Below are 100335 nucleotides of genomic sequence, written 5' to 3'. Positions count from 1 at the left end.
TCGATGCCACCGACGCTGGCTCCGACGAGATGTCGCCGAAAAACCGCACCTCGCTTGCGCTCGCCATTCGCAACCGCCACCGAAATCTTCAGCTTGGAGGTATCCAAGCCGATGAAAATTACGCTATCTTCTTTCATGGTTCGCCCTCGCTAAGCGTGGGGCTCGGCTCCGGCCAATCCAGAGCAACCCCCGAATTCAGCTTATCGCGGGGGCGGGCCACCTTCACCTCACGAACATACGGTCTAGAGGGATGGGCCTCACCTCCAATCGGCCTTGTGCAGAACGAGGATATCGTCGAGCAATTTTCGACATCCGCATCCTATTTCGGGCTAAGCGGGACCCTCCCAGAGGGACGAATTCCGTTCCGTGCCGCAGACCATATTCAAGCTGCAATGCCTCTGTCTCGCCGTGGCGGAAACGCGCGGCTTGACGCTTGAGACGCCGCACGCAGGGCGCAAGAACGGCAATGGTCATCTTGAAATTCAATCGCGCTTGATGCCCCGATAGTCGATCAAGGCGCCTCAGAGCGCCATGGCAACCTCGCGTCCGCGGCCCAGTCGGGTCATCCAATCCGACAGGGTAGCGTCTGTCCTGACCTGCGTTCCGTAGTGGCGACGCAGTGCGGCCACGAGCCGACCTTCCCGCTCGAGCTGGTCGTCGGCAAACTGGATCATCAGCGAGTTTGGCCAGGCTTGCGGACGGATCGCGCGCAACGTTTCGAAGATGAAATCCTCATCCTTGTCGGGCTGAGCCTGCGCCATGATGGCCGTCATCGCGGCCGTCGAGCGCGAGACGCCCATGTGGCAGTGGACAAGAAGACGGCTAGGCGCCTCGCTGTCAATTGCCGCACCGAAGTCGAGTATTGTTTCAACATGAGACGGGTTCGGCAAGATCAGCCCCGGCTGCGGATCGATAATGTCGTGCAACCTCAGTACGATCCGGTGCACTGATCCGTAGTGTTCGAAATCCTCAATCTCCGGCAAATCGGGATCGACGAGCGACAGCACATGAGTGACGCCGCTCTTCGAATGACCACCCAATTCCTCAAGACCGCAGATGACTTGGCTGGGGATTTCTAACGTCTGCATGTCACTATGTCCTTGCCGCAAATAGTTTCTTGAAAATTCGACATCGGCCGATGTCCATCGGCGACAGCTTCCCGATTCGATTTCAGCCAGAGAGGAATAATAGACCGCTTCTGCTCAATCTGCATCACTTCGTCGGTCAGGTTTTCTCACAATGCACGCACCCGCCAATCGGCGCATGGCCGAATTCGCCGCGGCCGCTCCGGCACGCAGAAGATTTTAAACTTTAGCTGATAGCTATTTTAGAATGATCAGGAAAGCCCAGCCAAAGATACACAATGGATGAGACAGATCTAATCCCGCCGCAAATTCTGACCTCTATGCTGCTGCGAATGTTCGAATCCGCGCCAATTGCCATGGCCATCACGACGAGCGATACCGCAACGTCGAGCTACCTGAAAGTCAACGAAGCCTATTTGAAGCTCACTGGCCGCAAGTGGAGCGACATCCGCGGAAAGAAGCTAACGTCCGAAGGGGCCGCGATCGATAGCCCCGCGAGAGACCGGCGGCACCGCCTGCTTGCAGAAGAGGGAGCCTATGTTCTCGAGGAGGTCGATATCCTCCACGCGGACGGCACCGAAATTCCCACTTTGATCTCGGCACAAAGGACCGTCATAGACGGCGTCTCCTTTGACGTTGAGGTTATTATCGATGTTTCCGCCCGTGTAAAACTCCAGCGCGAAATGGATTTGGCCCTGCGCAGTGCCGCAATGACCGATGCGCTCTCCGGACTGCCGAACCGAGCCTGCTTCGAGGAATTCATGACGGAGTCGATATCGCTGGCGCGCGCGTCGAGCAAACGACTGAGACTGGCATTCATAGATCTCAACGGCTTCAAGGCCATAAACGACACGATGGGTCACGCGGTCGGCGACGAGGTCCTGAAAGTTGTGTCGCGGCGGCTGCGCGAGCGGTGTCGGCCGGCGGATTTCGTCGCTAGAATAGGCGGCGACGAGTTTGTCGCGCTGCTGGAGGCCGATCCGACCGGTGCCGACAAGGATATTCCTCTCCTCAATCGGGTCATGGAGCGAGTGTTCGAGCCGATCGGATTTGATGGACACATGATCAGTATCGGCGCCGCGATCGGCGTTGCGCTGCTGGATCCCTCGAAAGACACCGCCGCCACCCTCCTCAAAAAGGCGGACAAGTGCATGTATTTCGCCAAGAAATCAGGTGAGCGCCTGCGCCTGGAAATTGCCCGGTAGTTACCCGCGCATTGCAAGTACGCACAAAACTCGGTCCGCAACCTGTCACGCGACGCGCCGGCGCCATAGGTTGCCGGGCAGATAACGGATCTTTTACTGATCGAGCCTGATCTGCAGCTTCACGTCGGCGGGGCGCGCTTCGGTTGCGCGCTCAAAGGCCTTGATCGAGTCTTCGAAGGCGAAGGTTTCCGAAATGAGCGGCTTCAAATCGACCCGGCCGGAAGCGATCAGCGCGATCGACCGATCATACTGATGTGCGTAGCGAAACACCGTCTCAATCCGGATCTCCTTGGTCGATGCCGTCGATACGTCAAAGCCGACAGGAGCAACTGGCAGGCCGACGGCGACAATCACGCCGCCCGGACGTGGGAGGTCCATGACGGTTTCCCATGCCCTCGGCGAGCCAGAGCATTCAAAGACGACATCGGCGCCCCAGTCATCCGTCAAGCGCATGACTTCCTCCACCAGGTTCTTCTCGCGGATGTTGACCGGGATGACGCCCTGGTATTTGGCCGCGATATCGAGTTTCGGCTGGGCGAGATCGGCAACGATTGCCCTGGCGCAGCCGCCGGCCAGAGCGGCAATTGCAACCATCGTGCCGATTGGTCCTGCGCCGAGCACGACCGCGGTATCGCCTGGCGCAATCTTCGCCTTGCCCGCAGCCTGCATGCCAACGGCAAAAGGCTCCACCATGGCGCCTTCTGCGAAGCTGACATTGTCGGGAAGCTTGAAGGTATAGTTGGCCGGGTGCACTACGAAAGGCGTCAGCACGCCATGGATCGGCGGCGTCGCCCAGAACCGCACCGCCGGATCGACGTTGTACATTCCAAGTCGGCTCGCCCGCGAATTGGCGTTGGGAATGCCCGGCTCCATGCAGACGCGGTCGCCGACTTTCAAGTGCATGACCCCCTCTCCGACCTCAACGATGGTGCCTGCCGCCTCGTGACCAAGCACCATCGGTTCATTGACGACGAAAGGGCCGATCCGCCCGTGCGTGTAATAATGCACATCCGAGCCGCAGACGCCCACGGTGTGGATCTTGATCTTGACCTGCCCCGGCCCGACGGCCTGCGGCAGTTCGATATCACGCAATACCAATTCGTGTTGGCGCTCAAGAACCAGGGCACGCACTTTCGTCATCTATGCATTCCTTCGTGTTCAACTCTGCAAACGCTCCCGTCGCTGGACCAGGGCAATACGGCATCTATATATAGCCTGGAGGTGCCTAGCAAAATGACTTTTCGCCGGTTCGCCTTGTGAAAGGTGACATGCCGGAGCGGGGTTGCACCGATTCTAGTATTATAATATGATTATATGCGTAGTTCTTGACTGCTTTTGAAGAAAGCCTCGGGCAACCTTATTTCGGCAGCATATTTTATTATTGTTTCGGCAGGGCCAAATCATCGGCGGGGAGCACGAGATCGACCATGGTCTACGACTGGACAGGACAACGCGCGCGTCGCGCGAAAGCGGTTCGCTTTGTAACTATCGCCTTATTCGTCATTCTGATCGTCGGCTTGCCGGCCCTATTCATGCGTTAGCCGGACACGACGAAGAATAGAGGCTATTTGCCGTTGTTCCGGCTTGTCTGCTTGGCGATCGCATCCGCCTGGATCTCCGTCAGAAACGGCGAGCTGACCTGCCCCGCGCCGATGCTTAGTGCGTCGCCCAGCGGTTCATCCCTGCTTTGATGGTCGTGCCGGTCATGTTTTGCATTGGCGGTCGCCTTTTCGTCCTCCCATATCGCGCTCGATTTCGACTGATCCTTGGCTTTGGTTTTGTCGTCGCGGTCGGTCATGATTGCCTCCACTGGCTTCGTATAGACAATACCAGCAAATAGCAGGTTTCGCTTGGAAACTCGACGGACTTCAAACGGCCTGTTTTGCCGTTGGCTTCGGCTTTCGGGAGACGTTGTCGCCGGCCTTCGGATCAAGGCGCAGGCAATCGACGACCGCAAACAGGGCGATGATGCCAAGCAGAATGAAGGCCAGCCGAAACTCGATCGCCGGCAGGCCGCCGAGCCCCATCGGCCCGGCGACAGCCTGCCCGATGCGGATGCCGATAGCACCGACGGCGATGCCCATTCCCATGGTCAATTGGAACGCCGTGCTGAACAACGTATTGGCGCCGGTCATCTGCCGTGCCGGGATATCTGCAAAAGCGATGGTATTCAGCGCGGTAAAATGCATCGAGCGGCACATCCCGCCCAGAAACAGGACAATCAGCATCGCGGCAAGTGGCGTATCTGGCGAGAACAAGGCGCAGGCAGAGATGAGGAGCGCATTGGCGATGCCGTTGACAATGAGCACGGGCTTGAAACCGAAGCGCCTGAGAATCGGCGTTGTCGCCGGCTTCATCGCGAGATTTCCGGCAAAAACGGCAAGCGTGATCAGACCGGCGTGAAAGGCGCTCAGCCCGAACCCGACCTGGAACATCAACGGAAGAAGGAAAGGAACGGCGCCGATGGCGATACGAAAAAGCGAACCGCCCGATATGGTGACGCCGAAGGTTGGCAGTCTCATGCCAGAAAAGTCGATCAGCGGGTTGGCCTTTCCACGAAAGTGAAAGACCGCCCCCGTGAGAAGGACGGCACCGACGAATAGATAAGCTGCTGCCTGCAGCCACAATGGCTCCGGCCGTCCGATCAATTCAAGCCCGTACATCAGGCTCCCAAGGCCCAACCCGCTGACGATAAACCCGAGCCAATCGAAGGGAGGTGTGCCGGCCTGTTTGGTCGATGGGATAAGGATGAGTGCAAAGACCAGAGCGAAAACGCCGAGCGGCAGGTTTAGGAAGAAAATCCATCGCCAGGTGGCGTGGTCGGTGATGAAGCCGCCGAGCGGCGGACCGAGAACCGGTGCCACCAAGGCCGGCCAGGTGATCGTCGCGATCGCGGATATCAGCTGATGCTTGGGCGTATTGTTGAGAACGACGAGCCGGCCCACCGGCACCATCATCGCTCCGCCTATCCCCTGGAGTATGCGCGCGGCAACGAAAGATCCAACGCCATTGGCAAAGCCGCAGAGAACCGAGGCGAGCGTAAAGATCACGACTGCGGATGCAAAGACCGGGCGAGCGCCGAACCGATCGCTGATCCAGCCGCTGATCGGAATGAACACCGCAAGCGTCAGCAGGTAGGCGCTCATGCCGATGTTGAGATCGACCGGCCGGGCGCCGAAGGATACGGCCATCTGCGGCAATGCCGTCGCGATAACCGTCCCGTCGAGGTTTTCCATGAAGAACGCGCCTGCGACGAGGAGCGCGATCAGCAGCGGCCGGGAATTTGCAGCTGGCTTGGCTGCCGCCGACCGGTCAGTGGATATGTCAGCCATAAAAGATTGCTCCGACTCTCGGCCACGGGTGCGGCACGATAGTTAATCCGTCGTCGGCGACTGTCGAGTGCATTTTCGCCTTTTTATGGCGCGTGCGAGCGCATTTATCGGTCAATGCGACATCGCCTCCTGGGCATCGGCATTCGAAGACGGCTTGCGTCCGACATGATGGGAAATCGGAATGAGCCAGGTGGTGGCGAATGTCAGGATAGCGACCACGAAGACGCCCGAGAAGCTCCAGTGAAGCGCCGAATTGAACACCAACCGGATCGCGGGGTCCGTCGAGAGGTTGGAAAGCCCGGTCGGCTGGTTGAGGATGTCGTGCAGTCGCCTCGCCAGATCGCCGCTGCCGAAATGAGCGATGCCGACATTGAGCACCGCGCCGAGCGCCGTCGCGCCAAGCGTGTTTCCGAGGCTTCGCGAAAAGATGATCGACGCCGTGGCGCTGCCGCGCATCGACCATTCGACGCTATCTTGGACCAGGACGATGCTGCTGAGGCTGATAAGGCCCATGCCGAATCCCATGAGGAACGAACCGATGCCGGCGACGATCGGGCTGCTTTCCGGCGTCAGGAAAAGCAGGAAGGCCGCGCCGAACGGGAACATGAGGCTACCGACGCGCAACGTCCGACGGATGCCGAAGGCGCGAAAGAGCCGGCTTGACAGCATGACAGCGAGAGGCCAGCCGACGATCAGCATCGTCAGCGTGAAGCCAGCGACAAGCGGGGAGCGTCCAAGCACACCCTGAACATAGATCGGCAGGATCGTCGTGAGCCCGATCAGAGCCATGCCGGCCAGAAGCGTTGCCGCGTTGCAGGTGGCGATCAGCCGCCTGCTCCATAGCGCGATCGATATGATCGGTTCAGGGGCGCGACGTTCCTGCAGGATGAAGAGAAAGCCGGTGGCGAAGAACAGTGCGGAAAGACAGGCAAGTATCCAGGCCGCAGCATCGGTCTCCGTCAATATGACAAGCAATGAGACGATCGAAATCGAAAACAGGATCGTGCCGAGATAGTCGATCCTGGCCTTCCGGGGCTCAATGTTCTCGTGCAGGAAAAGGGTAAAGCCGAGGATCGTCAGCAGGCCGATCGGCAGGTTGATCCAGAATATCCAGGCCCATGACACATTATCGACAATCAGGCCGCCCGCCAGCGGTCCGATCACCGCCGAGACCGCCCAGACGCTTGCAAGCACACCCTGGACCCTGGCACGTTCCTCAAGCTTATAGAGATCGCCGACGACCGTCATCGTCACGGGTTGGATCGCCCCTGCTCCAATTCCCTGCAGCAGCCGGAAGGCAATCAGCGACGCCATCGACCACGCAAAGCCAGCAAGGGCTGAGCCAACCAGGAAGATAAGTATGCCGCCGACGAGGACCGGTTTGCGGCCGAACATGTCGGATAGCTTGCCGTAAATGACCGTGGTCGTCGACTGCGCCAGCAGGAATGCCGAAAAAACCCAGCTGTAGTATGTGAAGCCCCCGAGCTGTCCGACGATCCGCGGCATCGCAGTTGCCACGATCGTCGCCTCTATCGCAACCATAAACGTTGCAAACACGATTGACGCAATCACCAGCGGACGCTTCGAGCGATCGACATATTCGGACATATCATTTCCTTCAGACGATCTAGCCCAGCCGGAAAGACCTTGGCCAAGCGGCCGGCGGGCGATCGACAAATCTTTAAGATTGAAACTGGAGGGCAAGCGACGGCGAAACAGGTTCGCAACCTTCTCCGCTGCCATTGCATCCCTGCTCGCGCGGATGTCAATCGGCTGACTTTCCGAAAGCGCAATCACGCGTTCACGTTTTTATGAATATTAGAAATTTCGCCGATGGCTCAACACCTTGTTGCGCTCGCGTCGATCACATCACGCCTGATTTGCGGGCTCCTGACCTTGACGACCCTGCAGGCAACACCGAGGTTGGCGGAACAACATTAGAAAACGGGAGTGAACTTGTGAGTGACAAGCTGCTTGATATTCCAGTGAAACGGGCCGACGGGCACGAGACCACCTTGAGCGACTATCGGGGAGAGGTCATCCTCGTTGTCAACGTTGCCTCGAAATGCGGCCTGACCGTGCAATATGAAGGACTAGAAAAACTTTACGAAGACAAGCGAGACCGCGGCTTCGTGATCGCGGCTTTTCCAGCCAACGACTTCAAGGGCCAGGAACCGGGCACCGATGACGAGATCGTCGCATTCTGCACCAGCACCTATGATGTGAAATTCCCGATCTTCTCGAAGATCTCGGTGAAAGGCGAGGAGAAGCATCCGCTTTTCCGCCAGCTGACCGCCGCCGCTCCTGAAGCCATTGGCGAAGGTCCCATGCGCGACCGCTTGAACGGTCATGGCATCGAGACCGGCGACAAGGGCGAGGTTCTCTGGAATTTCGAAAAATTCCTGATTGGCCGCGACGGGAAGGTGGCCGCCCGTTTTGCGCCTGACGTCACCGCCGACGATCAGCGCTTTCTGGCCGTCGTCGACCGGGAACTGGCAAAAGCCAATTAAACCCTCTGGCCTGCGATGCGCTCGCGCCCGCAGGCCAGACTTTCGATAGCGGGTTCGTCAGCCCTTCACGGCACCAGACGTAATACCGCGCACGAACCACCGCCCCGATCCGAAATAGACGATGAGCGGCACAAGTGCCGTCAGGATGGTTGCGGCCATGTTGACGTTGTAGAGCTTTTCGCCCTGCGTCGAATTGACGATGTTGTTGAGCTGCACCGTCATCGGTAGGTTTTCGCGGCCCGCGAATACCACGCCAAAGAGGAAGTCGTTCCAGATGCCCGTGACCTGCAGGATGCCGGCCACCACCAGGATCGGGATCGACATCGGCAACATCAGCAGGAAAAAGATCTGCCAAAGCCCGGCGCCATCGACGCGGGCCGCCTTGAAGAGCTCAAGCGGCAGGCTGGCATAGTAGTTTCGAAACAGCAGCGTCAAAACCGGCAGGCCGAAGACGGTGTGCGTGATGATGATGCAGGGCAAGGTCGAATAGATGCCGATGCCGGCGTAGAGCCGAACTAGGGGATAAAGGAAGACCTGGTAGGGAATGAAGGCGCCGAGCAACAGCACGGCGAAGAGGACATTCGCGCCTGCGACCCGCCAGAAGGACAGCGCATAGCCTGTCAGCGACGCGATGAAGATCGACAGGATCATGCTCGGGATCAGGATCTTTACGGAATTCCAGAAGCCGACGCGGATGCCGCCGCAATTGAGCCCCGTGCATGCGGTGCTCCACGCCTGGATCCAGGCGTCGATGCTCCAGACCTGCGGCAGGGCGAAGATATTGCCTTGCCTTATCTCGGGCATCGATTTCAACGACGTCATAACCATCACATAGAGCGGCAGCAGGAAGAAAGCCGCCGCCATGATGAGAAATGCATAGACGCCGATACGGGCAGGAGAAAAACGCTGCGGCTTTCGCCCCGTCGGACCGTCGGCAAGGGGAATGGAGGAAGATATCACCGTCATCAGGCTGACCCTCTCGGCTTTTCGCGGAAATATTCGTAGTAGAGCCACGGCGTTACAAGGATGACGACGGTCACGAACATCACGCTCGACGCGGCCGTCGCAAGGCCGATATTGGCGCGGCCGAACAGATAATCCATGATGAATTTTCCCGGCACTTCGGTTGCAATTCCCGGGCCGCCGCCAGTGGTCGACAGCACCAGCTCATAGACCCTGACCACCGCGATCGCCAAAAGGACCGTCGCCGTGATGATTGTCGGCCTGAGAATCGGCAAGACTATGTGCAGGTAGACCCGCCATGTCGGTATGCCGTCGATGCGCGTCGCCTTCCAAAGTTCGCTGTCGACACCGCGCAAACCGGCCAGCATGATCGCCATGACCAGGCCGGAGGATTGCCAGATCCCGGCAAGCACTATGACATAGAGCGCCAGGTCGCCGCGAACGATCCAGTCGAACCGGAACCAATCCATGCCCCAGAGATCGGCAACCTTCTGCAGGCCGAGCGTCGGGTTCATGATCCATTGCCAGACGAGGCCCGTCACGATGAAGGACATGGCAAAGGGATAAAGAAAGATCGTGCGGAACGTATTTTCGAACCGGACCTTCTGGTCAAGCATGACCGCGAGCAGGAAGCCGAGCGTGAGGCAGCCTATGATGAACAGGATGCCGAAAATCACAACATTCTGCAGCGATATGTCCCAGCGGTCGGTGTCGAACAGGCGAGCGTAGTTCTTGAAACCGATGAAGGTATTGACCGGCAGAAGCTTGGAATCGGTGAACGATATCCAGATGTTCCAGATCACGGTCACGACATAGGCAAACAGGACGATGACGAAGGCTGGAAATAGCGCGATATAAGGAGAAATCTTGCGCTTGCGCATGGGCTTCATGTTTAGCTCCTTTTCCGAAGACGGAAACCGGCGGCAGAAACCTTCTGCCGCCGTAGAACTGTCGGATCGGGATTACTTGGCCTGTTCGACGACCTTGACCCAAGCATCAGCGAACTGATCGGAGGTCATCGCCGGCGTCGTCCAGTACTGGGCAACAAGGTCGCTCAGGCTCTGCAGCACGTCCTGGCTCGTCAGCACGTCGGCAGCCAGAATTTGGCGGCTTGGGTCCTTGAGGACATTCAGGCCCTTCTGCGCGCAGGCATCGAGCTTCGACGTATCGACATCGAGGCGGACCGGAACGGAGCCCTTCTTCGAGTTGAAGGCAAGCTGGCCCTCCTTGGACATGATGACCGTTGCAAGCAGGGTCTGCGCTTCGACGGCGTTCGCGTCCTTGAGGACAGGGAACACGAAGATGTCGCCGCCCATCATGAAGTTGGATTCACCCGGTCCTAGGATGCAACCGAAGTCCTTGTCGGCAACTAAGCCGGCATGGATGAACTCGCCCTTGGCCCAGTCGCCCATGAACTGGATGCCGGCCTTGCCGTCGACCAGCATGCCGGTTGCAACGTTCCAGTCACGGTTCGGGCTGCCTTCGTCCTGGTATTTGCGCAGCTTGGCGAAGACTTCCGCGACATGCTTGAATTTGTCGGATTTCACCGCATCCGGATCCAGATCCTTGTAGACCTTCGAGAAAAGCTCCTTGCCGCCGTCACCGAGAAGAATGGAGTTGAACATAAGCTGCAGCTGCCATGGCTGACCGCCGACCGCAACCGGGATGAGGCCGGCTGCCTTGATCTTGTCGAGAGCGACAAACATTTCGTCCCAGGTCTTGGGCTCGTCGGTTACTCCGGCCTTCTGGAAGACCGTCTTGGAATAGAACAGCCAGTTCTGCCCATGGTCGTTGATCGGAGCGCCGTAGATGTGACCCTTGTACTGGATCGCGTTGTAGAAGGCGGGCGTGAGGGCGGTTTTCCAGTCCTGTTTCTGCGCGAGATCGTCGAGCGTACGAAGCAGGCCCTGTTCGGCAAGATCGTTCATCTGCGTACCGGTGTTGAACTGCATTGCCGTTGGCGGGTTTCCGCCGACGATGCGGTTGATGCCGATCGGGCGGGCTGTCGATCCGGAACCTGCGATAGCGGTATCCACCCACTCGCCGCCGGCAGCGTTAAACGCGTTGGCCAATTCGCGCACGGCAGCAGATTCGCCGCCTGACGTCCACCAATGGAGAACTTCGGCCTTTTTTCCTTCCGCCTGGGCGCCTGCGACGCCGACGGTGATCAGGGCGGTCGCCCCGATCAATGCCATTAGAAAATTACGCATATGCTCCTCCTCCTTTTTGTGACGCCACGAGACGCCTGTTCAATCGCCGTGCCCCGCGGCACAAGCCATCAAAATTCTCCCTCCAGGACCTCGACGGGCTCCTCTCCCGGTTCGAAGGCCGCCAAATGCGATATTCTTCGCGCTTGCCGTTTATCAATCTCGCTGTCTGGAAGGACCGCTAACAAGCAATCTATTCATATTCTCTTCTCAAGTGAAACGCCCTTTTTCAACCTTTTGCGGAATTGGGTCCGGACGTCCGCAGCTACTATGGATAGCGACCACCTTGCGCGACTGGGCCGAGCGCTCGAAAGCCGTCATGACTTCAAGCGCGTGGAAGGCAAGTTCCGCCGACACACGGTGCGGACGGCCGGCGCGAAGGGAATCCACCATTTCGGCAGCACCGAGGCCACGCAGTCCGAGATGTCCTGGGACGCCCTCCGTGTAGGGATGATCGACTGGAATGTCCTGCCATTCGTCGCCGCCATCCTCGAAGATTTCCACCTTGCCGCTAAAATTGTTGGGATCTGGCGTTACCATTGTGCCTTTGGAACCGTAAATCTCGACCTGGTTATGCTTGTGCTTGATCACGTCGAAGCTGGTCGCGATGGTAATGGTCGCGCCGCTGTGGAATTGCATGACGCCGGTCAGGTGCGTTGGAACCAGAACCTTGATGGTCTCGCCGCGACGTGGGTCGGTTTTGACCTTCCGTTCGATGCGGGTGATCTTGGCCATGCCGAACACCTCGCGAACCGGGCCGAGCAGAGCGATAAGATTGGTCACGTAGTAGGGGCCGACATCGAGCATCGGTCCGCCGCCGCGGCCATAGAAGAATGCAGGGTTGGGGTGCCAGTGTTCGTGGCCTGGCAAAAGCAGCATCGCCGTTGCCGAAACCGTGTTGCCAATCCGGCCTTCGTCATAGAGCCGGCGCGTCAGCTGGTGGCCGCCTCCGAGAAAGGTGTCCGGCGCGCAGCCAAGACGCAGATCGCCGGCGCGCGCGATTGCCATGAGTTCCTCGGCCTCCTCCATGCTGACGCCGAGCGGCTTTTCCGAATAGACATGCTTGCCGGCCAGAAGCGCTCTCTTGCTGATGGCATAATGCGATGTCGGCGTGGTCAGATTGATGATCAGGCCGATTTCGGGGTCTGCGAGCATCGCGTCGAGGGAGACTGCCTGCAGGCCGAACTGTGCGGCAACCGTCTTGGCTGCCTCTTCATAGACGTCGTAGATCGCCTTCACGCGAATGAAATTGAACATATGCAGCGTCGCGACATAGGTGGCACTGATGTTGCCGGCACCGACGATACCGACCTTCATTGGGCTTTGGGTGTCCATGATCGTGTCCTCATGAGATGGGAATATCGAGTTCGGCCGCGCAATCGCGCAGGTAGTTGATGCCGCGCCGCATCTCGTCGTCGAATTCGGGCGTGGCTTCCCGCATATGGGTCCAGTGCGATGCCCCGGGTGCATCTTCCAATTCGAGCGTGATCGGGCCGGCATAGCCGATGGTTCGAAGTGCCGCGAAGATCGCTTTCCAGTCGATCTTGCCTCGCCCGGGTCGCCAATGGGCGTTTGTGTGGCCTTCGTTGTCGGAAAAATGCGTGTTGAAGATGCGGTCGCCGAGCGCAAGCACGACATAGTGCGGCATGTCGCCGGCAGGGAAAAGATGGCTCGGATCGAAGTTCAGCCCGAGATTGGCAGCGCCCGTGCGCTCGATTAGTCGCAGCATGCCTTGGCCGGAACTCACCCAGCGATAGGGATGGGGTTCGACCGCTACGCGGATACCGGCGTTTGCCGCGATCTCGCAGCCCCTGGCGAAGCCGTCGACGACGGCATCATATTCCGCCGTCCAGTTCCACTCAGGCTCGACCTTCGCGGTCCACTCCTGCGATGTCGGCCGCTGCAGAATGGGACGGATCTCCGATTCAAATGGATAGGGCGTCATGCTGGTCATGATCGGCGATCCGATCTCGGCAACGACGTCGACGCCACGCCTGTAGGCATTGAGATCAACGGTGGAGCATGGCGCTCCCGCGTTGTAGCTGAAGGGCAGATTGTAGAAGAAATTGGTCAGCGTCAGCCCCTCGCCGTCGGCGAGCGCTTTCAGTTCGCGTATCTTAGTTGACGTGTAGTATTCGCCAAGCATCTCGACCGACCACGCGGTCAGTTCGAACCCCTTGCAGCCGGTCCTGGCAAGCCGCTTGAGGAGCGCCTCAAAGGGCGGATTCCAGTTGAATGTCCAGATCGTCGATCCGAAAAAAAGCGAAGTCGGGGCCACATCGTCCTCCCTGGCGGCACCAGTGCTCAACCTTCGACACCGGACCATTGCCTCGTCACTCTATGGCAGATCGGGACTCAAAATGTCGCTGATCTGAAATTCGTAACGTTACGAATGATAGATAAAGGCGGTCTTGTCAATCTTGCATCGATACTGCAAAGCAACAATTATTGAACGCGGATGCAGTAATTGTAACGTTACGAATTGCGCTTTTCCGGCAGGATCGAGTCTGCGGGCTCAGGCCGCAGCGATTGTCAGGAATTGGCTGCGGTGATCGATAAACTCCGCCACAACAAGCTCCCTTAGGTCTGTGACATCCTCACCGGCAATCGACCTGTGCAACAGGCCAGCCAACCGCTCGCCAATCAGATAGTTCGAATAGTAGAAGGCGCTGAGCGGCGGGTTGAAGAAGTCGTGCAGCTTGGTGCCGCCATAGGTGACGATGGCAAAGTCCCTGCCCGCCTCGCGCCCGGCGATGCGTAGCCCCGCCAGAAACCCCAGGGCCGCTTCTTCGCTTGCGACAAAGGCAGCCGTCGCTTGCGGATGCCAGGCCGCGATGTTCGTGGCGATGTCCCGGCCGCTGTTCGGCGTCGTCGGCGTGAAGTGAATGAGATTGTCGGGGACGCTAAGATTGCGCGCGGTAAAGGCTTTCGTCCACCCTTTGACGAACTGCAGGCTGTAGGTGAACTGGCTCGATGGTGCGATGAGCAACGGGGCCGAATGACCCGCATCGAGAAGCATGCGGGCCGCCGTCTCTCCCACCATTTCGTGATCTATATCGACGCTCGGATGCGCGCTCAACAGTTCGGTGCGCCCGAAGGTGACGAAGGGAATATCGGCTTCGAGCAGATATCTGACCCGGTTATCCTGCGGCCGGGTATGCGTGATGATCACGCCGTCGACGGAGCCTTCCTCGACGAGATCCCGCACGATCTGCAGCGGATCGTCGGCCTGGAGCTGAGGCACGACCGTGGTGCGATATCCGAGCGCCTTCATGCGGCTGGAGACGCCCTCGACCAGCGAGGATACCACGATGTTCATATCTCCCTGGCGCTCGAAAGGCAGGACGATGCCGATGGCATTGGTCTTGCCCGTGCGCAGATTGAGGCCCCCGAGATTAGGGCGGTAGCCGAGTTCGGCCGCGACCTTCTTGACCAGCTCGATGGTCTCGCCGTTGACCTCGGGCCCCTCCTTCAGGGCTCGGCTGACCGTCGTCACCGAGAGGCCGAGCGCGGTGGCGACGGTACGCAAGGTCACACGCCTGCCCGGATCCCGCCTCACCCCTCGCACTGACAAAGATCCATGCTGTTTCGGCAATTCCTTGGGCTCCCGATGCTTTGCCGGTGACAATGCCTCGTCGCTGAAATGGCTGCAAGCTCAATGGCTGTCGGGAAGCTTCCTGCGGTCGTCGCCGCAGCGAACTCAAGCTGTCAGATCGGCAACCTTTTGCGTAAGATCGGCAATGTAAGCCTCGGCCGACAAATCGGCGCCTGTCGCGGCCATGAGGATCTCGCTTGGCGTTTTCGATCGCCCGAACTGGTGGACATTGCTGTTCAGCCAGCTCTTAAGGGACGCGTAGTCGCCCTCGTCGAGCCCCTTTTCGATCGAGGCCTCCTTCAAGGCTGCGGCGAACAGCTGGGACGACATGATGTTGCCGAGTGTGTAGGTCGGGAACGATCCCACCATGCCGGACGACCAATGCACATCCTGGAGGACGCCGAGCGTATCGTTCGGCACATCGAGGCCGAGGTAGGCCTTGATCTTTTCCCTCCAGATCGCCGGCAAATCCGGCACCCTGGTCTCGCCTGCCATCAGCCCCGCTTCGATTTCGGAGCGCAGCATGATGTGGAAATCATAGGTAAGCTCGTCGGCTTCCACACGGATAAAGCTCGGGTGGGGAGCGTTGACCGCCCGCCAGAAATCGTCGGTCGATACATCGGAAAGTTGATCGGGAAATGTCCCTCTGAGCTCGTTGAAATGCAGATCCCAGAAGCGCCGTGACCGCCCGACACGGTTTTCCCAAAGGCGGGACTGCGATTCATGCATCCCGAAGCTCGCACCGCCGACTGCATAGAGATTGACGAAGTCGGTGGTGAAGGCAGAGCGCGAGAAGTCTTCCGAGATACCCTGCTCGTAGATCCCGTGACCGGCCTCGTGCCAGACGGCAAAGAGGCCGCCCGGCAGCCAGGTCTCGCGAAAGCGAGCGGTGATGCGCACGTCCGAGCGCGTTAACGAAATCTCGAACGGATGAACAGTGTCATCGAGGCGACCACGCCTGAAGTCATATCCCATCCGTGCTGCCATCGCGCTCGAAAAGGCCCGCTGCTGTTCGATCGGATAGGCGCGGTCAAGGATGTCGCCTCTTGTGCGGGCCTCTTTTGCCTCCGCCAGCAGCGGCACCAGCGCCTGGCGCAAGTCCCCGTAGAGACCACGCATCCGCGACCAGCTCATGCCGGGTTCGTAGGTGCCGACCAACGCATCGTAGGGATGCTCGGCAAAGCCGATGGCGGCAGCGATCTCGCGCTGCATTTCCATTGAGCGTTCCAGCATCGGCGCGAAGCCGGCAAAATCGTTAGCCGCCCGCGCAGCGGCCCACGCAGCTTGCGCCCGCGTCTTCAGCTCCGCCGAGGCCGCGACAAGTCGCGCCGGAATCCGGGACAACGTGCCGATGGAGGCGGCAGCCTGCTCCACCGCCAGTCGTCGGACATCGCCTGCCGGCAGGTACGCAAGCTCAACACGGGCACTCTCGATCGCACGCTGCATCGTCTCGCCAGTAGAAAGGTCGCGGGCAAGGCCGACAAGGGTCGCGATCTGCTTGCCGCGTGCCTCCACCGCGACCGGCGGCATCATGGTGCGCGAATCCCATGTCAGTAGGTTCACTGCACAAAGGATGTCGTTCACCTTCGCGGTTTCCGCTTCGAAGTTTGCAAAGCTCATGGGATGAAGGCCTCCTGAAGCCGCGACGCTTCGGGCGCGCCGAATTCCGTCAGATGGCAAGCAGCACTTTGGCCGTGGTCGCGCGGCGTCAACACCGGTCGCTGCGCGATGCAACGCTCAAATACATGCGGGCAACGACTAGCGAACGGACAGCCTTTCGGCACGTCCAGCGGGCTCGGCAACTCGCCGCGCGTTGCAGCCACACGGCTGCGACGAGCCGGATCGAGCTCGGGTGCGGCGTCGAGAAGCGCCTTCGAATAGGGGTGGCGCGGTGCGGTGAACAGCGCCTCTGACGGGCTGATCTCCATCACCTGCCCGAGATACATTACGGCCACGCGGTGCGATATATGCCGCACCAGCCTTAGGTCATGCGCTACGAAGACGACTGTTAGTCGAAGCTGATTCTGCAATTGAAGCAACAGGTTGACCACCTGCGCCTGCACCGAAACATCAAGTGCCGAAACCAGTTCGTCAGCAACGATTACTTCCGGTTCGACAGCCAGCGCACGGGCGATGCCGATGCGCTGGCGCTGTCCGCCGGAGAATTCGTGCGGATAACGGCCGGCCGCATCCTGCGGCAGACGGACGAGTTCGAGCAGTTCGGCGATGCGCCCGGGGATTTCCGCCTTTGGGCGCATCCCGTGCACGTTCAGCGCCTCGCTTAGAACCTGGGCGACGGTCATGCGCGGATTGAGTGAGCTATAGGGATCCTGGAAGATCATCTGGACGCGACGATTGAAGCCCCGACGCTCGGCGGGCTTCAACTGTGCGATGTCCTTTCCTTCAAAGCGAATGGCGCCTTCGTCGGGATCGAGCAGGCGGACAAGGCAACGCGCAAGGGTCGACTTGCCGCAACCGGATTCGCCGACGATGCCAAGGGTTTCGCCACGATGGACCTCGAGCGTAACATTGCTCAAAGCATGAACTGCAAGCGGCGGTTTGCCCGCGAGCCGTCGTGTCAGCGAGAAAGGCCCGGCAAAGCGCTTGGTGACGCCATCGACTGAAATGATCGGAATTGCCACGCTCATACGATCGCCTCCATCGCAGCCACCTCTTCATGGTGGAAACAGGCAGCAAGCCTTCCCGGCGCGACCGGGGCAAGCGGCGGGCGCGCGCGTCGACATTCGTCGGTCGCAAAGCTGCAGCGCGGGTGGAACGCGCATCCCGTCGGCAACGCCGTCAGGCTTGGCGGCGTGCCGTCGATCGAAGACAGCATCGTGCGCACTGCCTGCCCCCGTGGCACAGAGCCTAGCAGGCCACGCGTATAGGGATGGCGCGGCTGTGCGAAAACATCGGCGACGGTGCCGGTCTCGACAATCCGGCCGGCATACATCACCGCCATGCGGTCGCAGGTCGCCGCGACGACGCCGAGGTCGTGAGTGACCAGCACCACGCTCATGGCGAGCCGGTCGCGAAGGTCGAGCAGGAGTTTCAGGATCTGGTCCTGGATGGTGACATCGAGCGCCGTCGTCGGCTCGTCGGCAAGCAGCAACTTCGGCCAACAGGCAAGTGCGATCGCAATCATCGCCCGCTGGCGCATGCCGCCGGAAAACTGGTGCGGATATTCCCCGAGCCGACGTTCCGCCGCCGGGATGCCGACGATGTTCATCAGTTCCAGCGCCCTTGCCCGCCGCTCGCGCCGGTTGAGGCTGGTGTGAGCGACGAGGCTCTCCTCGATCTGCTGGCCAACCGGCAGGACCGGATTGAGCGCGGTCATCGGCTCTTGGAAAATCATCGCGATCTCGCTGCCGCGAATGCGGCGGAGTTCCTCGTCCGACATGGCCACGAGATCGCGCCCGCCCCATTCGACCCGCCCGCGAACATGGCCGGGCTCGCGGATGAGCCGCATGATCGAGCGCAAAGTGACGCTCTTGCCCGAGCCGGACTCGCCGACAAGCCCGACGACCTCGCCCGGCGCCACATCGAAGTCGACGTCGGCGGCAGCGATTGCCGTGCCGCGTGCCGTGTCAAAAGTGGTGGTCAGGCCTCGAACGATCAGCCCGGCATTGTCGCTTGCCATCGTCATCGCCGCACCCTCAACAATTCGGCGACGCCGTCGCCCGCAAGGCTGAAGCCCAGGCCGGTCAGGACAATGGACACGCCGGGGAAAACCGCGATCCACCAGGCCGTGGTCATGAAGTTCTTGCCGTCGGCGATCTGCACGCCCCATTCTGCCAAAGGCGGCTGCGCGCCGAGCCCGAGATAGCCGAGGCTGGAACCGAGCAGGATGGCCAACGCCATATCCGTCATCCAGTAGATGATTGCCGGGGTGATCGCGTTTGGCAGCAGGTGGCGAAAGATGATGCGCATCGGAGTGTAGCCCATGACCCGGCCGGCATCGGCGTAATCGAGGCGCTTCTGCACCTTGACCTCGGCTGCGACCAGTCTTGCATAGAACACCCAGCCGACGACGCCGATTGCGACATACATATTTCCAAGCCCCGGCCCGAGGACGGAGACGACGGCAATGACGAGGACGAGGAAGGGAAAGGTAACGACGGCATCGACAACGCGGCCGAAAATGGCCTCGGTGATCCCGCCGGCATAGCCGACGAACGCGCCGACGAGCGTGCCTATGATAAAGGGCCCGGTCGTTGCAAACACGGCGATCTGCATGTCGATCGTATAGGCGTGGATCACACGAGAAAGGACGTCGCGGCCGTAGCTGTCCGTTCCGAAAGGATGTGCCCAACTTGGCCCCTTGAGCAGGGCATTGTAGTCGAACACGGTGGGATCATAGGGTGCGAACCACGACGGGAAGAAGGCGAGCAACAGGCTGAACAGGAGAATGATCCCGCCGGAGATCAGCGTGCGCGGAAGTGCAGCCGGCTTGAAGCGCGACTTTTTTGCAAGCGGAAGATCGGTAACGGCAGCAGTCATCGGGCGATCCTCGGATCGAGCCACGCCTGAACGATGTCGGTCAAAAGGAAGGTCAACGAGACGAGGACGGCAAGCGCGATCGTCAATCCCTGGAGGACGGGATAGTCACGGCCATAGATGCTGTCGATCATCAGGCGGCCGGCGCCGGGAACCGCAAACACGGTCTCGGTGATGACCCCGCCCCCCAGCAGCGAGCCGATCTGCAGGCCAAACAGAGTGACGGTGGAGATCAGGGCATTGCGAAGCACGTGTCGGAACAACACGATGCGGGAGCGCAGGCCCTTTGAGCGTGCGAAATCCACGTATTCGGCATTAATGACGCCGATGATCGCCGCCCGCAGATTGCGCATGAGGACTGCGGCAAAACTCAATGCCAAGGTCACAGCCGGAAGAAACAGGTGGTAGAGCTTGCTTCCGATCGTATCGCCGTAGCCGCCTACCGGAAACCACTTCAGGTTCGAAGCAAACAGCGTCAGCAGCAGAATGCCAATATAGAAGACCGGCATCGACAGGCCTACCTGGAAGGCGCCGCGAATGACGGTATCCGGCGCCTGCTCGCGCCTGAGCGCAGCAACGAAGGCAAGTGGAACGGCCAGGAAGAGTGCAATTACCGCTGCCATGCCGATCAGCATCAAGGTGACCGGGAGGCGTTGGGCGATCAGCTGCAGCACCGGAATTCTAAGACTGATGGAATTGCCGAGATCGCCGGTGAAGATGCGACGGACAAAATAGAAAAACTGAACGATTACAGGCTTGTCAAGCCCGAGGCTCGCATTGATGCGGGCGACGTCTGCATCAAGAGCGCGATCGCCGAGCATCGCGCTTGCCGGATCTCCCGGCAGAAGCCGGATCAGCACGAAAGTCACGACCAGGATGAAAACCACGGTCGGTATCATCTGCAAAATGCGACGGATTATGAAACTGAAAAGTGGCAAATCCCCGCCCCTGAATTGCTGCTGGCATCAAAGCCGGCGCGGACAGACATCATGCCTGTCCGCACCGATCCCCGATATTACTTGTCCAGCCAGGTCTTGGAAAAGATGTTGTTGCCAAGTGGGATCTGCAGGAAGCCGTGCACTTTCTTGTTCAGCGCGACCGGATATGGCGTCTCGTAAAGCGGAACGATCGGGCCGTCCGCATTGTAGATCTCCTGGATACGAGTGTATTGCGCGGCGCGCTTCGTCGCGTCGATCTCCTTTTGCGAAGCATCGAATAACTTGTCCGCCTCGTCGTTCTTCCAGCCGGTATGCAGCGCACCGATCGTCGGCGAATAGACGAAATAGGACGTGATCTCGTTCGGGTCGGCGATATCGTCGGTCCAGGCCGCTTCACGCATCGTGAAGGTGCCGTCGCGATATTGCTGGGTGCGGCTCGGATTATCAACTTGCTGCAGGTCCAGCTTCACCCCGATCTGGGCCCACATCTGCTGCAGGGCCGTGGCAATACCGACTTCGTCCTGGTTGCCGGCAAGCACCAGAATGCTCGTCGAGAAGCCGCTGGCAAAGCCAGCATCCTTCATCAAGCCCTTTGCCCTTTCAAGATCGTAGGGAAAGAGCGGCTTGTTGCCGGTATGCAAGGGCGTCGCAGTCGACATGTAGGATGTCATCGGCGTGCCGACGCCATGGGTAACGATCTGAATGATCGCGTCTTTGTTGGTCGCATAATTCAGCGCCTGGCGCACCTTCGGGTTGGACATCGGATTGTCCTTGCCGCCGAGCTGCGGGCGAACGTTCAGCGTGATGTACTCGACCCTCGTCGACGGAAAGAGCTTCATGTCCAGATTGCTTGCGGACTTCAGCTCGTCGACGCGCGAATAGGGAATGAACTCGGCACCATCAAGTTCGCCCGAATTGAGCTTCAGGATGCGCGTCGCGTCGTCGGGGATGACCTCGAAAGTAATGCCGTCCAGATAGGGCAGCGGCTTGCCATCTTCTCCTACGCCCCAATAGTTCGGGTTGCGCGTCAGCTTCATTGTCGAACCACGATCCCAGGATTGCAATACGAACGGCCCGGAGCTGATGGGATGTTCGGCAAAGGCTTTTGCCTTTTCGGCATCGGTGGCGCCGGCGGAGGCTTCGAACGCCTTTTCCGGCATGATACCGGTGTTGAACACCGTAAGCGCCGTCAGGATCGCCGGATCGGGGTGCTTCAACTTGAGGACGATGGTCTTCGCGTCGCTTGCAGTCACGTCGCCGACAGAGCCGACAATGAAATTCCAGATGCCGTTATCAGCCTTTGCGGCGCGCTTCAGCGACCAGGAGACATCCTCCGCAGTGATTGGCGAGCCGTCTGAGAACTTGATCCCGTCGCGCAGCGTCAAGGTCACGCTCAAGCCGTCGTCGGCGACCTTCCACGCGGTTGCAAGGCCCGCCTGAACGCCCTTGCCGTCATCGGTCGGCAGCAGGAGCGTGTCATAAAGGTTGGAAAGGATCCAGATGTCGACATTGGCGTCGTTCAGGACCGGATCGAGGAAAAGGCTATCGGCATAACGGCCATAGGTCATGGTGCCGCCGCGCTCGACGGCGTAGGCCGAGGCGCTGGTGCCGACAAGAAGTGCTGCGACGAGAGCCGCCTTGGCGATCGTTTTCATGACATTCCCCTTGTTATTAGAAATTTGGTAAGTGTTCTTATTGGCTATAACGATTTCACGCGTTTTCCACAGAGTCAATCGGATTCTTATATGTTTCAACGAAGGCTGAAACAGCAATTGACATGCTAAAGTCGGGGATGCAGGATAATCGTCATAGTTCACTATAACAGCTAGATCGAATCCATACATGGAGTTCTTCATCGATCGCGAGCTTCCGGTGCCGCTTCGCGCACAGCTCCAGGGTCTCATCGAATACGGCATTGCCTGCGGCGAGTTGACTGCAGGCGAAATGTTGCCCTCCGTGCGAGAAATGGCCGAGAAGGTCGGCGTTGCTCCGATGACGGTGAGCCAGGTCTATGCGGATCTCAAAGCTGCGGGGCTGATCGACGCCAGGCCGGGCTCCGGTACGTTCGTGACCGACAGCCTTCAGACGCGCCTTGCCAACCGCGCCGATGCAAGCGGCATTCACAGACACATCGACCAGCTGATCGACGAGAGCCACGCGCTTGGCATCCGCTCGACGGAACTTGTTTCGTTGATCACCTCTCGCGTTTTCTACCGCGAGAGCGTCGGCCCGAGATTTCGGATCGTGATGATAGGCCTATTTCCCGAGGCTACGGCAAGCTACGCCCGTTTCATCGCAGCAAGGCTCGGTCGCGGCGTGACCGTTGAGCCGCTGACCGTGGCCGCCATTGAGCGTGAGCCACTGGCCAAGGCGCGGGCGAACTCGGCGGACCTAGCCATCACCTTTGCCAACCGTCATCGTGAAGTTACGGGTCTGGTGGCGAATACCAAGGTCGTGACCATCAGCTTCACGCCGTCCGAAGAAACGCGTCTGGCTCTGGCTTCACTGGATTCGCTGACGTCGATCACAGTCGTGTCACGCTTTCCGGATTTCCTTCCGATCATGAAGAGCGGCGTGCAGCGTTTTGCGCCGCATGTCAGCGAGATCGCGGCGGCGACACTCGAAACCCCGGGCCTGGAAGCACTGCTGGCGACGGCAAGTGTCGTTATCTACGCTTCCGGTGCGGAGAGTATCCTCTCCCGGCTTGCCGAGGGCACGCAGGCAATAGAATTCCGGCACGCACCCGACACCGCCGACATTGAGCGCGTGGTGGTCCCGATCATTCGCGCTGCAGGAGTTCAGCCGCAACCAGCCGAGACACCGACGCCAAAACGGCCGGCAACAATAGACTGATAAAGACCGGAGGAACGCATCATGAAAATCTCAGAGGCCAATTGGCAGCAGATCGAAGCCTATCTCAAGACCGACGACCGTGCGATCTTGCCGCTCGGCAGCACCGAACAACATGCCCAGCTGTCGCTTTCGGTCGATAGTATCCTGTCGGAAAAAGTGGCTGCTGACGCTGCCGAACCCCTTGGCATTCCAGTCTTCCCAGTCGTCGCATATGGTATCACACCCTATTTTCTTGCCTATCCCGGCACGATCAGCCTCAGGATGGAAACCTATGTCCGTATCGTCAGGGATATCCTCGATGGCCTGAAGCATCAGGGCTTCCGACGCATTCTGATCGTCAACGGCCATGGCGGCAACCAGCCTGCAGGTAGCCTTGCCGTCGAATGGATGGCCGACAATCCGGGCACGACCGTCAAGTTCCACAACTGGTGGAACGCGCCGCAGACGCTTGCCAAGGTCCAAGAGATCGACACCGTCGCCTCGCACGCCTCATGGATGGAAAACTTCCCCTGGACGCGTCTTCCCGGCACGACCCTGCCAACCCAGCAAAAGCCGATGATCGATCTTGCCCGCATGCGGGTGATGGGGCCGGATGCGGTCAAGGCCTATCTCGGCGACGGCAATTTCGGCGGCTATTATGAGCGATCCGACCAGGAGATGTTTGCCGTCTGGGAGGTCGCGGTGAAGGAGACCCGTGCCCTTCTCGAAGGAGGCTGGGCATGAGCAACCCGATCGTCATCTGGGGAGCCGGCGCCATCGGCGGGACGCTTGGCGCTGCCTTCATCCGCGCCGGACACGACGTTATCTTCGTCGACAATGCCGCCGATCATGTGGCAGCCATCAATGAAAACGGCCTCAGGATCGAAGGCCCGATTTTTGAGGACACGGTAACGGCAAAGGCATTTTTGCCCGAAGACCTCGAAGGTACCTATGAGCGCATCTTCCTGTGCGTCAAGGCGCACCATACGGAAGCTGCAAGCTATGCGTTGGTCAATCACCTGGCATCCGACGGCTATGTCGTGTCCGCTCAGAACGGTCTCAACGAGCGCGTGATTGCGCCGATCGTCGGCATCCATCGTGTCATCGGGTGCTTTGTCAATTTCGGCGCCGACTACCTCAAGCCCGGCGTCGTGCATTATAGCGGCCACGGCGCCGTTGTCGTCGGCGAGCTGGACGGCAAGTTGACGGAACGTATCGAGACGATCTACGCAATGTTGCGCCAATTCGAACCAAGGGCGGTTCTGACCGACAATATCTGGGGCTATCTCTGGGGCAAGCTCATCTACGGCGCGCTTCTCTTCGGTACGGCGCTGACCAATGACAGCATCGCCGACGTACTTGCCAATTCGAAGTACCGGCCAGTGCTGACGCGCCTGGCGCTCGAGGTCGGCAAGGTCGCCGGCGCCAACAACGTCGTGCCGGAAGCGTTCGATGGGTTCGATCCGACCGCATTCGCCCCGACCGCCGCTTCTTCCGAGACGACCCGTTCCTTCGACGAGATGGTGGCCCACAACAGAAAGTCGCTGAAGTCGCATTCCGGCATCTGGCGCGATCTCGCCGTTCGCAAGCGCAAGACCGAGGTGGATGCGCAGGTCCTGCCCGTGGTCGAAATCGGTCATTCGCTCGGCATCCCGACGCCGCTTGCCGCCAAGGTGATTGCAATGATCCACGAGATCGAGGACGGCAAACGGCCGCTTGATCTTGCCAATCTCGATGAGCTCGCAAGGGATGTCGCATGAACATCGAATTCAACGGGAAGACCGTTATCGTCACCGGTGCGGCGCACGGCTTCGGACGGGCGATAACCCAGGCCTTTGCTTCGCGCGGCGCAATCGTCCACCTCTGCGATGTCAATGAGGCGGGCCTAGCTGAAACAGCCGCCCTCTGCGGGGCCACGACACGCTCGCATATCCTCGACGTCGGCAATCGAACCCTCGTGCAGGAGACGGTGGCGGCAATTGCCGCAATGTCAGGCACGGTCGATATTCTCGTCAACAATGCCGGCGGGGTGCTGGGTCAGGTTGGCCGGCCGATCGAAGAGATATCCGAACAGGACTGGCGGTCGATCTTCGACGTCAATCTTTCGGGCGCCTTCTTCATGGCGCAAGCGGTCGCACCTGTCATGAAGAAGCAGAAATCCGGTCGCATCATCAACATATCGAGCGGTGCCGGGCTTAGCATCTCGCTGACGGGCATCCAGGCCTATGCCAGTGCGAAGGCTGGCCAGATCGGCCTCACGCGCCAGCTTGCCCACGAACTTGGCGCCTGGAACATCACCGTCAACAATGTGGCGCCCGGCTTTGTTCGCTCCAATCCGACCACCGAACGCCAATGGGATGCGATGGGCGAAGAGGGCCAAGTGAAGCTCCTGCAGAATATTGCGCTAAAGCGCCTCGGCGTGCCCGACGATATCGCCGCCATGGTGATGTTCTTCGCCTCCGATTTTGCCAACTGGATCTCCGGCCAGGTCATCAGCGTGGATGGCGGCAAATGAGCGATATCCAAGCCTATCTCGACGCGCATTTCGCCGAGGCGCTGGACGATCTCAAGGCGTTCTGCCGCATTCCGAGCGTCAGCACCGACCCGGCCTATGCCGCGGGCATTGCGCAAGCCGCAGCGTTTGTTGCCGATCGGCTGACGCGGGCCGGTTTCTCGGGCGTGGAGCTGCTGGCGACCGGCGGACATCCCGCCGTCTTCGGAGAGATTATTTCTGACGCAGCCCTGCCGACGTTTCTGGTCTACGGTCACTACGACGTGCAGCCGCCGGACCCGCTCGAAAAATGGAAGACGCCGCCATTCGAGCCAAGTGAGCGCGACGGCCGGCTCTATGCCCGCGGCGTTTCCGACGACAAGGGCCCGCTTCTCATTCCGATCCTGGTGGCTGAGGCTTTCATAAAGACCGCAGGCAAGCTGCCGGTCAATCTCAAGGTCCTCATCGAAGGCGAGGAAGAGTCCGGCAGTCCGCATTTCGAGGCGACCCTTCAAGCCTATTCCGATCGCCTCGCCTGCGATCTCGTCATCTCGGCCGATGGCGCCATGTGGCGGCCGGACAGACCTTCGGTGACGGTTGCAAGCCGCGGCCTCGTGGCGCTTGAGATCACCGTGGAAGGTGCATCGAAAGATCTACACTCCGGCCGGCATGGCGGCAGCGCGCCCAATCCGATCGCGGCCCTTGCATCGCTGCTTGCTTCGCTTCATGGCGAGGACGGCCGCGTCTCGGTCGATGGATTCCTTGATGGCACTCACCCGCCCGATCCAACGATTGTCGCTGCCATCGAAGCAGCTAACTTCGATACCGACGCCTATTACCGCGACATCGGCTCTCCCCTGCCGGACCCGATCGCCTCGGGTCGCAAGCTTCTCATCCGCCAATGGCTGGAACCGACGCTGGAATTCAACGGCATTTCCGGCGGCTATCAGGGCGCAGGCACCAAGACTGTCATCCCCTCCGCCGCCAGTGCCAAGATCACCTGCCGGTTGATCGCGGGACAGAAGCCGGATCACGTCGTCGAGGTGATTGCGAGACATCTCAAATCCCGTCTCCCACCGGGCTTTGCGCTCCAAGTCCACAGACATGGCCCTGGAAGCGAGGCTTTCTTTGTCGATCCGAAGCTGCCAGCGCTGGAAATTGCAGAAGGCGTGCTATCGGAATTGCTCGGCCAAAAGCCGCTGCGAGTGGCGATGGGCGCGACGATCCCGATCGGCGCGTCGTTCCGCAAACATCTAGGCAGAGAGGCGATCTTCTTCTCCTTCTCCACTTCTGACGAGGACTATCACGCGCCAAACGAATTCTTCCGGCTGGCGAATTTCAGCATCGGCCTCACCGCCTGGGCGATGTTGCTCGATAGGCTTGGTGCCGCTCACGCTTGAATTTATTGGACGACACCATTTCCGGATGGCATCCATGGACTTCAGCGTCTGGCCATCACGGACGCTGAAGTTTGACCAAGGCAGGATCAGATAGATGAAACAGCGGGATTTCTTCAAGCCGGGCCGTTCGGTGGCTATCGCGGACAAGGGCATGGCCGCAACGTCCCATCCGCTTGCAACACTTGCCGCCCTCGACATCCTTCGCGCTGGCGGCAGCGCTGTCGATGCGGCGGTTGCCGCCGTCGCGCTGCAATCGGTGATCGATCCGCTCATGACTGGGATCGGCGGTGATTGCTTTGCGCTTTATTGCCCGGCCGGCGGCACACCGATTGCGCTCAACGGCTCCGGTCGCTCGCCGAAAGCGGCCAACCTTGCCTACTACCTCGAACGGGGCTTCACTTCTATCCCCGACGACAGCGCCCATGCGGTCACTATCCCCGGCGCGATCGACGCCTGGTGCAGACTGGTCGCAAGCCACGGCGCCCTCGACATGGCGCGGGTACTGGCGCCGGCGATCGCGGCTGCCGAGGATGGTTATGTCGTCACGCCGCGCGTTGCCCACGACTGGGAGCGCCACAGCGAGCGCGTCGCCAAGCATCCGGAATCTGCCGCGTATTTCCTGCCGAATGGCCGCGCACCAGCTGTCGGCGCACGGGTCACAAACACGGCACTGGCAGCTACCCTTCGGTCGGTCGCGCGCGATGGCCGCGACGGATTTTACAAAGGGACGGTCGCCGAGGAGATCGCTTCGGTGCTGAAGTCGCTCGGTGGACTGCATGACGAAGACGATTTCGCGAGCTACAACGCCTTCGAGACGACGCCGATCTCCGGCAAATACCGCGGCCGTGATCTCTTTGAGTGCCCGCCGAACGGACAGGGTCTGGCGGCCCTGCTCATCACCCGCATTCTCGATGGCTTCGACCTTCGGGACCTGAAGCTCAGCGAAGCCGACCGCATTCATCTTTTGGCCGAGGCGACCAAGGCCGGATATGCCCGCCGCGATCAGCTGATCAGCGATCCGCAACATATTACCTTCGACATCGACGAGTTGCTGTCCGACCACTCGATCGACGCCATGCGCCGGGAGATCAGCTTAGAGCGCGCCGCTCCTGCCTCGGTCTGGGATGCACCGACCCACAAGGACACCGTCTATGTCTCGGTCGTCGACCGCGATGGCAATGCCGTGTCGCTGATAAATTCGGTGTTCATGCCGTTCGGCAGCGGGATCTATGCGCCCCGCTCCGGCGTCCTGCTGCAAAATCGCGGCGCGGGTTTCGTGGTCAGGCAAGGTCACGCGAATGCCATCGGCTCCTGCAAGCTGCCCTTCCACACGATTATCCCGGCTATGGTGATGGAAGGCGGCAAGACGCAGATGAGCTTCGGCGTCATGGGCGGCCAGTATCAGGCCTGCGGTCACGCCCATATGCTGAGCCAGATCTTTGATCGCGATCTCGATCCGCAGCAGGCAAGCGACCAGCCCCGCAGTTTCTCCTTCGGCGGCAGGCTGGCGCTGGAGCCGACGATCGCCGAGGAGGTGAAATCGGACCTCGACCGTCGCGGCCATGTGACGGAGTGGGCCGACGAGCCCATCGGCGGGGCGCAGGCGATCTTCATTGACCATGAGCGCGGCGTGCTGCTTGGCTCGTCCGACCATCGCAAGGACGGCATCGCGCTTGGATATTAGCCTCGCCCGCCGCTTTCCGGTATCGCTATAGGTTGACGCCGGCGCAGGCGGCGGCGCGTCTCCGATGCGCTTTCGCTGAAATGAGCCCGATAACTGCGGGAAAAGGCTGATGCCGAATTGAAACCGGTCGCCGCGGCGATGTCGGCAAAGCTTGCCTTGGTCTCGATGACCTTGCGACGGGCGGCGTTGAGCCGCAGGGCCAGATAGTGAATATGGGGTGCGACGCCCATGCCCTCCTGGAACAGGGTCTGCAGATGCCGGGCACTGACGCCCACCCTTCGCGCCAACCGGGCAAGGACGATGGGCTGCTCGACATTTTCTTCCATCAGCCTGACGGCCTCGGCGACGCGTGCATCGCTCATCCGTAGCCCTGTCGTCGAGCGCATCAGCAAAGCTTCGGCCGGAGCACCGTTCTGCTCGTAGATGAACAGGCGGGAGACCTCGATTGCCAGCGAATATCCCTGCCTGCGGCGGATGATTTCCAGCATCAGGTCGACCGTCGGCAACGAGCCGCCCGTCGTGATCCGCTTGCCGTCGATGACGAAGCGATCGCGCACGGTCCTCACATTCGGATAGGTGGCGCTGAAATCGTCGAAATCCTCCCAGTGCGTCGTCGCAGTCACCTCATCGAGGAGGCTTGCTTCGGCCAGCAGCCAGCTTCCCGACTCGATGCCGGCGATCATCGACCGGTGCCGCGCCGTCTTCGATAGCTGCATCTTCATAGCCGTGGTGGCGCTACGTCGCCAGTTGTAGCTGCCCAGCACAAAAAGCGGCGACGTTTCCTTGTCCGGCCGGAATGCCGCATGCGCCGGCACGGGAATCCCACTCGTCGTATCGGCTGGCGCTCCGTCAGGGGTAAAGATGCGCCAGCGATAGATCTCGCTGCCGGCGATCCGGTTCGCACCACGCAGCGGCTCGATCACCGAGGCAATCAGGATCAGATTGGTTTCGGGCAAAACCAATAGGTCGATATCGAGCGGGTCGTTGGACGGCGTCAGCACGGTGCGGTGAGGATCTCCAAGTTCCGATAATGTATAATCTATATCTATAATTGCAAAGCAATTCGCCTCTGCTTGCCTCGTAATGCTCTCAAACGAGGGAGAACAACAATGCCTCTTGCGATGAACCGCGATGTCTTCATCACCTGCGCTGTCACCGGAGCCGGCGATACGACCTCCAGGTCTGCCCATGTCCCAATCACGCCGAAGCAGATCGCCGATTCCGCGATCGACGCCGCCAAGGCCGGAGCGGCGGTCGTCCATTGCCACGTCCGCGATCCTGAGACGGGCGCTGCCAGCCGCCGCAACGACCTTTACCGCGAGGTCACCGACCGTATCCGTTCCGCCGACATCGACGTTGTCTTAAACCTTACCGCCGGCATGGGCGGTGATCTGATTTTCGGCGATGTTGAAAGCCCCCTCCCCTTGAATTCCAGGGGGACGGATATGGCCGGTGCCACCGAACGTGTCAGCCACGTTGCCGAATGTATGCCGGAAATCTGTACGCTCGATTGCGGCACAATGAACTTCAGTCTTGGCGATTACGTCATGACCAATACGCCCGGAATGCTACGCGCCATGGCGAAAAAAATGACGGACCTTGGCGTTCGCCCCGAAATCGAAGCGTTCGACACCGGCCATCTCTGGTTTGCCAAGCAGCTTGCCGAGGAAGGCCTGATCGAGGATCCGGTGCTGATCCAGCTTTGCATGGGCATTCCGTGGGGTGCGCCCGACGACTTGAACACCTTCATGGCAATGGTCAACAATGTGCCCTCAAGCTGGACCTTTTCTGCCTTCTCGATCGGCCGTAATGCGATGGCCTATCCGGCTGCAGCCGTGCTAGCCGGCGGAAATGTTCGCGTCGGCCTTGAGGACAATCTCTATGCCGGCAAGGGGAAGCTCGCCACCAACGCGCAGCTGGTCGAAAAGGCCGTTACGGTTATCGAGGGCATGGGCGCTCGCATTATCGGGCCCGAGGACGTCCGCAAGAAACTGAAGCTGACGAAGCGCTGAGGTCATCATGAGCAAGATCAACAAGGCTGCATGTGTCGGCGGCGGCGTCATCGGCGGCGGATGGATCGCCCGTTTCCTTCTCGCCGGTATCGACGTCAAGGTCTTCGACCCGCATCGCGAATCGCAGCGGATCGTCGGAGAAGTTCTGGCGAATGCCGAAAAGGCCTATGCCATGTTGACCGGCGCGCCACTTCCCGCGCGCGGCAAGCTGACGTTCACCGCGACGATCGAGGAAGCGGTCGACGATGCCGACTGGATCCAGGAGAGCGTGCCGGAGCGGCTTGACCTCAAGCGCGGCGTGCTCAACCAGATCGACGCGGCTGCAAAGCCCGACGCGCTGATCGGGTCGTCGACCTCCGGCCTGTTGCCGAGCGAACTGCAGCGCGACATGAAGCATCCGGAACGGCTGTTCGTCGCCCATCCCTACAACCCGGTCTATCTGCTGCCGCTGGTCGAGATCGTCGGCGGCGAGAAGACGTCCGCAGCCACGATCAAGGCTGCGATGGACAAGCTCGTGCCGATCGGCATGAAGGGCGTTCACATCGCCAAGGAAATCGAGGCTTTCGTCGGCGACCGGCTGCTGGAAGCGCTGTGGCGCGAGGCGCTGTGGCTGATCCATGACGACATCTGCACCGTCGAGACGCTGGATGATGTCATTCGATATTCCTTCGGCCTGCGCTGGGCGCAGATGGGCCTGTTCCAGACCTACCGCATCGCCGGCGGCGAGGCTGGCATGCGCCACTTCCTTGCGCAGTTCGGCCCTTGCCTTGCCTGGCCATGGACGAAACTGACCGACGTCGTCGATCTCGACGACGCGCTCGTTGAGAAGATCGGCCAGCAGTCCGACGAACAGGCCGGTGGTCGCTCGATCCGTGAACTGGAGCGCATTCGCGATGAGAACCTTGTCGGCATTCTCCAGACATTGAAGGGCAGCGATGGCGGGAAGGGTTGGGGCGCCGGAAAGCTGCTCAAGGATTTTGAAGCGACGCTTTGGGCGGACGGCGGCAGCCCGACAACGCTGCACGACACCGCCCGCCCGTTGCGCCTTGTCGACACCAAGGTCAGCCCGGCCTGGGTCGACTACAACGGCCACATGACCGAACACCGCTATCTCCAGGTCTTCGGCGATACGTCAGACGCGCTGCTGCGGCTGATCGGCGTTGATCTCGCCTATGTCGAGGCGGGTCACAGCTACTACACGGTTGAAACCCACATCCGTCATCTCGGCGAAGCCAAGCTCGGTCAGGCAATCCATTCCACCTGCCAGATCCTGTCGGCCGACGAAAAGCGCCTGCAGGTCTTTCATACGATCTACAATAACGAAACGGGCAAGACGCTGGCCACAGCCGAGCAGATGCTGATGCATGTGGATTCAAAGGCTGGCAGAACCGTATCGGCACCACCGGAGGTGATCTTAAAGGTGAATGCGATTGCTTCGGCTCACGCCGGACTTCCCGTGCCGCAAGGCGTCGGGAGAGTGGTCGGGCAACGTAAATAGCGGCATTGGGGAAGCTGCAGTCAGTCTCGGGAGGATAATTTATGAATTTCGGCCTCAGCGAAGAACAGGAAATGATCGTCAAGACGGTCCGTGACTTTGTCGAGACCGAAATCTATCCCCATGAGAACGAGGTCGAACGCACGGGTGTCGTGCCGCGCGAGCTCGGCGAAGACATCAAGCACAAGTGCATCGAACTCGGCTTTTTTGCCTGCAATTTTCCGGAATCCGTGGGCGGCGCCGGGCTGGACAATTTGACCTTTACCCTGGTCGAACGCGAGCTTGGCCGCGGCTCGCTGGGCCTGACCGTCTATTTCGGACGCCCGTCCGGCATATTGATGGCCTGCGAGGGCGAGCAGCGTGAAAGATACCTTCTGCCGGCCGTTCGTGGCGAGAAATTCGATGCGCTGGCGATCACCGAGCCTGACGCTGGCTCTGATATGCGCGGCATGAAATGTGCAGCACGGTCGGACGGCTCGGACTGGGTCTTGAACGGCACCAAGCATTTCATCTCGCATGCCGATGTTGCCGATTTCGTCATTGTCTTTGCCGCAACCGGCGAGGAGCAAACGTCCAAGGGACCGAAGAAGAAGATCACCGCCTTCCTCGTCGATCGCGACACGCCGGGGTTTGAAATCCGCAAAGGCTATGAGTCCGTTTCCCATCGCGGCTATCACAATTCCATTCTGACCTTCACAGACTGCCGCCTGCCCGCAGGTCAGGTCCTCGGCGAGGTTCACAAGGGTTTCGAGATCGCCAATCAATGGCTCACGGGCACGCGGTTGACGGTTGCCGCGACCTGCATCGGTCGGGCCAGGCGCGCCTTCGATCTGGCTCTGGCCTATGCCGCCGAGCGCAAGCAGTTCGGCAAGCCGATCGGCGTCAATCAAGGCGTATCCTTCAAGCTTGCCGACATGATCACCGAAATCGACGCCGCCGAGTGGATGACGCTGGCTGCGGCCTGGCGGCTGGATCAGGGGCTACCGGCAAACCGGGAAATCTCCTCGGCCAAGCTTTTTGCGACCGAGATGCTGGCGCGCGTGACCGACGAGGCAATCCAGATCTTCGGCGGCATGGGACTGATGGACGATCTACCGCTCGCCCGCTTCTGGCGCGATGCCCGCGTCGAGCGCATTTGGGACGGTACCTCCGAAATCCATCGCCACATTATCAGTCGCGACCTGCTGCGGCCATTCGGAGCATGACCGCATGACGCAGCACTCGCTCGATCGCCTCATCAGACCGCAATCCATTGCCGTGTTCGGCGGCAAGGAAGCACGCCGCGTCATCGAACAGTGCGACCGGATGGGGTTTGCCGGCGATATCTGGCCTGTGCATCCGAAACTCGGCGAAGTGCTTGGACGAAGATGCTACCGCTCCGTTGCCGAGCTTCCGAACGCTCCCGACGCCGCCTTCGTCGGCGTCAACCGCACGCTCACCATCGAGATCGTGCGAGAGCTTTCGGCGCGCGGTGCCGGAGGGGCTGTCTGCTACGCCTCCGGATTTCTCGAGGCGGTCAACGAGCTTGCAAATGGCGGCGATCTGCAGGCAGCGCTCGTGGAAGCAGCCGGTGCCATGCCGATCATCGGGCCGAACTGCTACGGGCTCGTCAATGCGCTCGATGGGGCCTTGCTTTGGCCGGACCAGCATGGCCTGATCCGCACGGAACGCGGTGTTGCCATCCTGACGCAATCCTCCAATATCGCGCTAAATCTTTCGATGCAGACGCGCGGACTACCGATTGCCTATGTGATGACGGCGGGCAACCAGGCGCAGACCGGAATCTGCGACCTTGCGATCTCGGTGCTCGAGGATCCGCGTGTCACGGCAGTCGGCATGCATGTCGAGGGTTTCGACAGCCTCGCCGCTTTGCAAAGGCTCGCCGCACGCGCCCGAACGCTGAAAAAACCAGTGGTGATCCTGAAAGTCGGGCGCTCTGAAGCGGCGCGGCAGGCGACAATCTCGCACACCGCTTCGCTCGCCGGTGGCGATGCCGTCTCCTCTGCCCTCTTGGGGCGGTTGGGGATCGGGCGGGTTTCAACGCTGCCCGAGATGCTCGAGGTCTTGAAGCTCCTCCATCTGGGCGGCCCTCTGGATAACAACGCCATATCCTCCATGAGCTGTTCGGGCGGCGAAGCATCGCTGATGGCCGACGCCGCCATAGGTCGCGACATCGAATTTCGAAACTTGAAGCCCGAGCAGTTGCCGGCGCTCCGTCGCTCGCTTGGGGAAATGGTTGCGCTCTCAAATCCGCTCGACTACCACACGTTCGTCTGGGGCGACCTCGCCCGCCAGACGGCCGCCTTCAGCGCCATGTTCTCCGGCGGCTATGCGCTCAATCTGGTCGTTCTCGATTTCCCACGCGGTGATCGGTGTCAGGATGCCGATTGGTTGACGACGGTAGACGCGATTATTGCAGCGGCACAGGCAACCAGCGCACGGGCGGGCATCCTTGCGACGCTTGGCGAAAACATGCCGGAGGAGATTGCCAATCGGCTGATGGATGAAGGCGTCGTTCCGCTCAGCGGGATTAGCGAAGCGCTGGCGGCTGCCGAGATCGCAGCGGCAATCGGCAAAGCGTGGGAACGCGGCTCGGGGGCGTCCTTGCTCGACGTCGCACTGGATGATGGCGAAAGCCTGCTCCTGACCGAAGCCGAGGCTAAGGCGGAACTTGCAGCCTTCGGATTGTCGATACCGCGCGGCAAGACGGCCCACTCGCCGGACGAGGCCGCCAGCATCGCCGCCGATATCGGTTTCCCCGTCGCGCTAAAGGGTCTGGGTATCGCCCACAAGACAGAAGCGGGGGCGGTGGCCCTGAATCTTGCAACCGCGCACGACGTCCTCACCACTGCCCACGCCATGAGCGCGATCACGTCGGGCTACCTCGTCGAGGCAATGGTCGCAAAGCCGGTCGCGGAGCTGATAATCGGGGCGACACGGGACCCGGTCGCCGGACTTTTTTTAACAATAGGCGCCGGCGGCATTTTCGTCGAAATGCTTGAAGATTCTGTAATTTTGGTCCTTCCTGCGACGATGGAGGACATTATCGCGGCCATATCGCGCCTGAAGATCAGCAAATTGCTCGATGGCTACCGTGGCGGCCAAAAAGGCGACCGAAATGCGCTCGCCCGGGCCGTCGCATCAGCGGCAGATTATGTCGTTGCAATGGCTGCAAAGCTTGAGGAACTAGACATTAATCCATTGATGGTTCTCAGCGATGGCAATGGCGTCGTCGCTGCTGATGCTCTCGTCAGGCGAAGGAGGTAGCGTGTGTTGAACGGCCCCATTCGCTGCAGGCGCGTCGGCGGCATATTCGAGGTCATCATCGACCGGCCGAAGGCCAACGCTATCGATCTTATGACCAGCCGCCTCATGGGCGAAATCTTCCGCGACTTCCGCGACGATCCCGATTTGCGGGTTGCCATTGTCAGCGGTGCCGGCGACAAATTCTTCTGTGCCGGTTGGGATTTGAAGGCGGCAGCTGCCGGTGATGCGGTCGATGGCGACTACGGGATTGGCGGGTTCGGCGGCCTGCAGGAACTACGCGACCTCAACAAGCCGGTTATCGCCGCGATCAACGGGATCTGTTGCGGCGGTGGCCTGGAGATCGCGCTTTCGGCCGACATGATCATAACGGCCGACAGCGCGACTTTCGCGCTGCCGGAGATCCGCTCGGGCACGGTTGCCGATGCCGCTTCCATAAAGCTGCCAAAGCGCATTCCCTATCACATCGCCATGGACATGCTCTTGACTGGTCGCTGGCTTACCGCCGAAGAGGCGCATCGCTGGGGCCTCGTCAACGAGGTCGTACCTTTCGAAACATTGATGCAGCGCGCATGGGAACTCGCGCGCCTGATCGAGTCCGGTCCGCCGCTGGTCTATGCGGCCATCAAGGAGATTGTCCGGGAGGCTGAAGGCCGCGACTTTTCCTCGACGATGAACAAGGTCACCAAACGGCAGTTCAAAACGGTCGACGTCCTCTATTCAAGCGACGACCAGCTTGAAGGAGCAAAAGCTTTCGCGGAAAAGCGGGACCCGGTTTGGAAAGGAAGGTAGGTTCATAAAGGCGCGGGCGAAATGACGGCGACAATCAATCAAGGCTTTCAACCGATTGATTTCTCCGTATAGTTTGTCACAGAGGAAGTGACCGTACCGGAAAAACAAGGCCCAAACGGCCACCGGAAACTGAAGAAAAAACCAACCAGAGAAGAGGAACAGGCAATGAGCGACTACACAAAATATCTGACCGGGCAGCTGACTTCGGGGGGCATGAACCGCCGCGAATTCATGGGCCGCGCCATGGCCGCCGGCCTGACGCTTGCCGCCGCCGACACGCTGTTTGCCGCAAGCGCATCCGCGGCGGAGACACCCAAGAAGGGCGGGCATCTGAAGCTGGGCCTCGAAGGTGCTGCTGCCACCGACAGCAAGGATCCCGCCAAGGACCTGTCGCAGTTCATGTTCGTCGTCGGCCGCTGCTGGGGCGACATGCTTGTCGAATCCCATCCCCTGACAGGCGCGCCGGTCCCGGCACTGGCAGAGTCCTGGGAACCGTCGAAAGACGCCGTCACCTGGACCTTCAAGATCCGCAAGGGCGTCAAGTTTCACAATGGCAAGGACATGACGATCGACGACGTTATCGCCACCTTGAAGCGCCACACCGACCCGAAATCCGAATCCGGCGCTTTGGGCGTCATGAAATCGGTCAAGGATATCAAGGCTGACGGCAACAACCTCGTCGTCACGCTGACCGAGGGCAATGCCGACATGCCACTGCTGCTCAGCGACTATCACCTCGTCATCCAGCCGAACGGCGGCGTCGACGACCCGAACGCTGGTATCGGCACCGGTCCGTACAAGATGGCAAGCTTCGAGGCTGGCGTCCGTGCCACCTTCGAGAAGAACGCAGACGACTGGCGCACCGATCGCGGCTATGTCGACAGCGTCGAAATCATCGCCATGAACGATGCAACTGCCCGCATCGCCGCCCTTTCGTCAGGCCAAGTGCACTACATCAACCGCGTCGATCCAAAGACTGTGGCAATGTTGAAGCGTGCGCCGACCGTCGAGATCCTCTCGACCGCGGGCCGCGGCCACTACGTTTTCATCATGCATTGCAACACGGCACCCTTCGACAACAACGACCTGCGCCTGGCGCTGAAATACGCCATGGACCGCGAAACCATGGTGAAGAAGATCCTCGGTGGATATGGCAAGGTCGGCAACGACTTCCCGATCAACAGCACCTATGCACTTTTCCCAGAGGGCATCGAACAGCGCACCTACGATCCTGACAAGGCGGCTTTCCACTACAAGAAGTCCGGCCATGACGGCTCGGTGCTGCTGCGTACATCCGAAGTGGCTTTCCCGGGTGCTGTCGACGCTGCCGTGCTTTACCAGGAGAGCGCCAAGAAGGCCGGCATCAACATCGAGGTCAAGCGCGAGCCGGGCGACGGCTACTGGACCAATGTCTGGAATGTCCAGCCCTTCTCGACGTCCTATTGGGGCGGCCGTCCGACCCAGGACCAGATGTATTCGACCGCCTATCTGTCGACGGCCGATTGGAACGATACGCGTTTCAAGCGCCCGGACTTCGACAAGCTGCTGTTGCAGGCCCGCTCGGAGCTCGACGAAGCCAAGCGCAAGGAACTTTATCACGCTATGGCGATGATGGTGCGCGACGAGGGCGGCGTCATCCTGCCGATGTTCAACGACTTCGTGAACGCATCGAGCAAGAAGGTGAAGGGCTATGTCCACGACATCGGCAACGACATGTCGAACGGCTACGTCGCCACGCGCGTCTGGCTCGAGGCCTGACACTGAAGCCGGGCGGCTTCTTGCCGCCCCGCAAAACTGAGGTGTGGACCGTAGGCACAGCGCCCACGGTCCTTCCCCCATTTTTTCAGAGCGAGGCGCCCTTCCATGTCCAATTCCATAGAGACCGGTGGCCTGCCTGGGCGGAGCTTGCGAGAGCGCTTTCCACTGCTGGCACTCATCACAGAACGTCTGGTTCTAAGTTTCGTGCTGCTGTTTGCCGTCTCGGTTTTGATATTCGGCGGCCTCGAAGCCCTGCCCGGCGACTTCGCGACCACCTATCTCGGCCAGTCTGCGACACCTCAGGCCGTTGCCAATATCCGGCAGGAACTCGGCCTCAACAGGCCGATCATCACGCGCTATGTTGAATGGCTCGGCCATGCCGTGCAAGGGGACTTCGGAACATCCTGGGCCAGCAAGAATTCGGTCAGCGAACAGATCGGCCACCGCCTCGGTAACTCGCTGTTCCTCGCCGGCTTTGCAGCCCTCATATCCGTGCCGCTGGCGGTCGGGCTCGGGATGCTGTCCGTACATTTCAGGAACCGATTGCCGGACAAGATCATCAACGTCATCTCGCTCGCCGCAATCTCGCTGCCGGAATTCTTCATCGGCTATCTGCTGATCCTGTTTTTCGCGGTGAAGTTCGGCATCGCCACCTTCCCGGCGACAGTCTACGACACCATGAGCTTTTCCGAGCGTCTGCAGGCAATCGCGCTGCCGACTGCAACGCTGGTGCTCGTGGTCCTTGCCCACATGATGCGAATGACCCGTGCTGCGATCCTTTCCGTAATGTCGTCGGCCTATATGGAGACCGCTGAGCTCAAGGGGCTCAGCGCCTTTCGCGCCATCGTCAAGCACGCAGCACCCAATGCGCTTGCGCCGATCATCAACGTAATCGCGCTGAACCTTGCCTACCTCGTCGTCGGCGTCGTCGTCGTCGAGGTTGTGTTCGTCTATCCCGGCATGGGGCAGTACATGGTTGATGCGGTCACCGTGCGCGACATGCCGGTCGTGCAGGCCTGCGGCCTGATCTTCGCCGCCGTCTATATCATGCTCAACATGGTGGCCGATATTCTGGCCATCGTCGCCAACCCACGGCTGAGGCATCCGCGATGAGATTGAGAGACATTCCCATCACCGCCTGGATCGGGATCATCGGCATCTTCGTCGCCGCCATCTGTGCCATCTTTGCGCCGTGGATCGCGCCCTTCGGCGAGACCCAGGTCGTCGGCGACGTCTGGGCGCCGGCCGACCAGCAGTATTTCTTCGGCCTCGACAATCTCGGCCGCGACATTCTCTCGCGGTTGATCTACGGCGCAAGGACGACGCTCTCGGTGGCACTCGGTGCCACGATGATTTCGTTCTCGCTCGGCATCATCCTCAGCTTCACGGCCGCCGTCTCCCGCGGGATGATCGATGCAGTGCTTTCCCGCTTCAACGACTTGATGATGTCGATACCGACGCTGATCTTCGCGCTCGTCGTGCTCGCCGTCTTGCCGCAAAATCTCGTGGTGCTGATCCTTGTCATGGCCGTTCTCGATTCCACGCGCGTCTACCGTCTCGGCCGCGCCGTGGCGCTTGACGTGGCGGTGATGGAATTCGTGGAAGCGGCGAAACTGCGCGGCGAAGGAACGGTATGGATCATCTTCCGCGAGATCCTGCCGAATACATTGTCGCCGCTGCTTGCCGAATTTGGCCTGCGCTTTGCCTTCGCCATCCTGTTCCTCTCGACGCTGTCCTTCCTCGGGCTCGGCATCCAACCGCCGGCGGCCGACTGGGGCGGCATGGTCAAGGACAACAAGGACGGCATAATCTTCGGCATTTCGGCAGCACTTGTCCCCGGCGGGGCCATCGCCGCACTTGCCATCTGTGTCAATCTGGTGGTCGACTGGCTCTTGAAGAGAACCTCCAGCCTCAAGGGAGGACGTGGCGATGCCTGAGCTTCTTTCGGTCCGCGGTCTCAAGATTGAGGCCACAAGCTATCCGCCAGGCGAGCAGCCGAAGCGCGTCACCATCGTCGACGGCGTTTCCTTCGATCTTCAGAAGGGCAAGGTGCTTGGCCTGATCGGCGAGTCCGGGGCGGGCAAATCTACCATCGGACTTTCGGCGCTGGCCTATGGCCGCGGCGGCGCCGAGATCACCGGCGGGCAGGTCTTGCTCGACGGTGATGATCTCCTGACGCTCGGCAAATCGGGCATTCGAAAGGTGCGCGGTGCACGCGTCTGCTATGTTGCGCAATCGGCAGCCGCCGCCTTCAATCCGGCGCACCGGCTCGGCAGCCAGGTGATCGAAGCTTCTGTCAAGCACGGACTGATGACGAAGGACGAGGCCAGGACCCGGGCTCTCTATCTCTTCCGCGTGCTCGGCCTGCCGAACCCGGAAAGCTTCGGCGAGCGCTATCCGCATCAGGTTTCCGGCGGCCAGTTGCAGCGCGCCATGACGGCGATGGCGCTGTGTTCGAACCCCGAACTGATCGTCTTCGACGAGCCGACGACGGCGCTCGACGTGACGACGCAGATCGACGTGCTTGCCGCCATCAAGCACGCGATCGAGGAAACGAATACGGCAGCGCTTTATATCACCCACGATCTTGCCGTCGTTGCGCAGATCTCTGACGACATCATGGTATTGCGTCACGGCAAGAAGGTCGAATACGGCTCCGCGCAGCAGATCATAGAGGCGCCGCGCGAGGCTTATACCCAAGCGCTGGTCAATGTTCGCCAAGCGACACGGAAGGAGGCGTCCGATCAGACGGATTCCCTGCTGAAGGTGGAAAACATCACGGCCGGATATTCCAACGGCTTCAAGGTGCTGTTCGACGTGTCGCTGCATGTGCCAAAGGGACAGACGCTCGCGGTCGTCGGCGAATCCGGTTCCGGCAAGTCGACTCTTGCGCGCGTCATTACCGGACTGCTGCCGCCGCAAAAGGGTACGATCTCGTTTGCCGGAAAGATGCTGTCGCCGGCGCTGAAAGGCCGGTCCAACGACGACCTGCGTCGTATCCAACTGATCTATCAGATGGCCGACACGGCGATGAACCCGCGCCAGACGGTGCGCGAGATCATCGGTCGTCCGCTGACCTTCTATTATGGCATGCGAGGCGCTGCAAAAACCGCTCGCGTCAAGCAACTGCTCGAGCAGATCGAGATGAGCAACGGCTTCATCGACCGTTATCCAGCGGAACTGTCCGGCGGGCAGAAGCAGCGCGTTGCGATTGCCAGAGCGCTTGCCGCCAATCCGGAGCTGATCCTTTGTGACGAACCGACATCGGCACTCGATCCCCTGGTCGCCGAAGGTATCCTCAGCCTGCTGATGCGACTGCAGGAAGAGACGCAGATCTCCTACATATTCATCACCCACGACATCGCCATCGTTCGCGCCATCGCCGACAGCGTCGCCGTCATGCACCGCGGCAAACTGGTGCGTTTCGGGCCGAAATCAAAGGTCCTGTCGCCACCCTTCGACGACTATACCGACCTGCTGTTGAAATCGGTACCGGAGATGGAAATGGGCTGGCTGGAGAAGGTGTTGACGACGCGGAAGATGGCAAGTGCTGGGAATTGAGTTGACGTTGGGGGCATAGAAATCGCAAGCCCGCAATTTCCGAAGCTGAAATATGATAGATGGCTGCGGCTCCTATAAATGCACCCGCTAGAACTATATGAAATGGGTCATGGGAAACGACAGAAAATCAAGTGACAGGAATTCCATTCCCGATAGCGCATTCGGGTCGCCGCTGGTCGATGACCCGAACAGGGTCGACCCCGAAACTCAACCCTCCTTTGGTTGGCTGCTCGCCAACTCGCCATTGGAGGACACCGACTGGCCGATCTGCAAACCAGCCCGACAGGTCGATATCTAGATACCTTTCGACCTTGAGACTGCCTTCTTTGCAGGACAACAACGTGACGGACTTCCCATGACCAACCGCAGCTTTACCGTCATCGAAAACGAATGGATCGCCCTTGCCGACGGCACGCGGCTTGCAGCGCGTATCTGGATGCCTGATGCCGCAAAGGCGGAACCGGTCCCGGCCGTATTCGAGTTCCTGCCATATCGGAAGCGCGATGGAACCAGCCCGCGCGACGAATCGACCTATCCCGTTTTCGCAGCCGCAGGCATTGCCGGCGTGCGTGTCGACATCCGCGGCTCGGGCGAATCCGATGGCGTCATCGACGGCGAGTATACCGAACTCGAATTGGCGAACGCCTGCGAACTGATCGCCTGGATTGCGGCGCAGCCCTGGTCGAACGGCGCGGTCGGAATGATGGGAATTTCCTGGGGCGGTTTCAATTGCCTGCAGGTGGCAGCGCTTCGTCCCCCGGCGCTCAAGGCGATCATTTCCATTGCTTCGACCGTCGATCGCTACAATGACGACATCCACTACAAGAACGGCTGCCATCTGTCGGCGCAGCTTTCCTGGGCAGCGACGATGCTCGCTTACCAGTCGCGCGCGCCCGATCCGGCCCTTGTCGGCGATAGCTGGCGCCGGATGTGGATGGAGCGACTGGAAAACGAGCCGTTCTTCATGGGGGAATGGCTGCAGCACCAGCGTCGCGATGATTTCTGGAAACATGGGTCGATCTGCGAAGACTTCTCAGCCGTCGACGTGCCGGCGCTCGTCATCGCCGGCTGGGCCGACGGTTACCGCAATACCCCGCTGAAGGCAGTCGAAGGTCTAGGGAGCCGGGCAAAGGCGCTGATCGGCCCCTGGGTCCACAAATATCCGCATTTCGCATGGCCGAAACCCCGTGCCGACTTCCATGGAGAGGCAATCACCTGGTGGAACCGCTGGCTGCGTGGCGAGCAAAACGGCATCGAGACGCTGCCGCAGGTCCGTGCCTATATTCTGGATGGGCCGAAGCCAGCACCGCGCCGCGACGTTGATCCCGGCTTCTGGGTGGCGAAGCAGACGTGGCAGGAACCCGACATGCAGTGCTTCTATGTCGAGCAGTTCGGCACCCTGATGGAAGGCATGCCGATCCCGCATGCGCCGGAACATCCGGTATATCTGAAGTCACCCCTTGATACCGGGACTGCGTCGGGCGAATGGTTCACGCTGAAACCGGACGCCGAAATGGCGGTCGACCAGCGCGGCGACGATGCCGGCTCGCTGACCTTCCAGACCGCACCGCTTGCCGAACCGCAGGACTATTTCGGCCAGCCGGTGCTGACGGTGTCCCTAAGGTCGGATGCCGATCTGGCAAATCTTTGCGCACGCATCGTCGATATCCATCCCGATGGAACCGCGACGCGGGTTTCCTTCGGGGTGCTGAACCTTGCGCACCGTGACAGCAACGAACATCCACAGCCGATGACCCAAGGCGAGCCGACGCAAATCCGCCTCGTGCTCGACGCCTGCGGATATCGCTTCGGCACGGGCCATCGCATCCGCTTGTCGCTATCATCAGCCTATTGGCCGATGGTGTTGCCGCCGCCGACCGATGGCGGGTTGACGCTCGACATCGCCTCCCTCGGTCTTGCCATGCCGAAAATCGGGGGCCATGAGGCGATCGAGGTGAAGCAACCGGCCAATCCCGATCCCTTGCCGAAGTATATCGAGCACAAACCGGGCGCGACCAGGCGACAGGTCGTGCGCGACCTATCCGCCAATCGGACGGATTATTTCATCAACGAGGACACCGGGCTTTTTGAACATCCAGACACCGGCCTGTCGACGCGGCAGCTGCGCGACGAGGTCTGGTCGATTTCACCTGGGGATCCGCTATCGATGGCAGGAAGGTCGGTCTGGACCTGCGACATGCAACGGCCAGGCTGGTTCGTTCGCACGATCTCGACCGCGACGATTTCCTGCACCGCGACCGATTGGCTGATCGGCGGCTCGGTCGTTGCCTATCAAGGTGAGACAAGGGTCTTCGAGAAGACATTTGAAAAGGTCGTTCCTCGCGATCTGATGTGATCAGAGCGTTCCGGCAAAGCGGCTGACGGCGATGCAAAGCGCGCGAAATCCTTCGCGGGCGCCGTCGCTCATATGGCGGGCGCGCAGCCAGGCATGCACCATCTGCGGCTCTTCGCGGAACCAGACCTCGACGCCGGCGGCGGCAAGCCGGCCGGCATAGCTTCGGCCGTCATCGCGCAGAGGGTCGAAATGCGCGACAGTGATGTAGGAAGGCGGCAGACCGGCGAAGGATCGCGCCAGCAGCGGATGGGCGACCGGCTCGTCGGCCGGCGCCTTGAGGATGGCTCGATAGTAGGCGGTGTCGGTGGTGGTAAGGCCGGGCGCATTGGCCATCTCTTCGTATGACCCGGACACCAGGTCGCCGCCAAGGCCGGGGTAAATCAGCACTTGGCCGACCATGCCTGACAGTGCCTCGTCGCGAGTCCTCAGCGCCAACCCGGCCGCCAGATTGGCGCCAGCGCTGTCGCCGATCAGAACGACCTTCTCGCCAGTGCCAAGCAGCGCCTTCAGAACCGCAAACGCATCATCGGTCTGCGCGGGCCACACATGCTCCGGCGCCAACCGATAGTCGACAGAGACCAATTCGGCGCCTGCAAACTCGGACAGCTCGGCGCAGATCGCATGATGGCTTGAAAGAGAACCGACGACATATCCGCCGCCATGCAGGTAAAGCAGTTTGACGTCGGTACGCACACTGGCCGGTCGATAGCGCCGTGTCGGGATTGTGCCGATCGCTGCATCCTGAGTGATCATCCCGTTTGGCAATGGCCGATCGAACTGCGCGCAGAGCGCGTCGTACCAGAGGCGCTGCTGCCCGATCGACGCATCGACTGCGTCTGCCGGATAAAAGCTATCGCAAAGCTCGAGAAACGCCAGAATGCCTGGCTCCTCGGGCATTGGACGGGCAACGGTCAATTCAGCTTGCGGCATTCTTTTCCTCATGCAGCACTTCGGCGTGACGCAAGACTATCAGAAGCCTTGAAATGCGAAATCGACTGCCGCCACAATCTCATCACTACATGGCGAAAGATCGCCGATTGCTGGCCCTAGTTCGCGACACGGTATCGCAGTCAAGAGATGTGCTGCAACAAAATAGCGGATCCCGCTCACATCGACGCTGACGTGCAATCTTGTCAACGAATGCGTAACCAATGAAGCCGGGAGCAGTGGTGCTACAATTCTTGTCTTCAAGTCACCGAGCAAGTTCGATTGCAAATCGATGACCAGTTGATCACTGTCCATTATGCGATGAACGCTGAACCGAGCCACTAAAATTGCCGCCACTTCGAGAGTGGCAAGCCATACTTTTCGACATATCGATTCATTTCCTCGATAGCCTTTGCATTCTCCGACCGCCAAGCGCGTTCGCGTTCGTCTCTAATCGCTTGAGCGATACCCCGTTCAGCCGCTCGCGAGATGTTGATATTTAGTCCACGCGCTTCGGATAAGAGGCCCTCATCAAGCGATAAGTTAGCAGCCTTGCGCACTCGCGCCATAAAACTCTCCATAGACAATGCGCACACAGTATGCGCATTGTCTGAAGCCTGCAACCAACCAATCCGTATTTTGCCACTTATTCCGCCGCAACTTCCACTTCCGTCGGACGTCGGCGGCCTATCGTCAGCTGGGTCAACACGGATGCGGCAACGGCACATAGAGCGATACCCATTGCCATTGGAACTGCCGTGCCATCGAAGAACAGGCCGGCGATGGCCATGGCCACGGCGGCGGTGACAAATTGCAAGGTGCCCATCAGCGCAGAGGCGGTGCCGGCGATCGTGCCGTGTTCTTCGAGCGCCAGCACGGCGGCCGTCGGGATAACCAGACCGAGGAAGCCGTAGCCGATGAACAGAAGCGTCGCCATGACCGGAAGCGCGCCAAAGCCGAGGCTCATGACAATCGCCATGGTGGCCATGGCAAGTGCAAAGCCGGACACTGCCGCGCGCATGACCCGGATCAACCCAAAGCGTTCGCCAAGCCAGCCGGTCAGCTGCGACACGGCGAAGAACGAGACGGCGTTGATCGAGAATGCGAAGCTATACTGGGTCGGCGAGAGACCGTAATGATTGATGAGCACGAAGGGCGAATTGGCGAGATAGACAAGAAAGCCCGAGATGCCGAGACCGCCGATAAAGGTCATTGTCAGGAAATGACGATCACCCAGCAACAGGCGATAGGCGGCCATGGCGCTGCGAAAGCCACTCTCCGAGCGGTCCGCCCTGGAGCGGGTTTCGTTCAATTGTGTCGATAGCAGGATCAGCCCGATAAAGGCTGCAATCATCACCGCCCAGAACACGCCGCGCCAGCCATAGAACGCGATGACGGCGCTGCCGGTGAGTGGCGCCAGGATCGGCGAAATGCTGAACACGAGCATCAGCAACGACATCAGCCGCGCCGCCTGCACGCCGGTGTGCATATCGCGGACGATAGCGCGCGGAACGACCATGCCGGCAGCACCGCCGATACCTTGAAGGAAGCGGAAGGCGATCAGCGTCTCAATGTTGCTCGCCGTGGCGCAGCCTATGCTGGCGACAGCGAACAGGCCGATCCCCATATAAAGCGGCGCCTTGCGACCCCACATGTCTGCCAGCGGCCCATAGACCAGCTGGAAAATCGCAAAGGGAATGAAGAAGGCAAGCAGGCTCATCTGAACGAGTTTGTCAGGCGCCCCGAGATCCTTGCCGATAGAAGGCAGGGCCGGAAGATACATGTCGATGGCGAACGGACCGATGGCCGAGAGCAGACCAAGGATGACCGCAATACGGAAAAATGAAGCCGGCATTGTGATGGTCTTTCAGAAAGCGTCGCAGGCGGAAGCCGGATTGCTTCGCAGCCGCGAAGGCTTTCAAGAGAGGGTCAAGGATAGCTGACAGTCCCAGCGCGCGCGGGCTTGGGAGAACCGCAACGCATTAGACGACTGTCCACAAATTTGGACACAGATGTAAAATTAGACACTGTTGTCTAAAACGTCAATGCGCATTATCTTCACACCATGAAAAGTCTGAAGGACGCCGAATCCAACGCTGCGGCCACGTCGCGTGGCCAATATTCGAAACGTGTTTTGATCCTCGACGCCGCGGCGGAGGTGTTTTGCCGCGAGGGTTTCTCCGGTGCTTGCATCGACGAAATTGCCGCCGAAGCATGTGTGAGCAGGCAGACCGTCTATAACCACTACCACGAAAAGGAGACGTTGTTCACCGCCGTCGTCGAAGTTGTGATGACGCGCGTCAACGCTGTCCTGTTCTCCACCTTATCTACGTTTCCCGACACGCCGGACAATCTGCAGGAGGAGCTCAGCGCGTTTGCGGTGCGTCTCACCAGGGATTGCACCGGCACGCAGGACGGAAAATTTCTGCGCAAACTGGTTCAGCAGGAGGGTGGGCGCTATCCGCATCTTTTCGAAGCCTGGCGTCAACAGGGACCATGCAAGACGACGAGGGCACTTGCCGCGCTTTTCGCGCGCCTCAGTCATCAAGGCGCTCTCGATATAGACGACTTCGATCTGGCGGCCCGGCAATTTCTGGCGCTGGTCAATGCCGATATGCAGATGGCCGTGCTGTTCGGCGGCACGCTCTCTGACGACGAGTTGGAGGTCTCCGCGCATAACGCAGTGCGAACCTTCCTGCGCGCCTATGGGCATGTTGCCAAGCAAGATCGCAATCGGCTTGTGTCGACATTGTCGAATGACTAGACGCCAATTGCAGGTCGAGGCCCCTCGCCTGGCGGTTACAAATTCTCGCCGCCGGTCTTGCACGCCGAGAGAATCGGATTATCTTCTGTTCATCTGAAACAGAACGAAAGGAAGGTGATCCAATGTCTAGTGAGATTTCGGCGCTCGTGATGGACATGGGAATTGTGGTGAAAGAAACGGGGCAGCCCTCGATCTAACCCCACCTTCCTGCGGGTCGCAGAGACGATCCGGGTCTTTCGCAAGGCCAAAACTCATGGAGGGCCGCTTCGAGCGGCCCTTTTTGTTGTCTGAACGTTGAAGGATTTGACGCGGTTCAGATAATGCCGCCACCGCCTGCCGCCGATACCGGGCGCTCGGCGGAGACGCGTTTGCGATATCCGCTGGCCCGGTAGGTCGCCACCGGATCGATCGCACCGCCCGAGCGGCGCCTGGCTTCGGCGAGAATAGGCTCCACGTCTGCGCGATAGGCGCGCTTCAGCGTTTCGGAGGCCATCAAGGCATCGTTGACATCCTGATAGCCTGACAACGCGTTGCGGTCTACGATGAGCGCCTGGGCATAGGCGCGGCGAATTTCGTTGGCGCTGGAGATCAGGCTCTCGATCGGGTCAGTGACATTATGCGACTGATCAATCATGTGGGCCGGATGGAATCCCTTCACGCCGCGATGTTCAGCGTCGACAAGCTCGTTGAAGACAAGAAACAGGCGGTAGGGATCAATGGCCCCCGCGTCGAGGTCGTCATCGCCGTATTTCGAATCGTTGAAGTGGAAGCCGCCGAGCTTTCCAAACTGGATCAGCCGCGCGACGATCATCTCGATATTGGTGTTCGGCGCATGGTGGCCAAGATCGACGAGGCAGAAGGCCTTGGGGCCAAGCGTCTCAGCGATCATATAATTCGTGCCCCAGTCCTGCACGACTGTCGAATAGAATGCCGGCTCGTACATCTTGTGCTCTGAAAAGATGCGCCAGTCGTTGGGGAGCGCCTTGTATATATCCGCCATTGAAGCGAGGTAGCGCTCAAATGTCTTGTTGAAATGGCTCTGGCCGGGGAAGTTTGAGCCGTCGCCGATCCAGACCGTCAGTGCCTTGGAGCCGAGCTGCTTTCCGATCTCGATGCATTCGATATTGTGTTCGACCGCCTGGGTGCGGGTCGCCGCATCCACATGGCTGAGCGAGCCGTATTTGTAGGAATGCGCCTGGCCGGGGGCATCCGAAAATGTGTTGGAATTCATAGCGTCGAAGCCGAGGCCAAGGCTATCGCCCTTGGCCTTGAGTTCTCTCGCATCCATCTTATCCCAGGGAATGTGCAGCGACACCGTCGGCGTCGCCCGCGTCAACTGGTGGATGACTGAGCAGTCATCGAGCTTGTCGAAGATGCCGCGCGGCTCGCCGGTCCCCGGAAAGCGCGCGAAACGCGTTCCGCCTGTCCCGACACCCCAGGACGGCACCGCGACGAAGAATTCGGCGACCTTTGCGGTGATGGATTCAATGTCGACGCCGCGGCGGGCAAGTACGCTGCCCAATGCTTCATAGTCGGATTTGAGCGCGGCGGCACGGCGATCGTTTTCCCGTGCCAGCAGATCGGGTGCGATTTTAAGCTCGGTCATGGTTTCCTCCCGATAGTCTTTGGAATCTAAAATCTCGCGTGGTTGCCCCTCATCCGCCCTGTTGGGCACCTTGTCCGCGCGCGCGGGGACAAGGGACTGGCGGAGAACTCTCGATCCCCCTCTCCCCGCATGCGGGGAGAGGGTCGGGGCAGCAGCCTCTCGGCCGATCCTACCTTGCGGCTCGGTATCCTTTTAGCGCGTAAAACTCTGTGCGTTGCCGGCGTCGACGTTGATGATGTTGCCGGTGGACTTGGCAGAGACATCCGACGCCAGGAAATAGATTGCTTCGGCGATATCCTCCGGAAAGACGTTGAGCTTCAGCATCGAGCGCTTGCGGTAGTGTTCCTCGAGCTCGTCGATCTCGATCTTGGACGATGCCGCGCGCTGCTCCCGCCATTCGCCGTTCCAGATCTTCGAGCCGCGAAGGACGGCATCCGGATTAACCGTATTGACGCGGATGCCGGCTTCGGCGCCTTCAAGCGCCAGGCAGCGGGCAAGATGGATTTCAGCCGCCTTGGCCGTGCAATAGGCGGCCGCGTTCGGCGATGAGGCCAAGCCGTTCTTCGACGCGACGAAGACGACATTGCCACCAATATTCTGGCGCCGGAACAAGCGGAATGCCTCGCGCGACACGAGAAAGTACCCGGTTGCGAGAATGTCCATGTTGCGGTTCCACATCGACAGCTCCGTGCTTTCGATCGGCGCGGACGAGGCAATGCCGGCATTGGAGACGAGGATGTCGATGCCGCCGAATTCGACACAGGCCTCGGCAAAGGAGGCGATGACGGCGTCTTCCTTCGTGACATCAAGCTTGACGCTGCGCACTGCATCGGCGCCGAACGTCTTGCCGAAATCCTCGAACGTACTGTCGAGTGCCACCTGGTCGATATCGGCGAGCACCACGCAGGCCCCCTCGCCGATCAATCGCGCAGCCGTCGCGCGTCCGATGCCGCCGGCGCCGCCGGTGACGAAGGCGACGCGGCCGGCAAGGCTCTTCGGCTTCGGCATGCGCTGAAGCTTGGCCTCTTCAAGCAACCAGTATTCAATGTCGAAGGCTTCCTGTTCCGGCAGGCCCTGATATTCCGAGACGGTGGATGCGCCGCGCATGACGTTGATGGCGTTGACGTAGAACTCGCTGGCTATCCGAGCTGTCGCCTTGTCCCTGGCAAAGGACAGCATGCCGACGCCCGGAACAAGGAAAATGACCGGATTTGCGTCGCGCATAGCGGGCGAGTTGTCATGCTTGCAGTCGTTGTAGTAGCGCGCATAGTCTGCCCGGTACTCTTCGAGCGCCTTGTCGAGGCCGGCAACAATTGCGTCTACGTCGGGCTTGGCCGGGTCGAAATCCACGATCAAGGGACGGATTTTCGTGCGCAGGAAGTGGTCGGGGCAGCTTGTGCCGAGCGCGCCGAGCGGCTGCAGATGCCTGGAATTTACGAATTCGAGCACGGCATCCTGATTGTCGAAATGTCCAAGCTTGCGCTCGGCCTTGCCGATACGGCCGCGTATCTCCGGCATCAGGCGTGCGGCGATGGCGCGACGCTGCGAGGCGGGCAGGCTTACAGAGGCGGCACCCCCGAAGATCGTCTTGCCTTCGGTCTTTGCGGCAAACCACTGGATCGCCTTGTTGATGATATCAAGGGTGAGCTCGTAGCAGGCCTTCGCATCGTTTGCCCAGGTGAAGAGGCCATGGCTTTCGAGCACGACCCCCTTGGCGTCCGGATGATCCTTGACGAAGGCGCCTAGGTCCAGGCCGAGCTGGAAGCCAGGCCGGCGCCACGGCAGCCAGCCGATGTCGTCGCCAAAGATCTCCTTTGTCAGCTCCCTGGAATTCTTCGAGGCCGCAATGGCGATGATGGCATCGGGATGCATATGATCGACATGGGAGAAGGGCACAAAGCCATGAAGCGGCGTATCGATTGAAGCGGCGCGTGCATTCAGGTTGAAGGTGCAGTGCGGCAAAAATCCGACCATGCGGTCTTCGTCCGCGACACCCTTGTAGATGCTCTTCAGCGATTCCAGCTTGTCCTGATAGAGGGTCGCAAAGCCGTCGAGTTTGATGGTTCCGACATCGCCGCCAGATCCCTTGACCCACAAGACCTTGACTTTCTCGCCGGTAAGCGGATCGGTTTCCATCACCTTGGCCGAGGTATTGCCGCCACCGTAGTTGGTGATGCGCTTGTCGGCACCGAGGAGATTTGAGCGGTAGAGCAGCTTGCCGGGCTCATCCAGGCCGGACGCGTAGCTATCATCCCAACGGTTATCCAGAAGCCGGACTTCAGCCGCCATGTCATCCTCCCATATCAAATATTCTCGGCGTATCATCGAAGACAACACCGCGTTTGGTGTAGGGTATCGCTCAGTCGGAGTCCCATTGTCAATCGAAAACGATCATAAACGATTATGTTGCAGCGCACTATGAAAGTATTTGATCGTTTGTGATTGACACATTCCACTAGATACGAAATAACCGAAACAGGAGGAACCAATGCACGAACGCGAACGCCATCGCATTATCTTGAGCGCCGTACAGGAAAAGTCCGTGGTCACCGTTCAGGACATCTCTGAATTGACTGAGGCTTCCGAGGCGACGATACGGCGTGACATCGCAGCGATGCATATCCAGGGCAAGATCAGACGCGTGCGCGGCGGCGCCGAGGCAATGCATCCGCCGCAGCTTGCCAATCTTGCCGGCCGGCCATTTCGAGTTTCAGAATCGGTCAATATCGATAAGAAGCGCGCAATTGCCCGCCAGGCGGTGGAGCTTTGTGCCCAGGGCGACGCGATTATTCTCAACGGTGGAACGACGACGTTCCAGATGGTCCATTTCATGGCGGCGCATCGGCTGCAGGTGATGACCAATTCCTTTGCGATCGCCGAGCACCTCGTCAAGCATTCGAAGAATTCGGTGACGGTTCCGGGCGGCGCGATCTATCGCGAGCAGAGCCTGATCCTGTCGCCGTTCGACAACGACACGATCCGGAATTTCTATGCGCGCCGCATGTTCATGGGAGCCCAGGGCGTTGGCCCGCTTGGCATCATGGAGGCCGACGCGCTGCTGATCCAGAGCGAGCAGAAGCTGATGCATCAGGCAGACGAACTGGTGGTGCTGGTCGACAGCAGCAAGTTCCGCCAGCGCTCGAGCCTGATCCTGTGCCCGCTCGATCGGGTGACAACCATCATTACCGACGACGGGATCCCGGAGGAGGCCGTCAGAATGATCGAAGACGCAGGCGTTACGCTCATAATCGCGAGCGTAACGGCGCAGTCGGGCAAGGAGGATGCATCCTCGGTTGCGTGAGGCGCACCGAAGAGGCGTGGTTAAGTCTAATCAACGTGGGAGGACGAACATGAATATCGCAAAGAAACTGGCAATCGGCGTAGCGCTGGCCGCAGCGCTGATGGCGGGCACGGCAAGTGCCAAGGACATCAAGATCGGGCTCGTGGTCAAGTCGCTCGGCAATGGCTTCTTTGAAGCTGCCAACAAGGGCGCCGAGGAAGCCGCCAAGGAGCTTGGCGGCGTGAAGGTGATCTACACCGGTCCGACGACGACGACGGCCGAGGGCCAGATCGAAGTCATCAACTCGTTGATCGCGCAGGGCGTCGACGCCATTGCGATTTCGGCCAATGACCCGGATGCAGTCGTTCCGGCCCTGAAAAAGGCGACGCAGCGCGGCATCAAGGTCATTTCCTTCGATTCAGGCGTGGCGCCTGCCGGCCGTATCCTGCAGCTCAACCCTTCGTCCAACGAACTGATCGGCAAGATGTGCCTGACGTTGGTCAAGGACCATCTTGACGGCGGCAAGGGCGACTTCGCCATCCTGTCAGCAACGACGACCTCGACCAACCAGAATGTCTGGATCGGCGAGATGAAGAAGCAGATGAAGGATTTCCCCGGCCTCAATCTCGTCACGACCGTCTACGGCGACGACCTGTCGGATAAGAGCTACCGCGAAGCCCAGGGCATCCTGACCTCGCACCCGGAAGTCAAGGTCATCGTCGCTCCAACGACGGTGGGCGTTCTGGCCGCCTCGCAGGCAGTCAAGGATGCCGGCAAGATCGGCAAGGTCTATGTGACCGGCCTCGGTCTTCCGTCTGAAATGGCCGGCGCGATCAAGTCCGGCGCGACCAAGGAATTCGCCATCTGGAACCCGATCGACCTCGGCTATTCGACGATCCAGATCGCCTATCGCATCGTCAAGGGCGAGACCGATGGCAAGCCGGGCAGCGAAATTGCCGCCGGCCGCATGGGCAAGATCAAAGTCGGCGCAAACGGCGAAGCTGCCATGGCAGACCCGTTCATCTACAACGCTTCGAACATCGATCAGTTTTCCAAGGTATTCTGATCTGGTTTCATAGTAGCACCACGACCCGGCGGCCCGTGCCGCCGGGACAGGAAATCGATAGGCGATGAAAGCTGATGTCGGCGCATCTCAGGGAATGTTGAGCATTTCCCTTGCGCGAATGAGGTCAGGGGTTCCGAAACCTTCGGAGAACCTGTTGTAGATGGGTCCGATCAGATCGCGAGCTCTTTGGCCCTCGCCGTTCACGATCCACATCTGAGCGAGCTGCAATGCTGCTCTCAATTCGTATGAAAGTGCCGATTTCTGCCGAGCCAAGGCCATCGATCTTTCAAGGTATTCTTCGGCTGACTTGAGATCAGGCGCATCGTGGGCAGCAAACTCGCCCCACCCGCTACTCCATGGTAGGCCTAGTTTAGTTCTGCAAGAAGCGCATCGGCTCCCTTGTCTATCCCGACCTTTGAGCCCTTCAGGGCCGAGAAGGTCGCGCCCGCATTCATTGCGTTCGGATACTGTTTGGTGACGTAGGCCGACAGGAGACGATTGCTCGCGGCATCGTAGATTTCCACGGCGTAGTTGACCGAGCCTGCCATCGTCCCTTCGCGACCTTGAACGGCCTGGGCGGCATTGATTACGTTTCCGCCGACATCGAGATGCGAGAACGGCCCAAGGAACGGGGTTGTATCCTTGGCGCCTGTCAGCGTCAGATGAAGCCTCAGCGTGCCGGGGCCGGAATTGTTGACCTGCGCAAAGCGCGTCCTCAGCCTTTCTGCGAATTGATCCTGCATGTAACGGGCAAGGACGGATTTGTCCTTGTCCGCCATCTTGACGAACTGGTTGTCCGTGCCGCTGTAAACGGTGACAGGATCGACGATGATCTTGTTGTACTGCCGCCAATCGACATTGCTCTTATAACGGTAAGGAACGCGACCGGTGCTGTCTTCGGTGTTTGGTTGGAGCTGCGATGCCGAAGCCAGGCCGGAATAGACGGTCGGATCGGCAGTTGTGCATCCGGCGACAACCGAGGTTATCGCGATCACGGCTGCAGTGATGTTCAGGGTTTTCATCAAGGATTTAGCTCCAGCTTGGGAAGATGCCCTACGGCATGGGTTCTGCTGGAGACAAGTTCTATGGATTAGAACGTTGTTGTGTTTTCTTTAATATGCGGAAATGTTCGCGGGCGAAACAAGTCTGAAAAACAGCAGCTTCAACCCGCCGAAGCGACGTCCGTTGCGGCGCCAAAAGGCCGAATGGCCGCAGATTCTGCTTGAGGTGGAGGAAGATCGATCAGGACCACGAGGCCCGTCGGGTCTCTGTCCAACAGGGTCAATTGTCCATTGTGGCCCTTGGTGACAATACCTTTGGCGATCGGTAGCCCGAGCCCGAGCCCGGAACCGCCTTGAGCGCCAATCTGTCGGGATTGATCGGCCTTGTAGAAGGGCTGCATGACCTTGGCCTTGAGCTCATCCGTCAAGCCAGGGCCATTGTCGCTCACCCTTATCGTGATCCCACCGTCGTCACGGTCTTCTAGACCGATTTCGACCTGGGTTGCGTAGCGGGACGCATTGTCGACCAGATTGGTGATTGCGCGGGTAAGCGACTGGGGTTTGCAGACATATGTCAGGCGCCGGGGACCATTGAAGGTCGCAGCAACACCAGTGTCGGAGAAGTCCGTAGCGATCGTCTGCAACAGACTGGAGATCTCGACCTTCCGATCGATCTCCGACGTGGACGGATCCTTGAAATATGCCAGGCACTCGTCGATCATGAAACTCAAGGTAGCGATATCGGCCAGCATAAGGCGCCGCAGCTCCGGTTCGCCGGAACGCTCGGCCCGCATCCGCAGTCTTGTGAGCGGGGTCCTCAGATCATGGCCCACAGCGCTCAGCATTCTCGTTCGGTCCTGTACCATGCTCTGGATGCGATCGCGCATGACGTTAAGCGACTGCGCCAAGCTTCGGATCTCCATCGCGCCGTCGAAATCGAAAGGCTCCTCGACGCTACTTTCCGCACTTGCTCGCCTGGCAGTCGCCGCAAAGCGCCTTAGAGGCTCGGTGATCAGCCAGCTGCTGAAATAGGCAAGCAGGATCAACGGGATCACGATTTTCAGAATTCCGCTTGCGACAGCCGGAGCCAACCACAAATAGGCGGGGAATACCGGCATTTGGAAGACAAGGCCACGCTCCGCGTCAACTTTGACAATCAAGGCGTCGCCACGCGATTGGCCCAGGAGCGCGCGCTGGAAGGACGTAAAAACACTGTCGCCCAGCAGGACCTTAACGCGCGCCACGAGTTCGTGTGACGATATCGGCGCCTCGACGTTGGCTCGAACCTGATCCTGAGGCAACTTTGCAACTGACAGCCCCAGATCTGCTGCGGACTTCAAAACCGCAGCTTCTTGTTGCTCTGTACCCGCGCGTTTGAACTGGTCGAGAATGATCCCCGCCCTGCCCGCAAACAGCCCATTTTCAAACCCTCTGTCATGCCGACCGTAGGTGAACGGTTCAGAGATGGTCGCCACGACAGACACAAGGACGACCAGCAAGGTCGCCAGGATCAGTATCTGTCTTTGAATCGAAGCCCGACGCAGATTTCTCAAGAAACACGCTCCACCTTGGACGCGAAAAGATAGCCGCCCAATCTTACGGTCTTGATGAAAGTCGGATCCTTGAGGTTCGGCTCGATCTTCTGTCTCACGCGGCTTATATGGGCATCGATGCTGCGTTCGACCGGCCCTGCCGACCCAGCATGCGTCATCGACAAAAGCTGTTCTCGCGTCAGTACCTTGTTTGGGTTGGAGCAGAACGCCAGAAGGAGATCGAACTCTGCCGTCGTCATTGAAACCTGGGCGCCATCGGCGTCGTAAAGTTGCCGGCTATTGGGGTCGATGCGCCAGCCTGAAAACGTCATGGCTGAAAAGCCCTCTTCCGGCTCGTGCGCATAGGATGCCCGTCGCAGGATGCTCTTGATCCGGGCCATAAGCTCGCGTGAGTTGAACGGCTTCGTCACATAATCGTCGGCGCCGAGCTCGAGGCCCAGGATGCGATCGATATCTTCCTGCAAAGCCGTCAGCATAAGGATCGGTATTGAGCGAGACGAGCGAAGCCGTCTGCAGATACTGAACCCGTCTTCGCCGGGCAGCATGGCATCAAGAACGATAAGATCAAAATTTTCCTTCGCCAACAGTCGATCCATCTCGATGCCCGTCTTGGCCGACGAGGCTTCGAAGCCGTTGCCTTTGACAAGCTCGACCAGCATTCCAGCGATCTCAGGGTCGTCTTCGACGATCAAAATGCGGGTCTGGTCGGAGCCAGCCATTTCATAAGCCATAAACGTTCGCCTTACTTCTTGTCAGACGTTGCGAGGTGACCAAAGCCATATTGCGACGGACAAGGTGGTGCCCGTTGAAGAAGATCCATCCCTAGAAGCCTGCGATGATTTGCAGATTGTCGGGACGAAATTCAACATCGACGAGGATTGCCGCAATATAGCAGGCGCGGCCGGTCAGGAGGAAGAAAAAGCATATCGAGACAAGTGCACCGACATAACGTGTGAGCATCGAATGCTTGCGCATGCCAGTCGTGATTTTAGTCGCGGCGGCCTTGCACAGCTGCGCGATCGCCACGAGCAAAAAGAGTGCCGTGAGGATGAACCCGCTCAACGATGCTGCCCCTATTGCCCAAAACATCAACAGGCACCCACTATAGACCAGCAACTCTCGCCTGAAAGTCGCTCTTTGAAGCTGAATGAGATTGGCAGCCCGGGACAGTTTGTTTCCAAGACCCTTAGCCAAGATCGGCTCCTGACGCTTTGCACTTTCTCGGATCAATTCTAGCGAACCAAATATTTAGGTGGCTGTTTTTATGTTGAGAAATGTTGCGGCGTCGGCTCCTCTGCGAAAGGATCGAGCAAACTAGCTGCCTTTGGCTCCTGAAGAGATTCGACTTTTCAAAATCAACCTTGCTTCGCCCCACCACCGTGAAAGGCCACGCGCAACAGGATTCGAAGTTGCGACAGGTATTCGAACAGCTTTTATGACATTCCGATTTAACCGTGGCTCGGTAAGGGCCTTGATTCTATGCAGAAACGCTTTTCCATCGAAATGCTTGGCTGATGTGTCGGTTCTGTCGTGAGACGGTACCGTGTGGAAAAAGACCTCCACGTTTACGACTGGCACGGATCTGATATTCCGAACGATATCGATATCCGGTCGCCTGGCGACGATCAGAGAATGTCGATCTGAGCGCAGCGCGTCGAAAAGCTCCGGCACGGAGGATACTGCGGTCGCGGCGTATCCGTTCTCGATGAGTTTCGAAACGATGATGCTCGCAGCGCTTGCCGGCAGAAACACGAGTATTGGTTTTTGGTCGATGGGTTGGACGTGTAAGGACATGGCAGTCTCCCTAGAAGTTGCTAAAGAGTAGCCGACGTTGGAGTTTTTGTTTGTTTGATCTTATTCGATTGTGTTGCGAAGTCGCATGGAACGGCCTGCGAAGAAGGCGCTTTTCCGTTTTGAGGCGTCGGCAAGACTTGTCGGCCGAAGTTCGATCTTTCTGACGGTAAATAAAGCGGGAAGTACAGTTATGTTGCCGCGCAATCTCTGTTGTGCACAACCAATGTATTCGGAATTTGCAACGACAGCTCGTCTGGAGCTTTGGACTGAGGCCGCTCTAACAGGTCATCCTCGATCAGAACTGAGGCCTTTCACAAAATTTCTTGCGCAACACACTTTCGGTTGAAATCAAGCTTAAACTAATACACATTGTACGGGCAAATCGGGGACTTGTTACTTGCCTCCCCCGAGCATCTGGCAGATAGCGCCCCGTCTTAGTCGTGCGGCGCTGGTTCGCATGAGGAGAGCGTTTAGTGAGTGCCAAATTGCCAAACCCGATCGACGCCTATGTGGGTTCTCGTGTCCGGATGCGTCGCCTCATGCTGGGTATGAGCCAAGAGCGGCTCGCCGACCAGATCGGGGTGACCTTTCAGCAGGTTCAGAAATATGAACGCGGTACGAACCGTATCGGCGCTAGCCGTTTGCAGACGATCGCCACGGTGCTGGCCATTCCGGTCAGCTTCTTCTTCCAGCAGGATGTGTCCCAACCGTTGACCACAGAGGGGCTGGGTCCCTTGGCCGGGCTTGAGGATCTCTCGGAATTTCTGACGTCCAAGGAAGGCCTGGGGCTGAACAAGGCTTTCATGAAGATCACCGACCGGGGCGTTCGTGAGTCCATTCTACTGCTTGTCACATCGCTGGCCAACGCTGCTGAACCGGTCCTCGTGATCGCGCCGGCGAATGACGATATCCGTTTAGATCAACGGAATTGAAACGCCGCTCGTGCGCCCTGGCATGTGGGTTGGGGCTGCCATAGCTGCCCCGGATTAATTGCAGAAGTCTTTTGCACACTTATTCGCTGTGTCACGCTGTCTGTCACGCGCCAATTACGATTCTATCGGCTATCATGTGTCCATAAGTACAGCGGCGGCCATGTCGTGTTGGCATGGTAACGAGGGACACGCAATGACAGCAACGCTTCCCATAGAAACGGTCAGCTATGACACAGACGCGCTCAAGGAGCTGGCGTCGATCGCTCGACTGATCACCTATGCGCGCCAAAGCGCGAAGACGTTGAATGCGGATTTCCCGGTGTGGTGTCTAGATCTCGCACTTGGAGCAGTCCTGCAGGAAATGTACTCGAGCGGCCAACAGGTGCCGCTGCTTGACGATGGCTTGGAAGAGATGCATTCGACACCGCGGCATTGAGTATTGAGTAGGTGCCGCATTTCTTTCCGGTGGGGGCCGGAGAGAAAAATGTCGGCGCGGACCAGCGGTTCGCGTCGGCATTGTTTTTGGGGCGGAAGCTGTTAGGCAGCGCCGAGATCGCATTTTCGGCAAACGCCGTTCATGAACACATTGAAACACCCGCGAATATGCTGATCGCGCGTTTGCCGGTCCGGCCAGTCATTCGATCGGCCGGGCGGTGAGGCCATCGCGCCGAACACCATATCCATTAGCATACGCGCGCCGCTCAAGGGGTCGTCCAGGACAATTCGACCACGGTCGACCTGTTGCTTCAGCCAGTCGGCAAGCATCCGGCGCGAGTGTACGACGCCGTGAGTATGCAGCAATGCCGCCGCTTCAGGAAACGCCTGGGACTCACGCACGATAAAGTGAACGAATGCCTTGCGGTCGCGCTCGGCAGCCTCGTCGATATCTACCATGAAAATTTTTGCAAGTGTGTCGGCAAGCGGCATGTGTTCCTCGGCAGGGCGAGGCAATGCCAGCATTGTGGCGCGGTGGTCGGCTATTATCGCCATGAAAAGTTCGGTTTTGCTTGCAAACAGACGATAGAGGGTCTGTTTGGAAATCTTGCAGCGTGCGGCAACAAGATCCATTGTCGTGCCGCCGTAACCGAACTCATGGAATGTGTTGCGCGCCTCGGCAAGGATTGCCTTCTGCCTCTCGCTGTCGCTCGCAGTCTTCGGTCGACCGCGCGGACGTCGGTTGGCATCTTGATTTTTCGCTTCTGTTCGTCTTTCCATTCGCGGCGGAAACTCCAAGGCGATTGACATTTTCGACAATCGTCATATTTACTGTACTTATTCGTACTATAATCCACGCGATGGGAAATATCAACGTGCAAAGCCTGGCCAGTCCAATGCCGCGTGCCGATCATCGGGCGGCCCCTCTACCCTTTCGGCCCGCGAAGTCGCTGCGCAAGATAGTCTTGATCGCCGCGACCGCAGGCATGGCCCTGGCGCTTGCCAGCTGCAATCAGCAGAAATCGACGCAGAACAACGCGCCGGCGGTAAAGCCGGAAGTGAGCGCAATGGCGCTGCATCCGCAATCCGTCGCCATCACCGCGGAACTGCCCGGCCGCACGGCGGCCTTCTTGATTGCCGAGGTCAGGCCGCAGGTCGGTGGGATCATCCGGAGCCGTAATTTCAAGGAGGGCGGTGAGGTCAAACAGGGCGACATCCTCTACGAGATCGATCCTAGTGCCTATCAGGCTGCCTATGACAGCGCCGCTGCCGCCGTCCAGAAGGCGGAGGGAGCTGTTCCGAGCGCCCAAGCCAAGCTCGATCGTTACAAGGGCCTGAGTGCGCAGAGTGTCGTCAGCCAGCAGGATTTCGACAATGCAAATGCCACCCTGGTGCAGGCGCAGGCAGACGTCGCCAGCGCCAAGGCTGCGCTCGAGACGGCGCGCATCAATCTCGATTACACCAAGATCCGCGCGCCCATCGACGGCCGCGTCGGTGCCTCGACCGTGACTGTCGGCGCGCTTGTCACCGGAGATCAAACGACGGCGCTCACGATCATCCGCACGCTCGATCCGATCAATGTCGATGTCACGCAATCCAGTGTAAATCTCCTGAAATTCCGGCGGGCGATCGCCGAAGGCCGGCTGAAGACCAGCGGCAATAGCGTTTCGGTCCATCTGACGCTTGAGGATGGCTCAAGCTACAAGCAGACTGGGGTGCTGGAATTCTCCGAGGCCGCGGTCGCCGAAACGGTCGGCACAATCAATGTCCGCGTCGTTTTCCCCAACCCTGAACGCATTCTTCTTCCGGGAATGTATGTTCGCGCCACCGTCGAAGAGGGTATTGCCGACAACAGCTTCCTCGTGCCTCAGCGGGCGGTCACCCGCAACACCAAGGGACAGCCGACGGCCAAATTCGTCAGTGCTGAAGGAAAGGTGCAGGAGCGTGTGCTGTCCGTGCAACGAAGTATCGGCAATAGCTGGCTCGTCAATGAAGGCCTGAAGGATGGCGACCGCGTGATCGTCGAGGGCAGCCAGCGCGTTCGCGATGGGCAGGACGTCAACGCTTCCCCTGTCACCGTCGATGACGCCACCGGCGAATTGAAGCAGGCAACGGTTGACGCCGCAAAGCCCGTCGAGCAGACCAAGCTTGAAAATGCCGACAAGGCCGCCTCTGCCGGCGCCACGAAGTGAGGTGAACGATGTCTCGGTTTTTCATCGATCGACCCATCTTCGCTTGGGTCATTGCCATCGTCATCATGCTTGCGGGCGTGCTGTCAATTTTCACCCTGTCGATTTCGCAATATCCGCAGATCGCCCCGACTACAGTGCGCGTCACTGCGACCTACCCGGGCGCTGACGCCCAGACTGTCGAAAACTCGGTGACCAAGGTCATCGAGCAAGGCATGACCGGCATCGACAATCTCGACTATATGACGTCGACGTCGACCTCTACGGGCCAGGCGTCCATCTCCCTGACCTTCACCAACAAGGCCAATGCCGACGTCGCGCAGATGCAGGTACAGAACAAGCTGCAGCTGGTCACGGCCCAATTGCCGCAGACCGTGCAGACGACAGGCATCGTCGTTTCCAAGTCGACCTCGAACTTTCTGATGGTCATCGGATTTGTCTCGACAGACGGAAAGCTCAATTCAAACGATCTCGCCGACTATATTGCCAGCACGCTGAACGACACGCTGAAGCGTGTCGCAGGTGTCGGCGATACGCAGCTTTTCGGCGCCGGCTATGCCATGCGCATCTGGGTCAACCCCGACAGTCTTGCGAAATACCAGCTCATGGTGAGCGACGTGACCAGCGCCGTGCAGGCACAGAATATTCAAGTCTCGGCCGGCCAGCTCGGCGCCCTGCCCCAGGTCAAGGGCCAGCAGCTTAACGCGACGGTCACCGCCAAGAGCCGCCTGCAGACGCCCGAGCAGTTCGAAAACATCATCCTGAAGAGCCTGCCCAACGGTTCTCTCGTTCGTCTCAATGACGTGGCGACGGTGGAGCTTGGCGCGTCGTCCTACAATAGCTCTGCCACCTACAATGGTTCACCATCCGCGGGCCTTGCGATCATGCTTGCCTCCGGCGCCAACGCCATCGACACGGCGGAAGGCGTGCAATCGACCATCAACAGCCTGAAACAGACCCTTCCGGCAAATGTTGAGATCGTCTACCCCTACGACACGACGCCATTTGTCAAACTCTCCATCGAAGACGTGGTGAAGACGCTGGTGGAGGCAATCGTGCTGGTCTTCATCGTGATGTTCGTCTTCCTGCAGAACATCCGCGCGACTCTCATCCCAACGCTCGCCGTCCCGGTCGTCCTGCTCGGCACCTTCGGCATCCTGTCGGTGTTCGGCTATTCGATCAACACGCTCACTATGTTCGGCATGGTTCTCGCCATCGGGCTCTTGGTCGATGACGCGATCGTCGTTGTCGAGAATGTCGAGCGCGTGATGGACGAAGAAGATCTTTCGCCACGGGCAGCGACAATCAAGTCAATGGAGGAAATCACCGGTGCGCTGATCGGCATTGCCACGGTTCTCTCGGCGGTGTTCATCCCGATGGCGTTCTTTTCGGGCTCGGTTGGGGTGATCTATCGCCAATTCTCGGTCACGATCGTCTCGGCGATGATCCTGTCGGTCATCGTTGCATTGGTCCTCACACCGGCGCTATGCGCCACGATCCTGCGCAAGCCGGTACATGGCTCGAAAGAACGCGGCGTCTTTGGCTGGTTCAACCGGAATTTCGACCGCGGCACGCATCGGTATCAGCGCACGATCGGCGGCATGATCAAGCGCAGCGCTGTTTTCCTTATCGTTTTCGTGTTGATCGGCGGTGCCGTTGGCTACCTGTTCAACCGCTTGCCGAGCTCCTTCCTGCCGGACGAGGACCAGGGCATCCTGCTCACCAGCGTGCAGCTTCCCCCAGGCGCGACGGATCAGCGGACCAAAGCCGTCCTCAACCAGGTGCGCGACTATTACCTGATCAAGGAAAAGGACTATGTCGACGGCGTATTCGCTGCCGCAGGCTTCGGCTTCGGCGGACAGGGCCAGAATGTCGGCATCGCTTTCATCAAGCTCAAGGATTTCGCTCAACGCTCCACGGCAGCGTCAAAGGCTCAGGCGATTGCCGGGCGTGCCATGGCAACATTTGCGAAGATCAAGGACGCAAGCGTATTTGCTCTGGCCCCGCCTGCCATTCCCGGCTTCGGCAATTCGAGCGGCTTCGACTTCTTCATCAAGGACATCAATGGCGCCGGGCATGACAAGCTGATCGAGGCCCGCAACCAGCTTCTTGGTCTTGCCGGGAAAAGCACCAAGGTGACCGGAACTCGACCGAATGGCCAGGAAGACACGCCGCAATATTCCGTCGATATCGACCAGGAAAAGGCAAGCGCGCTCAACATCAACCTGTCCGATATAGACTCGACACTGTCGACGGCCTGGGGCGGTACCTATGTCAACGACTTCATCGATCGTGGCCGCGTGAAGCCGGTCTATGTCCAGGCGGACAAGGCGTTTCGCATGCAGCCGGAGGATTTCGATCGCTGGTACGTCCGCAACTCCGACAAGGCGATGGTCCCCTTCTCTGCCTTTGCAACGGGGAGATGGAGTTACGGTTCGCCCCGCCTGGAGCGCTATAACGGCTCTTCCGCAGTCGAGATCCAGGGTGCGGCGGGCGCCGGCGTCAGCTCCGGCGATGCCATGAACGAAATCGACAACATCATGGACCAGCTGCCACCGGGTTTCAGTCACGAATGGACCAGCCTGTCCGCACAGGAAAAATTGTCCGGCAACCAGGCGACCCAGCTCTATGCCATATCGATCCTGGTGGTTTTCCTGGCCCTGGCTGCGCTCTACGAAAGCTGGTCGATCCCGCTTGCGGTCATGCTTTCGGTGCCGATCGGCATTTTCGGCGCCCTTCTGGCTGCGACCATCTTTGGCCAGTCGAACGACGTCTATTTCAAGGTCGGACTGCTCACCACCATCGGTCTTGCGGCAAAGAATGCGATCCTGATCGTCGAATTCGCTCTCGAGCAGCAAAAGACCGGCAAGGACTTGGTGACGGCGACCCTGGAGGCCTCGCGCCAGCGTCTGCGACCGATCCTGATGACCTCGCTTGCTTTCATCCTCGGCGTCATGCCACTGGCGATCGCCCATGGTGCTGGCTCCGGCAGCCAGAACTCGATCGGCATCGGCGTCATGGGCGGCATGATTTCCGCAACCGTACTCGGTGTATTTTTCATTCCTCTTTTATTCGTGGCAACTCGAAGGGTCTTCAAAGGCAAGAGCTCGTCGGCAACACAGACGGCCTCCGAAGCAGCAACGGAGGCACCGCACTAGGCAGCGCCGTCAGCCCCGATCGACGCTAGCGGCAAACGATGAAATGTGGTGTGGCGGTTCTTGAACGAAGGAGCTATGACACCAAAAGACGATCCGCCTCGAGGAAGTGCGGCAATGGATGTTACGGGAGGTTGCAGTGATTAAGGCCCTTATGATCGAAGCGGAAAATATCACGCATTTTCACGAGGTCGAGGAAGCGGCGCTGGGAGCCGGCCAGGTGCGCGTCGGCATCCGTCATGTCGGGCTTTGCGGCAGCGATCTCAATACCTTCAAGGGCCTGAACCCACTCGTGAAGTTGCCGCGCATTCCCGGTCATGAGATCGGCGGAGAGATCCTGGCGGTCGGCGCCGGCGTCGATGAGGCCTATGCTGCGGGCCGGCGCGTCATCGTCATGCCCTATACCAATTGCGGGAAATGCACCTCATGCCGAAAGGGTAAGCTCAATGCCTGCCGCTATAACAAGACGCTCGGGGTCCAGCAGGACGGCGGGCTGGCGGAAGAAATCGTCTTGCCGGCCGAAAAGCTGATCCTCAACGACAGCCTTGCACCGCGCCACCTCGCATTGGTCGAGCCTTTATCGGTCGGCTTTCATGCTGTCGAGCGCGGCCGGGTCGCCAAGGGGGAGCGTGTCGTGGTCCTTGGCTGCGGCATGATCGGCATGGGCGTGCTGATTGCCGCCGTCGCCCGCGGCGCCGAGGTGATTGCGGTCGATCTCAGCGAAGAGAAGCGTGCCCTTGCCCGCCTGTTCGGCGCGGTCGAGACGATCGACGCCGGGGCTGAAGACGTCGTTGCCAAGGTCAGCGAACTGACAGGCGACGACGGGGTCGATGTCGCCTTCGAAGCGGTCGGATTGCCCGCCACCTTCACCCAGTCGATCGAACTTGCCTGCTTTGGCGGTCGTGTCGTTTATGTCGGCTATTCAAAGGCGCCGGTCACCTATCAGACGCAGTTCTTCAACCTGAAGGAACTGGACATCATGGGTTCGCGGAACGCCATGGTCCAGGACTTTCTCAATGTTATCCGTCACCTGGAGACGATAGGTGACACAGCGGATGCGCTGATATCCAAGGTCTTTCCTTTCGATGAGGCAGAAGAGGCCCTCCCCTATTGGGACAGCCATCGCAACGCCTTGAAGATTGTCATCGAACGCAACGGCTGACCGGCTCAAGCTTCAGCGCCTGCTAAATCGTCGGGATTTCCCCAGACCCCAAGGCTCTGTGCAAGTGATGGCAATTGGATACGCGATTACATTATCTTGTATACAAGCCATTTTCGATCTTCCATGATGCTCCTATTCTGACGCCTGTTTCCGGAGCCTCACGTGACGCCGCCCCTCGATACGATTTTCACCAACGCCAGGTTCCCCGACGGAATTATATACGATATCGGAGTTGCCGACGGCCGCATCTCGACGATCACGCCGATGGGTTCAGTGGCGCTTGAGGCGAAGGAGCGCATCGATCTCGGCGGAAGCCTGGTCGTTCCCGGCTTTGTCGAAGGCCACATTCATCTGGATACCAGCTTTTACGGCGACAAATGGATACCGCATAAGCCCTGCACCAACGGTTTCGACGTGCACGAGCGCGTGGCCTTCCAGCATCAGAACATGGCGATCGCGGCGCCGATGATCGAGCGGGCTCGAAGCCAGCTCGATCTCTGCGTCGCCAACGGCGCGACTGCGATGCGAAGCCATGTGATGGTCGATGGCTCGGTCGGATTGAAGTCGCTGAAGACGATATTGCAGGTTCGCGAAGAATATCGCGACCTGATCGACATCCAGCTCGTGGCTTTTCCACAGAGCGGCATTCTGAAATGCCCGGGCACAGCGGAACTGATGGACGAGGCGATCGGCATCGGCGCCGATGTGGTCGGCGGCCTTGATCCGGCAAGCTTCGACCGCGACCCCGTTGCCCATCTCGACATCGTCTTCGGCATCGCTGAAAAGCGTGGCGTCGATGTTGACATCCATCTTCACGATGCAGGCGCACTCGGTGTTTTCACGATCGAAGAGATCTGCACCCGCACGCGTGCTCTCGGCATGCAGGGTCATGTGGCCGTCAGCCATGCCTATGGGCTCGGCGATCTCTTGGCCGATGCGGCAAGTCGGGCGGCGGAGATGCTTGCAACATCGGGCGTCTCGATCATGACCAATGCGCCCGGCGCTCATAATTTTCCGCCTGTAGCGCTGCTGCGCGCCGCGGGGGTCACCGTCTTCTCCGGCAGCGACAATATCCGTGATTCCTGGTGGCCCTACGGCGATGGCGACATGCTGGGCCGCGCGATGCTGATCGGTTATCGCTCCGGCTTCTACACTGATGATGAGCTGGCGGCAGCCTTCGATGTTGTCACGACAGCCGGTGCCAAGGCCCTGCGTCTTGAGGGCCACGGCCTTACGGTCGGCGCCAGGGCGGATTTCGTCACCCTCGCCGCCGAACACATCCCTGCAGCGGTCGTAGCTGTGCCCAGGGGTCGATCGGTATACAAAGCCGGTAGGCTTGTCGCCAGGGATGGCAAGGTCATTCGCTAAGCTTTGCGAACCTTGGCAGATGCGATCAGAGCGCTTCGACCAGCGACAGCAGGGCGCCGTCGGTCCCTCTTCTGCCGGCGAGCGAGAGCCCGACAGGCGCGCCCTCCAGTTCGGCGCCCGGCACGGAGATCTGCGGCAGGCCGGCATGACCGGCAATCGACAGAAGGCCAAGCGCCTCTACACGGAAGGCGTTGAATTCGTCGCGGGATGCATCAAGACGTGGCGCCGGCCCGGGGCCGGTCGGAATGACCATCACCACGTCGCCGGCAAGCGCCACGTTCATTGCCGCCGCAATTTCAAGTCTAAGATCGTTCGCCTTGGAAAAAGTGGCCTCGTCAACGGATTTCGCCGCATCAAACCTAGCTGCGATGTCCGGACCGAAGCCGGAGCTAACCTTTTCTATCTGACCTCCGATGGTCTTCCAGGTATCCCGGCCCTGCCAGAAGCGATAGGCATCGGCACGCGCCAGCGGCCCGGCTATCGGCAATGGGGTCGTGATCAGCCGGCCGATGCGGGATGCAATCTTTTCGGCGGATGGCCGCAGAGCCGCGGCGAGCTTGGGATCGATCCCATCCCAGATATCGGCGGGCATCCAGGCAGCACAAAAATCGGAAATGCCGGAGAGACCAAGGGCCCGGCCGACTGTCGCGAGCAACGTCGCATCGCGGGCAAACCATCCCAGCGTGTCAAAGCCCGGCGAAAGCGGGAAGACGCCCGCCATATCGACGGCGCCGTGGCTTGGGCGGATTCCGAAGATACCGCAGAACGACGCCGGCAGTCGCACCGAGCCTCCAGTATCCGTCCCCAGGGCAAAATCGACAAGGCCGGCAGCAACAGCCGACGCAGCGCCGGATGAGGAGCCGCCCGGGACGCGGGTTGGTGCGGCCGTGTTGAGCGGCGAACCATAGTGGGCATTGGTGCCCATCAAGCTGTAGGCGAATTCGTCCATATGGGTCGTGCCGACGAGTACAGCACCCTCAGCAAGCACGGATGCAACCGCAGCGGCGTGTGCCTTTGCCGGCTGATGGGCAGCGCGCCAGGACGGATTGCCGTTGCCGGTCACCTTGCCGGTAACGTCCATATTATCCTTCGCGGCGAAGGAGAGGCCTGCAAGGAGGCCGGATTTGGTGTTCTGCACAGGCTTGGCAAAGATCTCGACAAAGGCGTCGGCGGTGTCCTTGATCGGGGGCATGCGGCGAAAACTTTCCGTTGGTTGGACGCGGTCGCAAGGTTATGCGTCTGCGGCCTTGCGAGCAACCGAGATAAGTCTCTATGAAATAGAGAAAGTTATCACTGCAATAACCTGCAAGGAATTGGTCGTGAGCCTTGATCTGGTCATCTCTGACGTCCGCATTCCGGGATCGCCGGAAACCGTCGATATCGGCATCGCGTCAGGCAGGATCGCTGCGATCGCGCCGACGATTTCCTCCAACGCGCCCCGCGAAAACGGTCTCGGTTGCTTTGCCTGCGCCGGCCTGGTGGAATCGCACATCCATCTCGACAAGGCGGGCATCCTCGAACGATGCGTCATCTGCGAAGGGACGCTCGCCGAGGCTGTGCGCGAGACCGCCGAAGCCAAGGCGGGATTTACCGTCGAGGATGTCTACGGCAGAGCAAGAACGGTGCTGGAGCGGGCGATCCTTCACGGGACGACGGCGCTGCGGACCTTTGTCGAGATCGACCCGCGCGCCGGCTTCCGCTCCTTCGAGGCCGTCGTGCAGTTGAAGAAGGAATATGCCTGGGCGATCGATATCGAGATATGCGCTTTCGCGCAGGAGGGGACGACGCAAGAGCCCGAAACAGAAGCGATGCTGGACCGGGCATTGCGCGAAGGCGCCGATATCGTTGGTGGCTGCCCCTACACCGATCCAGAGCCTGAGGACCATGTCCGCCGGATCTTCGATCTTGCCGAACGGCACGGGACATCGGTCGATTTTCATCTGGACTTCGATCTCGACCCAGGGAAAACCGATCTGCCCGTTGTCATCGCCGAGACGAAACGGCGCAACTATGGTGGCCGTGTCTCAATTGGCCACGTCACCAAGCTCTCGGCAATGCCGCCGGCCGTTGTCCAGCTCGTCGGCAGACAACTCGCCGATGCGGGAATAGGCTTGACCGTGTTGCCGGCAACCGATCTCTTTCTCAACGGCCGCGACCGTGATCATCTCGTGCCGCGCGGCATAGCCCCTGCCCTCGATCTGGCAAAACAAGGCGTCGTCACGTCTATCGCTACAAACAATGTGCTGAACCCGTTCACGCCCTACGGCGACGCCTCGCTGATCCGCATGGCCAATCTCTATGCCAACGTGGCACAGGCATCGCGCAACGACGACCTGGAAGCGATATTCTCGATGGTCAGCTGCGATGCGGCGCAAATGATCGGACGCAGCTATGCAATGAAGGTCGGCATGCCGGCCGACATCGTGCTCTTCGACGCACCGGAGGCGGCGACGATCGTCCGAGAAATCCGTCCCGCATTGGCAGGCTGGAAAAGCGGACGCAAGACGTTCGAAAATCCGCGGGGAAGATTGCTTCGCTGACCGGCCAGTTGCGTTCAGTCAGAGAACGCCCCAGCCCCTATAACGGCCGCGGCCGGTCATTTCCCGCACGCCGAGTTCGCCGACAAGGTTGAGCGCCCCACGAGGGGTCACTCCGACATGCCTGGCAATCATGTTGGCCGAGACGATCGGGCGGGACAGCAGGAAATCGATGATCTCGGGCAGGCTGCTATTTGAGCGTCGATCCTTCAGACGCAATTCCATCTGGGTCTTGGCGAGCGAAAGCCGATCGAGCTCCTTCAGCCCGGCATCGGCCGCCTCCGCCATCCCCTCAAGGAAGGCGATCAGCCGTGTCATTCTGTCTTGCGAGCGCCTGCGCTCATGGCGAACGGACTTCAGGCCGACATTCAGGCAGAAGAGATGCGATGTGACCTTGCCACGGGCGCGCAGGTAGGCGCTGGTCAGCAAGCCGCCCAGCCAGTGCTGGCTGCGCAGCGGCTCGATGCGCTCCCATGCGTCATAGAGCACCGCCGCTCCGAGCGCCGGAGGCAAGAGGTCCGCATCGCGGATCACCGCACGCCAGTCTCCCAACCTGGCGTTTTCGTCCCAATCCTCGTCATGAATGAGCGCAAGAGGATCCGCGTCGATAGCGTTCAATGCCTTGGTCTCGGGCGCACTCCGCCCTGCATGTTCGAGCGCGCGTTCGGAGCGTGCAATCGCGGCGTCTATTTCGGCGAATTCGGCCGCCAGCACATCATGCTCCTCATCGTCAGGGCTTTCTTCGACCTCAGCAAGCGGCAGGGAGCGTGGTGCGGCAATCTCGCTCGCCCCGCCGCGCGCAGCAGCAATACCGGCTGTCGTCAATCCCCAAGCGGGGTCGCCGGCCCACAGGCGGCGGCGAGCGCGCAAAACGGCATGGGCGATCGTCAATTCATGCGTCGGCGCGCGGGCATCCATGTGCGCATCGTGCAGCACGAGATCCTCGATGTGGATCAGCTCGCCGCCCACCCACAGCGCGCCGGCGGCGTCGAAGAAGTGGCCCCTCTCCCGAAACCCCTCGGCAACCACATGCCGCAAGGCCCTTTCGTCGAGCCGCGCAAGCATGTCTTCTGCCTGCGTCATCGCCGGCAAAAGCGCATTGAGGGGCAGTTGCTTCAAATCATATCGCATTGGAATCACATCACGTGTGGCCTGTACCCGAACCTATCATTGCCATTTGCTTCCAGATAGGCCGGGCCGCATGCCGCCGTGGAGGATCTTGTTTGTCAAAGCCGCATCTGATCTTCTCGATTGTTCGGGGTTTTGTGTCCAATGCACCTCCTGTATTCGCCATTTTTCTTAAACCCGCCCATTTTGGTTGACTTCGAGACCGTTTTCCGAATCTCGGTCTCGTTTTAATCAATGGTCTCAGTTGCCGGAAGTAGACGCGCCTCCGCTCGAACGCTGGCCACCCTCGAGTGCGGCAGCCTAAGCGTCGACCATGGCCTACTTTTGATCGATTGGTTGACTTGCTCGAACTCTGACAGGACCCTTAGTGCCGACGCAGACGGTAGTTGTGACGCCCGACTTCAATCCTGCCCTCGTCTCGTCTCGTCTGTCTTGTGCAAGATACATGCCCGGTACATTGCACGGGCACTCCCGATTATCAGGGCCCCGTTACTGGAAGCGACACTTTGGAATGGCACTCACACTCTGGTCGTCCAAGCGATACGTCTATCGGTCGACGCTCAGCCATCCTTCGAGCTACCGACACCTGCAAAACCGCTGTCCCAGAGCTTAGTTGGGATATAGATATGACGCGAGCAGGGTCGCTGCCGCACCCCAGACGCTGTAGTATGCGGCCACTTTAAGCACCATTTTTTGTAAAATTGTTGGGGCGGCGATCTCGCACAACACCTCGACGAGATGGACCTACTCCCGCGGGCAGCGTCTCAAGAACTAGAGCTGCAATAGCCGCTCATGTGACATCGACATGCGGCCCGCTTTTGCGAGTCCAAAAACCTTGATACCGTTGGGTAGGGTTGCCTCGTACTCCTCGTGATGGTGCCCGTGCACAATTATTCTGGCACCCAAAATCTCGGCGAGATCATCAATTTCCGAGTGGCCATACCTATGAGAGGATGGCGCCTCATGGCTAATAAGAATTTGGGATTCTTGCCCAATGAGAGCGTTGAAGTCCTCCGGAAAGATTGTCGATCGATGGCGCAGCGGAAGCCCTCCCCGCCAAGCCGAGCGCTGGTGACTGGCCATAAATTCATCACGAGAACTAAATTTTGGTAAACCCTCACCGTCCTTCGGATGCCAAACTGCTGGGTGAAACACGCCACCTAATCCCGCGATTTTGATCCCTGCTACTTCAACCACCCGAGCTGTCAAATTCCGATCCGCGATTTCACTTTCGAAGACAAAGTCATGCCAATGCTCTTGGTCCGCGTCGTGGTTCCCGTGGATCCAATGAAGATCGGAGCCGCCATCGATGAGGGGTTGCAGCTCGTCCTTCATGGGGCGAGCGAGATCGAAGTCGCCCAGGAAGACCGAAGCAAGTGGCACCCCTTCACGAAGCGTTTGTTTCACCGCTGAAAAGTCGCCGTGAGGATCACCGAAGAAAGTGAATAGGTTCGAGCGAATAGTTTCAGTGCTCAAAATTGCAGCCCCCTGCTTTTTCGACAGGTGATACCTTGTAGAGGTTACGATCCGCAGGAGCGAATATGCACAATTTTAAACGTTCGAGAATTCTCATAAGACGCTGAAAACGCGCCCTTTAGGCCCGATTTCGTATTGGCCTCCCCGATCAAAGCTACGAAGCCTTCCGGGCCATTAGAACCTTCGCGTAACGAGCAATATCCACAGCGTCTTCTGCACTCATTAAAGCAAAGTTTCCACCCAACGCCGTTAAGCTCTCTTTCAAGCGTGCGCCTGCAATCCTCAAATCGCTACATTGGAGATAAGTATGCAACTTATGTCTTTAATATCTTGATTGTACCATTTTTTGTCTCGTTTATACTTGGTATAGCAAGTGCTCTCATCACAATTTCCGGGAAAAGCAGTAACAACGGCAGCGATGATATCGCATACTTCAAAAAGAACCAGATAGTCTGGTTCCTTCTTTGGCGCGAGGTTAGGGAGGAGGTTGACCATGGTTAGTATCGGAAGGTTGGGTCCAAGTCCAAATGCCGTTAGCTTCAATCGGGTTCGTGAGCTTGGTTTTTCGTGCTCTTGGAGAAATTATCGATAGATAGCAAAATGCATGACATGATCTGATCATGGCCGCTTTCATCCGCGAGATCGGACGGGTCGATTTCGTTTTTCCAATCCTCAGTATAAATCCACCTATCGTCGTTCCATGTCTCGGGCAGCAGCCCAAAGGACCACGAGATCCCATCAAACTCAAACTCCCAGTCGCGATCACCTAGTCGTCCTTTCGCCGCCCAATTATCGTTGAGAGCGATCTGCTTGACGTGGAAACCGTCGATTGCGGCGATCTTGGCTTTTGTCTCGTTTGATATTTTTAGCAAAGCGGGATCGGCGTATATTCCGGCTTCTTCGTTCGTGACCCAGAAACTCCCGACAACGTAGCCTCCGTTGATAGTCCGGTGCGTTAGTTCGTGTGGCGTAACGTCCTCATTGTCGAACTTGCGCAGCGCTGCGGACAGGAGCTTGTCCTCATCACGATGAGGACGTTCCGAAAGATCTTTAGCGATAGGTTCATTGCTGAAGGAAGCAATGATTGCCGTAGTCTCCTGATGAGATAAATTGATCCACATTTCTCTTTTCTAAATTTCGGTAATTACAGCCTTCGGGCAAGCGGACGCGCTGTCAAGCGCCGAAGCGACTTTCGCTTTACCAGTCTCTGGAGAAGCAACGTTTTCTCGTCGGACAAGACAACAGCGTATGGGGATTTCAAAGGACTGCCCATAATGGTCACCATCGCAGGATCTTTACTACCTCGGGGCACGGCATTCTATCCGTTGAAATTCGTGCAGCAGGCGAGAATCCCTGGACGAATGATCGAGGCCCGGACTTTGCACGCGGGACGACAATCAGGTCAAACGGGAAGGAGAGTGGGTCAAGCGACCTGCTACAGACATGGTGCTCCGAATGCTGTTGGACGTTTTTCTGATTTGTGATCTGGACTCCAACCGGGTCTTTTCGCTAAACTGCATCTATTGCAGCAGCGGACCAGTTCAATGATACCATCACCTATCGTCAGAAATAAAAGCTTTTCCATCTGACTGAGAACTCTCGGTTTTGGCGGTGGGATGGCGCACCACGACATCGAGGTTTAAAATGCGTTCCCAAAAGGCAATTTCCATTTCTCATATCGCTAGGTCGGAGGCTAAAAATCGCGCCTCCGAAAGGTCCTACGTCCGGAACGAACGCATCCTGCCATCGTCGCGGAGCCGCTCCATACCGCGGTAAGATCGTCTCCGGAAAAATTGGTCGCGATTGACGTCGACACCTCTTTGCCTCGAGATCTGCTTGTCGATTGCCGGATCCAACCCGCACGAAGGTATGTCGGATGACACTCCCTTCGCCCCGTCTCCCCGTCACCGTCGAATTTCATGGCGACGAAACGCCTTTAAGCTTTCTGTCTCGTGTGGCGAAATCAAACGGTTTCCAATCCACTGTCGAGTTCTGCGAGGTTGTGGGTCTCGATAAATTAAAGGTGCGGTCCGGTGATGAGCGGACGCTTTTGGAGCTAGAGGCGTGGACTGGCGTGTCGGCCAGTCGTCTCGCCCGCTTCGCGATCGGTCCCGGAAGGATGTTGAGCTTCAGTGGCCAAGCTCTAAGGCGGCATCAAATGTTCACCGTGGGCATGCGGTTTTGCCCTGCCTGCGTGGCAGACGATGTGAACGACGCGGCGGGACGGAAGAACGCCCGACCCCATCTTAGGGCATCGCACATTCTGAAGGTCGTGGTCGATTGCCCCGCTCATGGTTTGCCGCTTCAGTATCGGCCCTACGAGATTGAATTTGGCGATGATCTCGCTGGAGACAAGATCGACATCGACGAACCATCGGGGTCGCGATTGGTGCGAATTCCGCATCCCGCTAATGCCTATTTTGCATCTCGAATTTGCGGTCCGTCCGGATCAGACTTCCTCGATACTATCCCCGCGTACCTTGCCGTCGAGTTGTGTGAAGTACTTGGCGAGTTTGATTGCCGCGCGTGTTGCCCGACGCCACCGTCAATCCCAGCGCACGACCTTGACTGCGAGAACCTGTTCTTCAGGGGCTTTGATATCGCCAAGAATGGTCTGCCTGCGATCTCCAATTTTCTTTCTGACCACGTTCGAACTGCAATCCGCCAGGGTCGCAAGATTCGCGGCATCTATTCACCTGCCTGGCGATGGCTTAGGGGAGAAATTGAGAATCCTCACTACGGCCCATTGATCGACTTTTTTCGGAGCCACGCTCTGGCCCACATTCCGATCTCAAGCGGAGAGCCCTTTTACACTCCCGGAACGACCCGGCGGTTTCACACTGTCAGGTCGGCTTCGAAAGAGTTCGACATTTCCGAAAGCCAGGTAATCAGCTTGCTTGAGCAGAGCGGGGAACTCATCGATGCAAACAGTGCGATCGGCTCTCAGCTTGTCGACCAGGAACTCTTATGGTCGCTTTTGCCGGTGGATCAGCGCCTGCTCACCGCGGTCGAAGCCGCCAGCTATATTGGATGCACGGTCAAACAGGTGGAAATTCTAGTGAAAAACGGAATGCTAAAGTGCCTTGCGAGGGGACTCAGATCTCGAAACGGTCGTGGTCGGTTTACAGAGCCGGAGGTCTTGTCATTTTTGAAACGACTTCTGCTGAATACTAGCAAAACGACGCATACACCTGATATGATTAATGTATTTACGGCTACCAGAGTATGCAGCATCCCGTTCGTGGACGTCGTAAACTTAGTGTTCCACGGAAGGCTCCGAAGGATCGCTTGTGCAAGCGGAACGGACAATTTGGCCAGTTTGCTCGTTGATCCGATGGAGATTCTGGACTTGCTCGAGTTTGAAAGGGCGGAGAGGACGTGATCTCGGAATTCGAGGTCATTCTTTAAGTAAACCGTTGAATCGGCGAACAATGCCTCGATAATCGGTAGATACTCGAGGCATTGTTGTTCGTTCGCCCACGCGACCTACGACAATCCTGGCCGCAACGAAGATTCTGTTTAGGTTGCCCGCAAGTCTCATTATGGACTGGCGCCCACAGGAAACTCGGCCAACGCTAAGATACCTTTCTAAGGTCGTTAACATCTGCAGCGTTGAGAGAATCAAGTTTGGACTGAAACCGCGTTGCCTTCATTCGCAGATCCGACAGCGCTTGCGACAAATCTGGCGGCCCTAAACGTGCCTCTCGATCGAGGTATCGCTGCATGCGCTCAGCGCGGATACGCACATCCTGAAGGAGTTTTAGTAGCTTTGCGCGTTCCATGTAGCCTCGCAGGCATTTGCCAGTCCACGCTAGCCGGAAGCCCCGCCGGTTAACACCCCAAAGTTGGCATGGGCGCGGGTGGTGCACCGAAATGTTGCCGGTGGCGCCATGCTTGTTCCGCCGACATCCTCCGCAAAAGGCCTTCGCGATCGGCGTTCAGCAAGGTAGACCGTTGCCCTCAATCTTCTGGATCAGGAATGAAAACCTCGTCCCTCACCGACATGACCGGCCCCCTAACTTCCACGTGACGATTCAGATGCCGGTCGACCATCCTTCGCACGTCGCCACCTATTCGTCTTGGAACCAAAATGAGTTCGGCATCGAGGGCAGCGCATATTGCATTCAGGGTGGCGACCTCTGGGTTCGCCTTACCCGCCTCGATGGTCGAGACCTTGCCCTGTGAGATGCCCGCAAGGTCAGCGACCGTGGCTTGGCTCATGTTGGTCGCCTCCCTCAAAATCCGAAATCTGCTAAAGTCGACACCGTGAATCATTCGACCATCCTCCTGCCCGACGATATACCGTATAGGGTATGCTTGGGCGGATGTATACCTTTAACGGCATAACCGGCAAGAAACGGGTTCTCGGACCACTCTACCAACTGAGTTTGCTCCATTGGCTGACCTTCTTATGCTATGTTCAACGGACGGCGTTGCAGATGGATGAGGGAAACGGAGATGGCGACCGGTCAGGCTTTACGTGATCGCTACCGGCTCAGATGGATCCCCGTCGGAATCGACGCGGATCAACTGGAAGCTTATCGCGGCTACCTGGATATGACGGAGGACGAGCGCTCTGTGATTTCTAAGACCTTAAGCTTTGACGAACTCGAACTTCTGCTGGAATTCGAGACGGCAAGGGCGATGTACCTCTCCCCTGAAGACAGAGATCCAGGAAGCATCACCGAAGCGAAGGTCGCCCGGTATCCCGAGCGGTATAAGTGGAAGTGATCCGCAGAGAGGCTCTTTGAAGCTTGCGGCTTTAAACACCTCAATTGCTGCCACATCAAACTCCCAGGGAGCCAGGCGCCAAAACCGCAGGTGCTACTTTGGGTCCCCGGTCATACCCACAGAGCCCGGGACTACCTGTCGGGCGGAACCCGAATTATCTGCAACCCTCGCGGATACGGAAACGAACGAGAGATGGATGGATTCCGGCCAGCTTTCGTCATGGACTTATTAAATGAGAGCGCACCGAAGCTGGAGTCGGTGTTTACGGTTCGTGCTGCAGAGATATTGGCTCGCCAAGCAAGTTCTCGACGCCGACCCTCCGATCGTGGTGATCGAAGAGAAAGGCCGATATTTCCGAAAGTTCCTTGTCAGACAATGTCGCAAACCGTCCGCCCAAGGAAATAAAATGGGACTTGACGCGTGAGGACATCACCTCGAAATCGGATTCGCTGACGTGTTTTCCCGCGCCGACGGCGCTGTATTCGCGGGTGTCTTCCGCATCATCGTCTTCCTCGGCCCACCTCATCCTCAGCTTACCGCACCGTGATCCATGTCGGCGCGTGGTCGCTCGAATGCTCCCAGGCCCGCATCTCGGGCATAGGCATTTCGAAAGTAATCCCAGAACGTATAGATGCGTTCGTCGGGATGCACGGTTCGAAGGGCGTCTGTCCAACCTTGCGCGACGAGGTCTTTGAACGCAGTTCTTGACCTCCGGTCGAAACAGCGCATCGTTGACCCAACGCTCCGGCTTGTAGACATCGAGTTCGGTCGGCATGACGTTATAGTCCCCGGCGAGAACCACGGGCACGCCGAGTTCGAGAAGGTCGGCGGCGTATTCCGTCAGGCGCTCGAACCATCTGAGTTTATAGTCGAACTTGGGACCCGGAGCGGGATTGCCGTTCGGCAAATACAGGCAGCTGATGATCATGCCGCCGACCGCCGCTTCGATATACCGACTATGGCTGTCGTCGGGATCACCCGGCAAGCCGCGTCGGGTTTCCAACGGCTGCCCTCCTCTCGCGAGGATCGCCACGCCATTCCAGCTCTTCTGGCCATGCCATATCGCGCTGTAACCAGCTTTCTCGATATCGGCGATTGGAAACTTCTCCCGAGGCGCTTTCAGCTCCTGCAGACAGACCACATCCGGTTTTGCCTCTTCGAGCCATCGCACAAGCACGGGAAGACGACCGTTGACGCCGTTCACGTTGTAGGTCGCGATCCTCATGCTGCCTCCTTGAACATGTCCACCGAGCATGAACGCGCCGAAGCCGATAAAGATGCGAATTGGATCGCGCGGCCAGGAACAAAGGTGACGACATCCCGTTGAATCGCTTTGATTACGAGGAATCCGCAATGGCACCGCGTGCGCAGTGGAAAGGCTTTCTGAAATTTGGCGAAGTGACCTGCCCCATAGCGTTGTTCACGGCCGCGTCGACTTCCGAGCGCATTGCATTTCACACGCTCAATCGCGCCACCGGCAACCGCGTCCGTAGAGAATTTGTGGACAGTGAGACCGGCAAGCCGGTCGAGCGGGATGATCAGGTTAAGGGATACGAAGCCAGCAACGGCAAATATGTCGTCCTGGAGCCCGAGGAGGTTGCAGCCGCAGTTCCCCACAGCGACAAAATCCTCGATGTCCGAGCGTTTCTCGATTGCGACGACATCGATGACGTCTACTTTGACAAGCCCTATTATATCGCACCCGTCGACAAAACCGGCGAGGAAGCATTTGCGTTGCTGCGCGACAGCATGGAAAAGAAGAAGGTCGCGGCAATCGCCCAGACCGTTCTGTTCCGTCGTCTCCGAACGCTTTTGATCCATCCACACGGCAAGGGCCTCGTGGCGACAACTCTCAATTTCGATTATGAGGTGCGGGATTCAAAAGACGCCTTTGATGAAATTCCGAAAATGGAAATCAAGGGCGAGATGTTGGACCTCGCCAAGCACATCATAGACACCAAGAAGGGCACATTTGACGCAAGCGCCTTTGACGACCGCTACGAGTCAGCACTTGCCGATTTGGTGAAAGCAAAGCTCGAAGGCAAACCCCTCCCGGTCCGCAAGGAGCAAAAGCCCGCGAAGGTTACGGACCTCATGGAGGCTCTGCGACAGAGCGCTGGGTTCGGGTCAGGCAAAAAGCCAGCCAAGACCGCCGGAAAGACCAAATCAGCCCCGAAGAAATCACGGGCCAAAACCAAGCCATCGCCCGCTCCGCAGCGAAAGGCAAGCTGAACCATGGCGCTCGAAAAATATCGAACCAAGCGGGATTTCGCCAAAACATCGGAACCAGAGGGCGGAAAGCCGACCGCAGCTGGAAATAGCTTTGTAATTCAGAAACATGCGGCCCGCCGACTGCATTATGATTTCAGGCTTGAATTGGACGGCGTTCTCAAATCCTGGGCAGTTGCCAAAGGCCCGAGCCTGGTTGCCGGGGAGAAACGGTTGGCCGTGCACGTCGAAGACCATCCGCTCGACTACGGCGATTTTGAGGGTACGATCCCGAAAGGCGAGTATGGCGGTGGTACTGTCATCGTTTGGGACCGGGGCACCTGGACACCGGATAAGGACCCGGCAAAAGCTTATGCCAAGGGGCACCTGGATTTCGAACTTCATGGCGAGAAGCTGGGCGGGAAATGGCATCTGGTCCGGATGGGCAAGAGGGCCGGAGACAAGAACGAGAACTGGCTGCTGATCAAAAGTGACGACGACGCTGCACGACCCGAAGGTGCTGATGATATTCTTGAGGAACGTCCCGAGTCCGTGAAAACCGGCCGTACCCTGGACGAAGTCGCCGGAGAGGCTCCAGGTTGGTCGTCAAAGACAGGCAAGATTGAAAAGCCGAAACACGCAAGAGTGAAAGCGCCTGCGACGGTCCAGAAGGTCGTTGACGTCCCATCTGAGCCTTTAGCGCCAAAGGTCGCGAGCGTTGAGCCCGCTTCGCTCAAGGGGGCGAAGAAAGGCTCCCTGCCGACCTTCATCGATCCAGCCCTTGCGACGCTGGTGACGAAGCCGCCTGCGGGCGAGCGCTGGATTCACGAAATCAAATTCGACGGCTATCGGCTGCAGGTCAGGATCGAGGCCGGTCGCGTAAAACTGCTGACACGAAGCGGGTTGGACTGGACGGCGAAATTCGGAAACGAGATCGTTTCCGCCTTCAAGCAATTGCCGCTTGGCACGGCGCTGATCGATGGTGAGCTTGTGGTGGAGTCGGGAGCTGGAGCCTCGGATTTCTCGGCTTTGCAATCCGATCTCAGTGACGGCCGCACAGACCGCTTCATCTTCTACGCCTTCGACCTTCTTTATCTCGACGGGTACGATTTGCGTGCCGCTCCACTGATACAGCGCAAGGACCTGCTTGGTCGGATTGTCGGAACCGACATGGGGAAAATTCGGTTCAGCGGTCATTTCGATGCCAACGGTGACCTGATCCTCAAGCATGCGTGCCGTCTTAGCCTCGAAGGCATTGTCTCCAAGATTACCAGTGATCCCTATCGCTCCGGTCGCGGCAAGGGATGGGTGAAATCAAAATGTTCGTCGCGACAGGAGATGGTGGTTGGCGGTTTTGTGCCCTCCTCGACGTCCAAAAATGCCGTCGGCTCGCTTGTTCTTGGCGTTTACAACGACGGCAAGCTTGAACACGTTGGCCGCGTCGGCACCGGGTTCACCAACACCGTCGCGGAAGCCATTTTCAAGCAATTGGATCGCATCAAGACGGGGGAAAGCCCGTTTGCGGCACGTCTGTCGTCAGAGGATGCGAGGCTTGTGCAATATGTAAGACCGGAACTGGTCGCGGAAATCGAATTCCGTGCCTGGACCGGCGATGGCCATCTGCGCCATGCATCCTTCCGAGGCATTCGCGAAGACAAGGACCCCACTGAAATTGTTCGCGAGACGCCAAAGCAATCTCCCGTCAGCACTGAGCCCAAGTCACCGAAGCGAACAGTCACTCTCACCCATCCCGACCGGGTATACTGGCCCGACGAGGGTGTAACCAAAGAGGGTCTCGCCGATTATTACACCGAGGTGTGGCGGCATATCGCGCCCCATATTGTCGGGCGACCGCTTTCCCTTCTGCGATGCCCCAATGGCATCAACGGGCAGCAATTCTTTCAAAAGCACGCATGGAAAGGATTGAACAAGTCTATCGTGCTCGTCCGCGACCCGCAGGACGCAGATGGAGAACCGCTGATCAGTGTCAACGATCTTGATGGGCTGCTCGGCCTGGTACAGGCGTCGGTGCTGGAGATTCACCCGTGGGGTTCGATGGTCGGCAACTGGGAGAAGCCGGATATGATCATCATGGACCTCGACCCCGGACCAGGTGTGACCTGGCCGCAGATTATCGCGGCCGCAGAAGAAACGCGGCAACGCTTGGCGCAAGCAGGGCTGGCTTCCTACGTAAAGACATCGGGCGGCAAAGGTTTGCACGTTGTTGCGCCATTGAAACCCAAGGCCGAATGGCCAGCGGTCAAGGCGTTTACAAAGGCGATGGCCGATCAGATGGCTGCTGACAGTCCAGAGCGGTTTGTTTCAACCGTCGCCAAGGCAAAGCGGCCCGGCAAAATCTTGGTGGACTATTTGCGAAACGGTCGCGGCCAAACCGCCGTTGCCGCCTACTCGACCCGTGCCCGGCCAGGAGCTTCGGTTTCAATGCCGCTCGCGTGGGAAGAATTGAGCCCGGGTGTGGGACCCGCCTACTTTACCACGGCCAATGCCCCGACGCGGCTGGCGACCTTGGCTTCCGATCCTTGGGCGGAGTTCAAGGCAGCGGCAGTGCCGTTGGAAGCGCCTAAACCAAGAAGAGGTAAGGCAGCCTAACGCTTGCTCTGGCGGTCGGATTTAATGCTGTTGCGCAGTGCGTCCATGATGTTGATGACGTTGCTCGGCGGGGCCTCGGTCTCTGGTGCCGCCTTGGTCGGACGCTTGTCGCCCTTCTTCTTTTTCGAGGCGATGATGTCGAGCAACTTATCTTGCACCGGATCGGTGACCATGGACGGGTCCCAGGGCTTCGTGCGCTCATCGATAAGTTTGTTGACCAGCGCGACCATCGCTGGGTCGATTGTTTTGGCCTTGATGCCCTCGAAATAGTCGCTCTCGTCGCGGACCTCATCACCGTATCGGAGCGTCCAAAGTACGATCCCCTCACCTCTCGGTTCAAGCATCACCGCACGCTCGCGGCGATACAGCACCACGCGTGAAATCCCAACCATATCGGTGGCTCTCATCGCTTCGCGGATCACTGAAAATGCTTCCTCGCCGACCTTTTCGTTTGGGACGAGATAGTGCGGCATATCCAGCCAAATCCATCCGATGCTGGCACGCGGCGTGAACACCTCAATGTCTATGGTGCGGGTACTTTCCAGCGCGACGGATTCCAATTCGTCGTCTTCGAGCATGACATATTCGTTCTCGCCTCGCTGATAGCCTTTGACCTCGTCTTCGTCGTCAACTTCCTTGCCGGTGACGGTGTCGACGAAGCGGCTGACGACGCGGTTGTTCGTCGCTCGATTAAGAGTGTGGAACCGGACTTTCTCAGTGTCTGAGGTCGCAGGTGTCATTGCGACGGGGCAAGTCACCAGTGACAGCTTTAAGTAGCCCTTCCAAAAGGAACGCGGTGCCATGTCGATCTCCGTGGGACGAGATGGAACGGCGATATCGCAAATTGGTTCCCCTGGACTATGATCCGAACCCAAATCGCAAAGGGAGCGCTTATCATGGGTCAGCGCAGTGCCGGGCTTTTGATCTATCGACATATAAATAATGTCCTGGAAGTCCTGCTGGTTCACCCCGGCGGGCCATACTGGGCGAAAAAGGATGACGGTGCTTGGTCGATCCCAAAGGGCCTCGTGAACGATGCTGAGGACGAATTATCGGCCGCCAGGCGCGAAGCGTTCGAAGAGCTTGGAGCCGACATTAACGGCGAGTTTGCTGCGCTCGGCGAATATCGTCAGCGCAGTGGTAAGACCGTTGTGGCATGGGCCGTCCAAGCGGATTTCGACGCTGACGCCATCGTCAGCAATTCGTTTGAGATCGAATGGCCGCCACACTCCGGCAATAAGCGGACGTTCCCCGAAATTGATCGCGCCCGGTGGCTTCCCATCGCTGAAGCCGAACGCAAAATTCTCAAGGGACAACTTCCGATCCTCGCTTCGCTCTTGAGGCTGATTGATTCGTGACCGTACTCCGGAAAGGGCTATCCTCTGTCGACGGATGCCCGTCCGTGGACCATTGGCGAAGACTGGCTCGAAAGCTCCATGGCATTCCGATCATGCCAATCGCACGACGATACCGAACGTTGACGTTTCGACCCCGGGCGCTACGTCCCATGGTAAGATTCAGTCCAAGTCCTTTGACCTGCACTGAATTTCGACAAGGAAAGGGATATCGATGGGAACGATCTTGCTCATTGTGCTCATACTTATAATCTTGGGTGGCGGTGGCGGGTACTACGCCCATGGCCGATACGGCGGTCGGGGACTGGGCGGGGTCCTCGGCCTGGTTCTCATTATTCTTATTGTGTTGTGGTTGCTCGGTGGGCTTCATGGCTTCCCGAGCGGAGCCGCCGTTTAACGAACTATCGCGACTTTGCATTCGAGCGCCCCAAATAGTCCGGGGCAGCCCTTCTTTTGCATCGCAATGCTCGGTTGGATTGATCGCAACGACCGCTCATGGCCCATTCCGGTCGTTGGCTCTGTCGGCCTGTCTTACTGCTTGTTCAATGCGTAAGAGTCGAGGTAACCGCATGCAATACAACGAAACGTAGTGACGTCATAAACTACCTTGCCTTTAAGGCTCAATCCAGAAAGCCAGCTTTTCTCGGGCTTACCTGCAACCCAAGTCTCGGCTGATAAGACAGGGCCATCCCCTTTCTCAAGCAAAAAACCCTCTTCCATGTCCGAGTTACATTTACTGCATTGGTAGGACATATCCTTGACCTTCTAAACGTGATTTGCAGTGCCGCTTGTCGGCGAACGGCTGCTTGTGGCGCGATCCGGAAGCCTACGCGCTTCCGGATTCTCGGCTTCGATAGAAACATTTCGGATTTGTCGAGCTGAGTGTCGTCCCTTTTGGCATGGCCGCTTCGGTCGGAAATTTGGTCAGAGGCGGTTCGATCCGGCAGGCCTTCAAGTCGGTGAAGCTTTCCTCTAAGTGAATGCTGATGTCAAAGATTGCTCATGCCACCATCGATGATCAGCTCGCTTCCGACAATATATCTCGCCTCGTCGGAAGCCAGGAAGAGGACTGTCTTTGCGACTTCACTAACATCGCCGAAGCGGCCAACCGGAATCTGACTTTGTATCTGGGTGGCCATCGCCTTTGAGTCGGCCTCAGACATTCCCAGCTTGCCATAGAGCGGCGTCATGATTGGCCCCGGACTTACCGCATTTACGCGGATGCCACGGCCGATCAGTTCACCCGACAGCGTCTTTGCGAGTGTTAGCAGTGCGCCCTTCGTGAGCGAATAAACAGTGGAATTAGGCATGCCAATGTGGGCGTTGATCGAGGTATTGAGGACAATCGAGGCGTTCTTTGAAAAGATCGGGAGCAACGCCTGGATCAGGAAGAACGGGCCTTTGACATTGATGGCGATGGATTTGTCGAAGCCAGCCTCGGTCCAACCCTCAAGCGGACCGAACTCGGCAACCCCGGCATTGACGAATAAGATATCGAGTGCACCGAGTTCATTCCTTACCGCCTCGGCCACAGTTGCCTGCACTGCCAAATTGCCCGCGTCGGCTTCAATAACGAATGCGCTTGCGTCAAGCTCGGCACGGGCGAACTCCACGCTTTTCGCGCTGCTCCCGGTAACCGCCACGCGAGCGCCTTCGGCGATGAATTGTTTCGCGGTTTCGAGACCTATCCCGCTTGTGCCACCGGTAATTAGCGCTGTCTTGTTTACTAGACGTGACATGATGTTTTTCTTTCCAAAGTTGTCTATTGGCATCTAATGTAACAAGACTGGCTTGTCCATATTAGTCGGCAAATGGAGGAGTTGGAATTCGGAAACGCCGAACGGTCGCGAAGACGAGCTATGGCAGCCAGCTCCTGCGCCGTCGACTTATTCTCAACTATCGAACGTTGCTTGGCACACTGAGATAATCCGAGTGCCCGAATGCGGAAGCACGCTGGAGACGGCTTTCGGGAATCATCGTCGCGATAAGGTACGCTACCCGGCCACATGAACGTCAACGACCGTGCGAAGGTCGGTCTGTCCTTCTTGGGGCCATTTGGCGACGGGTCCGCCGAAAAGGGTGCTAATGCTGCGCTGGATGTCAGATTTTAACACCACACACTGCTCGGTGAATGTTCGCGATGCACCCGTCGCTCAGCAAGCGTCCGCTAATGGCGCAAACGCGAAGCTGATCAGAGGCAGCCACCGGCCCGAAGCAGTCGCTGGACAAGTGCGCTGCTAAGGGGCAGTTTGGTCTGTACAAAGCGCTCTTGATAGGTTCGGACACGATGTGATGATCATTTTGGATGTTGTTGCAGACGTTCGGTGAGAGCATTTCACACGACTTCTCGATGAGCTTGCCGACGGTGCCGACAGCGTTGGCTTTGTTATTCAAGGAAAAGCCGTTTCCGAAGTGGTTCAAAATCTTTTGGATCAACTCGACGGTGACAAGCTGAGAGATAATTTAAGCGGTGAGTGGCCGGGAACCTACGCTGAGCGAAGGTAAAGCTCGGGTTTTGGAATTTTGCCCGAATAAGCGGGTGTTGCAGACATTGGTGAGCTTTGCAGGCAGCCTGTTCGACTGGTCAACGCCTTCGCTACCTGAAGACCTCTTCATCATGGCGGCTGGTGTTGCAGTTCTAGAAACAGTCGGCCATGAACGATTTGCGTTCATTCGGACGAACACAATGTCTCGTTTCTTGCGCACGCTTGTAGAGGGTGCTCTGGTCACCGTTTCCGCCTAGCACTCTTTCGTTCTCGGCCCTTTGCAGCCATCGCAGTGAATCCCAATCTGAGGTAGTGCGGCCTCGAATGGGTCTAGTGGCCCGTTTGGTTTGATGGCCCGAAGCGTTCCCCTCTTCGCTGCTCGCGCGACGGATTATGAGGTCGAACGTTGACAATCCGATCACAACGATAAGCCTTACCGAGATCAGACACGACTTCGATCTCGCATAATGCCTTCGCTGGACCAATAATAGAAAACGTGACGTAAGCGTCGGCGAACCAGTTTCGCGGCATCGCGTTTGCGTCCATCAACCGAAAAATCGCTCCTCGATAGTAGGCAGCGGAAGCGCCGAACCCTGCGTTGTCGGGTAACGTGATGGCGCTCCGTAAGTTGAACTGAATTTGACGCTCATTGCAGTCTACGAGGAAACCGAGGTATTGGCCCAAAGCCCAGTACCCATCGAGATCGTTATACCTGCTGATAAATGTCTCAAGAATATCGTGGCAGATACCCTTGAACTGTTTTCTTCTGGCCATTGGAGAGCTAACCTCGGCGCTGCCCGGTAATCTGATATCTCACGGCAAAAATAGCGGCTTACATTGCGATAGCAACAGCTACAAGAGTTTGATCGGAACTTGGTTTTGTCGCCCTCCGGCCGCGTACAACGGTCACTGACCTATGGTTCACTATGTTCCGACGAAGGCGGTGGCTGCGAGCAACATACCCGTGAGAATGTTCCCTAGAAACAGGCGATAATTTACATCGGGGCGCGAAAGGTCGATGCGCCAAGTCTGCCAACTAAGATGCGCAACGATCATCAGCATTCCGATGAAGTAGGACAGTGACATCCCAATCATCCATCCTCCAACCGACCATGCCGCGACCGTCAGGATGTAGAATGTGCCGATGAATACCCTGCCGCGTTCACCGAAAAGGATCGCTGTCGATTTCAAACCCAAGCGAGCGTCGTCTTGCATATCGACGTAAGCATAAACGGTATCATAGCCGATCTGCCATGTGACGGCTCCGAGCCACATCAGGACTGCACCGGTCGGAATCTCTCCTGCAACCTCCGACCATGCCATGAGCATTCCCCAATTGAATGCCGCGCCAAGAACGGCTTGCGGCCAATGCGTGAAACGCTTGCAGAGGGGGTAGATGAAGACGAGCGGCAGAACGCAGATTGCGACCAGGCGCGTATAGGGCGTCAGGAAGAACAAAAGCGAAGCGGCCAGTACAAGCTCCGCCACCAGGAAGAGAACGGCCTGTGGGACATTGATTTGCCCGCTCGCCAAGGGTCGAAATCGGGTGCGCTCTACGTGGCCGTCGAATTTTCGATCTGCGATGTCGTTGACCGTGGAACCGGCACTTCTCATCAGCAGTGCGCCGAGGGAAAAGACGATGAGGTGGCGAAGTTCTGGAATACCGTGCGATGCTTGGACGAGCGCGGCCCAGCAGGGGAAAAGCGTGAGCCATATGCCGACAGGGCGGTCCAGCCGTGCGAGCCTTGTGTAGGGTCGCCATGCCAGAGGCAAACGCCGATCTACCCAGTCTCCTCGTTTAATATCGCTCAGGTCTGGGTGGCTTAAAGTGTTCATCTTCTCAATCCGGCAGCTATATCGAGTGGGCAAAATAGAGAGTTTTGAAGATGCGGCAATGGCTGGTATTGGCGGCGCATTCCTGTCCCCGTTTTCCGCCTCCGACCGTAGCGACGCTACGCCTGTCGCTAGCGCAGGGACAGTTTTCGCTCTATTGGAGCTTTATCAGTCCTGCTGTTGTTGGTCCGAAGCCGCAGCCGCGATAGAATTCTTCGAGGTGAGGTTCGAAGTCGACGTGCAGCCATCGAGCGCCGCGTAGTCGTGCAAGGCTCTCGGCCTCACGTACAAGACGGGTGGCGATTCCTTGTCTACGGAAACCTGGATGAACGCAGGTATCCAAGATAAATGCGTGGACGCCTCCGTCCCATGCAACATTCACGAACCCGATGATTTTCGTTCCTTCATATGCTCCCACATGACCAAGGCTACGAGATAGAATGTCTGCGAAGCGAGGTGGCACAGGATTTCCCCAAACCGCCAACCAAAATGGACTGATGTCAAGATTGGAAGGAAAGGGGTCTACCTTAATTTCCAAATGCTGCTCCTCATGTGGATTGGTCGGGTTAGTCAGATTGAAGCGAAATTTGCAATCGTTTCCGCAGGCCCAATGCGGTCAACCAGCACCCGCTGAAGAACGATTGATGGCCTCGCCGGTTTCTCGGGCTGACGTCTGTAACCGAGGAATTGAAGAAAAAGGCGTATGAACTATTCTCACTTAATCGAGTGTTCCAATCAGTTGTACAAGCTCGCCGAGGTTATTAATTCTCCGGAACCGAGGCGTTGAAATGGATGTCTCGAAATGCTCCACCACCCATGTTATTGGCTGGGGCACATGCACTCCCCAGTAGCCCGCCTCAAGGGCAGGTATCACATCGGATTTCAAGGAGTTCCCAACCATCATCGCTCGCCCCGCCCGCATGCCGTGCCTCTCCGATATCCGGCGATAGGTCTCCACATTCTTGTCCGAAACGATTTCCACGGCCTCAAAAAATTTTCTCAGTCCCGATTCCTCTAGTTTCCTCTCTTGATCAAAGAGATCGCCCCGCGTGATAAGCACCAATCTATAGATACCGGACAGCTCAGCGAGAGTTTCAGCGACATGCGGGAGCAATTCAATTGGGTGCTTCAACAGTTCGTGCCCACTTGAAATGATGCTCTTAATCAAGCTGAGAGGTGCTCTGCCTCCGGTTAGTTCAATGGTGGTTTCTATCATGGATAGCGTAAAGCCTTTTACGCCAAAGCCGTAAAGCGGTAGGTTGCGGAGTTCCACCTCCCGCAATTTTTTCGTGATTTCGGCGTCGTCGCCAAATCCGGCGAGTAGATTGATCAGCCGTTGTTCAGCTTGCCTGTAGAAATCAGCGTGCTCCCAAAGGGTGTCATCGGCATCAAAACCGATCAAGGAGAATTTTCCATCAACGGACATAGGTCAGCTCCCTCTATTTTATTGCCTGCTTGCATGATTTGAAATCCAGTGAACGTTCATTGACATCTGCCCGTTGCGTAATGGCTCGCTCTTTGCGTGTCCTCTTTGCGAGGCCAGGTTACGGCACCGCGCCGCTGCGTGGCACGAATTTCTGTCTTCAAGGGGATCAACGTGTCGCCGAACCTCCATCGCGAAGGACCCGCCGCGAGCGTGACATCAAGCGTGACAGGGTGTTTTCTGCTCATTCTTTGCGCAGACTGCGCGTTGATACAATTCCCGCAATTGGTATGCTGCTAACAGCAACTGTCAATGCGTCTGGGGATAGCATGTACAAGCAAAGATTGGAGAGATTCTATCGGGACCACCCGAGAGGATTGGCTAACAGTCCGCAGAAAACGACGGAAGTTTTCACAGCCCACGCGTCAGCAACCAGACATGAGACTGACACATTGGACGAAAAGAAGCACATTCAGGACCCGGAGGAGGTCGGCGTTAGCGTTTTGAGATTGCCGACGGCCCTTGTCGCCGAACCCAAGACAATGCATGAAGAGCGCAGTTGCACGGGGGATTAGAAACCCTTCTGTCCAAGCCCATCAGGAGCTGACCCTGGCGCACATCCTCACACAAACAGAACGAAACAGCGCGTCGGGAAGCGGCCGCATGCCAGAAGGCGGGTTCAACCGGCTGGTGCCGGAACTGGACGTCGCGGACATAGACGCGAGCCTCAAATTCTGGTGCGACTGTCTTGGATTTCGCGTCGCTTACGACCGTCCAGCAGCACACTTTGCCTATTGCGAGCGGGAGGGTGTGCAGGTGATGCTCTGCCAAATAAACGGCGAATGGCTCACCGGTCCTTTGGAGCGGCCCTTCGGGCGAGGAATTAATTTCCAGATCACTGTTTCCGATATCGAACCGCTGCTTGCCAGGCTGAAACGGGCAGATTGGCCCCTCTTCCGCGACGTCAAGGAAAGCTGGTATCGCATTGGTGACGAGGAGCAAGGATCGCTGGAATTCCTGGTGCTTGATCCGGACGGCTATCTTGTCCGCTTCTCGCAGGCCCTCGGTTCAAGGGCTCCGCCATCCCCGAGGCTTTGAGCCGGAAATCCCTTAATTATGCGATGACTGGCGGCTTTTGGCGAATTTCGGAAGCTGCCCATCTTCCGCGAACCCTAAGCTGCCATCGGTGTTGCGCCCACGAGAACGAGATTATGAACCGGAGCGAAAATATGAGGGTCGGGAAATCAATATCGCGCAGTCGGACCTTTGTCGTGCTAGCCGCTTGCTGTCTGGCGTCGAGCCTTTGGGCAACCACGCCCGTCCAGTGCCAGACCATCTCCACTCCGGCAGGAGAGCTACGTGTCGGAATGACCGAAGTGGCTGTGACGCGCCTTTTCCAAAAGCCCGTATATGAGGAAAAGGCGGACGATGGCAGAGTTCTTAGCCGCTCTCTTAGTTTCTCCTCTGGCCGTCACTGGTTCGCGGTCAAATTGACAGGCAAGGGCGTCGTTTATTACATTGCCTCCGGACAGTCGTCTTCGGAAGGTTCTATCGGTCAGCAGTCCGCAGAGCAGATGTTTCGACAATACCTTCGCGATTACGGTGCGCCCGAAAGGCCGGTCAATCGCATGGCCGACAGCGGAATAACGTTGAGAGGCTGGGAGACAAGTCAAGGTCTGACAATCGTGATCGGGCTTCATTGCGACGAAACGATGCTGGGAGTTGAAGTCGCGAATTACCAGCGCCAATTCACTGACGACGGCATTCGGGACGACAGGCAGCAGAGGATGGGCATGGGGATCGACACATGGTGTTTTTAAACTGAGGAGCAACTATCGCCTCACCGGTCTCGGCGGCGGGTTCAATAGCAGCCTGCCGGGAATTTAATCAACTACGCCCGGGGTCAGGACGTACATATTGGTTGGTGCACCGAGTAGCATCACCTCCCGCTCGAAACAAAATCCGCATTTTTCAAGGACCCGTTTGGAGGCGGCATTGGCAGTGCGAACCAATCCAATCACCCTGATCGCCTGCAGGTCGTTGAAGGAGAAAGCCAAAGCGGTGTTCACCAATTCGGTGGCATAGCCATGGCCCCAGCTTTCGGGGTGCAGGTGATATGACAGGTTCAGGCCTTCAAAATCCTTCGAAACGGTGACGCCGCCAAAACCGATGAGCTTTCCGTCAACCTCAACCGCCCAACGGCCAAATCCATGATCGTTCCAGTGGCCTATGTCACGTGCCAGCCGGGCAGCACTTTCTTCAGGGGAGTCCGGTCTCGGGTCGGGGCGATGCGCAACCAGCTCTAGGTGAGAAAACAGGTCCGTCAGGAACTGGCGATCTTCCTCTGCGGGAGGCCTCAGTAGCAATCTACCTGTGCGCAGTGCTTCGGATAACCGTCTTCCATTGACGTTGTTTGCAAACATGGGCTGGATTTGCTCGAAATTGAATTGAGAGGCATTTTGTCGATCACCTGACCAGCTTTAGAACCGGATCGGGAGGTGGCCATATTTCCTACAGTTCGGCGTTCAATGCCACCATCAATTGGGAGAATCACATTGGCCGTCATTGGAATGGATCATATTCAGTTGGCGATGCCGGTCGGATGGGAGGACCCCGCTCGCGGGTTCTATGAGGGGCTGCTTGGCCTGAGCGAAGTCGCAAAGCCACCGCATCTCGCCGCCAGGGGTGGATGTTGGTTCGAGGCCAATGGCGTCAGAATTCATTTAGGGGTTGAGGATGATTTTTCGCCTGCAAGGAAGGCCCATCCGGGTCTCATCGTCAGTGACCTCCGCTCCCTCGTGGCTATGCTGGATGGTGCCGGGTTTCCGACATCGCCAGACCAGCCGCTAGAGGGATATGACCGAAGATACGTCAGCGACCCTTTCGGCAATCGAATCGAGCTGATGCAGCTCAAATGAAATTACAGATGACTATTTCGAGAACGGAACCTTGGGAAGACGATGGCCATACCAGTGACAACCTATTCACAGATCAACCTGACCGGAGAGATACAGGGCGTTCTGCTGGTGCCGGACAGCTCGAACGAATGGGGCATCGTCGTCCTCAGCGGATCAAGCGGGCGCGTCGATGTTCAGCGTGCTTCCCTCTTCGCCAGCCTCGGAATCACGGCGCTGGCATTGCGATGGTTCGGCGGTGAAGGCCAAACTCCCGGACTCTGTGAAGTCCCGCTGAAGACTTTCGTCAGCGCCATCGACGAGCTTTGCCACCGTGGCTGCAAGCACATCGCAATCATCGGAACATGCAAGGGCGCGGAAGCAGCTCTGCTTATAGCTGCCCGTGACCACCGCGTCGAAATGGTCATTGCGATCAGTCCGACCTCCGTCGTTTGGGGCAATATCGGACCGGGGCATGACGGCATCGCCTGGCCAGAGCGGTCCTCTTGGACGTGGAGGAACGAGCCCCTCGCTTTCGTGCCCGCCGATCCTTCCTGGGTTAAAGAGTACAAGGACGGCCTTGTTTCCTATCGCGGAMTGTTCGAGCACTGCCTGACGCGATTTGCCTCTTATGTTCCAGCCGCCACCATCCCGGTGGAGCAAATTGATGCCAAGGTCGTTCTCATCGCTGGCGGGAGCGATGCGCTCTGGCMGTCGGAGGCATTTGCGYGTTCCATTCTTCAGCAGCGGCAAATGTTCGGGAAAGACGCCGAATTGGTCTGCGACGCCGACGCCGGACATCGGCTTTTGCTCCCTGGAGAGACAACGCCAAGGTCTTCGCTACATGCGCATGGCGGCAGCGATGAAGCGGACGCAAGACTTGGCCGATCCGCCTGGGCGGCCATTATCCAAGCGCTCGGCCTGGAAAGCAGATGAGACAGCAACGCCAATTAACCTGCGGTAATTGGGGGGCAGCTGTCAAATGACATCGGCGAGCGCCCGTTCGCTCACCTGGCTGACTGAACCATTGCGAATCCAAAGCGGTTCCCCGATGCATTCGATTTTATCTCTCGTGACTATCACTCCTTCGCCATCGGCACATGCGATGATCGGTCTGGACGTAGAGGCACTATAGCGTAGCAAGTCGGCGAGATAAGTTGGCATCGCTTGCAGATGTGGGAAGAACTCAAACGGCACCAGACTGAGCGCAGTCGCGCCTCGTACATCTTCAGGGCGGCCACCGGAAAATAGAGCATCCGTGGCAATCGTCGGTGTCATCAAGATCGCGCCCGCGCTGGTGCCGATCAACACGCCGCCCTCTGCTGCCCAATCATGCAACATATGGATTGTCGAACTGCGCTTCATCCGCTTAAGGAACGCGCCAGTATGGCCTCCTGACAAATGAATAGCATCGCAACTTAAAAGCGCTTCCACGTCCTCGTGGCTATGAGGCTGGTCGAGATCAAAAAACACGGAAAGCTGAACACCAATCCTAGCATAATACGCCTTGCGCTCTTGGAAAAAGCGACGACCAACTTCGGGGCCGGACGGAATGTATCCGATACGTCGGCCACGTCCTTCGTCCGCCAGCATCTTCAACAGACGGACATCAATTTTTGAATTCTCCGGAATAACCTGATCACTGTAGAGCGCCAGATTTACCATTCTGTTTCCCCCAAATTGCGTTGCCCTGACAGAGCCCGCGTTTTCAAAACGGAGGTCGGCGGCCACGAAACAAAGTCGATCCGGTCAAACGTGATCTTGAACGGCTCGATTGGCCTCGCCGCGAAAGCCAACGCAGCCTGTCGCCGTTCGCTGCTGATTGCCGTTGCCACTGTCAAATGCGGTCGCCAAAGGTCAGGGCTGTAGTGCGGATCGCACAAACCGGGGTCCGCGAATGATTGCACCCTCTCGTGAAGTTCGAGGAGGCGTTGATCATGTTTTGGGGATAGCCACAGCACGAGCGGATCGGTATCGAACGCGGATATCTTGTCAAATGTCAGCTCGAACGCCCCCTCACCCGCGAGGGTATCGATTTTCGCGCCGATATCATCGACAACAATCGCAGCATACCGACTGAGCGTGATGTGGGGTACGTAGCCTAAGGTGCGGATTGATGGCGAGCTTTCGAAAGCCGAAGCCTTGTCGACCAACGCCCAAAACGGCTGCGCTGTAGATTGTGTGGATAGCGTAACGCCAAACATGGCAGAAACCTCGCGACAAACTTCGATATTGCCCCTAACCATAAGCCTCGATCATTGCCTTTAAATCAAAGCCACATCGGCTGCACCCAAGTGCCGGTCATCGATCAGCAGAGGATGGCGCGGGCCTCAGTGCAACGGACGATAGCCCCTAGTGATTTGCCGAAGAGAATATTCGTGCCAGACACTTTACCTGTTTTGTTAATGCTGAACTGCTCTGCCAGGTTATTTGCCTGGCAGATTCCGTCAATCCGGACGACACGCTCGGTCTATGTGGCGGATCACACGGTTGGCGATACGATTGAGGAAATAGCACGGCATATCCTGCGGACTGCGCCCGCTCGCTTTGCGATGGCCGGATTTTCCATGGGAGGTTACATCGCGTTTGAGATAATGCGGCAGGCCGCCGACCGCGTTGAACGACTGGCGCTCCTCAGTACGAGTGCGGAAGCTGAGAGCGCAGAGCAACGAAAGACGCGGGAAGAGCGTATCGCACGCATTGCTACAGGTGAGGTTGGCAGTTGGATCGAAGAGCGGTTCAAGCAGCTTGTTCACCCCTGCCGCGCCGATGACCAGGGCCTTTTAGCGATTTACCGGCAGATGGCGCTCTTTGATAACGGCCGAGATGCTGCCCTCCGGCATCTCAAGGCCGCCTCTGATCGCGCGAATTCGATCAGTACCTTGTCGATGATTACCTGCCCTACTCTCGTTGCGGTTGGAGATTCAGATCATGTCGCGCCAGTGGCCTCGGCGCGAAAAATGGCTGACGGCATTCTGAATGCTGATCTTGTCGTCATTCCAGAATGTGGACATCTGTCGCCGCTAGAGCAGCCGGACGGCGTCTGGACTGCCTGTCAACATGGCTCAAATTGGAAGCCTCGTCCGAGAACTAATACAAACCCACCAGAGATAGCAGTATCCGTGGGTCACACACACTTGGCACCCCGCAACGAAAGGCGTCCGTGGTCTGCGAGTTCATCCGCCCGCTCGTTGCCATTAATGCCGGAATGGCCTTTGCACCAGGCGACGGTCACCAGGTGGCTGTGGGATAACTGAAGGTCGATTGCTTTCCAAAGCTCCGGGTTGGCTATCGTTCGGCTTCGGACATTCGCATTCGGGCCTTTTTTCCTCCAGCCGTTGTTCTTCCAAATATGTCGCCAGCTGTTGCAGCCTCTAACCGCATAGACGGAATCGGACCAGATGACGGCAGCTTCGCCTGCTGCGTTACTATTGATCCAGGTGGCCGCCTTGAGCAGGGCGATCAGTTCCGTCGAATTGTTGGCGGAATCTCGGACGCCGCCGAAGTCAGACGCGATTTCCACCCCATCGCGGTAGGCGACAAATGCCCACCCTCCCTGCCCGGAATCGGGTTCATAGCAACCGTCCGCGAAGACGTGAAGGCCGCGTTGAGTACGCGGTATTCCTGCTGTATTCGCAGGGGAGCGGGGCTTGTCAGAAATGTCGGTCATGCGTGGTACGGGACGTTGAGAGCAGTCGGAATGCGGGTCATCGGCGAGAGACAGAGTTGGAACTTCCGGATAGTTTATTCTGAAGGCGGACTGAAGACCGGATTTCAAGGAACGAAACGACGTACCCCGGAACTTTGCACCAGGTCGACTAAATGCAGGTATACAGAGATGATCATCAAACGCCAACGCCGGTCCGCCTGGCAATTCCTTTTGCTACCCTTGCGGCTCGTCATAGCAGTGCTTGTTATAATCAGCGAAATCGCCCGACCGGTGTATCGACCGCTCGTAAACTGGTTCTCCTCGCTTTCTGTCGTAAAACACTTCGGCGAGTTTGTCGGTTCGTTGCCGCGAGCCGTCATTCTCGTTCTGTTTGTTGTGCCGATTGCGATTGCCGAGCCCCTGAAGGTTTACGCTTTATTCGTTATTGCCAGGGGCCATGTAATTTCCGGGCTCGTAATTATCGCATTGGCTCACCTGATGAGCTTCCTCTTGGTTGAACGTCTTTTTCACGCTGGCCGCGAGAAGCTACTAACTTACGGCTGGCTCAAATGGACAATGGATCGCGTTGAGACCATTCGAAACTGGGTTACCGAGATGAAAGAGAGCACCATGGCGACGGTGCGCGGTTGGCTTGAATCGCGTCAGAGGCCTTAGGCGACGCAGAATTCTTCGAATTTATTCACGTTGTCTCCTTCCCAATGCTGCCGATTTAGGAAGGAACATGCCTGCCCTCCCATGGCTATCTATGGGTTCGGCGTGCATCGGGAGTGTACCTATCGCAATCAGCGGTAGTTTGGTGTCCCACATCACCGCCAAGCTTTCATCAGAGTGAATTATTGGCTAATTTCCCGACGCACCGCAGAACTCCCAGCTTACCTTAACCAACACCGGTATCCTTTCGTCCGTTGATATTACTGACGTAAGACTTCGCACACGCCCGTCCTTACTCCCCTGCTTGAGGACGCCAAGCTCTCTCAAAGGATACTGAGCCAGTTGCAGACCTGATCGGTCTGTCATTAAGAACGTGCGCTGGTGGGGAATCATGCGTAAAATCAGCAGATGACAGCCGATGGCGCATTTGAGCCGTAACCGCAGTCGGCAAACTGAGGTCTTACAACCTTGAGCATTCGATGAGACGACAATCAGTATCGCCCTCCCATCGAATTTTTGGCCTTTGTTAGAACGTATGGCGGTCTTCGCTTCGGGGGTCGCTGTTAATCTGATGAGGGGTGTAAAGATCGGCGCGAGCTTTTCTCCTCCATGGTCGGGCCAGATTTTTCGGATCGGACCTGACGTCTGCAATAGCAATTGAAGGCTGACCATTTCCTTCGCATTGCGCTGCCCATCGACCGTCCGGCCCCGCTATCCCTGACGGGTTAGTGACACTTTGCGGCGAGTGGGCGGAATAACTGACCCAATAGCTGTTGCTGGCCGCGTGGCCGAGCGCTTCTGCTGAAAAGGACGACGCTGGCGCATTCTCTGAGATTTCGCCCGTCGTGGAGAATAGAACGCATTCGACACTAAGGCGCTCGTATTCAATGAAAATCTCCGGATAATGCGCCTCCATGCCGAGCGAGCACCCGAAGCGAATACCATCAACATCGAAGGTCACCGGGACTTTCCCAGGCGAGTACATGAATGAGATTTTCGTATGCGAAAGCATTCGCTCATCATAGCGGTCAATAAGTTCCCCGTGATCGGAGAGCACATAGAGGCTGTTATGCGGCCGATGTGGCGGGGTGAGCCTGTGCACGGAACCGACTATCGTCCATAACCGAAGCTCCCTCGCAAGTTTGCTGATTGCGTCAAGCTCTTCGCTTAGATCATCCCATTCAAAGCGATTCCAATCCGCTGAACCGATTTCTCTTGGCCCGTTCGCGGACATTATACGTTTGTTGGGCGAACACGTTGCGCCCTCAGGGAAGTGTATAACTCTCGCCCCGGCTCCATGTGCCTCACGCATTAGGCTTCGAATTTCCAGCCCGCTGGCGCGAAGCGCTTGGATATTCCGGGGGTCGTTATAAAATGTCGTTTGTGCCACCGCCACCCGGACAGACTTGATGTCGTCTTTGTCGCTCTCCGGCGACGGCGACGGCTTGCGAACATTGCTCAGCGCTGCAGTATAGGATTCGCCCGTTTTGGCGGCTCGGGCGCGTACACGACGTTTGAGATTTCCATTTTGGGTCATTGTCAGGCCTCTCACATTCGAACGTAAGTTCCCCAGCAACGACGCCCGAAGCAATTGGACCAAGATAGCGACCCGAGACTGAAGTCCCTTTGCCTCCTTTTATGGCCGTGCTGGGGACGGCCTCGGGAGGTTAGGCGCTGATCACGCCAACGCAAAGATGGCTGCCCTGATGGTGATTCGTCAACCTATTTTGAGTGCCGGACGGGAGTGCCTGCAGGACGCTGCGGTGACCTCTGTTGCGGCGATCTGACCAACTGCAGTCTTCCACTGTCGGCACGAAGACGGGCGTCAGCCAGAGGACGCTTGCGTCAGGAACTCCGTTTCCAGAAGTCCCATCATCACATCGTCGTGCCACACATCGTTCACGAACGCAGCTTCGCGCTCCAGGCCTTCAACTACGAAGCCGCATTTCTCGTAGGCCCGGATCGCGCGTGTATTGTACTGCCGCGCTTGTGGCGCGAACCGGAAGCACTCGATCCTCCGACGTTGGCCCAGCGGGATATCACGGCAGGTGACAGTACAAGTTTCTATGTGCAGATTGCGGGTTCACTATTCGGAGGTTGCTTTGGCGGAAATTGCATGTGCTGCCTTTGTCAGGGATGGCTTGGTTCTTCTGGTAAAGCGAGCGTCGCACAAAACTTGGTACCCAAATCATTGGGACCTGGTGGGGGGTCATGTCGAGCCTGGCGAGAGCGTCGAGGCTGCCTTGGTACGTGAGGCACAGGAAGAGGTCGGCCTTACCCCCGTACGGTTTCGCTGGATAGCCGAGCTTTCAGAACTGCAGACAAGCGACGATTTCCGTACCCGCTATCATGTCTACGCGGTGACTGCTTGGGAGGGTGGAGAGCCAACGTTGCTGGGCGACGAACACACGGCTATGCAGTGGGTCACAGCGTCGGAAGCCTCAACTCTTGAAGGCATCGCTCATCCACAGTATTTGCATGTTTTCCGCGAATTGAGCCAGTCAATTGCATCGGCGGCATTTCGACCAGGCGGAAATACAGGGTAAAAAACATGCTCGCGGATGAGACGGCCCCATGCGTTAATCGGTTTGACCGCGATGGACGGGGTAGTGGCGAACGCGGCGCTGCCAAGCGGCTTGTCGTGCCCCAATGCACCGCTTACGTGTCTGCGTTACCCATTGAATTTGCTCTCCGGGCGGGAATCGATCTGCCCGTAAGACGCGTGACAAGTTCCTGATGGATATTTGGCGAGGAGAACACGACTGCGTCCCCGCAAAGATCGACGGGGACATGATCGGGGACTGCGACAAGATTGCTTCGAACTGCTCCTGCCTCGGTAGCAATGAGCCCCGCCGCAGCCACATCCCAGGGAAACAGCGTTTCGGTATGAGCATCAAGCCGACCGGCTGCGACATAGGCAATATCTAAGACGGGCGACGAACTACGGCGAATATCCTGGCAGTTTTGAAGAAGCGTCCTGAAACGGTCTACCAGCGGCCCGACATCGTTCTTTTCGTGCGGGAATCCTGTGCTGACGACCGCGTCGGCAAGGCTAATTGGACGCGAGGTCCGAATTGCCTTGCCATTCAGAAAAGCCCCACGATCCCTTACCGCAGTGAAAGTCTCCCTCAAAGCAGGGGCGTGTACGCAACCAACCTGCACAACTCCGCCAACCGCGAAGGCAATGGATACCGCGAAGTAAGGGTGCCCTCTGACGTAGTTCGCTGTTCCGTCGATTGGATCAACGATCCACAACGGGCCTGAATAGTCGAAACTATGGCTACCCTCATCTTCTTCGGAAAGGATACGGTGGGCGGGAAATGCGGACCGGATGTAAGTTGCGATAATGTCGTTCGCCAATAGATCGGCGGCGGTCACCGTCTCACTCTTACCCTTGTAGCGTACGTCCAGGCGGCAAGATTCCCATTGATCGAGAACCGCTTCTCCAGCCGTCACGGCGGCTGTTTGTACCAACGAGAGTATTTGGTCGTTATCGATCATCCGAACCCCTGGGGCGGCGACTACTGAGCGGTAAGGACGCGGCCGCTTTCGTCGAACAAAAGCGCCATACTGATCGCGTCGATAAACCGACCATCGATGCACGCCGCACGTCGAACTATTCCTTCCCGCATGAACCCCACATTTTCGTAGAGGGCGATTGCTCGGGTGTTATCTTCGTAAACGTCGAGCTCAACCCGAACAATATCGCTTTCTCGTGCGGCCGTTAATGCCGCCTCAATTAGCCTTCGCCCTAAACCTCTGCCCCGATAGGTAGGAATGATACCCATTCCGAGGCTCCCACGATGGGCGTGTGATGGAAAGAAGTGTCGACGAATGTCACACCAGCCGACGACTTCCTCCCCAACCATAGCAACAAATTGCGGGTTTCCTTTTTCGATCATGCCCATCACGAAGTCACGCGTCTCAGGCAATGGAGTTGCCTCCAGCATCGTCAGATATTTTCTCTCCCGCGCAACGGAGTCGAGGGCACGGTGAAAGCTGTCAATATGTCCAGGAGCTATTGGCCGAACGCTGACGTTTGAAGTGTCTGACAATGGCCCGGTTTCCACTTCGCTCCCCTTCTGCGGAACCATCGCCGCACCGCTCGCGTCCACTTACACCAC

89 protein-coding genes and 4 pseudogenes are annotated in these 100335 nt (G+C 58.4%); 43 read left to right on the top strand and 50 right to left on the bottom strand.

All coding sequences use genetic code 11. From position 1 onward, the window contains the following. Positions 1-137 (bottom strand): annotated as a pseudogene (locus AB4Z52_RS23155) (IS110 family transposase); the annotation flags it as partial. Between the two features lie 384 nt (positions 138-521). After that, positions 522-1088, bottom strand: a complete 567-nt coding sequence (locus AB4Z52_RS23150; RefSeq protein WP_442220241.1) for a tyrosine phosphatase family protein — start codon at positions 1086-1088, stop codon at positions 522-524. A 275-nt stretch (positions 1089-1363) separates the two neighbouring features. Here AB4Z52_RS23150 and AB4Z52_RS23145 point away from each other — a divergent pair, with 275 nt between their 5' ends. Beyond that, entirely contained in the window at positions 1364-2290 is a 927-nt protein-coding gene (locus AB4Z52_RS23145; RefSeq protein ID WP_442220240.1) for a diguanylate cyclase domain-containing protein, read from the top strand. A 93-nt stretch (positions 2291-2383) separates the two neighbouring features. Here AB4Z52_RS23145 and AB4Z52_RS23140 read toward each other — a convergent pair whose 3' ends face one another. From AB4Z52_RS23140 to AB4Z52_RS23125, 4 genes are all read right to left on the bottom strand, one after another. After that, positions 2384-3430 carry an NAD(P)-dependent alcohol dehydrogenase gene (locus tag AB4Z52_RS23140; RefSeq protein ID WP_442220239.1) on the bottom strand — a complete coding sequence of 349 codons (1047 nt, stop codon included), beginning with the start codon at positions 3428-3430 and terminating at the stop codon, positions 2384-2386. 424 nt (positions 3431-3854) lie between these two features. Beyond that, the gene (locus AB4Z52_RS23135) at positions 3855-4088 is read right to left on the bottom strand and encodes a hypothetical protein (protein WP_442220238.1); all 234 of its coding nucleotides are present in this window, start codon (positions 4086-4088) and stop codon (positions 3855-3857) included. Positions 4089-4158: 70 nt separating this feature from the next. Then, complete coding sequence (locus AB4Z52_RS23130; RefSeq protein WP_442220237.1) at positions 4159-5622, bottom strand: MFS transporter; 1464 nt, start codon at positions 5620-5622, stop codon at positions 4159-4161. A gap of 111 nt (positions 5623-5733) precedes the next feature. Continuing rightward, complete coding sequence (locus AB4Z52_RS23125) at positions 5734-7230, bottom strand: MDR family MFS transporter (protein ID WP_442220236.1); 1497 nt, start codon at positions 7228-7230, stop codon at positions 5734-5736. 350 nt (positions 7231-7580) lie between these two features. Here AB4Z52_RS23125 and AB4Z52_RS23120 point away from each other — a divergent pair, with 350 nt between their 5' ends. Further along, positions 7581-8132, top strand: a complete 552-nt coding sequence (locus AB4Z52_RS23120; RefSeq protein ID WP_442220235.1) for a glutathione peroxidase — start codon at positions 7581-7583, stop codon at positions 8130-8132. 57 nt (positions 8133-8189) lie between these two features. On the opposite strand, the gene AB4Z52_RS23115 is transcribed toward AB4Z52_RS23120, so the two are convergent. From AB4Z52_RS23115 to AB4Z52_RS23060, 12 genes are all read right to left on the bottom strand, one after another. Continuing rightward, positions 8190-9098, bottom strand: coding sequence for a carbohydrate ABC transporter permease (locus AB4Z52_RS23115; protein WP_442220234.1), 909 nt, complete (start codon positions 9096-9098; stop codon positions 8190-8192). Next, positions 9098-9985 carry a carbohydrate ABC transporter permease gene (locus AB4Z52_RS23110; RefSeq protein ID WP_442220233.1) on the bottom strand — a complete coding sequence of 296 codons (888 nt, stop codon included), beginning with the start codon at positions 9983-9985 and terminating at the stop codon, positions 9098-9100. The genes AB4Z52_RS23115 and AB4Z52_RS23110 overlap by 1 nt, the downstream gene beginning before the upstream one ends. A 72-nt stretch (positions 9986-10057) precedes the next feature. Then, positions 10058-11305, bottom strand: coding sequence for an ABC transporter substrate-binding protein (locus tag AB4Z52_RS23105; protein WP_442220232.1), 1248 nt, complete (start codon positions 11303-11305; stop codon positions 10058-10060). Between the two features lie 207 nt (positions 11306-11512). Beyond that, positions 11513-12637 (bottom strand): Gfo/Idh/MocA family protein, encoded by a 1125-nt coding sequence (locus AB4Z52_RS23100; RefSeq protein WP_442220231.1) that lies wholly within the window; start codon positions 12635-12637, stop codon positions 11513-11515. A 10-nt stretch (positions 12638-12647) separates the two neighbouring features. Further along, positions 12648-13580: a sugar phosphate isomerase/epimerase family protein gene (locus AB4Z52_RS23095; protein ID WP_442220230.1), complete on the bottom strand. Its 933-nt coding sequence runs from the start codon at positions 13578-13580 to the stop codon at positions 12648-12650. Between the two features lie 237 nt (positions 13581-13817). Further along, the gene (locus tag AB4Z52_RS23090) at positions 13818-14837 is read right to left on the bottom strand and encodes a substrate-binding domain-containing protein (protein ID WP_442220229.1); all 1020 of its coding nucleotides are present in this window, start codon (positions 14835-14837) and stop codon (positions 13818-13820) included. A 165-nt stretch (positions 14838-15002) separates the two neighbouring features. After that, a complete protein-coding gene (locus AB4Z52_RS23085) occupies positions 15003-16517 on the bottom strand; it encodes a carboxypeptidase M32 (RefSeq protein WP_442220228.1) in 1515 nt (504 codons plus the stop codon). Beyond that, positions 16514-17545, bottom strand: a complete 1032-nt coding sequence (locus AB4Z52_RS23080; protein ID WP_442220227.1) for an ABC transporter ATP-binding protein — start codon at positions 17543-17545, stop codon at positions 16514-16516. The genes AB4Z52_RS23085 and AB4Z52_RS23080 overlap by 4 nt, the downstream gene beginning before the upstream one ends. After that, entirely contained in the window at positions 17542-18537 is a 996-nt protein-coding gene (locus tag AB4Z52_RS23075) for an ABC transporter ATP-binding protein (RefSeq protein WP_442220247.1), read from the bottom strand. The genes AB4Z52_RS23080 and AB4Z52_RS23075 overlap by 4 nt, the downstream gene beginning before the upstream one ends. 2 nt (positions 18538-18539) lie before the next feature. After that, positions 18540-19397 carry an ABC transporter permease gene (locus AB4Z52_RS23070; RefSeq protein WP_442220226.1) on the bottom strand — a complete coding sequence of 286 codons (858 nt, stop codon included), beginning with the start codon at positions 19395-19397 and terminating at the stop codon, positions 18540-18542. After that, entirely contained in the window at positions 19394-20332 is a 939-nt protein-coding gene (locus AB4Z52_RS23065) for an ABC transporter permease (RefSeq protein WP_442220225.1), read from the bottom strand. The genes AB4Z52_RS23070 and AB4Z52_RS23065 overlap by 4 nt, the downstream gene beginning before the upstream one ends. Before the next feature lie 77 nt (positions 20333-20409). Further along, positions 20410-21987 carry an ABC transporter substrate-binding protein gene (locus tag AB4Z52_RS23060; RefSeq protein ID WP_442220224.1) on the bottom strand — a complete coding sequence of 526 codons (1578 nt, stop codon included), beginning with the start codon at positions 21985-21987 and terminating at the stop codon, positions 20410-20412. A 187-nt stretch (positions 21988-22174) separates the two neighbouring features. Here AB4Z52_RS23060 and AB4Z52_RS23055 point away from each other — a divergent pair, with 187 nt between their 5' ends. The 6 genes from AB4Z52_RS23055 (at position 22175) to ggt (ending at position 28739) form a co-directional block, all read left to right on the top strand. Next, positions 22175-23185 carry a GntR family transcriptional regulator gene (locus AB4Z52_RS23055; RefSeq protein WP_442220223.1) on the top strand — a complete coding sequence of 337 codons (1011 nt, stop codon included), beginning with the start codon at positions 22175-22177 and terminating at the stop codon, positions 23183-23185. A gap of 21 nt (positions 23186-23206) precedes the next feature. Beyond that, the gene (locus AB4Z52_RS23050) at positions 23207-23908 is read left to right on the top strand and encodes a creatininase family protein (RefSeq protein ID WP_442220222.1); all 702 of its coding nucleotides are present in this window, start codon (positions 23207-23209) and stop codon (positions 23906-23908) included. Continuing rightward, positions 23905-24924: a ketopantoate reductase family protein gene (locus AB4Z52_RS23045; protein ID WP_442220221.1), complete on the top strand. Its 1020-nt coding sequence runs from the start codon at positions 23905-23907 to the stop codon at positions 24922-24924. The genes AB4Z52_RS23050 and AB4Z52_RS23045 overlap by 4 nt, the downstream gene beginning before the upstream one ends. Beyond that, the gene (locus AB4Z52_RS23040) at positions 24921-25679 is read left to right on the top strand and encodes an SDR family NAD(P)-dependent oxidoreductase (RefSeq protein ID WP_442220220.1); all 759 of its coding nucleotides are present in this window, start codon (positions 24921-24923) and stop codon (positions 25677-25679) included. Before AB4Z52_RS23045 ends, AB4Z52_RS23040 begins: the two co-directional genes overlap by 4 nt. Next, positions 25676-27055 carry a dipeptidase gene (locus tag AB4Z52_RS23035; RefSeq protein WP_442220219.1) on the top strand — a complete coding sequence of 460 codons (1380 nt, stop codon included), beginning with the start codon at positions 25676-25678 and terminating at the stop codon, positions 27053-27055. The genes AB4Z52_RS23040 and AB4Z52_RS23035 overlap by 4 nt, the downstream gene beginning before the upstream one ends. 94 nt (positions 27056-27149) lie before the next feature. Further along, complete coding sequence (ggt, locus tag AB4Z52_RS23030) at positions 27150-28739, top strand: gamma-glutamyltransferase (RefSeq protein WP_442220218.1); 1590 nt, start codon at positions 27150-27152, stop codon at positions 28737-28739. Here the strand turns inward: ggt and AB4Z52_RS23025 are convergent. Next, positions 28736-29740, bottom strand: a complete 1005-nt coding sequence (locus AB4Z52_RS23025; protein ID WP_442220217.1) for a GlxA family transcriptional regulator — start codon at positions 29738-29740, stop codon at positions 28736-28738. The genes ggt and AB4Z52_RS23025 overlap by 4 nt on opposite strands. 108 nt (positions 29741-29848) lie before the next feature. On the opposite strand from AB4Z52_RS23025, the gene AB4Z52_RS23020 reads away from it, so the two are divergent. The 11 genes from AB4Z52_RS23020 (at position 29849) to AB4Z52_RS22970 (ending at position 43977) form a co-directional block, all read left to right on the top strand. After that, positions 29849-30751, top strand: coding sequence for a 3-keto-5-aminohexanoate cleavage protein (locus tag AB4Z52_RS23020; protein ID WP_442220216.1), 903 nt, complete (start codon positions 29849-29851; stop codon positions 30749-30751). Between the two features lie 7 nt (positions 30752-30758). Continuing rightward, positions 30759-32249, top strand: a complete 1491-nt coding sequence (locus tag AB4Z52_RS23015) for a carnitine 3-dehydrogenase (RefSeq protein WP_442220215.1) — start codon at positions 30759-30761, stop codon at positions 32247-32249. Positions 32250-32290: 41 nt separating this feature from the next. Beyond that, a complete protein-coding gene (locus AB4Z52_RS23010) occupies positions 32291-33451 on the top strand; it encodes an acyl-CoA dehydrogenase family protein (protein WP_442220214.1) in 1161 nt (386 codons plus the stop codon). Positions 33452-33455: 4 nt separating this feature from the next. Then, positions 33456-35513 carry an acetate--CoA ligase family protein gene (locus AB4Z52_RS23005; protein WP_442220213.1) on the top strand — a complete coding sequence of 686 codons (2058 nt, stop codon included), beginning with the start codon at positions 33456-33458 and terminating at the stop codon, positions 35511-35513. A 6-nt stretch (positions 35514-35519) separates the two neighbouring features. Next, positions 35520-36302, top strand: coding sequence for a carnitinyl-CoA dehydratase (locus AB4Z52_RS23000; protein WP_442220246.1), 783 nt, complete (start codon positions 35520-35522; stop codon positions 36300-36302). A 165-nt stretch (positions 36303-36467) separates the two neighbouring features. Continuing rightward, complete coding sequence (locus tag AB4Z52_RS22995) at positions 36468-38060, top strand: ABC transporter substrate-binding protein (protein WP_442220212.1); 1593 nt, start codon at positions 36468-36470, stop codon at positions 38058-38060. 105 nt (positions 38061-38165) lie between these two features. Continuing rightward, positions 38166-39173 carry an ABC transporter permease gene (locus AB4Z52_RS22990; protein WP_442220211.1) on the top strand — a complete coding sequence of 336 codons (1008 nt, stop codon included), beginning with the start codon at positions 38166-38168 and terminating at the stop codon, positions 39171-39173. Next, positions 39170-39997, top strand: a complete 828-nt coding sequence (locus tag AB4Z52_RS22985; RefSeq protein ID WP_442220210.1) for an ABC transporter permease — start codon at positions 39170-39172, stop codon at positions 39995-39997. The genes AB4Z52_RS22990 and AB4Z52_RS22985 overlap by 4 nt, the downstream gene beginning before the upstream one ends. Continuing rightward, a complete protein-coding gene (locus AB4Z52_RS22980) occupies positions 39990-41621 on the top strand; it encodes an ABC transporter ATP-binding protein (protein ID WP_442220209.1) in 1632 nt (543 codons plus the stop codon). Before AB4Z52_RS22985 ends, AB4Z52_RS22980 begins: the two co-directional genes overlap by 8 nt. A gap of 109 nt (positions 41622-41730) precedes the next feature. Continuing rightward, positions 41731-41919 carry a hypothetical protein gene (locus AB4Z52_RS22975; protein ID WP_442220208.1) on the top strand — a complete coding sequence of 63 codons (189 nt, stop codon included), beginning with the start codon at positions 41731-41733 and terminating at the stop codon, positions 41917-41919. Between the two features lie 57 nt (positions 41920-41976). Beyond that, the gene (locus AB4Z52_RS22970) at positions 41977-43977 is read left to right on the top strand and encodes a CocE/NonD family hydrolase (RefSeq protein ID WP_442220207.1); all 2001 of its coding nucleotides are present in this window, start codon (positions 41977-41979) and stop codon (positions 43975-43977) included. Here AB4Z52_RS22970 and AB4Z52_RS22965 read toward each other — a convergent pair whose 3' ends face one another. The 4 genes from AB4Z52_RS22965 to AB4Z52_RS22950 all read right to left on the bottom strand — a co-directional run bounded on the left by AB4Z52_RS22965 (position 43978) and on the right by AB4Z52_RS22950 (position 46759). Next, positions 43978-44907 carry an alpha/beta hydrolase gene (locus tag AB4Z52_RS22965; RefSeq protein WP_442220206.1) on the bottom strand — a complete coding sequence of 310 codons (930 nt, stop codon included), beginning with the start codon at positions 44905-44907 and terminating at the stop codon, positions 43978-43980. 39 nt (positions 44908-44946) lie between these two features. Next, a complete protein-coding gene (locus AB4Z52_RS22960) occupies positions 44947-45246 on the bottom strand; it encodes a CcdB family protein (protein ID WP_442220205.1) in 300 nt (99 codons plus the stop codon). Beyond that, a complete protein-coding gene (locus tag AB4Z52_RS22955) occupies positions 45246-45473 on the bottom strand; it encodes a type II toxin-antitoxin system CcdA family antitoxin (RefSeq protein ID WP_442220204.1) in 228 nt (75 codons plus the stop codon). Before AB4Z52_RS22955 ends, AB4Z52_RS22960 begins: the two co-directional genes overlap by 1 nt. A 77-nt stretch (positions 45474-45550) precedes the next feature. Further along, complete coding sequence (locus AB4Z52_RS22950; protein WP_442220203.1) at positions 45551-46759, bottom strand: multidrug effflux MFS transporter; 1209 nt, start codon at positions 46757-46759, stop codon at positions 45551-45553. Positions 46760-46969: 210 nt separating this feature from the next. On the opposite strand from AB4Z52_RS22950, the gene AB4Z52_RS22945 reads away from it, so the two are divergent. Next, on the top strand, positions 46970-47668 hold the full coding sequence (locus AB4Z52_RS22945; protein WP_442220202.1) for a TetR/AcrR family transcriptional regulator C-terminal domain-containing protein: 699 nt from the start codon (positions 46970-46972) through the stop codon (positions 47666-47668). 313 nt (positions 47669-47981) lie between these two features. Here AB4Z52_RS22945 and rhaI read toward each other — a convergent pair whose 3' ends face one another. Together rhaI and AB4Z52_RS22935 are read right to left on the bottom strand one after the other, a co-directional pair. Next, positions 47982-49274, bottom strand: a complete 1293-nt coding sequence (gene rhaI, locus AB4Z52_RS22940) for an L-rhamnose catabolism isomerase (RefSeq protein WP_442220201.1) — start codon at positions 49272-49274, stop codon at positions 47982-47984. A 192-nt stretch (positions 49275-49466) separates the two neighbouring features. Continuing rightward, on the bottom strand, positions 49467-51563 hold the full coding sequence (locus AB4Z52_RS22935) for a bifunctional rhamnulose-1-phosphate aldolase/short-chain dehydrogenase (protein WP_442220200.1): 2097 nt from the start codon (positions 51561-51563) through the stop codon (positions 49467-49469). 199 nt (positions 51564-51762) lie between these two features. Between AB4Z52_RS22935 and AB4Z52_RS22930 the strand changes: the two genes are divergently transcribed. Then, positions 51763-52575, top strand: a complete 813-nt coding sequence (locus AB4Z52_RS22930; protein ID WP_442220199.1) for a DeoR/GlpR family DNA-binding transcription regulator — start codon at positions 51763-51765, stop codon at positions 52573-52575. Positions 52576-52624: 49 nt separating this feature from the next. Next, on the top strand, positions 52625-53620 hold the full coding sequence (gene rhaS / locus AB4Z52_RS22925; RefSeq protein ID WP_442220198.1) for a rhamnose ABC transporter substrate-binding protein: 996 nt from the start codon (positions 52625-52627) through the stop codon (positions 53618-53620). A gap of 365 nt (positions 53621-53985) precedes the next feature. Here rhaS and AB4Z52_RS22920 read toward each other — a convergent pair whose 3' ends face one another. The 3 genes from AB4Z52_RS22920 to AB4Z52_RS22910 all read right to left on the bottom strand — a co-directional run bounded on the left by AB4Z52_RS22920 (position 53986) and on the right by AB4Z52_RS22910 (position 56905). Continuing rightward, the gene (locus AB4Z52_RS22920) at positions 53986-54642 is read right to left on the bottom strand and encodes a DUF3313 domain-containing protein (RefSeq protein WP_442220197.1); all 657 of its coding nucleotides are present in this window, start codon (positions 54640-54642) and stop codon (positions 53986-53988) included. A gap of 140 nt (positions 54643-54782) precedes the next feature. Continuing rightward, on the bottom strand, positions 54783-56174 hold the full coding sequence (locus AB4Z52_RS22915) for a sensor histidine kinase (RefSeq protein ID WP_442220196.1): 1392 nt from the start codon (positions 56172-56174) through the stop codon (positions 54783-54785). Continuing rightward, a complete protein-coding gene (locus AB4Z52_RS22910) occupies positions 56171-56905 on the bottom strand; it encodes a response regulator (protein WP_442220195.1) in 735 nt (244 codons plus the stop codon). Before AB4Z52_RS22910 ends, AB4Z52_RS22915 begins: the two co-directional genes overlap by 4 nt. 67 nt (positions 56906-56972) lie before the next feature. Between AB4Z52_RS22910 and AB4Z52_RS22905 the strand changes: the two genes are divergently transcribed. The 3 genes from AB4Z52_RS22905 (at position 56973) to AB4Z52_RS22895 (ending at position 59336) form a co-directional block, all read left to right on the top strand. Next, positions 56973-57410 carry a hypothetical protein gene (locus AB4Z52_RS22905; RefSeq protein ID WP_442220194.1) on the top strand — a complete coding sequence of 146 codons (438 nt, stop codon included), beginning with the start codon at positions 56973-56975 and terminating at the stop codon, positions 57408-57410. A 1031-nt stretch (positions 57411-58441) separates the two neighbouring features. Next, the gene (locus tag AB4Z52_RS22900) at positions 58442-58900 is read left to right on the top strand and encodes a helix-turn-helix domain-containing protein (protein ID WP_442220193.1); all 459 of its coding nucleotides are present in this window, start codon (positions 58442-58444) and stop codon (positions 58898-58900) included. Between the two features lie 193 nt (positions 58901-59093). Further along, the gene (locus AB4Z52_RS22895; protein ID WP_442220192.1) at positions 59094-59336 is read left to right on the top strand and encodes a hypothetical protein; all 243 of its coding nucleotides are present in this window, start codon (positions 59094-59096) and stop codon (positions 59334-59336) included. Between the two features lie 101 nt (positions 59337-59437). On the opposite strand, the gene AB4Z52_RS22890 is transcribed toward AB4Z52_RS22895, so the two are convergent. Then, positions 59438-60115 (bottom strand): TetR/AcrR family transcriptional regulator, encoded by a 678-nt coding sequence (locus tag AB4Z52_RS22890; RefSeq protein WP_442220191.1) that lies wholly within the window; start codon positions 60113-60115, stop codon positions 59438-59440. Positions 60116-60321: 206 nt separating this feature from the next. On the opposite strand from AB4Z52_RS22890, the gene AB4Z52_RS22885 reads away from it, so the two are divergent. The 4 genes from AB4Z52_RS22885 to AB4Z52_RS22870 all read left to right on the top strand — a co-directional run bounded on the left by AB4Z52_RS22885 (position 60322) and on the right by AB4Z52_RS22870 (position 67209). Beyond that, a complete protein-coding gene (locus AB4Z52_RS22885; protein ID WP_442220245.1) occupies positions 60322-61527 on the top strand; it encodes an efflux RND transporter periplasmic adaptor subunit in 1206 nt (401 codons plus the stop codon). A gap of 8 nt (positions 61528-61535) precedes the next feature. Next, positions 61536-64682 (top strand): efflux RND transporter permease subunit, encoded by a 3147-nt coding sequence (locus tag AB4Z52_RS22880; RefSeq protein ID WP_442220190.1) that lies wholly within the window; start codon positions 61536-61538, stop codon positions 64680-64682. Positions 64683-64818: 136 nt separating this feature from the next. Continuing rightward, positions 64819-65841 (top strand): zinc-binding alcohol dehydrogenase family protein, encoded by a 1023-nt coding sequence (locus AB4Z52_RS22875; RefSeq protein WP_442220189.1) that lies wholly within the window; start codon positions 64819-64821, stop codon positions 65839-65841. A gap of 162 nt (positions 65842-66003) precedes the next feature. Next, entirely contained in the window at positions 66004-67209 is a 1206-nt protein-coding gene (locus AB4Z52_RS22870; RefSeq protein WP_442220188.1) for an amidohydrolase family protein, read from the top strand. Positions 67210-67234: 25 nt separating this feature from the next. Here AB4Z52_RS22870 and AB4Z52_RS22865 read toward each other — a convergent pair whose 3' ends face one another. Beyond that, positions 67235-68401 carry an amidase gene (locus tag AB4Z52_RS22865; RefSeq protein ID WP_442220187.1) on the bottom strand — a complete coding sequence of 389 codons (1167 nt, stop codon included), beginning with the start codon at positions 68399-68401 and terminating at the stop codon, positions 67235-67237. 127 nt (positions 68402-68528) lie between these two features. On the opposite strand from AB4Z52_RS22865, the gene AB4Z52_RS22860 reads away from it, so the two are divergent. Beyond that, positions 68529-69749, top strand: coding sequence for an amidohydrolase family protein (locus AB4Z52_RS22860; RefSeq protein ID WP_442220186.1), 1221 nt, complete (start codon positions 68529-68531; stop codon positions 69747-69749). An 18-nt stretch (positions 69750-69767) separates the two neighbouring features. Here AB4Z52_RS22860 and AB4Z52_RS22855 read toward each other — a convergent pair whose 3' ends face one another. The 3 genes from AB4Z52_RS22855 to AB4Z52_RS22845 all read right to left on the bottom strand — a co-directional run bounded on the left by AB4Z52_RS22855 (position 69768) and on the right by AB4Z52_RS22845 (position 73471). Further along, positions 69768-70877, bottom strand: a complete 1110-nt coding sequence (locus tag AB4Z52_RS22855) for an RHE_PE00001 family protein (protein ID WP_442220185.1) — start codon at positions 70875-70877, stop codon at positions 69768-69770. Between the two features lie 768 nt (positions 70878-71645). After that, complete coding sequence (locus AB4Z52_RS22850; RefSeq protein ID WP_442220184.1) at positions 71646-72350, bottom strand: metallophosphoesterase family protein; 705 nt, start codon at positions 72348-72350, stop codon at positions 71646-71648. 539 nt (positions 72351-72889) lie between these two features. Then, on the bottom strand, positions 72890-73471 hold the full coding sequence (locus AB4Z52_RS22845) for a hypothetical protein (protein WP_442220183.1): 582 nt from the start codon (positions 73469-73471) through the stop codon (positions 72890-72892). A gap of 755 nt (positions 73472-74226) precedes the next feature. Between AB4Z52_RS22845 and AB4Z52_RS22840 the strand changes: the two genes are divergently transcribed. Next, complete coding sequence (locus AB4Z52_RS22840; RefSeq protein ID WP_442220182.1) at positions 74227-75732, top strand: TniQ family protein; 1506 nt, start codon at positions 74227-74229, stop codon at positions 75730-75732. A gap of 578 nt (positions 75733-76310) precedes the next feature. Here the strand turns inward: AB4Z52_RS22840 and AB4Z52_RS22835 are convergent. Continuing rightward, a complete protein-coding gene (locus tag AB4Z52_RS22835) occupies positions 76311-76625 on the bottom strand; it encodes a helix-turn-helix domain-containing protein (protein WP_442220181.1) in 315 nt (104 codons plus the stop codon). A gap of 183 nt (positions 76626-76808) precedes the next feature. Between AB4Z52_RS22835 and AB4Z52_RS22830 the strand changes: the two genes are divergently transcribed. After that, a complete protein-coding gene (locus AB4Z52_RS22830) occupies positions 76809-77081 on the top strand; it encodes a hypothetical protein (RefSeq protein WP_442220180.1) in 273 nt (90 codons plus the stop codon). Positions 77082-77343: 262 nt separating this feature from the next. Here AB4Z52_RS22830 and AB4Z52_RS22825 read toward each other — a convergent pair whose 3' ends face one another. Next, positions 77344-77607 carry a hypothetical protein gene (locus tag AB4Z52_RS22825; RefSeq protein WP_442220179.1) on the bottom strand — a complete coding sequence of 88 codons (264 nt, stop codon included), beginning with the start codon at positions 77605-77607 and terminating at the stop codon, positions 77344-77346. 7 nt (positions 77608-77614) lie between these two features. After that, positions 77615-78306, bottom strand: a pseudogene (gene xth, locus AB4Z52_RS22820) (exodeoxyribonuclease III). Positions 78307-78434: 128 nt separating this feature from the next. Here xth and ku (AB4Z52_RS22815) point away from each other — a divergent pair. Together ku (AB4Z52_RS22815) and ligD are read left to right on the top strand one after the other, a co-directional pair. Beyond that, entirely contained in the window at positions 78435-79313 is an 879-nt protein-coding gene (gene ku, locus AB4Z52_RS22815; RefSeq protein ID WP_442220178.1) for a non-homologous end joining protein Ku, read from the top strand. A 3-nt stretch (positions 79314-79316) separates the two neighbouring features. After that, positions 79317-81899: a DNA ligase D gene (ligD, locus tag AB4Z52_RS22810; RefSeq protein ID WP_442220177.1), complete on the top strand. Its 2583-nt coding sequence runs from the start codon at positions 79317-79319 to the stop codon at positions 81897-81899. Here ligD and ku (AB4Z52_RS22805) read toward each other — a convergent pair. Then, entirely contained in the window at positions 81896-82702 is an 807-nt protein-coding gene (gene ku, locus AB4Z52_RS22805; protein ID WP_442220176.1) for a non-homologous end joining protein Ku, read from the bottom strand. The two genes, ligD and ku (AB4Z52_RS22805), sit on opposite strands and share 4 nt — an antisense overlap. A 93-nt stretch (positions 82703-82795) precedes the next feature. Here ku (AB4Z52_RS22805) and AB4Z52_RS22800 point away from each other — a divergent pair, with 93 nt between their 5' ends. Together AB4Z52_RS22800 and AB4Z52_RS22795 are read left to right on the top strand one after the other, a co-directional pair. After that, a complete protein-coding gene (locus tag AB4Z52_RS22800; RefSeq protein ID WP_442220175.1) occupies positions 82796-83257 on the top strand; it encodes an NUDIX domain-containing protein in 462 nt (153 codons plus the stop codon). A gap of 205 nt (positions 83258-83462) precedes the next feature. After that, on the top strand, positions 83463-83651 hold the full coding sequence (locus AB4Z52_RS22795) for a DUF3309 family protein (RefSeq protein WP_442220244.1): 189 nt from the start codon (positions 83463-83465) through the stop codon (positions 83649-83651). 592 nt (positions 83652-84243) lie between these two features. Here the strand turns inward: AB4Z52_RS22795 and AB4Z52_RS22790 are convergent. From AB4Z52_RS22790 to AB4Z52_RS22770, 5 genes are all read right to left on the bottom strand, one after another. Next, complete coding sequence (locus tag AB4Z52_RS22790) at positions 84244-84993, bottom strand: SDR family oxidoreductase (protein ID WP_442220174.1); 750 nt, start codon at positions 84991-84993, stop codon at positions 84244-84246. Between the two features lie 1077 nt (positions 84994-86070). Next, positions 86071-86514, bottom strand: a complete 444-nt coding sequence (locus AB4Z52_RS22785; protein ID WP_442220173.1) for a hypothetical protein — start codon at positions 86512-86514, stop codon at positions 86071-86073. A 150-nt stretch (positions 86515-86664) separates the two neighbouring features. Beyond that, positions 86665-87576, bottom strand: a complete 912-nt coding sequence (gene ubiA / locus AB4Z52_RS22780; protein WP_442220172.1) for a 4-hydroxybenzoate octaprenyltransferase — start codon at positions 87574-87576, stop codon at positions 86665-86667. A gap of 151 nt (positions 87577-87727) precedes the next feature. Then, positions 87728-88111 carry a GNAT family N-acetyltransferase gene (locus AB4Z52_RS22775; RefSeq protein WP_442220171.1) on the bottom strand — a complete coding sequence of 128 codons (384 nt, stop codon included), beginning with the start codon at positions 88109-88111 and terminating at the stop codon, positions 87728-87730. Between the two features lie 180 nt (positions 88112-88291). Continuing rightward, positions 88292-88999, bottom strand: coding sequence for an HAD family hydrolase (locus AB4Z52_RS22770; RefSeq protein ID WP_442220170.1), 708 nt, complete (start codon positions 88997-88999; stop codon positions 88292-88294). A gap of 660 nt (positions 89000-89659) precedes the next feature. Between AB4Z52_RS22770 and AB4Z52_RS22765 the strand changes: the two genes are divergently transcribed. Then, positions 89660-90094 carry a bleomycin resistance protein gene (locus AB4Z52_RS22765; protein ID WP_442220169.1) on the top strand — a complete coding sequence of 145 codons (435 nt, stop codon included), beginning with the start codon at positions 89660-89662 and terminating at the stop codon, positions 90092-90094. Positions 90095-90363: 269 nt separating this feature from the next. After that, positions 90364-90816 (top strand): hypothetical protein, encoded by a 453-nt coding sequence (locus AB4Z52_RS22760; RefSeq protein ID WP_442220168.1) that lies wholly within the window; start codon positions 90364-90366, stop codon positions 90814-90816. A 63-nt stretch (positions 90817-90879) separates the two neighbouring features. On the opposite strand, the gene AB4Z52_RS22755 is transcribed toward AB4Z52_RS22760, so the two are convergent. After that, positions 90880-91419: a GNAT family N-acetyltransferase gene (locus AB4Z52_RS22755; RefSeq protein ID WP_442220167.1), complete on the bottom strand. Its 540-nt coding sequence runs from the start codon at positions 91417-91419 to the stop codon at positions 90880-90882. 132 nt (positions 91420-91551) lie between these two features. On the opposite strand from AB4Z52_RS22755, the gene AB4Z52_RS22750 reads away from it, so the two are divergent. Both AB4Z52_RS22750 and AB4Z52_RS22745 read left to right on the top strand, forming a co-directional pair. Continuing rightward, positions 91552-91914 (top strand): VOC family protein, encoded by a 363-nt coding sequence (locus AB4Z52_RS22750; RefSeq protein ID WP_442220166.1) that lies wholly within the window; start codon positions 91552-91554, stop codon positions 91912-91914. A gap of 42 nt (positions 91915-91956) precedes the next feature. After that, a complete protein-coding gene (locus AB4Z52_RS22745; RefSeq protein WP_442220165.1) occupies positions 91957-92826 on the top strand; it encodes an acyl-CoA thioester hydrolase/BAAT C-terminal domain-containing protein in 870 nt (289 codons plus the stop codon). Between the two features lie 42 nt (positions 92827-92868). On the opposite strand, the gene AB4Z52_RS22740 is transcribed toward AB4Z52_RS22745, so the two are convergent. Both AB4Z52_RS22740 and AB4Z52_RS22735 read right to left on the bottom strand, forming a co-directional pair. Then, positions 92869-93555 (bottom strand): Type 1 glutamine amidotransferase-like domain-containing protein, encoded by a 687-nt coding sequence (locus AB4Z52_RS22740; protein WP_442220164.1) that lies wholly within the window; start codon positions 93553-93555, stop codon positions 92869-92871. Beyond that, positions 93549-94094, bottom strand: coding sequence for a 2'-5' RNA ligase family protein (locus AB4Z52_RS22735; RefSeq protein WP_442220163.1), 546 nt, complete (start codon positions 94092-94094; stop codon positions 93549-93551). The genes AB4Z52_RS22740 and AB4Z52_RS22735 overlap by 7 nt, the downstream gene beginning before the upstream one ends. A gap of 114 nt (positions 94095-94208) precedes the next feature. On the opposite strand from AB4Z52_RS22735, the pseudogene AB4Z52_RS22730 reads away from it, so the two are divergent. Next, positions 94209-94874: pseudogene (locus AB4Z52_RS22730) on the top strand (alpha/beta fold hydrolase); the annotation flags it as partial. A gap of 143 nt (positions 94875-95017) precedes the next feature. On the opposite strand, the gene AB4Z52_RS22725 reads toward AB4Z52_RS22730, so the two are convergent. After that, positions 95018-95560 carry a ribonuclease H family protein gene (locus tag AB4Z52_RS22725; RefSeq protein WP_442220243.1) on the bottom strand — a complete coding sequence of 181 codons (543 nt, stop codon included), beginning with the start codon at positions 95558-95560 and terminating at the stop codon, positions 95018-95020. Positions 95561-95728: 168 nt separating this feature from the next. Here AB4Z52_RS22725 and AB4Z52_RS22720 point away from each other — a divergent pair, with 168 nt between their 5' ends. Beyond that, the gene (locus tag AB4Z52_RS22720; protein ID WP_442220162.1) at positions 95729-96214 is read left to right on the top strand and encodes a hypothetical protein; all 486 of its coding nucleotides are present in this window, start codon (positions 95729-95731) and stop codon (positions 96212-96214) included. Positions 96215-96737: 523 nt separating this feature from the next. On the opposite strand, the gene AB4Z52_RS22715 is transcribed toward AB4Z52_RS22720, so the two are convergent. Further along, entirely contained in the window at positions 96738-97748 is a 1011-nt protein-coding gene (locus AB4Z52_RS22715) for a carbon-nitrogen hydrolase family protein (protein ID WP_442220161.1), read from the bottom strand. 288 nt (positions 97749-98036) lie between these two features. Next, positions 98037-98189 (bottom strand): annotated as a pseudogene (locus AB4Z52_RS22710) (GNAT family N-acetyltransferase); the annotation flags it as partial. A gap of 124 nt (positions 98190-98313) precedes the next feature. Here AB4Z52_RS22710 and AB4Z52_RS22705 point away from each other — a divergent pair. After that, a complete protein-coding gene (locus AB4Z52_RS22705; protein ID WP_442220160.1) occupies positions 98314-98757 on the top strand; it encodes an NUDIX hydrolase in 444 nt (147 codons plus the stop codon). Between the two features lie 112 nt (positions 98758-98869). On the opposite strand, the gene AB4Z52_RS22700 is transcribed toward AB4Z52_RS22705, so the two are convergent. Together AB4Z52_RS22700 and AB4Z52_RS22695 are read right to left on the bottom strand one after the other, a co-directional pair. Continuing rightward, positions 98870-99712: an inositol monophosphatase family protein gene (locus AB4Z52_RS22700; RefSeq protein ID WP_442220159.1), complete on the bottom strand. Its 843-nt coding sequence runs from the start codon at positions 99710-99712 to the stop codon at positions 98870-98872. Positions 99713-99732: 20 nt separating this feature from the next. Continuing rightward, positions 99733-100281, bottom strand: a complete 549-nt coding sequence (locus AB4Z52_RS22695; RefSeq protein WP_442220242.1) for a GNAT family N-acetyltransferase — start codon at positions 100279-100281, stop codon at positions 99733-99735. Positions 100282-100335: the final 54 nt, after the last annotated feature.

The sequence above is a fragment of the Rhizobium sp. 2YAF20 genome (assembly GCF_052114685.1).
GTDB lineage: Bacteria > Pseudomonadota > Alphaproteobacteria > Rhizobiales > Rhizobiaceae > Rhizobium.
The sequence above is the reverse complement of the archived record's forward strand: the minus strand, read 5'-3'. Positions and strand labels throughout refer to the sequence as shown.

Excerpts from the sequence above, each read along its gene's own strand:
- AB4Z52_RS22760 (WP_442220168.1), top strand. The coding sequence starts at position 90,364 with ATGACCGAAGTGGCTGTGACGCGCCTTTTCCAAAAGCCCGTATATGAG.
- ku (WP_442220176.1), bottom strand. The coding sequence starts at position 82,702 with ATGGCACCGCGTTCCTTTTGGAAGGGCTACTTAAAGCTGTCACTGGTG.
- AB4Z52_RS22950 (WP_442220203.1), bottom strand. The coding sequence starts at position 46,759 with ATGCCGGCTTCATTTTTCCGTATTGCGGTCATCCTTGGTCTGCTCTCG.
- AB4Z52_RS22770 (WP_442220170.1), bottom strand. The coding sequence starts at position 88,999 with ATGTCCGTTGATGGAAAATTCTCCTTGATCGGTTTTGATGCCGATGAC.
- AB4Z52_RS22845 (WP_442220183.1), bottom strand. The coding sequence starts at position 73,471 with ATGTGGATCAATTTATCTCATCAGGAGACTACGGCAATCATTGCTTCC.
- AB4Z52_RS22880 (WP_442220190.1), top strand. The coding sequence starts at position 61,536 with ATGTCTCGGTTTTTCATCGATCGACCCATCTTCGCTTGGGTCATTGCC.
- rhaI (WP_442220201.1), bottom strand. The coding sequence starts at position 49,274 with ATGACCGAGCTTAAAATCGCACCCGATCTGCTGGCACGGGAAAACGAT.
- AB4Z52_RS23020 (WP_442220216.1), top strand. The coding sequence starts at position 29,849 with ATGCCTCTTGCGATGAACCGCGATGTCTTCATCACCTGCGCTGTCACC.
- AB4Z52_RS22895 (WP_442220192.1), top strand. The coding sequence starts at position 59,094 with ATGACAGCAACGCTTCCCATAGAAACGGTCAGCTATGACACAGACGCG.
- AB4Z52_RS22785 (WP_442220173.1), bottom strand. The coding sequence starts at position 86,514 with ATGGCCAGAAGAAAACAGTTCAAGGGTATCTGCCACGATATTCTTGAG.
- AB4Z52_RS23015 (WP_442220215.1), top strand. The coding sequence starts at position 30,759 with ATGAGCAAGATCAACAAGGCTGCATGTGTCGGCGGCGGCGTCATCGGC.
- AB4Z52_RS23075 (WP_442220247.1), bottom strand. The coding sequence starts at position 18,537 with ATGGCAAGCGACAATGCCGGGCTGATCGTTCGAGGCCTGACCACCACT.
- AB4Z52_RS23105 (WP_442220232.1), bottom strand. The coding sequence starts at position 11,305 with ATGCGTAATTTTCTAATGGCATTGATCGGGGCGACCGCCCTGATCACC.
- AB4Z52_RS22735 (WP_442220163.1), bottom strand. The coding sequence starts at position 94,094 with ATGTTTGGCGTTACGCTATCCACACAATCTACAGCGCAGCCGTTTTGG.
- AB4Z52_RS22855 (WP_442220185.1), bottom strand. The coding sequence starts at position 70,877 with ATGCGATATGATTTGAAGCAACTGCCCCTCAATGCGCTTTTGCCGGCG.
- AB4Z52_RS22890 (WP_442220191.1), bottom strand. The coding sequence starts at position 60,115 with ATGGAAAGACGAACAGAAGCGAAAAATCAAGATGCCAACCGACGTCCG.
- AB4Z52_RS23140 (WP_442220239.1), bottom strand. The coding sequence starts at position 3,430 with ATGACGAAAGTGCGTGCCCTGGTTCTTGAGCGCCAACACGAATTGGTA.
- ku (WP_442220178.1), top strand. The coding sequence starts at position 78,435 with ATGGCACCGCGTGCGCAGTGGAAAGGCTTTCTGAAATTTGGCGAAGTG.
- AB4Z52_RS23110 (WP_442220233.1), bottom strand. The coding sequence starts at position 9,985 with ATGAAGCCCATGCGCAAGCGCAAGATTTCTCCTTATATCGCGCTATTT.
- AB4Z52_RS22825 (WP_442220179.1), bottom strand. The coding sequence starts at position 77,607 with ATGAGGTGGGCCGAGGAAGACGATGATGCGGAAGACACCCGCGAATAC.
- AB4Z52_RS23045 (WP_442220221.1), top strand. The coding sequence starts at position 23,905 with ATGAGCAACCCGATCGTCATCTGGGGAGCCGGCGCCATCGGCGGGACG.
- ggt (WP_442220218.1), top strand. The coding sequence starts at position 27,150 with ATGAAACAGCGGGATTTCTTCAAGCCGGGCCGTTCGGTGGCTATCGCG.
- AB4Z52_RS23035 (WP_442220219.1), top strand. The coding sequence starts at position 25,676 with ATGAGCGATATCCAAGCCTATCTCGACGCGCATTTCGCCGAGGCGCTG.
- AB4Z52_RS22840 (WP_442220182.1), top strand. The coding sequence starts at position 74,227 with ATGACACTCCCTTCGCCCCGTCTCCCCGTCACCGTCGAATTTCATGGC.
- AB4Z52_RS22765 (WP_442220169.1), top strand. The coding sequence starts at position 89,660 with ATGCCAGAAGGCGGGTTCAACCGGCTGGTGCCGGAACTGGACGTCGCG.
- AB4Z52_RS22970 (WP_442220207.1), top strand. The coding sequence starts at position 41,977 with ATGACCAACCGCAGCTTTACCGTCATCGAAAACGAATGGATCGCCCTT.
- AB4Z52_RS22700 (WP_442220159.1), bottom strand. The coding sequence starts at position 99,712 with ATGATCGATAACGACCAAATACTCTCGTTGGTACAAACAGCCGCCGTG.
- AB4Z52_RS22990 (WP_442220211.1), top strand. The coding sequence starts at position 38,166 with ATGTCCAATTCCATAGAGACCGGTGGCCTGCCTGGGCGGAGCTTGCGA.
- AB4Z52_RS22910 (WP_442220195.1), bottom strand. The coding sequence starts at position 56,905 with ATGGCTTATGAAATGGCTGGCTCCGACCAGACCCGCATTTTGATCGTC.
- AB4Z52_RS22715 (WP_442220161.1), bottom strand. The coding sequence starts at position 97,748 with ATGACCCAAAATGGAAATCTCAAACGTCGTGTACGCGCCCGAGCCGCC.
- AB4Z52_RS23005 (WP_442220213.1), top strand. The coding sequence starts at position 33,456 with ATGACGCAGCACTCGCTCGATCGCCTCATCAGACCGCAATCCATTGCC.
- AB4Z52_RS22790 (WP_442220174.1), bottom strand. The coding sequence starts at position 84,993 with ATGTCACGTCTAGTAAACAAGACAGCGCTAATTACCGGTGGCACAAGC.
- AB4Z52_RS23050 (WP_442220222.1), top strand. The coding sequence starts at position 23,207 with ATGAAAATCTCAGAGGCCAATTGGCAGCAGATCGAAGCCTATCTCAAG.
- AB4Z52_RS23010 (WP_442220214.1), top strand. The coding sequence starts at position 32,291 with ATGAATTTCGGCCTCAGCGAAGAACAGGAAATGATCGTCAAGACGGTC.
- AB4Z52_RS23135 (WP_442220238.1), bottom strand. The coding sequence starts at position 4,088 with ATGACCGACCGCGACGACAAAACCAAAGCCAAGGATCAGTCGAAATCG.
- AB4Z52_RS22800 (WP_442220175.1), top strand. The coding sequence starts at position 82,796 with ATGGGTCAGCGCAGTGCCGGGCTTTTGATCTATCGACATATAAATAAT.
- AB4Z52_RS22865 (WP_442220187.1), bottom strand. The coding sequence starts at position 68,401 with ATGCCCCCGATCAAGGACACCGCCGACGCCTTTGTCGAGATCTTTGCC.
- AB4Z52_RS22985 (WP_442220210.1), top strand. The coding sequence starts at position 39,170 with ATGAGATTGAGAGACATTCCCATCACCGCCTGGATCGGGATCATCGGC.
- AB4Z52_RS22835 (WP_442220181.1), bottom strand. The coding sequence starts at position 76,625 with ATGATTCACGGTGTCGACTTTAGCAGATTTCGGATTTTGAGGGAGGCG.
- AB4Z52_RS22995 (WP_442220212.1), top strand. The coding sequence starts at position 36,468 with ATGAGCGACTACACAAAATATCTGACCGGGCAGCTGACTTCGGGGGGC.
- AB4Z52_RS22930 (WP_442220199.1), top strand. The coding sequence starts at position 51,763 with ATGCACGAACGCGAACGCCATCGCATTATCTTGAGCGCCGTACAGGAA.
- AB4Z52_RS22885 (WP_442220245.1), top strand. The coding sequence starts at position 60,322 with ATGGCCCTGGCGCTTGCCAGCTGCAATCAGCAGAAATCGACGCAGAAC.
- AB4Z52_RS22755 (WP_442220167.1), bottom strand. The coding sequence starts at position 91,419 with ATGTTTGCAAACAACGTCAATGGAAGACGGTTATCCGAAGCACTGCGC.
- AB4Z52_RS22955 (WP_442220204.1), bottom strand. The coding sequence starts at position 45,473 with ATGGCGCGAGTGCGCAAGGCTGCTAACTTATCGCTTGATGAGGGCCTC.
- AB4Z52_RS23055 (WP_442220223.1), top strand. The coding sequence starts at position 22,175 with ATGGAGTTCTTCATCGATCGCGAGCTTCCGGTGCCGCTTCGCGCACAG.
- AB4Z52_RS23100 (WP_442220231.1), bottom strand. The coding sequence starts at position 12,637 with ATGGACACCCAAAGCCCAATGAAGGTCGGTATCGTCGGTGCCGGCAAC.
- AB4Z52_RS23040 (WP_442220220.1), top strand. The coding sequence starts at position 24,921 with ATGAACATCGAATTCAACGGGAAGACCGTTATCGTCACCGGTGCGGCG.
- ligD (WP_442220177.1), top strand. The coding sequence starts at position 79,317 with ATGGCGCTCGAAAAATATCGAACCAAGCGGGATTTCGCCAAAACATCG.
- AB4Z52_RS23085 (WP_442220228.1), bottom strand. The coding sequence starts at position 16,517 with ATGAGCTTTGCAAACTTCGAAGCGGAAACCGCGAAGGTGAACGACATC.
- AB4Z52_RS23115 (WP_442220234.1), bottom strand. The coding sequence starts at position 9,098 with ATGACGGTGATATCTTCCTCCATTCCCCTTGCCGACGGTCCGACGGGG.
- AB4Z52_RS22720 (WP_442220162.1), top strand. The coding sequence starts at position 95,729 with ATGATCATCAAACGCCAACGCCGGTCCGCCTGGCAATTCCTTTTGCTA.
- AB4Z52_RS23080 (WP_442220227.1), bottom strand. The coding sequence starts at position 17,545 with ATGAGCGTGGCAATTCCGATCATTTCAGTCGATGGCGTCACCAAGCGC.
- AB4Z52_RS22725 (WP_442220243.1), bottom strand. The coding sequence starts at position 95,560 with ATGACCGACATTTCTGACAAGCCCCGCTCCCCTGCGAATACAGCAGGA.
- AB4Z52_RS22975 (WP_442220208.1), top strand. The coding sequence starts at position 41,731 with ATGGGAAACGACAGAAAATCAAGTGACAGGAATTCCATTCCCGATAGC.
- AB4Z52_RS22935 (WP_442220200.1), bottom strand. The coding sequence starts at position 51,563 with ATGGCGGCTGAAGTCCGGCTTCTGGATAACCGTTGGGATGATAGCTAC.
- AB4Z52_RS22740 (WP_442220164.1), bottom strand. The coding sequence starts at position 93,555 with ATGGTAAATCTGGCGCTCTACAGTGATCAGGTTATTCCGGAGAATTCA.
- rhaS (WP_442220198.1), top strand. The coding sequence starts at position 52,625 with ATGAATATCGCAAAGAAACTGGCAATCGGCGTAGCGCTGGCCGCAGCG.
- AB4Z52_RS23060 (WP_442220224.1), bottom strand. The coding sequence starts at position 21,987 with ATGAAAACGATCGCCAAGGCGGCTCTCGTCGCAGCACTTCTTGTCGGC.
- ubiA (WP_442220172.1), bottom strand. The coding sequence starts at position 87,576 with ATGAACACTTTAAGCCACCCAGACCTGAGCGATATTAAACGAGGAGAC.
- AB4Z52_RS23150 (WP_442220241.1), bottom strand. The coding sequence starts at position 1,088 with ATGCAGACGTTAGAAATCCCCAGCCAAGTCATCTGCGGTCTTGAGGAA.
- AB4Z52_RS22830 (WP_442220180.1), top strand. The coding sequence starts at position 76,809 with ATGGCGACCGGTCAGGCTTTACGTGATCGCTACCGGCTCAGATGGATC.
- AB4Z52_RS22965 (WP_442220206.1), bottom strand. The coding sequence starts at position 44,907 with ATGCCGCAAGCTGAATTGACCGTTGCCCGTCCAATGCCCGAGGAGCCA.
- AB4Z52_RS23070 (WP_442220226.1), bottom strand. The coding sequence starts at position 19,397 with ATGACTGCTGCCGTTACCGATCTTCCGCTTGCAAAAAAGTCGCGCTTC.
- AB4Z52_RS22920 (WP_442220197.1), bottom strand. The coding sequence starts at position 54,642 with ATGAAAACCCTGAACATCACTGCAGCCGTGATCGCGATAACCTCGGTT.
- AB4Z52_RS22945 (WP_442220202.1), top strand. The coding sequence starts at position 46,970 with ATGAAAAGTCTGAAGGACGCCGAATCCAACGCTGCGGCCACGTCGCGT.
- AB4Z52_RS22980 (WP_442220209.1), top strand. The coding sequence starts at position 39,990 with ATGCCTGAGCTTCTTTCGGTCCGCGGTCTCAAGATTGAGGCCACAAGC.
- AB4Z52_RS23145 (WP_442220240.1), top strand. The coding sequence starts at position 1,364 with ATGGATGAGACAGATCTAATCCCGCCGCAAATTCTGACCTCTATGCTG.
- AB4Z52_RS23125 (WP_442220236.1), bottom strand. The coding sequence starts at position 7,230 with ATGTCCGAATATGTCGATCGCTCGAAGCGTCCGCTGGTGATTGCGTCA.
- AB4Z52_RS23130 (WP_442220237.1), bottom strand. The coding sequence starts at position 5,622 with ATGGCTGACATATCCACTGACCGGTCGGCGGCAGCCAAGCCAGCTGCA.